This is a genomic window from Jejudonia soesokkakensis, from assembly GCF_042664795.1.
Classification (GTDB): Bacteria; Bacteroidota; Bacteroidia; order Flavobacteriales; family Flavobacteriaceae; genus Jejudonia; species Jejudonia soesokkakensis.
In genome coordinates this window covers 116,329-231,671 of record NZ_JBHTBN010000003.1, presented here as the reverse complement: position 1 = coordinate 231,671, position 115,343 = coordinate 116,329, and the positions used below count along the sequence as shown (strand labels likewise).

The window sequence follows — 115,343 nt, the reverse complement described above, 5'->3', positions numbered from 1 at the left end:
GTACATTACGTACGATGACTTCGGAAAGACTAAAATTGCATATATGGATCTAAAGGGAACAATAAAACCCATTGTAGATAATGTAGGCGGAACGACTTTAGGAAGACCGTACGCCAGTGGAAGCTTCTCTCTTTCAGCAAACGATAAGATTGCATATACTTTGTCTCATGCCGATCGTCCGGCAGATGTAGGACTCGTAACTAAAAACAATCGCATTCCGAAGATATTGACCGAAATAAACGAAGATCTTTTCAAGTACCGAATCATGGGCGCTGTGGATGAGATCTGGTACAAATCTTCAATCGATGGGAGAGATATTCAGGGATGGATTGTATACCCACCTAATTTTGACAAACGAAAAAAATATCCGTTGCTGGTTGAAAACCATGGAGGACCTGTGTTGAATTATGGGAACCGTTTTTCAGCAGAAATCCAGCTCTATGCAGCGGCAGGTTATGTGGTTTTTTATCCGAATCCCCGCGGAAGTACCAGTTATGGAGAGGAATTTGGAAACTTATTATACAATAATTATCCTGGCGAAGATTATAACGATGTGATGGATGGAGTGGATGCAGTTATCGCAGGAGGTAAAATTGATGCGGACAGACTATATGTAACAGGCGGAAGTGCAGGGGGTATCATGACCGCCTGGATGATTGGAAAAAATAACCGATTTAAGGCTGCAGTAGTTGCAAAACCTGTAATGAACTGGATTAGCAAGACACTGGTGGCCGATAATTACTTTGTGTATTCAAATTATAGATATCCTGGAAATCCGTGGGATAATTTTGAAAACTACTGGAAGTTTTCGCCCATTTCTTTGGTCGGAAACATAGAAACACCAACGATGGTTATGGTTGGTATGGAAGATTTACGAACCCCACCAAGTGAAGCAAAACAGTTGTATCATGCATTGAAAATCCAGAAAAAAGAAACTGTATTGGTTGAAATTCCGGAAGCGTCTCATGGTATTGCGGCACGTCCTAGTAATTTAATTACCAAGGTGGCACATACATTGGCTTGGTTTGAGAAGTTTGAGTAGGTTTAAAAGTTGACAGTTGACAGTTGACAGTTGACAGATCACTGTTCTTATATTTTCACTAATTCTAACATCTAGTTAATACCACTATTCAGCCTTTATGCTAAGTGCTCCCGAGGGGCATTTTCTTACTTGATTAATAATTTCTTGTGAGCTAGCATTTTCTGGAGTAATCCACGGCTTTTCTTTTGGTTTGTAGACCTCTGGAAGCATTTGTACACAAACACCAGCGTGTGCACATAATTGTGGTTTCCATAAAATGGTCACATCACCATTACTATATTCTTTTGTGATCTGTTTCATATAGAAGGAGTTTTATAAAATGTCTTGTAATTCTTTATTCTTATCAATGATCGCTTTTGCAAATGGACATAATGGAAGGATGCTAACATCTTTTTCTTTTGCAAAATCAACAGCCTGCCGCACTAATTTTTCGCCAATTCCTTCTCCTCTTAAAGAATCATCTACCTCGGTATGGTCAATTATGATCTTTGTTTTACCCGTCCAAACATAGGTCAATTCGGCCTTTTTGACATTGTCTTTCTCAATATAAAAAGCCCCTTTTGTACCGTTATCTTTATGTTGTATGTTCATATAATTATTATTCTTTTACTTCATTTCCGTATTTACCCATATAGCGTCTCCATAGTTCAGTTTGATGTGTTTCTAGAGAAATATTACGACCGTCGATAAAAGCATGTCTTAGCTTGTTAGTACGCATGTCCAATGCATCTCCATCGCTTACAAAGAAGGTCGCACTTTTACCAACTTCTAGTGTGCCATAGTCTTTATCGATTCCCAGGATTTTTGCATTATTAGAGGTGATTAACTGCAAGGCAGTTTCTTTGTCCATTCCCTGTCCTGCAACCTGCCCAGCATAAAACGGAAGATTCCGTGTCTGAAAATTTGAAGTACCTGAATTTTGTAATCCTACCAATAATCCACCATCAACTAAAAGTTTTGGTAACTTATACGGTAAATCATAATCATCATCATCCATGTTTGGTAAGTTATGCGTATGCTGAACCAACACAGGGATATCGTTTTGTTTTAAAAAGGGTATTACCTTATAGGCATGGTAGCCATTCACTAATACTATATGTTGTATACCAGCATCTTTAGCAGTGCTAATCGCATCAATAATTTCTTTTTCCCCATCGGCATAAATATACAATCGTTTCGAACCATCAAACAGACCCTGCATAGATGCAAAGGATTCGTTAAGTGTGGTTTGTTCTGATTTATTGTAGGCTTCACTGTTAGCTATAAAACTTTTAATTTCATCTAGTTCTTTACTATACTCTTTATTAGGTTGAAATCCGCGTGGCTCACCTAGCCACCAGCGTCCACGTCTAAAACTATTAGGCCAGTGCATATGAATTCCATCGTCTTTTTTAACAGCTGCATCTTCCCAATTCCAGGCATCAAATTGAACAATTGATGAGGTTCCTGAGATGGTTCCTCCCTGCGGAGCGATCTGTCCCATCAAGACTCCATTAGGACGCATACTTTCTACCACTTTGCTCTCTGCATTATAAGCAATCAAACTACGAACATTTGGGATCATATCTCCCAATTCACGCTGGTCATCACTGGCACGTACTGCATTTACCTCGACCAGTCCCAATGACTTGGCAGGAGCAATAAATCCGGGATAGACATGCTTTCCAGAGGCATTAATGACGTTGCCCTTGGCAGCAACATTAGTTCCTATTGCGGTGATTTTACCGTTTTCAAAAACAAGAGTACAGTTTTCAATTACAGTCCCGTTTCCTATGTGGGCTGTAGCTCCCTGAATCGTAATAGCTTCAGATTGAGCTGGTGCAGGTGTTTGTTGTGCCATCCCGCCAACCGGTATACTTAGTACGAATGCGATTAGTATTTTATATATGTATTTCATAATGGTTCCTTTATATATTTTTTTCTGAAATTTCAGAAATTATTTTAGTTGATTGTTTCACATTCCAGATCTCTGCTCTCCTTTTTCTTTGGAGCTCTGGTCTTACCGCCGCCATTCTTTTCGTCTAGCATCATTTTAGTAAGCTTATTTTTTTCCGAAGCAATTGCCTTTCTTTTCATCATATCGGTTTCTAGATCAAAGTACGTCACCCCTTCAATCATTGTCTTTTCGGCTTTAGCATACACCGATAGTGGATGGTCGTTCCATAAGACCAGATCGGCATCCTTGCCTTCTTTAATGCTTCCTACACGGTCATCAAGATGTAATAATTTTGCGGGATTAATTGTCACCATTTTCCAGGCCTCTTCTTCTGAAACACCGCCATATTTAACAATCTTTCCAGCTTCTTGGTTGAGCCTTCGTGACATTTCGCCATCATCACTATTAATGGCAACCGTAACTCCTTCACTTGCCATGATCGCAGCGTTATAAGGAATGGCATCATTTACTTCATACTTATAGGCCCACCAGTCGCTAAAGGTCGAACCTCCCACGCCGTGCTCCTTCATTTTATCTGCAACCTTATAACCTTCAAGAATGTGTGTGAATGTGTTGATATTGAAATCAAATTGCTCTGCTACCTTCATCAGCATATTAATCTCACTTTGTACATACGAGTGGCAGCTTATAAAGCGTTCACCATTTAAAATTTCGGCAATGACTTCCATTTCTTCATCATAGCGTTGTGGTTGTCCGCTCTTTTTCTTTGCATCATATTCTTTTGCACGGTTAAAATAGTTGATAAACAATTGTTCAACTCCCATACGAGATTGTGGAAAACGACTAAAACTCTGCCAGTTCGATTGTTTTACATTTTCTCCTAAAGCAAATTTGATAAACTTAGGACTGTTGTCGTAGATAAGTCCATCGGCATCTTCTCCCCATTTTAATTTAATGATAGCCGAACGTCCTCCAATAGGATTGGCAGAACCATGTAAAATCTGAATAGACGTTACGCCTCCGGCAAGATTGCGATAAATGTTAATATCTTCAGGATCTACTACATCTTCGATGCTTACTTCTGCAGAAGAGTTATGACCCGACTCATTAATGGAAAGAGCAGCAATATGTGAGTGTTCATCAATTACTCCTGCCGTTAAATGTTTACCTGTAGCATCAATGGTTGTGGCTCCGCCTGCTGAAAGATTAGAACCAATTTTTGCAATTTTGCCATTTTTTACCAAGACGTCTGTATTTTTTAAAACACCTGCATCTTCGCTTGTCCAGACTGTTGCATTTTTAAAGAGAACGTTTTGTTGTTTAGGTTTTTGCGTGAAACCGTAGCCCACATTCGGGTAGGTTAGGGGCATAACCTCTGGTTTCTCTGGAGTCTCCTTTTTATCTTTTTCTTCGGAAGCTTTTGAATCTCCTTTTCGTGTGGCCAAAAATGAACTTTCAGATCCATCTGGAAGGAGTAACTTTCCGCTGAAATTACTTCCATCCCTCGGAATAATCCCAGTAGAGCGATACACCTCTTTGGTCGTATCATCTGTAAATGAAAGTGTCACCCAGTTTTCTGAATATTCTAATTTTGAAGGATATTCAGTTTCTCCAATTTTTACGGATGATTTTGGTTTTGAAGCATCTCCAGTAAAGGAAACGTCGTAATTCTTTCCACCGGCATTCATTGTATATTCTCCACGGATGTCTTTTTGATCTTTACTGGTAATGATATTTTTTGTTCCCAAAACCCAGTTTTCATAGATCACTGTGTCTTCATCAAAAATATCTCCTGAAGTAATTAAAAAGTTAGCCAGTTTTCCACTTTCCAAAGTTCCCATATTATCACTTTGTCCAAGCAGTTGTGCAGGTATGGTGGTTAACGCCTCTAAAGCTTTGGTTTTGTCAAACCCATAAGCGAATGCTTTTTGAAGTTTATCCTTAAATTCAGAGGGTTTTTTAAGTTCGTGTGTTGTTAGGGCAAAAGTTACTCCATTGTCTGCAAGCATTTTTGGATTCATAGGATCTTGATTCCAGCTACGCATATCATCTAGTGAAATATAGCCTGCCAGATACGGATTGCTTACATCATACGCATCCGGGAAATTGATTGGGATAATGTATTGAGCATTAGTTTTTTTAATACTTTCAATGGCTTCGTATTCGTTTCCGCCTCCAACAATCACATAGTTTTGCCCAAACGCATCTCCAATTTTATCCGCACGCAGGTTATTGTCTTTACTACCTGCTTCAAAAAATGCAATTTTATTCTTATTTGCATTTAAGGCCTCCAAAGATCTGTCTTTGGTATCTATATTCCCTTTTGCATACCAATCGGCATCATGATACATTTGACGAAGTAGGGCCATAGCACCCATTAAGGAAGAGGGATAGGATTGTCTGCTGGTCACACTTTTATCGAACGAAAAATACTGACCCGATTCATCTTCCAAAATCCGATCTGCATCCCCTTTAGAATCATTTAGAGCTATTAAAACACCAGTTCCTCTGGCAATACCGTCCATAAGGTGAGAGCTTACCACGCCAAATCCAGCTTCACGAAGTGCTTCTGCATCTTTGTTGTTGTATTTGAAATGATCTATGGCATTCTGTTCTGGCCTAATATGGTCATTCCAATAAAAACCTTCACGGGTCGCTTCATACTGAGGAGAACGACCGTTGCCTTCTGCTCTTTTAGGTTTCTCAACACCAAAATTAGCATAAGCGTCTATAAACGACGGATAGATATGCATACCCTTTAAGTCATAAAAAACCGAATTTTTAGCTGGTTTAAAATTTTTAGCCACTGTCTGTACACGCCCATCTTTGATCATAAGCGTTGCATCTTTCACCACATTGGTGGGTGAGATATGAATGGTTGCATTGGTAAATACCGTATAGTTTGTGTTGGTTTCTTTAAGACCGTCATTTTCTGGAAAGTAGTCCTGTGCAAAGCATAATGAAGTAATACTAAGCAGCAGCACTAGAAGATTGATTTTTTTCATGCGATTGGAACCACTGGAAGTGGTTAACTTTTAAGTTGATTAATAAAAATGATTTTTAAAGATACACACCGTTATTTTAATGCGCAATAAAGAAAAGTAGTTTAACAGAAGAATTGAGAAATTAAAATTCCTTATCCTCAAAATAATTAACCACCAGCGCCACCATATAACTATAGCTCATAATTCCCTTCGACTGGTTGTTTGCTTTTAAAAATTGATCCCAAAACGCCTTTGAAAAGGTTTCAAAGGGATTCTGATAACGATCCCAGAATTCACGCATCTCTCGATAACTTTCTAGAATACCAAAGTTGATTGTAGGCAATAATTCATGGTATTTATCAATATCGCGTCGTGCAATTTCATTGACACAATATCGCAATGCAAAAATATAACCAGAATACTGTATATAAGGATCATCATTATGAATCGTTGCCAATGTCGCAATAAAGTTGGCTTCATTTTCGGCTGCATAACCTATTTGGTGGGCTTCCTCATGACAGCTTACCACAGGAAACTTATAGGTTTTAATCAGATTATTTACCTGTGCTTCCCCAGAAAACGGATTGTAATAGCCACTATACCCCATGTAGGTAAGCCCAGTACTCCAGCCACTTTTTTTAATACTTCGCGGTGAGTAGGCGAGTTGTGGAAATTCTGCTTCCAGATTTTTATAACCGTTTAGCGATTTTTTAAAGATTTCCTTTTGTGTATAAGGTAAATCAATTTTTATACTGTCTTTATACCCTAACTGGCGGTGCATCGCATTTGCTTTTACAATCAATCTCTCTGTAGTTACAATTAATTGTTGTGTAGTATAATCGCTCTCCAGAGCTAAGGTTTTATGAAGCGGTTCTCTGTAATAATTTAATCCCCATAAAAGATTAAACATAAAATATACAACAGACATGGTCGCCATAATCTCAACAAAAAACCAGATAGGTTCACTTTTAAGCCTTCGAAAGTTTTTATACATCCATCGTATTGCGAAAAGAACAATAAGAAGATAGAAAATATCTCCTATGGAGAATGGGAGCCATCCAAAAAGATAGCGAGACACTTTTGAAATTATTGGATAGATTCCACGACTGTAGTAATTTTCTACAAAAGATGGGTAGTTAGATAGAATTTTTAGTCCAAAAACCTGCACAATTAATAATGTAGCAATAAGTAGTTTTCTTCTCTTCTGAACCCGGGTTTGTTTCAAATGTTATGATTTTGTAAAAGTGTCCCTAAAAATAGGAAATCCAATGTAACTTTACTTTCTACATTGAAACGATTTAACAAAAAATATAAAACAACCTAATGAACGAAGCGATACGAGACCTTGAACCTAAAGCCCTTTGGAATAAATTTGCAGATTTGAATGCAGTACCCCGACCTTCAAAAAAGGAAGCTCGTGTGATACAATTTATGAAAGACTTCGGAAAAAATCTGGGATTAGAAACTTTTGAAGATGAAGTTGGAAACGTAATCATTCGAAAACCGGCAACAAAAGGCATGGAAGATCGCACACCAATTGTAATGCAGTCACATTTGGACATGGTGCATCAAAAAAACAACGACACTACTTTTGATTTTGACACTCAGGGCATAGAAATGAAAATTGATGGTGACTGGGTACGCGCAAAAGGAACTACGTTGGGAGCAGACAACGGTCTGGGAGTTGCAACCATTATGGCAGTTTTAGAAAGCGATACTATTGAGCATCCTGCTTTGGAAGCCTTATTTACTATTGACGAAGAAACCGGTATGACCGGTGCCATGGGATTGAAGGGAGGTATCTTGAAAGGAGATATTTTATTAAATCTTGATACCGAAGAAGACGATGAAATTGGTGTGGGTTGTGCAGGTGGTATCGATGTGACCGCAAAGAAAAATTATCGAGAAACGGAACCTCTTGAAAACTCTACAGTTTTTACAATTACTGTAAAAGGATTACAGGGAGGTCACAGTGGGATGGATATTATTAAGGGATTAGGGAATGCTAACAAATTGATGAACCGCTTGCTATATGTTTCAGATGAAGTAGCACATCTTTCAGAACTAAAGGGAGGAAGTCTTCGGAATGCTATACCAAGGGAGAGTGTAGCTACTGTAGTAGTTTCAAACGAGTATAAAAATGCATTTCTTTCAGAATTTAAAAGAGAGGCCCAGTGTATTCAGGAAGAATACAAGCTGTTAGAACCGGAACTATCTATTACTGCTGAAGAATCAAAAGCTTCCGTAGAAAAAGTAATGGAAAAAAAAGAGCAAACGGTATTGCTTAAAACTATTTATGCGGCACATAATGGTGTTTACAGAATGAGTCCAGCAATTGAAGATTTGGTAGAAACTTCCAATAATATTGCAAAGGTGACCGTAAAAGACGGAAGTATCAAGGTTGAATGTTTAACACGTTCTTCGGTGGCGTCATCAAAAGAAGACTTGTCTAATGTATTAAAAGCAGTCTTTGAGCTTGGCGGATTTGAAGTCAGTTTTTCGGGAGAATACCCAGGTTGGGCGCCCAATATGGATAGCCCGATCTTGAAAGTATTAGATGGATTATATGAAAAAATATTTGGGAATAAGGCACATGTGGCTGCGTGTCATGCCGGATTGGAATGCGGAATACTGGGACAGAATTATCCAGATATGGATATGATCTCTTTTGGACCCACCATTAAAGGAGCGCATTCTCCAGATGAGCGGGCAAGTATTTCTTCGGCACAGAAATATTGGAAGTTTGTTTTGGAAATCCTGAAGCACATTCCGAAGAAATCAGCATAGAAGTTTAACAACAAATTAGCGCGTATAAATATAGGGACTGCACTATATCAAGTATCTTTAAGTCACTATTAATTAAAAAATAAGAAACCAATGGGATTATTCACATTTATTAAAGACGCCGGAGCAAAGATTTTTGGCGGAAAAACCTCAAAAGAAAAAGCTGCTGAAGTAAAAGCAAAAGATGCAGCCAGAGAAGCAGCAGAAGATAGAGAAGCAGAACAGCAATTACGTGCTACATTAATGCGCCTGGATCTAGAAGTTGAAAATTTAGGCATCACTATTAAAGATGATATGGCTAAAGTGACTGGGAAAGTTGCAAGTCAGGAGATACGTGAAAAAGTAATTTTAGTCATAGGAAACTCGGCTGGAATAGCAACAGTAGATGACGACCTTGAGGTAGAGAAGAAAGCACCAGAAGCTATTTTTCACACGGTGGAAAATGGAGATACCCTAAGTAAAATTGCTAAAAAAGTATATGGAAATGCAATGAAATATCCTGTCATATTTGAAGCAAATAAACCTATGTTAAGTGATCCAGACAAGATTTATCCAGGACAGGTATTACGAATTCCTAATTTGGATTAATTCGACTAAGATTTAAACCTATTATTAAATCCCTGAAATAGCTAATTCAGGGATTTTTTATTCCTATTTTTCTGAAAGTTCTTCAGGTCATTTGTGACTATAGCTTAAATTTTGTTACTATTTTTAACGTATGAAAGTTACTACTATTTTATTGGCAATGTTTGCTCTTATTTCATGTAAAGAAAAAGAAAAAACTCTTACCGCTCAATTGATTATTGATGAAGCAATTAAAACGGCCTGTTCTGGAAATTGTGAACATGCAACCATCGATTTTACATTCAGAGATAAAAAATATAGAAGTCACAGGAGCGGCGGAGCATTTGTTTTAGAACGTTTTTATGCAGATAGTACAGGGAATTATAAAGATGTTTTAACCAATTACGATTTTAAACGCTTTAAAAATGATAGTATGCTGCAGCTTGCCGATTCAACTAGAGTTGCATTAAGTAACAGCGTAAATTCTGTCCACTATTTTGCGCAATTGCCTTTCGGATTAAATGCTCCAGCGGTGCATAAAGAATTGATAGGGAAGGTAGCAATAAACGGAGCACCTTATTATGCTATAAGGGTTACTTTTTCTGAAGAAGGCGGCGGGACAGATTTTGAAGATGTTTTTGTCTATTGGATCCACGAAGAAAATAAAGCAGTAGATTATTTTGCTTACAGCTATGAGGTAAATGGTGGCGGAATTCGTTTTCGGGAAGCGTATAATGACCGATATATCAATGGGATTCGATTTGTAGACTACAATAATTATAAACCTGAAAGTTTAGAAATTGAACTAACCGATTTGCCCAAACTATTCGAATCTGGAAACCTCAAATTACTTTCAAAAATTGAAACTGAAAATATAAAAGTAGCAGTAAATCGCTAATCCACTGTTTCAATAGTTGCAGTACTATTATTTTTATGTACTCTAACGATGTAAACCAAACCGTTTTCGGTATCACTCATGTCTTGATACTTCGAATTGCCTAAAATTGCGTTTACAAATTGAGGCGTTGTATTGCTATGACCCACGATGAGTACATTTTTACCATCGGTAGCCTTTCGAAATGTCTCATTGTACAAAGTTCTGGGATCGTACGAACTAACAGCAACTCCAATCATAGCTGCTGTAGGTTTGGCAGTCTCTTGAGTTCTATTGTAATTGGTTGCATAGACCGCATCTAGCTCTTTATCTTTAAAATAGGTAGCCCAGCGATCTGCTCTTTGTTTTCCTTCTTCAGTAAGACTGGGGTCTGAATTTGAAGGATTGGTGCGGTCCTTTTCTGCATGCCGAATTAAATAATAGGTCGAAGTAGCATCTTGTAGAGCATCTTCAGTTTTGTTTTTTTCTGAAGAAAAGTTACATGCAAAAAAAATGGGCAAGCAAAATAAAAGAAAGGTTTTCATACTTTGGAGTTTCAATTCCTAAAGATACAAAAACCATACTTTTAATCTTTACGTATCTATTGTAGTTTTTTAAGGTTAATAAAAACGAAGCCCCCATTTTCAAAATCCGCTATTTTTGTGAGTAGCGGATTTTTATCTTTTGAATCGTTATGAAAAATATAACACTTTTTGCTCATTTTTTAGCGAAACCTTATACCTAATTGTCTGTGTTCTAAAGTATCTTTATATAAACTTAAAAATAAAAAAGCTATGAATACAGATCAGTTAAAAGGAAAATGGAAACAAATCAAAGGAAATGCTAAGCAACAATACGGCATAACCTTTAATGACGATGAAACTTTTTCAGAAGGTAAATACGACGAGATGGTCGGAAAAATTCAGGAAAAGTCTGGAAAAACAAAAGAAGAAGTGAAAAAAGAAATTTCTAGCTGGTAATATAATTTGTTAGAAATGAAAAAGCTCCAAATTAATATGATTTGGAGCTTTTTTTATATTATAAAACCTGTGATGCAGTGACTATAGAATAAGTTACCATAAGAGCTGTAATAAAAATTATATACAATCCTAAAATTTGATTGCGCACATTTCGTGTTTCAATTTTTTCTGAAGGATTTGATTGAGTTTTCATGACTGTTAGTTTTATTGATTGTTATTAATATGACGAGCAAGATTCAATTTTTGTTACATTTTTCCGATGTTTTTTTTCTGAACCCAATTCTTTGCCATAAAAAAAACCACCTGCAATCCAAAGAGTACAGGTGGCAAACTAACCAACCAATTGGGTTATTCTCGTGAGCGATAGCATCACGACAGGCAACCCAAACCTGTTATGAATTTACAAGGTCTCCCTGATTTCTAAAAACTAATTCTGAATTAAAACTATCCAGTAAAATAATACTCTCTGTTGTAATTTTTCCTGAAAGTATTTCCTTAGAAAGCGCATTCAATACTTCTTTTTGGATTACTCGTTTTACAGGGCGCGCTCCAAATTGTGGATCGTATCCTTTTTCTGAAAGATAAGCAATCGCTTCGTCTGTAGCATCTAATGTAATTCCTTGCTTCAATAGCATTTTTGAAACTCCTTTTAACTGCAATCCGACAATCTGCTTAATATCTTTTTTGTTTAATGGTGTAAACATGATGATATCATCAATTCGGTTTAAAAACTCTGGACGTACCGTTTGTTTTAGTAAGCCAAGCACTTCTACTTTCGCGCCTTCCATTGCAGTTTCAGGATCTTTGATACTTTCAAACTTCTGCTGAATAATATCGCTTCCCATATTGCTAGTCATAATGATGATCGAATTTTTAAAATCGGCAACTCGTCCTTTGTTATCGGTTAACCTTCCTTCATCCAAGACTTGTAATAATATATTAAATGTATCTGGGTGTGCTTTTTCAATTTCGTCCAGTAGCACAACAGAATATGGTCTTCTTCGAACCGCTTCAGTTAGCTGTCCGCCTTCATCATACCCTACATATCCCGGAGGTGCTCCCACCAATCTACTTACGCTGTGACGCTCTTGATATTCACTCATGTCAATACGTGTCATTGCATTTTCATCATCGAATAAATATTCGGCTAATGCCTTTGCAAGTTCGGTTTTACCAACTCCAGTGGTTCCCAAAAAGAGAAAACTTCCAATAGGTTTTTTAGTATCCTGTAAACCAGCACGACTTCGACGAATAGCATCACTTACGGCTACGATGGCTTCCTCTTGTCCAACTACACGTTTGTGTAATTCAGTTTCAAGTTTTAGCAATTTTTCGCGATCACTTTGTAGCATTTTAGTTACTGGAATCCCAGTCCATTTTGCCACCACTTCGGCAATATCCTCATTAGTGACTTCCTCTTTAATAAGAGAAGTTCCATCCTGACTTTCGGCTAATTGTTTTTCTAATGCTGAAAGTTTTTCTTGCGCTTCTTTGATCTTTCCGTAACGAAGCTCTGCTACTTTTCCAAAATCTCCATCACGTTCTGCTCTTTCTGCTTCGAGTTTATACTCTTCTATTTCAGTTTTATACTGCTGAACGTTTTCTACAACTTCTTTTTCAGATTTCCACTTTGCATTGAGCTCGTTGCGTTCTTCTTTTAAATTCGCAAGATCTGCGCGAAGATTTTTCAACTTGCTTTCATCTTTTTCACGCTTGATCGCTTCAATCTCAATTTCAAGCTGCATGATCTTTCTATCTAACACGTCGAGTTCTTCTGGCTTGGAATTTATCTCCATTCGCAACTTACTCGCTGCTTCATCCATTAGGTCAATCGCCTTGTCTGGTAAAAACCGATTGGTAATATACCGTTGCGAAAGTTCTACTGCCGCGATAATTGCTTCATCTTTAATCCGTACTTTATGGTGTGTTTCGTACTTTTCTTTGATTCCGCGAAGAATTGAGATAGCACTTTCAGTATCTGGTTCATTCACCACAACTTTCTGAAAACGTCTTTCTAACGCTTTATCTTTTTCAAAGTATTTTTGATACTCATCCAATGTGGTAGCACCAATCGCGCGTAGTTCACCTCGTGCTAATGCAGGTTTTAAAATATTGGCTGCATCCATAGCACCTTGTCCGCCACCGGCACCCACGAGTGTATGAATCTCATCGATAAAGAGAACAATATCTCCATCACTGCCCGTCACTTCTTTAATCACTGCTTTTAAGCGTTCCTCAAATTCACCTTTATATTTTGCACCTGCAATGAGTGCTCCCATATCCAAAGAGAAAATTTCTTTCGATTTTAGATTTTCAGGAACATCTCCGTCTACAATACGATGTGCTAATCCTTCGGCTATGGCTGTTTTACCAGTACCTGGTTCGCCTACCAACATTGGGTTGTTCTTTGTTCTTCTGGATAATATCTGAAGAATTCTACGTATCTCTTCATCTCTTCCAATAACAGGATCTAATTTTCCATCCTGTGCTAACTGATTCAGGTTACGAGCATATTTATTGAGAGAGTTATAGGTTTCTTCAACACTTTGAGACGTCACCCGGTCACCGCCACGCAATTCTTCGATAGCACTTTTTAACCCTTTTTCGGTAACTCCCTGATCTTTTAATGTTTGTGCAATGTTACTTTTTGATTTATAAATAGCAATAATTAAATGTTCGATAGAAGCATATTCATCGTTCATTTTTTTAGCTATCAAACTAGCTTCATTTACAGTTTTTCCAGCTTCACGGGAGAGCATAATATCACCCCCAGAAACTTTAGGTAAGCTTTGCAGTTGTTTGTCGAGCACTTGTTGTAACAAGCCTATGTTAACATTCAGTTTTTTTAAAATGAATGGGGTCACATTTTCATCAACTTCAAAAATGGCTTTTAATAGGTGTTCATTTTCGATTTGCTGATGCCCGAAGCCTTGTGCAAGTTGTTGAGCCTGCTGAATTGCTTCTTGTGAATTTATAGTATAATTGTTAAAGTTCATAATGTATTGTGCGCTCTTCAACTATCACTCAGAGTAAAAGTAGGAGCACCTTTGTTTAAAGTTTTATAAATTAATCTGAGAACAGATCATATGTTTATAGTTGTCAATTTCTAAACGTTCTATTTCAAAACTTGAGCCAACTTAAAAATAGGACAAAATGTCTTTAAAAGCACATAAAATAGGTGTCAATTTGACGGTTCTCATCTGTAAGTATATCTCATTATAAACGACTAGAGAACTCGTATATTTGCAAAAAAGAACACTATGTTTGGATTATTTGGGTCTAAAGACTCTTCTGAAAAAAAAGAAAAAGAAGCATTACCATGGCAGGCACTCACCAGTATGGATCAATTAGATAGTATTGTTGAAGCCTCAAACTCAATTCCCATAGTGATTTTTAAACACTCTACACGATGTGGAATTTCGAGAATGGTGTTACGTAATTTTGAGAGTACTTATGATATTGATTCCTCGCAGATAAAACTATATTATCTCGATCTATTAAATTATAGGAATATATCTGATGAGGTTGGCTATAAATTTCAGGTGGTACATCAGAGTCCGCAATTGATCGTCATAAAAAATGGAGTCGCTGTCGCCCATGCTTCGCATCATAGTATCCGAGCAGAAGAACTTACAAAATTTGTATAGAAAAAACCCCTCAATTGAGGGGCTTTTTTTAGTAAAATCTATTTTCTTGTAGTATTTCTGTTAACCGTATTTTAATGTCGGTTCCGGCATCGTAGACCATTTGTTCATTCGATGGAAACGGAACAAAATCAAATCGTATCAAGTCGAGATCTTCTTTTAATAATGCACGTTTATCCCCTCTGTATTTAGCAAAAATATTCTCGAAGATAAATTCGCTACTCAAAGGAAATCGGTCGATATCTCTGCCACCATTTAAGTCTCGATAGATCACGTCACCACCAACCAGTACTGATTTGGTTTGTTGAGTTACTGTAACTCTTGCGGTTACATTTTCGAATACATCAATTTTAATATCATTCCCCAAACTATCTTTCATTACATTTCCGTTTCGGTCAAGTTTGTATTCCCAACCAGTTTTGATGCGGTCTTTCCTGTTGTACTCCCGTTCATTAATACGCTCTGGTGAGATAGCAATATCTTTAAAACTATAGACAATTCCGAAGTCATAATCGATATCATTTTGCTTTTCACTATGATACACTGTCCAGAAATCATCTAGGTTATAGGTACTAAAATCAAGCAAGTCTCTTTCTAATCTTCGTGGAATTAAAATTCCTGTTCGATTTTGAAGTGTTACAAAAACAAAATCTGTCCCAAAGTAATGAGCATCTTCCATACGCTTTGCCACATCTTTATAATTTGATCTTAATGATGAAAGTTCTGTAAATAAAGTGTGGGCACGCCTATAATCTTGCTTTTGACCACGCTCCATGTAGGATAAAGCTTCAGTATATAAAGCTTCTAGAAAATTATTTTTTGCAATTATGATCTCCTCATTATAATCTACAATATCAAAATTTGCATTGCGTTTTAGTTTTCTATTGTATAATGGCAATAGCGGTCGTATTTGACTTTGTAAGTAGTCTAGGTTGGTATAGATCTCATAAATTTCTCTGGCAGCCGTAGGTGAGTCGTCTTTTTTCAGAAAAGAAACTCTTCGCAACTCATCATCTACCAATTTTTTAAAGGCTCTTTCTGCAGAGAGGATCAAATCTGCACTTTGTCTGCTATCTTTATCTTTGGCAAGTTTTTTTACTGCCAGTTCGATAGCTTGCTCATAATTTCCTTGAGAAAGAAACTTTTCGGTTCGTTTGGCACTATTACATCCTATGAGTAAGAGTGCAATACTAAGTAAAGTAATAGTGTGTCTCATAGTATGAAAATTTTAAGTTATATAACTTAAAATACAATTGCTATGCCATAATCATAACTAATTGGCAGGAAGCACTTTACCTTTGCATTCACCAAAACCAATCCTGATTCCATTTTTTTCTGAATGCGCTCTCATTATAACTGTATCTCCGTCATTTATAAATTTTCGCTCGCCACCATCACTTAATGTAATAGGCTTAGTTCCTTTCCAAGTAAGCTCTAGCATAGATCCATAACTATCTTCTGTAGGACCTGAAATGGTTCCACTTCCCATCATATCGCCACTACGTACATTACAACCATTAACCGTATGGTGTGTTAATTGCTGTGCCATGGACCAATACATATATTTAAAATTCGAATTACAAACAACTGTCTCAATACCCCCTTGAGGCTTGATGGCTGCTTGTAATTTAATATCGTAGGCCATGTTATCTGGCTGTTGCAAATAGGGTAGCGGTGTAGGATCTTGTTTTGGACTTTTAGTTCTGAAGGGTTGTAAGGCATCTAAAGTTACAATCCATGGAGAAATAGTGGATGCGAAACTTTTACCTAGAAAGGGCCCCAGCGGCACGTATTCCCACGCCTGAATGTCACGTGCACTCCAGTCATTAAATAATACTAATCCAAAGATATTTTCTTCGGCTTCTTTGATAGGAACACGTTTTCCTAAGTCGTTTGTAGCCGTCGTAATAAATGCCATCTCCAATTCAAAATCCAACAACTTTGAAGGGCCAAAACCAGGAACTCCATCATCTCCAGGTTTGGTTTGACCTACAGGTCTTCTAACGGCGGTTCCAGATGGAATGATCGAAGAACTTCTACCGTGGTACCCAATAGGGATATGTAACCAGTTAGGTAATAACGCATTTTCCGGATCACGGAATAAAGAACCAACATTGGTTGCATGTTCTTTACTCGCGTAGAAATCTGTGTAATCACCTACATCAACAGGTAATTGCATTTCTATTTCATCCAGACGAAAAAGCACTTCTTTGCAATGCTCTTTGTTTTTACGAAGTTCATCGTTGCCTTTTAAGAATAAGTCTGAAATACGATTTCGAACAAGTCTCCAGGTTTTTCTACCATCAGCAATAAAATCATTTAAACTGTCCTGTAAAAAGATATCATCGGTAAGTTCTATATCTTTAAAATACCCAAGCTGGTGGAGTGCCCCCAGATCGATCGCGGTGTTTCCAATCCTCGTCCCAATGGTAATTACATCATCACGAGTTAAAAAAACCCCAAACGGAATGTTCTGAATAGGGAAATCTGAATTATGCGGCACATCGAGCCACGTGATACGTTTTGGGTCATTTGCAGTTAAGGGCATAACGGTTCGTTTTTTTTATTGTTGGTAAAATGTTGATCAAATATATAATTTCTGAATAACTAACCATAGTCATTTTGTATTTTTGGATATTATTAACCTTTTATCAATTGTATGCAACGAGACGAACAGATTTTTGAACTTATTGAAGCGGAAAAAAACAGACAAATCAACGGATTAGAATTAATTGCTTCCGAAAACTTTGTTAGTGAACAAGTGCTAGAGGCTGCTGGCTCTGTGCTTACCAATAAATACGCCGAAGGGTATCCAGGAAAGCGATATTATGGAGGATGTGAAGTCGTGGATGAAGTTGAACAGATTGCAATTGATCGCGCTAAAACCCTTTTTGGCGCCGAGTATGCTAACGTACAGCCACATAGTGGCTCTCAAGCCAATACGGCTGTATTTGCAGCCTGCTTAAAACCCGGCGATACATTTCTGGGATTCGATCTGTCTCATGGAGGTCATTTGACACATGGATCTCCCGTAAATTTTAGCGGAAAGTTATACAATCCTGTTTTTTATGGAGTGGAAGAGGAGACAGGAATGCTGGATTACGATAAGATCGAAGCAATAGCGATAAAAGAAATGCCAAAGATGATCATTGCAGGCGCTTCGGCCTATTCGCGTGAGATCGATTATAAGCGTTTCAGGCAAATTGCAGATAAAGTAGATGCAATTTTGATGGCAGATATTGCGCATCCTGCAGGTTTGATTGCTAAAGGTATTATTAGTGATCCTATTCCGCATTGCCATGTGGTGACTACGACTACTCATAAAACCCTGAGAGGTCCTCGCGGCGGAATGATTTTAATGGGGAAAGACTTTGATAATCCGTTTGGGTTAACACTAAAGAATGGCTCTCTTCGGAAAATGTCTTCATTGTTAGATAGTGGGATTTTTCCTGGAAATCAAGGAGGTCCCTTAGAGCATATCATTGCAGCTAAGGCAATTGCATTTGGTGAGGCATTGACAGATGAGTTTTTACATTATATGGTGCAGGTAAAAAAGAATGCCGCAGTCATGGCTGAAGCTTTTGTGCAAAAAGGATATAAAATTATTAGTGGAGGTACAGACAATCATATGATGTTAATTGACCTTCGGAATAAGAATATTACAGGGAAACAAGCGGAAGAAGCTCTAGGAAAAGCTGAAATAACTGTCAATAAAAATATGGTGCCTTTTGATGATAAATCTCCCTTCGTTACCAGCGGAATTAGAATTGGAACTGCTGCGATCACAACGCGTGGATTAAAAGAAAACGACATGCAACAAATTGTAGATTTCATCGATCGCGTGATTACTAATTCTGAAGATGTTACTGCATTAGAAAAAGTAGGACAGGAAGTACACGAAATGATGAGTCATAGGCCTTTGTTCGTAGCTTAACTTGTTTTATTTTTCTAAAACAACAGAGCGACGACTCCTAGTGCTTTTCTAACATATCTTTTTCAAGAAACTTATTCACTTAATGGGATCACTTACTGGCGTTCGAGATGATAAGTATTTTTAGTTATTTGGTCTCGGTTCAGGATCTGGAAATACAGTAGCCTCATACGCACCAGCGTCTGGCGGGTTGTTTCGTATCATTCCATTGAGATCAATCTGAGGCATCACATTGGATAATCCTATATTTTCGGCACCAGAAGTTCCCATTTCGATATTAAAATTGTTATTCTGTGTATTCTGAAATACAGGATCTTCATTCAAAACTATATTCGTATAAAGAGCTGTATTACTAAAATCGTACAACGGATTATCAATAAAATCACCATTCGGATCTTCAAATCGGATAAGTGTATTGGTTAGATTATAGTTGAAAGCAGCCGATGGCTCTACGACAAAGCCTAATTCACGACGTTCGTTTCCGTAGATAATACAATTCGTGAAATTCGCTTCAATAAGATCTTCTACAACGAATTCTGTTTCGCTCACCTGTAATACATTATCAATCTGTACAGCCGGGAAGCTTCTAAAGCTATTGGTCCAGTAATTTGCGAAGGTACAATGGTTAAAGTTGTAGGTGCCTCCCAGAGAAGCCGACAGCGCTGCTTGCCCGCAATTATTCACAACAACATTTTCTCCATAGACATTTCCGTTTCTGGCAAGAATTCCTACATTGGCGATGTTATAGATTTCAACATTTGAAAGCGTTAAGGTTCTGTCGCCATCATTGCTATCCATTAAAATGCCCACCACCGAATTCTTTATCGTCACATAGCTAAATTCATTATCGGTACTTCCAGCAGTACACCAGATAGTTCCCCATTGACCAGGTACATCGGCAAATGTTGGTTCCAAACGATCTCCTTCAAAAATAATCTGATTTTCCATTGCTTCCGGATCTGTACTCGGCGCTCCATTTGCTTTGATCGAAGCTGTATTGGCCACTAAGATTCCGCTATTGGCATGACTGAATATTCGTGCTCCAGGCTCTACAGTAAGCGTTTGGCCAGGAGGTACCGCTGCGTATCCATAAATTACATACGGTTTCTCGTTTGTAAAAGTAAGCTGATCATCTTCCAGAAAAAATCCTTCAATTAAGATATCCTCACCATTTGCATCCATACCCAGGTTAAGCGTCTCGATGGTGCCATCTGAAGCTTGTTCTGGAAAGAGGAAGACCGCATCTTTTACAAGTGTTACGAGCTCAACATTTTGCTGATTAGGTCCTGCATCAAAAACAATCTGGTCCGTATATAGAAATTCAGTGTCGTTTCCAGGAACTGTATTGATATCGAACGTAGTCTCAACAAAAATGAAAATACTGTCTTTGGCTAAGATTTGAATATCCTCAAAAGATTTTCCAGGTAATCCGTCGACGTTTAGACGGTAGTTAGACGCTTCACCCTGACCTAAAGCAATGGTTGGAATATTGATATCTTCATCGCTTCTGTTATAGACTTTTAAATTATACGTGCTAGAACCAATATTGGTAAAGATTGTATCCAGAAAAACAGTATCTCTTGAAAATTCAAGATCACCAGTGCTTGCCACACTTTCAAAGTCATTACGACACGAAGTCCACAAAACGAGGCAACCCAAAATTGCCAAACCATACAGGTATTTCATTCAAACAAAATTTTCAGTAAAAATATAACTTTTTAAACAGGAAGTTATTGTGATTTTGAAAAAGTTAAGGGTTCAATAGACTATCGTTTGCTATAATAATAACCTTAATTTACTTTCCAACAACCTCAATCTTAAACAACTTGTCCCAGTTTTTACCAGTAACATAAAGAATATTTTCTTCCCCCTTGTACGCAATACCATTTAACACATCAAGTTGGTCATGCTTTGTTACATTCTCTTTTAATGTGCTTAGATCAATAACACCTTCAACGGCACCATTGGTTGGGTTTACAATAGCGATTGCATCTTTTTGATAGATGTTTGCGTAAATTTTTCCGTCCACCCATTCCAATTCGTTTACAGATTTAATCTTCGCTGTATTGGTGTAGATCTCTATGTAATCTTCTTCGGCAAGGGTTTCAGAATTAAGGGTCCAGATCTTTTCGGTACCATCACTTTTATAAATGTTTGTCCCGTCATTGCAAAGTCCCCAGCCTTCTTTACTATCATTATACACAAAATTGCCTTTTTGTTCTAGGGTTTTTAAATCATAAATAAATCCTTTTCCACCTTGCCAGGTCAATTGATAGATCTTATTATTTAGAATGGTGAGTCCTTCTCCAAAATAAGAATCAGCCAACGGAACAATCTTTAGCGATTTACCAGTTTTATAATCGATTTGCCGCAAAGTAGATTGCTTACGCTGCCCCGTACTTTCATACAAGGTGTCATTTTCAAACTCTAATCCTTGCGTATAGGCGGCAACATCATGCGGATATTCCTCCAATATTTTATAACTGTATAATTTTGGTGTGACCGATGACATGATTACAAATTCTTTGCGTACTTCATAGGTTTTTCGGTCTGCCGTAATCGTAGCTCGTAAAAAGTGTCTGCCTAGTTTTTTATCGTTTAGTGAAACCGAAGCAGTTTCAGAAGTACTAATCCTTTCAGAATCCAATGTATAGCTAACACTTTCAATAGTTTTATTTTTCTTGTTCGTTACAGTAAGTTCTAATACATCTTCGGCTTTATAGCTATCCTTAGCATCTTTAATTTCGATGGAGAATGCTTCCGAAGGATTTTTAGTATCGTCTTCACAGCTTGCAAAAACGAGTATTGATATGAATACGAATAGTTTATAGAACTTCATAGTTTCTGTAATTTTTTTGGAAAGATATTTATTATAATTGATACTTAAAAATTCTTGTAAAACAACGCAAAACATGTATCTTTGCAGCGGCAAGTCCTACACAACCAGCTCCTATTGAATCCCCCAGGGCGGGAACGCAGCAAGGGTAGATGGTCGTAGCGGTGTGATGTAGGTAGCTTGCCATTTTTTATGCGCTAAAGTCAGGGATTTTGATTCTTTTTCTTTGAAAAGAACGACACAAAGCGCATCTTTGTCCTTTAAGTACAGGTATGCCAAAAGTTGTTTTTATCACAGGAGGGTCATCAGGAATAGGAAAAGCTATTGGCGAATTTTTATTGACCAAAGAGTGTATTGTCTACGGAACGAGTCGTCATCCAGAGAATTATAGTTCAACTACTAAATTTCCTCTCGTTGCCTTGGATGTTACTAAGCCCGAAACTATTACGGAAGCTTTTAAACAAGTCATTGACAAGGAAGGGAAAATTGATGTGGTGGTAAATAATGCGGGCGTGGGTATTACAGGACCTATTGAAGAAACGCCTACCAATGAAATGCGAAAGGCATTTGATACCAATTTTTTTGGTCCTCTAGAAGTGATCAAGGCTGTTTTACCACAACTTCGCAAACAAAAATCGGGTCATATTATTAATGTGACTTCTATCGCTGCATATATGGGGTTGCCCTACCGCGGAATATATTCTGCGAGTAAAGCGGCATTGGAAATTACTATTGAAGCCTATCGTATGGAAACGCTTCAGTTTGGTGTGCACATGACCAATATCGCTCCAGGTGATTTTGCAACCAATATCGCCGCCGGAAGATATCATGCCCCTATCCTAGAAGGTTCACCTTACGAAAAGGATTATGGAGAAACCCTAAAAACAATGAATGACCATGTGCAAAGTGGTGGCGATCCTTTAGAAATGGCCAAAGCTGTTTATAAGATTATTCAGACAAACAAGCCTGCGGTTCGCTATCGAGAAGGTGCTTTTATTCAACGATTTTCTATTGTACTCAAAAAAATACTTCCGAGTAAAACCTACGAAAAAATGCTTATGAAGCATTATCATCTGGATAAATAATTTGACACAAGTTTCTAACGTATAGCTATCTTATCAACATCTTTCTGATAACTTTTCATACACAATTTTCTAACTGTAGTAATCTTCTTTATTTTTGCTGAAACTTTAAAGTGACTCTTTACTATGAAATTTTTTATTGATACTGCTAATTTAGATCAAATCCGTGAAGCGCAGGACTTAGGTGTTCTGGATGGCGTTACGACCAATCCGTCGTTGATGGCAAAAGAAGGTATTACCGGCAGAGAAAATATACTGAAGCATTATGTAGATATCTGTTCTATTGTAGATGGTGATGTTTCGGCAGAAGTGATTGCAACCGATTTTGACGGAATGATTAAAGAAGGTGAGGAGCTAGCTCAACTTCACGAGCAAATCGTTGTTAAAGTGCCCATGATTAAAGAAGGTGTTAAAGCTATTAAATATTTTACAGATAAGGGGATTCGTACTAATTGTACACTGGTATTTTCAGCAGGGCAGGCGTTATTAGCAGCAAAGGCTGGCGCAACCTATGTGTCTCCATTTATTGGAAGACTGGACGATATTTCAACCGACGGTCTAAACCTTATTGCAGAAATTCGTTTAATTTACGATAACTATGCTTTTGAAACTGAAATCCTTGCGGCTTCTGTACGTCACACCATGCATGTAATAGATTGTGCAAAAATAGGAGCCGATGTGATGACTGGACCACTATCATCTATTGAAGGCTTGTTGAAACACCCTTTAACAGACATTGGACTGGAAAAATTTTTAGCAGATTATAAAAAAGGCAACTAACTCCCTTTCCTATAAACTAACAGATAAGCCTTGCAATTGTAGGGCTTTTTTTAATGAATAAAAGTAAAGTTCTTTAGTTACACATGTTGATCGATAAGGATCACATTTCCGTCTGGGTCCATAAAAGTAATATTTTCTGGCCCAGAAGTTGCCGTATCGGCTTCTTTCATAAGCGATACATTTTTTTCTTTTAATTCTTTCTGAATGGTTCTTACATCATCAAAGTTTTCGACTTTTGCCGCATTTTCATCCCATCCAGGATTAAAAGTTAAAATGTTATTTTCAAACATTCCTTCAAAAAGTCCGATAAGTGAATTCTCATTTTTCATGATCAGGTATTTTTTGTCGAGTGCTCCGGCAAATTTTGAAAAGCCAAGCTTTTCGTAAAATTCTTTGGAAGCCTTAATGTCTTTTACAGCTAAACTGATTGAAAATGCACCTAATTTCATATTGTTTTACTTTAAGTTATTATAATACTTCAACACTAATTTCTACATTTTTTTGTGGCCATTCGTTGTCATCTGCAGGCAGATTCGCAATTTTCTCGACCACATCCATCCCATTGGTTACTCTTGCAAAAACTGTATAATTTCCATTGAGGTGGCTGGTTGATGTTTGTGGTCCTAAAAATATAAAAAACTCGAAAGGCGCTGTTTTTTTATCTGGATTTTCACGGTATTGTTTTGCTCCAGAAACACTACCGTAGGTGTGATTGCGACCATTTAGTTCTGCAGGAATAAGGTAGTCTTTTCCAATTTGATACCGTTTTTCATTGGTATCTGCATTGTCGCTATTTCCTCCCTGAATAATAAAATTAGGAACGATGCGATGAAAAAAGGTATTGTCAAAGTACCCTTGCTTAGTTAGGTATATATAATTGGCACGGTGTAAGGGTGTGTCTTCATACAACTCCAAATCAATAGTTCCATGAGTAGTGGTAATTCGGAGGTTGGTTTCAGGATTATCTTTTCCGTAGGCAGTTAAAAATTCGACTACATTTTCTTGAGTGATTTTTGGATATTTTTTTTCTGAAGGAGTTTCAGTTTCCTCAGTATTTTTTTCTGAAGCTTCAGTCGTAGTTGGTGTTTTTTCAGCAGAAACTTGTTTTTCTTTTTTGGTATCTTCACAACTTAGAAGAAGTACACAACAGCAGATTAAAACAGAAAGCGACAATTTCATAAATGGATTTTTCAGAATTTAAAAAACAGATTGTAAAAATAACAAAAATGGAACTTCCTGGTGAAGCCCTTCATTTAAAAATGGCGCCTATTGAACGTTTGCTGGAACTTAAACAACAAGCCAGAGATAAGAAAACAGGTCGTAAAGCAGGAGTAATGATATTATTTTACCCTTCAGACAGGGATGAAACACACCTAATCCTCATTCTTCGAAAAACATACAAAGGTGTTCATTCTGCTCAAGTAGGATTTCCAGGAGGGAAAGTAGAACCTGAAGACGAAAATATACAGCAAACAGCTCTTCGTGAAACTCATGAAGAAGTTGGCGTGGCACCAGATGAAGTTTTAGTATTAAAAGAACTTACCGAGATCTATATACCACCTTCCAATTTTTTTGTACAGCCTTTTTTAGGGATCACAGAACAGACCCCGAAGTTTATCCCACAAGAGGACGAGGTGGAGGGATTGATAGAAGTACCCCTTTCCCATTTTATGGATGATTCGGTTTTGGTCACTAAGACACTTACAACCTCGTATGCTACCGATATTGAGGTGCCAGCATATTTGTTAAATGATCATGTAGTATGGGGGGCTACTGCTATGATGCTGAGTGAGGTACGCCAAATACTACAAGAGCTGCTTAGAGAAGGCTAATTTTTCAGTATATTTGCTATTCCGCCTTATTTAAAAATGTGGTGGAATTTCTAACAAACTGAAACTTATGGGGCTTTTTAAACGAAATCCTTTTGGACATATACTTTTCCTCAAATTATGGCTCATCCGTATCCTTGGAGCCTTAACCCATCGCAGATTTAAAGGGTTTAACAAACTGGAAATTGACGGCAGTGAAGTCATTAAAAATTTACCAGATACTAATGTCCTCTTTGTATCTAATCACCAGACTTATTTTGCAGACGTAGTTGCCATGTTTCACGTATTTAATGCCAGTTTAAGTGGAAGAGAAGACAGTATCAAAAACATTGGGTACCTCTGGAAACCTAAATTAAATCTTTACTTTGTTGCCGCTAAAGAAACCATGCAGTCTGGATTATTACCTAAAATTATGGCGTATGCAGGTTCTGTAAGTATTGAGCGTACTTGGCGTGCCGAAGGTAAAGAAGTACAAAGACAGGTAAAGATGAGTGATGTGAGTAGCATTAAAAAGGCTTTGGATGATGGCTGGGTAATTACCTTTCCGCAGGGAACCACTCGCCCCTGGAAACCTATTAGAAGAGGAACTGCACATATCATTAAAAAAAATAAACCTATTGTAGTGCCTATCGTAATTGACGGATTTAGACGTTCGTTTGATCGTAAAGGACTTCGAATTAAGAAAAGAGGAATTCTGCAATCAATGGAAATTAAAGAGCCGCTAGACATTGACTATGAAAACGAGTCTGTAGATTCCATCGTAGAAAAGCTGGAATATGCTATCGAGCAACATCCTTCCTTTTTAAAGGTAATCCCGCAGGAAGAAATTGCAAAAGAAGAAGAGCTTAATAAAGAGCGACAGTGGAGGTATTGAGCAGGGTTTAATTAGATTATATTTTCATTATTTTTACTGAAAACCAACTCTTTTGCAACAAGAACTTTTAGCATATCTTCGAGGCTACCTTACCGAACGTCGCGCCCATTTATTTCAGGAAATTCTTGCCAAGCGAACCCGCCATTTTACCGTAGTAACCGAAGATGTGTACCAGTTACATAATACGAGTGCTGTGATGCGAAGCTGTGAGGTTTTTGGTGTACAGGACTTGCATATCATAGAAGAACTCAATCAGAAAAGTATTGACAAAGAAATAGCCATGGGTGCCCAAAAATGGGTTTCTTTACAAAGGCATGATTCTACAAAGGCGTGCATTCATACATTAAAAAAGGAAGGTTACCAGATTGTGGCCACTTCACCCCATGAGCATTCACATTTATTGCATGATTTTGACGTGACCAAAAAAAGTGCATTTTTCTTCGGAAAGGAGAGTTATGGATTAAGCGATGCTGTATTGAGAGAAGCAGATACCTATCTAAAAATACCCATGTATGGTTTTACTGAAAGTTTGAATATATCAGTTTCCGCAGCGATTATTTTACAATATGTAGTCACAAAACTGAAGCAATCCACCATTGACTGGCGCCTTTCTGAAGCAGAAAAACTAGAATTAGAAATTGAGTGGTCCAAGAATACGATCAAAGCAAGTGATGAGATTGTGGCCCGGTTTTTAAATGACTAGATAACTACCTTTGAGAGAACTTTTATACATTAGTAATATAAAAGGTAAAATACCCTTTCACTCTAAACAATATATTGAATTATGGAACTTGTCTTTGCCACTCACAACAAAAATAAATTTGAGGAAGTAAAAAAATTGCTTCCTAAGCACTTTAGCTTACTTAGCTTGGATGATATCCGGTGTGTGGAAGACATACGTGAAACAGCTACAACCATAGAGGGCAATGCAATTCTAAAAGCAAATTATGTAAAAGACCATTATGGATACGATTGCTTTGCAGATGACACCGGGCTGGAAGTAGATGCCCTTAACGGAGAACCTGGCGTGTATAGTGCGCGATATGCTGGAAAGGCTACTAACGCAACGCTTAATATGAACAAGCTACTAAAAAATTTAGAGGCTTCAAAAAATAGAAATGCCCGATTTAAAACTGCTATTGCACTTAATTACAAGGGTAGTCAAGTATTATTTTTAGGGGTTTGTGATGGTGAAATTCTTTTAGAAAAAAGAGGAGAGAAAGGGTTTGGGTATGACCCTATTTTTCAGCCAAAAGGTTTTAAGCAATCATTTGCCGAAATGACGCTACAGCAAAAAAGTGACATAGGACACCGTGGAAAAGCCATGCGACAACTCATCGAATACCTTTCCGAATAAATTATTTTTTACTTTTTATTTTTTTTATAGGTATACAGCTCCATTTTATGTTCTTTTCCTCTTAAAACTTCAGTGCCTACGGCTACTTTTTTATATCCCTTAGGTAGTATGGTTGCTATTTTTGCAAAATCTTCAGACACTAAAATCTCAACGCCTAATTCGTTGCATAAAGATTGAATACGAGCTGTTGTATTTAATACATCCCCTGTAAATGCGATATCCCGTTTTATTTGACCGATCTCACCAACCATAACATTTCCAAAATGGTACCCAACTTTAAATTCAGGTTTGTAGCCATAGCTGTCAAGATACCTCTTATGGCGATATTTTAGTATTTTCTTCATACTAAAATAACACTGTATCGCATTGCCTTTTTTTAGTCCGTTTTTCATTTTCCAGGAAACGACTACTTCATCCCCGACATATTGATACACCTCACCTCTGGTTTGTACAATGGCAGGAGCGATATCTCTAAAAAAATCTTTCAGAAAATTAAAATAACGCTCTTCGCCTAAGTCCTCTGCAATGCCCGTTGCATTTTTGATATCGGCAAACATAAAGATGCGACGCTCTTGTTTCGGCATAAAATAGCGTCCTAATAAATAATCTGGAAAAACACCAGGACCATATTTGTCATTGACCATTAAAACGATAAGTGTGACAATAACAATTATGAGCCAGAGAATGAAATTTTTTAGAAATAAAAAGGTACTATAAAACGAAATTACAGCATCAATAACTTCTGGATGTGTGATGGGTTTCCCTAAATAATCGGTGTAAAAATAGGCAGCACCAATACCACTCACCAATAGGGCAGCAATAATATAAACTACGATTATAGCCGAAAGCGCTTTCCAAAACACATGCCTTCGAAGCCAACGTTCCATTAGATTTACAGTAAAAACACCTCCAATAAGTCCTGCCAATGAGGATACAATTAAATTTGAAAAAAAAGATGTCTGTAAATCAAAACTAGAAGTTAGTGCGTTCTGACTTTTTAAGGTATAAAACTCATAGAAAAAGAAAATATTGGAAACCAGCACCCATGCAAACAATATATAGACAGCTCGTTTTGTGTAAAATATAAGTTGTCGTTTAGAATAGCTTTTAAAGTGAGGTTTTTTCAAGGCTAGCAGTTTTTATATTTATCGTGTAGGCCTTTCCCTTCTTTGATCATTGGAATAATTTTTTCCAGGCGTGATAGCTTTGTTGTATCTCTTTTAGCATCTGCAATATATTCAGAATACTCTCTTTGCTTTCCAGGAGATAAGTTTTTAAAAGCTGAATGTAATGATGCATCCTTTTTAAAAGCACTTTCTAAAACTTCAGATTTTTTAGCCACTTTTGCTTTTACAGGTTTTAATTCCTTTCCAGCTTTGGCATTCGCAATCGCTTCATTCACATAGTTTAGTAAAAGCTTTGGTTCGATCGTATCATCTTCTTCAAACCGCCATTGTCGCAACGCTTTTGTTTTGTCTTCTTGAGCATTCATTAACTTGTTTTCAGCATCTTTTAAAAAGACACCTTGGTGAAACCATAGTCCCATATGGTTTTTAAACCCAGCAATTCCCAATACAATTTTTGTACCTATAAGATAGGCAGGCGCTCCCCACTTTATCGCTTCGATAAGTTCTGTCTGCTGAAGCACTTCCCTAATCTGAGACATCTTCTCAGTCCATTTTGAGTGCTTTTTTATATAGGCATCTACCTTTTGTTCAGTTTCCATTGGATTTGAATTACATCCTGTGAAGATACTATTTTTCGATTTTACTGAATATTGTTAACCACAATTTTTAGAACATTTTACAATTCAGCACTAAAATTTTACAGTTGAGTGGAATACATTCTGAAAGTGCTTTTTTATAAAACATCTTTGTATCAGAAATAAACAAAACAGCCACTATGAAACTTTTAACCAAAAACCACTTTTTCTTACTCTTACTGCTTTTCGCAATCTCTTTTTTTGCTTCTGAAACCAATGCACAAACCCTTATTTCGGGTACTGTAAAAGATACATCTGGAACAGCTATCATGGGCGCCAATGTATTTTTAGAAGGAACCTATGATGGTGCAACCACAAATGAAGAAGGAAAGTTTTCTTTTTCAACTTCCGAAACTGGAATACAGATCATTCAGATTTCTTATGTTTCTTTTGAAACCTTTTCCATGGCGGCAGAAGTCACTCAAATGAACGACTTACAAATCCTATTGCGTGAGGATGTCAATTCGTTGGATACCGTTGTAATATCTGCAGGAACGCTTGAAGCGAGCGACAATAGTAAGGTTTCGGTTTTAAAGCCTTTGGATATTGTGACCACCGCAAGTGCGCTAGGAGATTTTGTAGGAGCTTTACAAACCCTTCCAGGAACGACTACCGTTGCAGAGGACGGTCGTCTATTTGTACGTGGGGGCGATGCCAATGAAACTCAAATTTTTATTGATGGAATTCGTGTGTTTACTCCATACGTTCCTACGACAAATAATATTCCAACCCGCGGACGGTATAGTCCGTTCTTATTTGACGGAATTACTTTTTCTACAGGTGGGTATGGCTCTGAATACGGACAAGCGTTGTCATCTGTTCTATTACTGAATTCTATCGATGAGCCAGACCAAGAGAAGACCGATATTGCATTGATGACGGTTGGAGCGAGTCTTAGTAATACGCAGATATTTGAGAAATCTTCTGTAAGTGTCAATGCTTCTTACATAAATCTGACCCCATACGTCGCTGCATTACCAGACCGAAACGACTGGCAAAAACCTTTTGAGTCTTTTTCGGGAGAAAGTGTCTTCCGAAGAAAATTTGACAAGGGTCTATTAAAATTCTATGCGGCTTTTGATGCGTCAAAATTTGAGCTAACGCAAGAGGATATTAATACTCCTGAAGGAGTAAATTTTAAACTGAAAAATAATAACTTTTATACAAATACAAGTTATACAGGCGAATTAGACAATGACTGGACGATCTTTGGCGGCGGAAGTTATACCCATGCTAAAACAGATGTTGGCGTTATGGATAATGATATAAAAGATACCGAAAACTCTATACATCTTAAGCTAAAACTAAGAAAGCGATTTAGCAATCGTGTAAAATTGAGTCTAGGAGCAGAGCAGTTCTTAACCGATTTCTCTGAAGATTTTAGCAATCCGGAGGTTGCAGCCATCTACGGATACGATAATAATATCACAGCGGCTTTTGCTGAAACAGATATCGTTTTCTCTAGAAAATTTGCAGTTAAACTTGGGCTTCGTGGCGAGTATAGTGAATTGTTTGACGAATTTACCGTATCTCCAAGAGCTTCAGTAGCGTATAAAACAGGAAAAAATAGCCAGTTATCTATTGCCTACGGCGATTTTTATCAGCAACCAGATAGTGAAGTACTCAAGTTTCAGCAAGATCTAGAAGCCAGAAAAACGCAACACTATATTTTAAACTATCAATATGTACATAACAATAGGATTTTTAGAGCTGAAGCCTATAGAAAGCAATACAGCAATTTAATTACCTATGATACAGAATTTACAGGTTTTGATAGCAATTTTGCAAATAATGGCGACGGATTTGCACAAGGAATAGATTTTTTCTGGAGAGACAACGCAAGTATTAAAAATCTGGATTACTGGGTGAGTTACTCGTATTTGGATAGTGAACGAATGCATCGAAATTTTCCAACGGCAGCGATACCTCCTTTTGCAAATAAGCATAATGCTTCAGTTGTGACAAAATACTGGCTAGAAGACTTAAAGAGTCAGGTGGGCTTAAGTTACCAATATGGTAGTGGCAGAACCTATACAGATCCAAATGCACCAGGGTTTCTTCAGAAGAATACAAAAGCATTTAATAGTGTAAGTGTTAACTGGGCATATTTAATCTCGCAACAGCAAATACTTTATTTTTCGATTAATAATGTTTTTGGCTTTGCTAACGAAAACGGCTATCAATATGCAGACACGCCTAATGCGAATGGGACATTCAATAGAAGGACGTTGAGACCCGCAGCAGATCAGTTTTTCTTCGTAGGGTTCTTTTGGACGATAAGTGAAAACGGAACCGATAACCAATTGGATACGTTGTAAGGAGGTGCTGAAATCTTTAAGTATATATGAATATGACAATTCAGTATAAAAAAATAACAGTTCAGTCAAAATCAATTGAGATTACATCCAATTTAAAAGACATTTACACTATCATATAAAACACTAAAATTATGCAAACAGTCATCACCTATCTCGCAATTATTTTTGGAGCTATGCTTATGAGCGCTCAAAATACAGTTGAAGTACATATTTCAAATCTTTCAAGTAACGACGGAAACGTAAAAGTAGGATTGTACAATAGTGCAGCTACTTTTTTGGAAAAGCAGTATAAAGGAGCTGTAATACTTATTGAAAACAAGAAAGCTTCGGTTACTTTTTCAGAGATACCAGACGGAGTGTATGCGGTTTCTTTTTATCATGATGAAGATGAAGACAACGAGTTCGATATGATTATGGGAATGATTCCCAAGGAGGATTATGGATGTTCCAATAACGCCAAAGGAATGTTTGGACCCCCAAAATTTGAAGATGCTAAATTCGAATTAACTAATGGAATGATAAAAAAAGTCGACATCTCATTATAATTAAAAAAGTATAACTTTATAAACACAATCACTATGAAAACAATATTCACATCTACATTACTTTTACTGCTTTCAGTAATAACATTTGCCCAATCTAAATACGAGAGTGGGATGATAAAAGCTTTTGAACAATGGGAAGCTGGCACTATGGATGAAGCTGCCAATACGTTTGAGAGAATTGCTTCGGTAGAAAAGGATAATTGGTTGCCAGCATATTATGTTGCCCAATTAAATATAATCAAAGGCTTTAATGAAAAGGATGGGACAAAATTAGCGGCGCTTCAAGAAAAGGCATTAAATTATCTTAATGACGCTAAGGCTCTTTCTAAGGATAATCCAGAATTGAAGGTGCTAGAAGCTCAATACTATACCGTATGGATCGCCCACGACGGGCAACGCTACGGAATGAAATATGCTGGAAAGGTAGCCTTTCTCTATGCTGAAGCTGCAAAGTTAGCCCCAGATAATCCTCGGGTAGTTATGGGTAAAGCCGAATGGGATATGGGTTCTGCACAGTTTTTTGGTCAATCCACAGAACCGTATTGTAAAGATATAGAACGTGCCATCGCATTGGCTAAAAATGAAACCAACGCTGATCCGTTTTATCCAAAGTTTTATGAAACAAGAGCACAGGAAGTTTTAGCAGATTGTAAAAAATAGTATGAGAATAATAAAGGAAATAGGAAAAGCATTTTTTGTAGGAATTTTTGTATTCATAGTTGTTTCGGTAATTCAATACATTAATGGATATAATGTGCTTACAAGTGGACAGTTTTTTTTCAAGTTCGCATTTAATCAACTGTATTCGGTAGTCCTCTATATGGGAAATATGTTCCTGTTTTATTATTTGATTACTAAATATGGAAGTGCTTTATTCCAACTAAAGCGACTTAGCATAGGGATTGCGGGAGGTATTGTGATTACACTTATTTGCTTGTTCTTATTGCGATTCTTTACCGAAGTAGTTTATTACAAGGTACCTTTCGATCAATTTATTGCCAGTGAGACACCTAGTTATTACTATAGTTCTCTGCTTATTGCCATGGTTGTAACCTCAATTTTTTATTTAGTTTACTATTATAAATTTAAACAGGAATCCAAAGTAAAGGAACAGAAGATTATAGCAGGAACGGCTTCAGCTAAGTTTGATGCCTTAAAAAACCAGCTAGACCCTCATTTTTTATTTAACAGCTTAAATGTATTAACGAGTTTAATTGAAGAAAATCCTCAGGCAGCCACAAAATTTACAACTTCATTGTCAAAGGTCTACAGATATGTATTGGAGCAGAAAAATAAAGAATTGGTTACTGTTGCTGAAGAATTAAAATTTGCAGAACTATACATGTCACTTATTAAAATGCGCTTTGAAGATAGTATTGTTTTTACAGTTCCTGAAACGATTTCAGACCCTGAAGCAAAGGTAGTTCCGTTATCACTTCAGTTATTGTTAGAAAATGCTGTGAAACACAATCAGGTAACTCCTTCAAAAAAACTACATATCTCTATTTTTGAAGAAAACGGAAACTTAACGGTTACTAATAACATTCAGCCTAAGCAGGTTATGAGAGAAAGCACCGGAGTAGGGTTACGCAATATTACAGATCGGTACGCATTGCTTACAAAACGACCTGTTTATATTTCAGAAAATAAAAAACAATTCAGCATAGCAATTCCTATGCTCACAAAAGAAACATTACTTATGAATACACAAGACAGTTATATTTCGGACAAAAAATATGAATTAGCAAAAGAACATGTTGATAAGCTAAAAGGATTTTACGTACACCTTACCATTTATCTTCTATTTGTGCCCTTTTTTATTTGGCTTAATTTTAAGTCGGGTACAGGATTTCCATGGGCCATCTTTCCTATAGGTGGATGGGGACTAGGAGTGGCTGGTCATGCTGCAGAAACCTTTAATTGGAATCCGTTCTTTGGAAAAGATTGGGAAGAACGGAAGATTCGAGAGCTTATGGATAAGGAAGATTAGGAAGAATACAGTTCAGCTATAGAATATGACAATTGAGAAATTCATTTTTTAAACTCATAGCTATGACCCCTAATTTTACCTTATTAATTAAAACTAAATAGTATGGAAACTCCAAAAAAAGACACCAAGTATTACGAGGCGAAAGAAAGAGTTAAAAATATAAAAAGATTTTACACCTCGCTTTTAAGTTACATTGTATTTATAGGCTTCTTAGCAGGATTAAATTATTATGTCAATGAATTAAGGCATCCATGGTTTTTATGGGCTGCCTTTGGATGGGGAATAGGAATATGTTTTCAGGCTGCAAAGGCTTTTCAATGGAATCCTTTTTTTGGGAAGAAATGGGAAGAACGCAAAATGAAAGAATATATGGACGAAGAAGAAAACTCAAACAACACTTTATTTAAGAAATAATGAAAACTGAAAGAGCGCAGAAAATAGCATATGCTAAGAATAGAATAAAAGAAATCAAGGACTTTTACAGCCACCTTTTGGTATACATTTTTGTAAATCTTATCATTGTGCTTGCTGGGATTGGATTTTTAGAAACTATTATTGATGGATATCCTTCAGATTTTAGATCTTGGTTCTCTTGGAATATTATAGTTATTCCTTTTTTTTGGGGAATTGGACTATTATTTCACGCTGCGAAGGCGTTTCACTGGAATCCATTCTTCGGAAAGCAATGGGAAGCTCGTAAAATGAAAGAATACCTAGAAAAGGAAGAAAAAATAAAAAATAACATGATTAAATAATGGCGTCATGCAACATACAGATAAAGAAAAATTAGCTAGAGCAAAAAAGCGAGTAGAAGATATTAAAGGATTTTATACCCACCTTACTATTTATATTTTGGTTAATATAATTATTTTCCTTGCAAATATTGGTGTTTTTAGCGGAACAGGAATACATATGGGAATGTCTGGATGGGGGTTTTTTATCACACCCTTTTTCTGGGGAATTGGATTGTTCTTTCACGGTTTGTGGGTCTTTGGCCCTACTATTACATTCTTGAAAAACTGGGAAGAGCGCAAAATGAAAGAGTTTCTAGATAAGAACCAGTAACTGTATCACGTAATTTTCAACCGATCAATCCTAAAAGAAAAACTATCTTATGAATGTACTTATAATTGAAGATGAAAAGCCTTCGGCAAGAAGGTTGCAACGAATGCTGGATACACTAGGAGTACAAGCTGAAATGATGCTTCATAGTGTGGAAGAAGCCATCGCTTGGTTTTCAGAAAACAAACACCCCGATTTAATATTCTTAGATATTCAATTAAGTGATGGGCTTTCCTTCGAAATATTTGATGTTATAGATGTAAAAAGTTCTATAATTTTTACTACTGCCTTTGATGAATATGCTTTAAAAGCTTTCAAATTAAATAGCATTGATTATTTGTTAAAACCCATTGACGAGGAAGAACTGGAGGCGGCTGTAAAAAAATATAAAACCTTAAAGCCAGCACAACAAAACGTTCAATTGAATTTTGAAGATATCAAGAAGTTATTGGTCAATCCAGTGGAACGAGAGTACAAAAAACGTTTTACCACTAAAATTGGGCAACATATTAAAATGATCTCTGTTGATGAAATCGAATGCTTTTATTCTGAAAACAAGGGAACATATGCGCATACTGTCGATGGTCGCGATTACCTGCTGGATACCACATTAGAAAATCTGGAAGAAGAATTATCTCCCAAAATATTCTTTCGTATTAGCCGGAAATTTTATGTCAACATCAATGCGATCCAGGATATAATTTCTTACACGAATTCGCGCCTTCAATTAAAATTGAATAGCTACAAAGAACAGGAAGTTATTGTTGCACGAGAACGTGTAAAGGACTTTAAACTATGGCTTGAATAGTGCTATATTATTTTAATTGCTCTTGCTTTTCAATTTGACAACTTAGGATTTCAATTTGTAGTTCGTGGTCGTCAAGTAATATTTGTTGCTCTTGGATAGCATTTACCAACACAGCCATCATGTCCATATAATGTATCTGAAGTCGATCATTACTTACATTCGTCGATACTAATTCTGGCATTATTAATTGAACGTCTTGAGCGATAAAACCCAGACGTTTTTCTGAAGATACATCAGCTTTGTAAGAATACATCTTTCCCTCCAATTGTAATACTTCTGAAAGACCATAGGGAAGTAAAGTAATATTTTCTTTTAATCTTATGTCTGAACCTCCTTGCGTACAATTTTGAGCTTCTGAACAATCTCCATCCTGACAATCGATTTGCCCATCACCATCATCATCGATTCCATTGTTACAAATTTCTGATGAATTATTGTTATCATCGTCATTGGAGGAACAAGAGAGCATACCTAAAGTTAAAAATAAGGCAATGACATAGCGAATAGCGACTTTCATAATAGTAGTTTTAAATGTTTCACTACTATATCGCCAGTCATTTAAAATGTCATCAAAAAATTAATAAATTGGACCTATTAATGTAAAAAATTACCCTTTATCTGGGTACCAATCCAGTTGTGTCACTTGAATGCTGTCACTGCCAGCCTCAACCAAACTTTTAAACTTTGCAACATCACTTAAACCTTCGGTACCTCGATAATGATAGGGATATACGTATTTAGGTTGAAAGTCTAATACTGCATCGGCAGCACTTTCAACGGTCATAGTATACGGTAAATTCATACAAACAAAGGCCATGTCGATCCCTTTGAGGTTTCGCATTTCAGGAATGTCTTCGGTATCTCCCGAAATATAAATTTTTCCACCATTAATGGTAATTACATAGCCATTTCCTCTCCCTTTTTCATGGAATTTCAAGGCTTCTTCTCTTAAATTATACATAGGTATTGCAGCGACATTAAAATCAAATACATCTTGATTGCTGCCATTACTCATCAAAGCCACTTGTGCCTGCATAAATTCGGGCATTTTTTCGGCAACGGCCTGTGGTACAATAATTTTAGTATCGGCGGTATTTACATTTTTAAGGGTTTCCAAATCGTAATGATCTCCATGAATATCGGTTATTAAAATAAGGTCTGGTTCTGGTTGTCCTTCAAAGGCAGCAGCACCGCCAACAGGGTCAACATAGATTACTTTGTCATATAATTCCAACACCATCGTGGCGTGCGAAATTGGAGTAATTGTCACGTCGGCTACTGAAAATTCTGGAGTTTCTGTAACTGATTCGGTTTCTACCTGCGAGGTAGCTTCAGTGGTAGATTTAGTTTCGTTTTTGCAGCTTACTAAAGTTGCCACAATACAGAAGGATACGAATATTTGTTTCATGATGGTTTATTTTTTTCCGAAGTTACAAATCATCCTTTTGTACAGTGCTCACTTTTACATTACTTTATGATTTTAGGGGTAATATCATTTTAATGTTACTACGCTCATACGGGCTATCAGGTTCTACAGGAACTTCTATAAAACCATACTTGCGGTAAATGTAGATAGCGTTTTCCAAAATGGTGTTTGAGTAGAGAAACAAGTCGAAATTAGTTTCTTTAGCAAAATCGATACAGTATTGTATCAATTGCTGACCAATTTTTTTACCTCGCTGGTTGGGAAGCACTGCCATTTTAGTCAATTCGAAAAGAGCATCGTTTCTTTTCATCAAGGCAACTGTCCCTAAAACCACTTCTTTTTCTATAGCAAAGAAAATATGTCCGCCTGGATTAAGAATGTACTTTTCGGGATTGCTTAGCACTTCACGGTCAAAATTTTCTACATAAAAAAAGGTTTCCAACCATTCTATATTGAGGTCGAAGAAGGCTTTTTTATAGGTTTGCTGAAAGGATACTATTTTCATTTTGAAAGGACATCACTAATTAAATATGAAATTGTTTTTCCCACATGATTTGAAAATAAGGCCGCACTAGGAGTTCCTTCACAGATATGAATGTACGTACAGTTTTTATTTGCTGAAAAATAATTCAAAAATTGTCGGGCTTCTTCTACTGAAAACCCGCTGGGTGTCATCGCGCTACTTCCCATATTTGCTATGGCGTCCATATCCAGTTCAATTCCAAACGGAGTGTCACTAATAAAGGCTGAAGCTTCTTCTAATGCTTTAGCGAAAGTTATATTTTTAGTTACTGCAATGTCTTCAAATAAACTAAAACGCACATGTTCTGAAGCTGCTTTTAGTGCCTCAAAAACCGGTTGAGAGGTATAATTTCGGTGCACTCCAAAAATAAAATATTTATGTAAAGATCCATCATTCTTTGCATAACGAAACCCATTACCACTATGTCTGTGCTCCAAAGCTCTAAAATCGGTATGGGCATCAAAATTGATACAGTTAATTGGTTTTTTTAGGGCTTTTGATGCTCCTTTTAAGTTTCCGAAGCTATTGTTGTGACCACCACCAATTATAATAGGAATTTTACCAGCAGCAACTACCTTTTCGATAATGGTGGCTACTTTTATATCAATCTCTTTAACTAATTTTCCCAAATGAGCCATGTCATTATTTTTTTCTGCGGAACGCATTTCTTGAGTACAATTAATTGCACCTAATAAAGCGATACGTTCTACAGGAATATTTGGATGAACCTGAATGTTACAAAACGCATTGAGTGCTTCATTCCAGGCTTCGGCAGTACCTGCGTTGCCATAATTTGCTCTCACGCCAATATCTTCGGGAATACCCACTAGTATGTAGGTCGCAGAAGTTTCAGAAAGTTGAGTACTATCTTGCAATACCTCAATCTTTTGACCCACTTTAGTTTCCCCTTCTCGGATTTTAGTACGAGATACAATGGCATCTTTAGAGTAGCATACTAGTTCGTTCATCGTATTTCTTTTCCGTTGATAATAACTTTATAGATTAAATTGCTGCCAAAGGCATACGGCAGATAGCTATAGGACGGTATTTTCTTGGTAATGATAACGTTTGCTTGTTTTCCTTTGGTAATGCTTCCGTGTGTTTTACTTAAACCCATGGCATATGCACCATTAATTGTCGCTGCGTTGATAGCTTCTTCGGGAGTGAGTTTCATTTTAATACAGGCAGTTGCCACCACAAAATTCATATTTCCGCTTGGTGTAGAACCCGGATTGTAATCGGTTGCCAACGCTAACGGCAGACCTGCATCAATAAGTTCTCTGCCTGGCGTATAAGGGATACTTAAAAAATAGGAGCAGGAGGGAAGTGCAACAGGTATGGTGTTACTTCCTTTTAAAGCAGTGATATCTTCTTTTGTTACCACCTCTAGATGATCTACACTCAATGCATTGTGTTGTACGCCTGCGGAAACACCACCTATAGCATTAAACTGATTGACATGAATTTTTGGAATGAGGTTGTAATTGGCTGCTTCAGAAAGAAGACGGTTTGTGTCTTCGACTGAAAAATAACCTTCTTCACAGAAGATATCAATATATTCGGCGAGTTGTTCCTTGGCCACTTTTGGCAACATCTCCTTACAAATCAAATCCAGATACCCTTTTTTATGGTTCTTAAATTCATTTGGAATGGCATGGGCTCCCAGAAACGTAGTTTTGATCGCAATAGGGTAATGCTCTTTCAGTTTTTTGGCAACGCGAAGCATTTTAAGTTCTGCTTCGGTGGTAAGTCCGTAGCCACTTTTTATTTCAATAGCTCCCGTTCCCAGTTTCATAACCTCTTTGAGACGTTTTTCGCTTTGTAGGTAGAGTTCATTTTCCGAAGTTTCCTGCAATTTTTTTGCACTGTTTAGAATTCCGCCTCCTTTAGCAGCAATTTCTTGATAACTTAGTCCTTTAATTCTGTCTACGAATTCCTGTTCTCTGTTTCCGGCATATACCAAATGTGTATGGCTATCGCACCAGCTAGGAAGGACCACTCTGCCAGTACAGTCAATATTTTTAAACCCTTCGTAGGTTGGCTTATGTTCCATAGAACCATAATCGACTATAGCACCATTCTTTATGTAAAGCCATGCATTCTTGATGGAAGGAAGTTGAGACATATCCTTTCCTCTTAGTACTTCTGAAGGATTGTCGCGAACCTGAAGTAATTCTTTGATGTTGGTAAGCAGTAATTTCATAGGATAAAGATAGAAAACTGCTTTGATTTTACAGATGAAAGTTTTTAATAATCATTTATTTTTCGGCATAAAATAGTACCTTTCCCTTTCAGAAAACAATACTCCTATGGATTCTAAAAATTTAGGTATTAATACCATCTGCACACATGTTGGCGAGGTAAAAGATGAACAATTTCAAGGCGCGATATCCCCTTTATATATGTCGAGTTCCTACCAATATGATGGTGTGGATGTAAAAAGATATCCGCGTTATTTTAATACTCCTAATCAGGAAGCGCTTGGCAAAAAGATTGCCATGTTGGAAAAAAAGGAAGCAGGTATGATATTTGGAAGTGGGATGGCCGCAACTAGTACAACGATACTAGCTTTTCTTCAGAAAGGAGATCATATCGTTTTGCCAAAAACTTTGTATGGTGGTACCTATAATTTTGTAGTGGAAGAATTACATAAATTCGGAATTGAGCATAGTTTTACGAAAGGTTTTTCTGAAGAAGATTTCCTTTCAGCCATACAAGAAAATACAAAAGTCATTTTTGTGGAAACACCTTCCAACCCTTTAATGCTTATAACTGACCTTGAAATGATTTCAAGTATCGCACGTGAGCGAGGCATTGTGACCATGATTGATAATACGTTTGCCAGTCCAGTGAATCAAACCCCTCATGATTTTGGAATAGATATTTGTATCCACAGTGCTACCAAATATATGGGGGGTCATAGTGATATCTGTGCGGGTGCTGTGGCTGCTTCACAGGAACATATGGACAAGATCTGGAACATCGCTAAGAATTTAGGCGGGAGCTTAAGTGATTATACCGTTTGGCTATTGGAAAGAAGTATGAAAACGATGGCGATACGTGTAAAAGCACATAATAAAAATGCTAAAAAAATGGCGAAGTGGCTTCAGAAACATGAGTTGGTACAAAAAGTTTATTATCCGGGATTAAAAGATCACCCTGACCACGACCTTGCAAAAAAACAAATGAATGGTTTTACAGGAATGCTTTCGTTCGAATTGGTAGCAGGAATTGACACTAATGCATTTATGAAAAAATTAAAATTAATTAAGCAATCCATGAGTCTTGCAGGAGTGGAGTCTACAATTTTATCTCCTACACATACCTCTCATGCGTTACTTTCAGCAGAAGAAAGGGCACATCAGGGTATTAATGATGGTTTGTTGAGATTTTCAGTAGGAATAGAAAATAAAGAGGATTTAATTGCAGATTTTAAGCAAGCTTTTGCAGCGATTGCAACACCAGAATTAGTATAGTATGAAATTAGATATATTAGCTATAGGAGCACATCCCGATGATGTAGAAATGAGTGCTGGCGCCACTATTGCAAAAGAAATTGCCAACGGAAAGAAAGTAGGTATTCTTGATCTTACTAGAGGTGAGTTGGGTACCAGAGGCACTGCCGAAATTCGGGATAAAGAATCGGCTGCTGCTGCGAAAATTCTTGGCGTTTCAATGCGTCATAACTTAGAATTTGCAGATGGGTTTTTTATTAATAATACGGCTTCGAAATTAGAAGTTATCAAAATCATACGAAAATACAGACCCGAAATTGTGTTATGTAACGCCATTGATGATCGCCATATTGACCACGGAAAAGGAAGTAAATTGGTGAGTGATGCTTGCTTTTTAAGCGGATTGCGAAAAATAGAAACACTACACGAGGGGAATCATCAACACCAATGGCGGCCTAAACATGTGTATCATTATATTCAATGGAAAGAAATTACGCCAGATTTTGTTGTCGATGTGACAGGGTTTATGGATAAAAAAATGGAGGCGATACGCGCCTATAAAAGTCAATTTTTTGACGCAGACAATAAGGAGCCTATGACTCCAATTGCTTCACAAAATGCAACAGATAGTATTGAGTATCGTTGTAGAAACTTTGGACGACTAATAGGAGTGGAGCATGCAGAAGGATTTACTAGTGAACGGTATCCTGCTGTCGATTCTTTATTCGATTTGAAATAAAATTCTGTAAAAAATATATTGTAGAAGAAAAGGATTTGAAGTATATTTGCACCCGCTTTCAATAGGAAAGCAATATGGTGGTTGTAGCTCAGCTGGTTAGAGCGCTGGTTTGTGGTACCAGAAGTCGCCGGTTCGAACCCGGTCTTCCACCCTGAAAGCCTTCAAAGAAATTTGGAGGCTTTTTAGTTTTTAAAAAATAAATGTATGGCTAATAATTCAAAAGAAGGTTCCGATCTGCAGGGTCTTGCAACCTTACTTACAGATGCTTCATTAGGCATTACAGATCTTGTCGAAGCCATGCACAAAAGGATAGTCAACCCACCTTTTATACCTTCTACTCCCATACAGCATTTAATTACCAATGTTGCGGGTGTCGCCTATAAGAATATTAAGAGAGGTATCCGTATGGCGGGAAAGGGATTAGATAAAGGACTAGGAGTTGTGGCTCACGTTAGTGGAGATAATAAAAGAAATAATAAAATAGAAATAGTCCGTGCGGTTTTAAATGGATTGGTCGGAGATTATTTGGAAGAAAAGGAAAATCCGCTAGCAATTGAAATGGAATTTAGGTTCAAAGGAGAGAATATTCAATTCAACAGCAAACAGATTAGCGAGACATACCCAAAAGTAAGTGGAAAAATTTTAGTAATGGTACACGGCTCTTGTATGAATGATACACAGTGGACTCAAAATAATCATAACCACGGAATTAAATTAGCAGAGGAATTACATGCCACTCCTGTTTTTTTATACTATAATACAGGTCTTCATATTTCTACCAACGGTCAAAAGTTTAATGAAAGTTTAGAAGATCTAATTAAGAATTGGCCAGTACCCGTTCAAGAAATCAATATGGTCGCTCACAGTATGGGAGGATTAGTTTTAAGAAGTGCAATTCATTACGGGTTTCAGAAAAAAATGAAATGGACAAAGCAACTTGCTAAAATAATATTTTTGGGAACCCCTCACCACGGAGCACCTATGGAGCGAATAGGACACTATGTAGATGGAATTCTAGAATTTATTCCCTATACAAAGCCTTTTGCAAGATTAGGAAAAATGCGAAGTGCAGGAGTAACCGATTTAAGATATGGTGCTATTGTAGACGAAGATTGGGACTCCAAAGATCGATTCGAAATTACAGGAGATCAAAGACAGCATAGCGCCTTGCCTCAATGGGTAGACTGCTATGCAATTGCAGCAGTAAATGGTAAGAAGAAGACTAAAAAAAATAATAATATGAGCGACGGTTTGGTATATGTTAAAAGTGCTTTAGGGCAGCATAAAAATCCTGTGAAAGACCTAAATTTTAATAGTGCGAATACTCAAGTTATTTACAATTGTTCTCATAGGGAGTTACTAAGCAATCCTGAAGTATTTACTATAATGAAGAATTGGTGGAGCTAATTTTATATTTTTAAATCAATTAGTTTTTCTAATGATAAAACAAGTATATATAGAAACTGAACGTTTCCTAATTCGAAATCTAGAACTTAAGGATGCTCTTGATATGTTTGCATTGGATTCAGACCCTGCGGTACACGAATTTCTTGGGAAGAATCCTATAAGCGCACTTGAAGAATCCAAAGAAATTATAAGGCAAATTAGAAAACAATATGATGCTAACGGATTAGGTCGTCTGGCGATTATAGATAAAGAAACTAATGAATTTATAGGTTGGACAGGGATAAAATATGAAGAAAATGTAAGAGAGTATTCTTATTATGACCTGGGTTACCGGCTAAGAAAAAAATTTTGGGGAAAGGGCATTGCTACAGAAACAGCAGTAGCATCACTAAAGTATGGTTTTGAGACTTTAAGCCTTAAAGAAATCTGCGCTGCAGCAGATGTCAATAATATGGGCTCTAATAAAGTTTTAAGAAAAGTTGGGATGCAGTATGTCGAACAGTTTGACTTTGAAGGGGAATTACATAATTGGTACAGAATTACGAAACCTCAATGGCAGAGCCTAAAGTAATTTATATAAAAAAAGCCTCAAGCGTTTTGTTACACTTGAGGCTTTTTTATTTTTTCTCACGTATCACGCTTATAATTTATCTGCAGTAATACGTTCATCACGGTTTGCTACTTCCCAAGCCGTCAAGAATATCAAACGTGCGCGCTTTTCCATTAAATCATATTCGATTTTGTCTGGTGTGTCAGATATTTTGTGATAATCTTCATGCACTCCATTGAAATAAAAGATGATCGGAATGTTATTTTTTGCAAAATTATAATGATCACTTCGATAATAAAAGCGATTAGGATCATTTTCATCATTATAGGTGTAATCCAACTCTAAATTAATATACTTGTTGTTTACTTCTTCTGAAACATCATGTAAGGTTTGGCTTAATTTATCACTACCAATCAAGTAAATATAATTTGGGGAGTCCTTTTTGTCGGGATCTATACGACCAATCATATCGGTATTTAAATTCGCGACTGTATTTGCTAACGGAAACAACGGATTGTCAGTATAATATTTTGAACCATACAATCCAATTTCTTCGCCCGTTACATGTAAGAATAAGATTGAACGTTTAGGACCGTTGCCATCTTCTACGGCTTTCTGAAAAGCTTCAGCCATTTCTAGCATGGAAACCGTTCCACTACCGTCGTCATCTGCTCCGTTAAAGACGTTGCCATCTTTATCAACTCCAACGTGGTCATAATGAGCCGAGAGTACGATGATTTCTTCAGGTTTTTCAGAACCTTTTATAAACGCAACTACATTTTCTGAAGGTTTCGGGTCCCGAGCTCTGCTAAAATATTCCGCAGGAATCGATTGAAAATATCCTGCATCGGTAGGTGCAGCTATGTTTTCTTTTACATAAAAATCTTTTAAATACTTAGCTGCCATTTTTTGCCCTTCACTACCTGTCATCCGGCCTTGCATTTCATCACTGGCAAATTTATATAAGTGAGTTTTCAATTCACTACTAGTGATGGTATTGGCATAAGGTACCCCATTGTTGGACATTGAACTCATAGATTCTGAAGTCGCGTCAACCTCTGCGTCTGTTGCCTTTTGAGCAGAATTACAACCTACGGCTAATGCCAAGAGTACTGCTATAAAAATGTTATTGATCATTATTTCTGAAAGTTTTAAAATAAGAAGGGCTAAATATACATTAAGTATTAGTGCTATTTGTGAAAGTTTTGTGAAAACTGAAACACATTCCTTTCCAAAGAAAAATCCAAGTGAACTATTACTATCTTTGCTTAAAATTCTGAAACTAATGACGGTCGAACAACTATACACAGGTTGCCTTTCTCAAGGCGCTTATTATATTGAAAGTAATGGGGAAATTGCTATTATAGATCCTTTACGAGAAACGAGTCCGTATCTCGATAGAGCAGCCCGAGATAACGGAACTATTAAATATATTTTTGAAACTCATTTTCATGCTGACTTTGTAAGTGGGCATCTTACGCTTTCTGAAAAAACAGGAGCTCCTATTATTTTTGGTCCTAATGCTAATCCATCTTTTGAGGCGATTGTGGCTCATGACGGTCAAGAATTTAAAGTAGGTAAGGTAACAATCAAAGCAATCCACACTCCTGGACATACAATGGAAAGCACCACCTATCTGCTTAAAGACGAAAATGGAAAAGACTATTGTATTTTTAGTGGAGATACCTTGTTTTTAGGAGATGTGGGAAGACCAGACTTAGCACAGAAAGGAGCCGATATGACACAGGAGGATCTTGCAGGAATACTATACGATAGTCTTCGGAATAAAATAATGCCACTGGCAGATGATGTGATCGTTTATCCGGCACATGGTGCGGGTTCTGCCTGTGGAAAAAATATGATGAAAGAAACGGTGGATACTTTAGGCAATCAAAAGCAAATGAATTATGCCTTGCGTGCAGACATGACTAAAAAAGAATTTATCAAAGAAGTTACCGCTGGGTTGGCACCACCACCTGTGTATTTTCCGCAGAATGTAAAAATGAACAAAGAAGGGTATAATTCGATCGATAGTATTGTAGCTACCGGAACCAAACCATTGTCTCCAGAACAGTTTGAAGCACTAGCAAACTCGACAGGAGCTGTTATTTTGGATGTACGTCACCAAAAAGATTTTATGGAAGCGCATATACCTCAATCTATTTTTATAGGTATCGATGGTGGATTTGCTCCATGGGTTGGCGCTTTAATTGCAGATGTACAGCAGCCTATTTTACTAGTGACGCCAGCAGGTAGGGAAGTGGAGACTGTAACAAGACTTTCCAGAGTTGGATTTGATAACACTTTAGGTTTTTTAAACGGCGGTATTGCAGCCTGGAAGAAAGCCGGAAAGGAAATAGATAGTATGCTCTCTGTGTCTGCCGAAACTTTAAAAGAGGAATTGAAAAAGGGAGTGCCAGTGTTTGATGTTCGTAAGGACGGCGAATGGGAAACTGCGCATCTTCCGCAGGCAACACATACTTCATTAGATGAGTTAAATAAGCATTTAGACGTATTTCCTAAAAAAGACCCTTTTTATATTCATTGTGCTGGAGGCTATCGTTCGGTGATTGCAGCTTCCATTTTAAAAGCACGAGGCATCCATACGGGTATTGATGTTGCTGGTGGGTTTGGAGCTATTAAATCAGCAAATATTGAAATTACGACATAAAAAAATCCCACCAATCGGTGGGATTTTTTTTACTTCTGGATCCTAGTTCCAGGCATCTGCAATATCTTCCAGTGTTTTAACTTTAGACAACGTTGACTTAATCTCTGTTAATTGATTGTTTAGCACATTTGAGACTTCTGGCGGGAAGTTGTTATTTTGCAAGCGTTCTTCATATTCTTCTACACTTGCTTTTTCCCCGCGGATACATTCTTCTAAAACAGCTTCATCGTCTTTTCCTGTAAAAGCAGTTTTTATATCAATCCATGTTCTGTGCAAATCACCTGTAACACTTCCAGATTGTTTTGGAGTTTCATTTAGATTTCTAATTTCTTTATCTAACTCATTTACAAAGCGACCTCTTAATGCCGCTTGATGTTGAAAATAGCTTTTTAGTCGGCTATTTTTAGAATCTTCCATTGCCTTTTTAAAACCTTTTTCTGCGTCGTAATTTTTCTCTAATAAATTTTGAAGATTATTCACTAAATTATCATGAATATTCTCATCTGCTTTTTCTTTTGTTGTTTTCATAGTATTTGTTTGTTTTTTGTTTCTTTCATTACTGAAATTACGTAAATATACAGCAGTGTTTGCGTAATATTTCTTAGCAATTTGCTAATTGAGAAGTCATTAACAGTTGAATGTTAAGGTTTCCTAATAAAAAGAGATACCATTTTATATTTATTAATTTTAAACAAACAAAAAAATAAATTATGGACAACGAGAAGAAAATACCAGGACAAGATGATAAAAAATCTGTAGAAGATTCTGCAATTAATCATAAATCAAATGAGAGTGATGGTAAAGAAATTAACCATCAAGTAGAACAGCGTAGAGAACAACATAAACCTCGCGATACAGCATAAAAGAAACAATATGAATTCAGATAAAGAAAAAAGAGATAGCCTAAATCCTAAAAGAGAAAAAGGTCCTCAAAAAGAGAAACATCCAAATCAGTACGGAGAACAATCTGAAGAATTTGGAATTGGAAAAGAAAAAGAATAAAAAAATCCCGCCACGGCGGGATTTTTTATTGCTCACCGTTTAAAGGTGTAAGGTCTATATAACTATACCGTAGTTTGCCTAGATGTTCATCATTCAATATTCCCGAAGTTACGTTACCCCAATCAAAATTTTGATCGATATGTTTTTCTTTATATTCTAAAAGTAACGCTTCAGAAATTAATATATATTCATCAATAGGAACATCATTTTTTAAAAAACGATGGGCTGTGATCACATCTTCTCCCATTAATTTAATTCGGTTGCCAATAGGTACCATGCCTATTTCAGTGCCAAAGTGCAATACGATTTTTAAACCTAGCATCTCTGGAAAATCAATTTCTGGATGCTTTTCCTTGTGTTTGGTTAATAGCACGTCCATTTGCTTGTAAAATTCTGCATAAAAATGCTTACACTGGTCTACCAGTTCTTTTATAGTTGGTAAATCACCAGCTCTAAAAAACAGGACAGCGTCGCCTTCAATTTCTGAAACTTTTAATCCTATTTGGTTTGCATAAATAATATTATTTAACAAAGAGGAAATAACCTGAGAACTCAGGTTGATATCCACCTCTTTCATAAACTTTGTAAAGCCGCTTATGTCGGGAATGCAAAGAAGGGTAGGAGTTGTCTTCATACTAGTTTTTTGGTAAAGGTAGTTTGATATTCAAAAGTAGTAAATACGCTTAACATTAACTTTAACGTTTAAGGCGTTGTTTCAAAGGCATTTCAGAAAAAAATAAAAAGTAGTTACAATAAATATAAGAATATAGTGTTTTTAAAGTACTACCAGCCTCAACCTAAATCTCTATTTATATATAAAACTTTATTCTTTACAATTGGATAGAATGACAAATTCCACCAATTCGGTTTAATGTTTAATTTTAAAAATTTAGTAATGATAAAGAAACTCGTATTTCTATGTTTTCTGCTTGTCACAAGCATAACTTTTGCTCAAAAAGGGAGCGGGATTGGTATCAAAGGAGGACTTAATTATAATAGTAATGGTGATTTTGATAATAACTTTCAGAATATCACCGAAAATCCCACTAAAAACGTAGGGTTTCACCTAGGTCTCTATGGGAAAATAGATTTAGGACCGCTCTATATTCGTCCAGAAGCTTTATATACACGAACACAGAGTGAGTATGATAGCGGCGATCTAAAAATTAGTAAAATAGATGTTCCTTTGCTGCTTGGAATCGATATTATTGGCCCGCTCACTGTGTTTGCAGGACCTTCGGCACAATATATTTTGACCAATGAGTTTGAAGATTTTGAACTGGAAGAGGCGATGGATACCTTTACTGTGGGAGCCCAACTCGGAGTGGGATTCAACTTTGAAAATTTCGGAATAGATGTACGCTACGAGCGCGGATTGAACGAAAATGAAATAGAATTTACAGATATTGCCCTTAATCGTGTAGATGCGCGACAAGAGCAAGTCATTCTTGGACTGTCGTTCAAGTTATAATTTTAGTTTGGTTACACATGTTACTCTATGTGTTTATGGTTGCACCCTTCTCTAGGTAACAGCAGAGGAGGGTGTTTTTTTAGCCCGCTTCGGAAACGTAAAAGGTCGTAGCATCTTTAATCAATTGTGAGAGCATCTTAGCTTCACTTTTTTGTTTTTCTTCGTTCCAGTTCAAGTAATTTGATAGCTCTTCAAGTACGATCTCTTTATAGGTGCTTACAGTCTTGATGTCAAAGAAAAGTCTTGCAGTTCTACGAACGAAGAAGTCTGTGATAGATGCTACCATTTCATAGTGTACGGTGTACCACAATTCGGCGAGAACCAATGATTTTATAAGGTCTTTATCTTTGTATTGCTGAAACCGTCGAAGGATTAAATCTGTTTGTTTTCCATAGGTCACCACTAAGTACATAGCAATATAGGGATCTGCAAAACCCATATTTTTTAATTGCTGCTGAAGCTTTTCTTGATATATCGCAACTTCCTTTTTATTTTGAAATGGGTCTGAAGTCAGTGCAATGTTTTCTGTTTCTGAAAGCTGTAGCTTCTTTTTTCTTTTTTTCGGAAGGGATTTTAATACAGCCTCGAGAACCCGTTGCGACATTTTACGGTAGCCAGTCAATTTTCCACCAGCGATAGAAATCAAGCCACTGTCTGAAACGAAGATCTCATCCTTGCGCGATAGTTCTGAAGGATTTTTCCCTTTTTCATGAATCAAGGGGCGTAATCCAGCCCAGCTCGATTCGATATCTTTTTCTGAAAGGTCGACCGTAGGAAAAGTTGTATTCATTGCGTTTAACAAATAAGCAACATCTGCCTGCGTTGTCAATACGCGATCCAAATCACCCGTATAGGTCGTATCGGTTGTTCCTACATAAGTACAACGCCCTCTGGGGATTGCAAATAGCATTCTGCCATCTGGGACGTCAAAATAAATAGATTGTGCAATAGGTAACATATCAAACGGAAATACTAAATGCACCCCTTTGGTAAGATGCAAATATTTTTCATTGATACTTTTGTCCTTTTTTCGTAGTGTATCTACCCAAGGCCCTGCAGCCGATACAAAATTACGACCAGTAATACGAAGGGTTTTACCAGTAGTATGGTCCTTACAATCCAGATGCTCCAGAATTCCTTTTTCATTATAAACAAAGGTATCCATTTCGCAATAATTGAGTAGTGTGGCACCAAAACTGGCTGCTTTTTTCAGTAATTCAATAGTTAATCGGGCATCATCTGTTCGATACTCACTGTAAAAGCCGCCAGCCAAAACGTTTTCGGGATCTAACAATGGTTCTTTTTCCAGCGTTTCATCTTTATCCAGCATTTTACGTTTGTCGTCACCTTCTACATTGGCGAGTATATCATATACTTTAAGGCCAATCGCTGTCATAATCTTTCCGTAGGTACCCCCTTCTATAAGCGGTAGCAACATCTTTTCGGGAATCACTAAGTGGGGTGCTAATTTATGAACGATCGCTCTTTCTCGCCCAGATTCTTTGACCAATCCTATTTCAAACTGCTTCAAGTAGCGGAGTCCGCCATGGATCAACTTGGTCGATTTGTTACTCGTCCCAGAAGCAAAATCATTTTTTTCAATAAGACAGGTTTTCATACCCCGGGAAGCTGCATCCAAGGCAATTCCAGCTCCAGTCACTCCGCCACCGATGATAACTAGATCGAATTTCTTTTCAGAAATATGGTTGAGTTGATTTTCTCTGTTTAAAACTGAAAATGTGTTCTCCTGCATTTTATTCATGATTGGATTTGGTTCTCTCAATTGCAGTTAGCCATCCCTTGTATTTTTCTTCTCGTACTAAATTGTCCATTATGGGTTGAAAAAGGCGTTCTATTTCTCTGCTCTTATTTAATTCTGAAAGTTCCCAAACTCCAGCATGCAATCCGGCTAAAAATGCAGCACCAAGAGCAGTCACTTCCAGCATTTTTGGACGCTCTACTGGTACATTGAGCATATCTGCCTGAAATTGCATTAAATAGTTATTAGCACTCGCTCCGCCGTCCACCTGAAGCTGCTGTACTTTTTTATTACAATCTTGCTGCATCGCATTTAGCACATCCTTGGTTTGTAAGGCCAAGGCTTCAACAGTTGCTTTAATGATTTCATTCTTCCCGGTATCTAGGGTCAATCCATACATAGCACCTTTTGCTTCGGAGTCCCAATAAGGAGCACCTAAGCCTGCAAAAGCAGGAACAACATATAAATCTTTGAGTTCTTGCGTTTCTTCACAGATGCTTTCCGTTTCACTGGCATTTTTGATAAGTAGTAAATTATCCCGTAGCCATTGAATAGAAGCACCGCCAATAAAGATACTTCCTTCTAAGGCATATTGAATTTCTGTGTCTGGTAAACTACACGCTATGGTTGTGAGCAGCCCGTTTTTTGAGGACACAGCTTCAGTTCCTGTATTCAGTAACATAAAACACCCTGTACCATAGGTGTTTTTAGCAATTCCCGGTGTAAATCCGCCTTGCCCAAAAAGTGCCGCCTGTTGATCACCAGCTACTCCTAGAATGGGGATACGATGTCCATCAATATCTACATCTCCAAAATAGGACGATGAAGTTTGAACTAAAGGAAGCATCCCTTTGGGTATTTTTAAGACATCGAGGATTCGACCGTCCCATTGCAATTCTTTAATATTGTAGAGTAAGGTTCTAGAAGCATTAGTGTGATCTGTGACGTGCTGTTTTCCCTTAGTAAATTTATAGATAAGCCAACTATCGATGGTTCCAAATAGCAGTTCACCCTTCTCTGCTTTTTCTCGTGCACCTTTAACGTGGTCGAGGATCCAAGCAAGTTTAGTTCCGCTGAAATAGGAATCGATGACGAGCCCGGTATTTTCAGCTATATAAGTCTGCAGTCCTTTTTTCTTAAGTCGGTCACAAATTTCATGAGTTCGATTGTCCAGCCAGACGATGGCGTTATAAATAGGTTCTCCAGTTTTTTTATTCCAAACGACTGTTGTTTCTCTCTGATTGGTAATACCTATGCCAGTTATAGCTTCTATAGAAATACCAGAAGTTTTTAATACTTCCCTGAAGGTTGCCTGCTGGTCACGAAAAATTTCCATAGGATCATGCTCTACCCAACCCGACTCCGGATGGTGTTGCGTGAGTTCTTTTTGAGATATTGCTACGACTTTTGCGTGTTCGTCAAACAAAATGGTTCGGGTACTCGTCGTACCCTGATCGAAAGCAATGATGTATTTTTTAGCCATTTTTTAAACTATTCTACAAAGAACCAAAAATTTCAGATCAAATTTGACACCACCCTTAAAAAGAAATCCACGAGTTGTTAGCAATCTTTTTTTGAGAGGGTTTTCTAAAAAAAGAATTGTATTTTGTATGCATTAAATTGTAAGAAACTATGGCAAAGCGACCCGAACAAACGGCATCTTTTATGATCCGGTTTAATCAAAAGATTTTTGAAGAAAAAGGACAAGCAAACGTGCAGTGGCGCGGTAAGGTGTCACACGTGCAAGGAGGCGAGGACTTAAGTTTTAGTGACTTTAAGGAGGCTGTGGCATTTATGCAAGAACGCCTGGCCAATTTAACCAAAGAGGCAGCAAAAGAACATCCAAAGGAAGAGCAGGAAGGTATTTTGAAAAAAAGCCTGAGTATGTGGAAGACCATGGCAAAAGAAGGACCTAAGGTATTTATGGACACTATAAAAGACCCTAGAAAATCTGTCGATCATTTAAAAGAACAACTTACAGAGTTTGGGGGCGAAATGATGGAAAAAGTTCCATTGGATGAATGGCGAAGTGCTTCAAAATCTGATATTGTTGATATTCACAGTGCAATACGTCAATTAAGTTCGCAAGTGCAGAAACTTTCCAGTAAAGTAGATGCTATGCAAACTCCTTCAGAAGGAATCAAAACTACAACTAAAAAACCTCGTACTACCGCAAAATCTTCAGTAGCTAAAACAACAAAGTCGAAGGCGACCACCAAACCTTCCGCAAAAAAAACCACTAAAAAAACTCCTAAGTAGTAGGAAATGAAAGACCTACGCAACCAATTAGAAGCGCTCAGAACATTTGAGCAGGATGCACCAATACGAATACAGACGTTGGGGCATTTTAATCTGTGGCGAGAAGGGGAAAAGGTGCCCAATAAGGAATGGGGTCGCGATAAAACTTTACAATTACTACAGTATTTAATTTCGAACCGACAACGCAATGCGATCCATAAGGAACGAATTATGGAGCATTTGTGGGAAGAAGGAGACGATCGTGATTTTAAGGTAGCGTTACATGGTGTGAATAAAGCGATGGAACCCAACAGGCCTTCAAGGACAGAACCTAAATATTTATTACGGCAAGGGGTAAGCTATGAGCTGGATATGGAACAAGTGTGGATTGATGTGGATGCGCTGGAAAAATATGTGATTATTGGGAATGAGGCCTTCGGAAAGGATACCGAACTAGCAAAAGATGCTTATAAGGCAGCCATTGCGTTATATCATGGAAGTTATTTACCCAACCGCATCTTTGAGGATTGGTCTTCTGAAGAACGTGAAAAAACACAGATCCATATTTTAGGAGCCTATGTAACGTTAGCTGAACTCATTCTTCCTGAAAATCCGATGGAAAGCGTACGACTAGCACAGGCTGCCATAACTATCGACCCAACTTGGGAAGATGCGTACCGCATCCAGATGCAAGGATATATCGCCAAAGGAAATCGTCCTCAGGCGTTGAAGGTGTATCAAAAATGTGCTGATGTATTGGAGACGGAATACGGTATTAATCCGTTACCCGAAACCAAGAAATTATTGCAGGAGATTGAGGAAATGAAATGACATAAAGGAAAAAAGATCTTCTAGCTCGAAAACACCCCCTTTTAGATAGTTTGAACGAATTTTAAAAATACTTCTTTGTGTCGATCAAGATCCATATCTGGAGAGAGTGCTACCCGAACAATATAGTCTTTATCACCCTCTTTAGTGGTCCCTTGAGTCGAGGTGGCTGGTATGGTCCAATAGCTTCCTTTTAATTGACCGTAGCTAACACAGAACTTACTTTCATTTGGGATTTCTGAAATCATTAAATTAATTAATTTAAGATTCAGCGACCTTTTATAGGCTTCTTTTTCTAAATCGGTGGCTCCTTTTGTAGGAAGATCTAATGAAAATACCGAAGGAGTAAATCCTTGTTCTGCCAGTGTTTCAGAAACAAAATTTATTTTTGCATCGGGCAAAACTTTTTGGATAAAGCTTACAAATTCTCGTGTATTTTTATAGGCATCTTGAATTCTTTGGTTCATAGAAGGCAATTGTCGCGCTAGTATTTCATACTGTAGTGCCGTAGCTTCATTATCACAAAGGTTTAAATGCAATTCAATAGTTTGTATAAGCGTTTCAGCTTTTTTATTTACTACACAGTACCCAGCCGTACACCTTCCGCCGCTTGGAAATTTTGATCCGCTTGCATAAGAAATGGCTCTAACCGATGAGAGTATATCTTCTTCTCCTAAAAAATGTACGTTAGGACAAAATGTTTGATCTAAAATAAACACAGGGTCAACAGCTACATCACCACTTGAAGTATATCGAACTTTACTCAATGCCTCTTTTAATTTTGTAAGATTAGGTACTTCAACCCTTGGATTGGTTGGAATTTCAGCAATGATATACGGAACTGCATCTTCATGGGCTATCCTGTCTAAGACGATTTCAATACTTTGAACCATATCATTGTCACCATCAACAGGTAGATCTACTACTTCAACACTATCAATACAGGCTGCAACCCTCCTTGCCTGATCGTTTGTGCCACCATAGCAATTTGGAGGTACTATAAATTTGATAGACTTTCCTTTATGATTTTTAGTGGCATCGTGAATAAGTCCCATCATAATTGCATATTGTATGGACAGTCCGCTAGAGCCTATAAGGGGTTTTGAAGTTGTATTAGTGATCTCCAAAATTAAATTTGAGACTATTTTCTTATTTGTTTCACTAGTAGTGGTTTCTTGCTTTAAAGGAAGTTTAGTTACAAATGACTTTAGAGCTTGTAGGGAATTGGCTGGCGTCATAGCAATCGTTTCTCTTCTTCGGACATGCTGAATTTCTGATATGTAGTTTTCGTTTTGTTCACCATTGACGACTAAAACGCTTCCTAGTTGAGAATTGTAACTGATATAAAAGTCAATTTGTGAAGTGAGTTCAATGGTATGCAATTCGTTTTGCTGAGATAGAAAGACGGTACTCCCGTTAAATTCTGAAATAGCAGCTACATTTTCAACTTTCTTTAATTCAAACGTATATCCATAAATATCTTTGAGTATTTCAACATCAAAGAAATCTGGTAATTTTTCAGTATAAAGTATTTGGGTATTTTTAGTATCCAGTAAGTTTTTTCTTAGAACTGCTAACACAGGACTAGTTACTGAAGAAAAACTAATAACATTTTCTGACTTTAAATCATATGCTTTAGCAATTCCCCATTCAAGGATGCACGATAATGGATGCCCTAAGCGAATATAGTCGTAGGCAGTAGGTAGCGTATTTAAAGCAGCTGTTTCAGAATTATTAGTAGAATATAAAACTTCAAATTGTTCTAGAAATTGAACTTTAGCAAATTTTTCAGTATAAATATCCAGTCTGTGTGTCGTTACATGTAACCAACTCATTGGCATATTGTCTAGTACCTTTTCAATATATGTTAGCATGGAATCCTTTTTCATCTGTTGCACAATTTAAGGGTTGGCAAGGTACATTAATTAGGTTTTTTTTAAAATGATATGAGGTGTTTTCTGCAAAGCAAAGCAGGATTTTAATTCATATCAAAGCGACCCTATGTAAAAGTCTTTTATTTCTGCTCGACTTCAGTTGTAACTCAGTTGTAACACCCTAGGTGTATGTTTGCCCTGTAAAAATTAAAATTGTATACATAAACGTCAAATTTCTTTTGCAACTCATTTGTAACAACGTGAACCTATGTTTGCACCAGATTTAAAATTAGCGTTTAAAATAAAAGCCAGAACACGGCAAAAACAATAAAATTATGGCAACAAAAAAACAAACAACAGTTATAGATACAGCAGCGAACCTTGCTTTAAAAGGTGCTACTAAAGTAAATGACCTTGCATTAGCAACAACCGAAAAAGCTTTTACAACATCCTTTAGTGTCGCAGAAAAATGTATCGCTATCAATACGATGATTCTGAAAAAAGGGTTTGATATCGCAGCTTCTCAACAGGATATGGCTTTCGATTTACTAGAGACTTTAAAAAAGAAAATCGTTAAAAAATAATTAAAATACGGGTCAGGTACTCATTTGCAACTCAGCTGTAACTTGCTGATTGTATGTTTGTGCCAGATTTAAAAATCAACAATAAATATACTAATATTCGCTAGAGCGGAAATAAATAATAAGTAACATGGCAACAACAGCAAAAGCTAAAAAAGCAACAACAAAAGTAACTAAGAAAACTACTAAAACAGTAAATAAATCTACTTCAGTAGCAAAAAAAATTAACAACAGTTTGATTACCGCTTCTAAGGATGCGATTGATACAACTGTAAAGAATGGTGAAAAGTGGCAGAAGTTGGCTTCAAAATTAGTAAAGAAGTCAGAAACTGTACGTGAAGCACAGGTAAACATGGTGTTTGATACAGCAGAAGCTGTAAAAACTCAAGTAAACGATGGTGCTAAAAGAATGATGAACTTAGTAGGGTATGATGCTTCTGCAGTAGAGAAGGCGTTAAACTATGCAACTAACAATCCGGTTGCTAAAAAAGTAAAAGGTATCGCAGTAGAGGTTCAAGAAAAAGTTGCTAAAAATCCTATGGTAAAGAAAGCAGAAAAGACTGCTGAAGATTTTAAAACGATGGGGAAAGCAAAATACAATGAAGTAAAGGGAGAAGTATTAAGTAAAGCGTCTAAGTTGGTTAATAAAACCGAAGACAAATTAGAGGAAGTACAAAAAGACCTTAAAAAGGAAGCGAAAAAAGCGACAAAAAAAGGAGCTAAAACAAACCCTAAAACTACCACAAAAGCAATTAAAGCAAAAGGTGCTGCAAAAGTTAAATCTGTAAAAGCAACTACGAAAGCTAAAGCAACTAAGGTGAAAGCCAATGTTGAAGCTAAAGTAGCAGCAAAAACAGTAACACCTGCAAAAGCGAAGAAAGAAGTCGCAAAAAAAGTAGCAGAGGTTAAAGAAACTGGAGCGGCGAAAGTAAAAGCGGTAAAAACTGCAACGAAGGTTGCAGTAAAGACGGTAGCAAAGGATGACCTTAAGTTAATCTACGGAATTGGACCTAAAACTGAAATTGCTCTAAACGATGCAGGTATTAAAACGTATGCAAACATGGCTAAACTCGAAGTAAAAGAGTTGACTGCAATTCTTGAAAAAGCAGAAGTAGCTGCACCAACAACTGACGCTAACGACTGGATACGACAAGCCGAAGTAGCTGTAAAAGATGGAGCTAAAGGTCTTGAAACTTGGGTAGCTCGTTACAGAACTGCATAAGTAATCATTAAAATTTAAGAATATTAAAACAGATACAATGAAAAAGAAAATAAATATAGCACCCACAAAAATGATCAATAAAGTAGTAGATACTACAAAAATGGTCGCTTCAAAAGCAAACGGATTTGCATTAAACACTACCGAAGAAGTTGTTACAGACACCATCGAAGTAGCAGGACAATGGCAAACCGTAACTAGCAAAGCAATTAAAGGAGGTCTACAATTAGCTGCCAATCAGCAGGACCTTATCTTCGATGCTCTTGAGGGTGTAAAAAGCACAATGTTATTAACGAAGAAACGTTTTTCAAAATTAGTAGCATAGTTTTCATGATGATTAGTTAGTTTGATGTACAACCAGGTCGCTTTTTAAGCAGCCTGGTTTTTTTAATTTTAAGAAATTATTAATACGGGTTGCACCCCAATTGGCAGCAAAGCTGAATAACCTTTTGTATTTTTGTACTTTAACTTCAAATATGGCAAAAAATAAAAAAGTAACCGTGGCACAACTCATGACCTGGTATATGGATCATGTTGCGACTCAACTATGCCGCCCCGGATCGATCTCAAATTTTGCTGAAACTCACAATTTTGAAGCACCTCTTTTTTATAAGCACTTTGATAGCTTTAAAGAACTGGAGCAGGAGATTTTTAAAACACTCTTCGAAACCTCTCTTGCCACGCTGGAAGAAAGTGATGAGTTTGCCCTCTTCGGAAAGAAAGACAAGTTATTGAGTTTCTATTTTACTTTTTTTGAAAACCTTTCCCTGAATAAAGAATACATTCAGTTTGTACTAAAAGACTACGGATTGTCTCTTGAGACACTCTCTGTATTGTCTCCTCTTCGTGAGCACTTCGGAAACTTTGTCGATATGCTGGAGCTTCAGGAACTAAATATTAACTTTAGTGCTATCGAACCTTTTCAAAAAGCTACCATTCGCGAAAGCGCCTGGATTCAGTTTTTATTTACTTTAAAATTTTGGTTGGACGATACCTCACCCGATTTTGAAAAAACAGATGTCTTTATCGAAAAGTCACTCAATACCAGTCTTGAATTAATAGATACCAAAGCACTAAATAATATTATTGACCTCGGAAAGTTCCTATATAAAGAACGATTTACAAGGTAAACCTCTATGAAAACGACAAAAAATATTCCTATTTCAAAAATTAAGCGTGCTTCCAAATTGGTTTCTACTGGTGCTAAGGTAGGAGTGAATTACATTAAATATTTTGGAGATAAAATGGTCAATCCTGAAGCGGAAGCCAAAGAACGTCTGGATGAAAATAATGCTACCGATATATACGATAGTCTTAAAAACTTAAAAGGAAGTGCCTTAAAAGTTGCCCAGATGTTGAGCATGGAAAAGAACATCATGCCGCAGGCATATGTAGAAAAATTTTCATTGTCTCAGTTTTCAGTACCTGCCTTATCGGGACCTTTGGTATTAAAAACCTTTAAAAAGTCTTTCGGAAAATATCCAAGCGACATTTTTGACACTTTTAATACTGAAGCAATCAATGCAGCGAGTATTGGGCAAGTACACAAGGCAACGAAGGATGGAAAAGAATTGGCAGTGAAAATTCAGTATCCTGGTGTGGCAGATAGTATAATGAGTGATTTGGCGATCGTAAAACCAATTGCCATGAAGATGTTTAACATTAAGGCAAAAGACAGCGAGGTTTATTTTAAAGAAGTCGAGAATAAATTGTTTGAAGAAACAAATTATTTGCTAGAAATGGAACAAAGTAAAGAAATCGTAGAAGCCTGCGCCCATATACCTAATCTGAAGTTTCCTAGGTATTATGAAGATTTATCCTCAGAGCAAATCATTACAATGGACTGGATGGATGGAATTCACCTTTCCGAATTTTCCGCAAAGAATACCAACGAACAACTATCGCAGAAGTTAGGTCAAACGTTATGGGATTTTTATTTGTATCAGATCTACACTCTGAAAAAAGTACATGCAGATCCGCATCCTGGGAACTTTCTGGTTTCAAAAGATGCCGAATTGATTGCGTTGGATTTTGGCTGTATGAAAGAATTACCAGAATCTTTCCATACGCCTTATTTCGAATTGCTTAAGATCGAAGTGATTGAAAATCCACCTGTATTTAAGGCGCTTCTGGAAGAATTGGAAATACTTAAACCTGAAGATACCCCAGAAGAAACCGAATTTTTTACTACTTTGTTCAACGATGTATTGCGATTGTTTACACGGCCGTTTCATCACGAGAATTTTGATTTTTCAGACCCAGACTTTTTTGAAGAGATCGCCAGTATTGGCGAACGATATGTAAAGAGTTCAAAGATTCGAAGTCTCAATGCTAACCGAGGCTCAAAACATTTTATTTATATGAACAGAACGTTTTTTGGGTTGTTCAGTTTGATGTTTGACCTAAAAGCAAAAAATATTAAGATCACTAATTTTCAGAATTTATAAATTAAATGATTCTTCGGAAGGAACATCTTTTCGAAGTACTTTCAGAAAAAATATCAAAAGTACCCGCCTATGTGGGCATGATTATGGCAAAAAAGATTGACATTAAAGACATCGTTCAAGATGCATTAGACGGAGATATCAAACAAATTTCGGGCTATGATGCTGCATTTTTATATGCCGAATCTCCTACTAGCCCAATGCATATTGCAACTTTAAATATTGTAGAAGGTTCTCTCAAGTTTGAAGATTTTAAAGAGATTGTAGCATCAAAAATGCATTTGTTGCCAAAATTTAGAAAACGTTTATTGAACGTACCGCTTAATCTTGATTATCCGTATTGGGTGGACGATCCTAATTTTGATATCGATTTACACTTAAACCGTATTAAATTACCAGATCCTTCTAATTGGAAAACATTACGGGAATTGACTTCTACAATTTTTAGCTCGCCACTCGATTTACGACGACCGCTATGGTCCGTTCATTTTATTGAAGGCATTAATGAGATTGCTCAGGTTCCTAAGGGTTCGGTTGCTATTGTTACAAAAGTTCATCATGTGATGATCGATGGTGGCTCTGGAGTAGGCATGATGGGAGTCTTATATGATAAAGAAGAAGACGGAAAAAAGAAAAAGCGAACAAAACCAAAACCTTTCACACCAGAACCACTTCCAGACGAATTGAGCTTATTACTTAAAAGCGGGTATAGTTTTTTAAAGAATCCGTTTAAAATTCCTAAGACCATTTTGGAAACAGGCTATGCTTTTGCAAAAAGCAGAGCACAAAAAACCCTAAGCATTCAAAAGGAATTCAGTTCGGCTACCTATCCTGTTCCTATTTCAATTTTTAACGGTTCAATTTCGGCAAAACGAACCTGGGGAACGGCAATCCTTTCTTTTGACCGTATTAATGCGCTTCGCAAAACTGCCGGAGGTACTATTAATGATGTAATTCTTGCGATTTGTGCAGGAGCGATACGAAGATATCTTCAAGAGAGAGAACGATTGCCATTACAGCCGCTGGTCGCAAATGTGCCGATTTCGATTCGTACTGAAGTCGACGGACATGGAGGTAACAAAATTGCCAATATGATGATTCAGTTAGCAACGCATATTGCAGATCCGCTGGATCGACTGGAATACATTCAGGAACAAACCATGCTTGGAAAAACCCGCCATAAAGCAAACGGCGCAAAAACACTAGCAAAAATGGCAGATGCAGTTCCCTTTGGACTGGCTAATTTGGCTGCTGGATTGTACAGTAAATATAACATCAAGGATTTACACAGACCGCCCTTTAACGTGACCATTACCAATGTTCCGGGGCCTCGCAACCTATTGTATTTAAACGGACATAAGGTGGTTTCTATTTTCGGACTCACTCCTGTGGTAGATGGTTTTGGATTGATCATTGCAGCGTTTAGCTATAACGGTCAGGTAAGTATTACGACGACCAGTGATTCGAAAACCATGCCCGATGCCGATCTGTTTTCAAAATATGTTCGTGAAAGCGCCAATGAGTTGGAAGACTTGATCAAAAAAGCAGGATCTAAAAAAGCTGCTGAGGTATTAAAAGCAAAAACAAAAGCTAAGACTAAGAGTACTCCTTTTTTTACAGCACTCCGGAAGTATTTAAAAAATACTTCAGCTACGCTCAAAAAATATACTGGTGAATACCATATGGAAATTGGAAAAGGGCAATCGACTGAAGGATATGATATTAGAATAACTGCTTCAAAAGCTTCAATTCGAAAAGCCAAAAACCTAGACCCAAAAGTTTTAGTAGAAATTGATGATGATATTCTGTTTGATCTGTATAAAGGAACCTATGAATTTGAAGAATTAATGATTCAGGGTCGAATTAAAATCACAGGACCTGTTGCTGCAAAAAATAAATTTAAAAAATTGCTCAGTACCTTTTTAGCAAGATAATTGATGTCCTATAAAACCCACGTTTTTACTGCAAGAGATGGTGAGCATATTTGTTATTACCATTGGAAGGCCAACGAGCAAAAGCCGTTAAAAGGCATGGTGCAAATCGCACATGGTATTGGTGAGTATGCAGGAAGGTATGATGCAATTGCACAATTAATGGCAGATGAAGGGTATGAAGTGTATGCCAACGATCACCGTGCCCACGGAAAGACTGCAGAAATAAAGCGATTGTTTGGGCATTATGATGGTGCAGATTATTTTGGTGATTGTATGGAAGACATGCACGAATTGGCCGAAAAAATGCGGGCAGACCACCCTAAGGTACCTTTTGTATTATTTGGTCATAGTATGGGATCCTTATTGAGCCGAAAATTTGTTACCGAATATGCCGAAGAACTCGACGGATTGATATTGTCTGGTACCGCAAGCTTCATAAAAGGATTGGGTAACTTCGGAATTCTGGCGACAGGAATCGTGACTAAGATTCGTGGAAGAGAACGTAAAAACGATACGTTAAAAGATCTCTTCTTTGGAGAGTTTAATAAAAAATTCAGTCCCAACCGAACGAAGTTCGATTGGTTAAGTACCGTTGAGGAAGAAGTAGATAAATTTGAAGCCGATCCCTACCGGGTAGAAGATTTTTCGTTGGGGGTTTTTCAGGATGTGATAAAGAATAGTAAAAAATTAAATGAGGAGCCAGCGTTTCAAGCAACTCCTACCTCACTTCCTATTTTGGTTTTTTCAGGAAAAAAAGATCCAGTAGGCGAAATGGGAAAAGGCGTAAAACAGGTAGTCAAAAAATATAAGAATTGCGGTGTGGAAGACTTGACAGTTCATCTTTACGAAGAAGGTAGGCACGAAATGCTAAAGGAAAAAAACAAAGAGGAGGTGCAGCAGGATATTCTAAATTGGTTGAAGGCGCATATTTAAAAAAATTGAATGGAAGAAAAGATTATATTATATCGAAGTTTTACACGTTTTGCAGTTGCATTGGGCGTACTTAATGGAATGTCCTTAAAAGAGTCGAAGCAAGCGGTTAAAGATGCGTTTGAACATCATCCGTATGCAGAACCAATTTTTGACTTTATTGATATTATTGCCATTGAAGAACAGGAGGACATCGATTTTCTTTTTAATGAGGTGATTAGAGTTTGTGATGAATTAGGACCAAGCCGTGATTACTTAACGCTTCAGGTGATTCTAGAAGCTATTGCATTAACAGTGGTTGATGCTAAGAAGTTAGAAGAGAATACAGCGGCATTGGAAATCGTAGAACAATTTAAGGTAGCAGTTTCAGAAATTAATACTAAAATTCCGAAGCCACCTTTATTTAATATGTTGTTAGAAACCCGTTCGATTCTTGAATGGACGTCTATTTATGCATTATTTCCTTTTATTCCGAAGCGAATTAAAGGGGAAGGACGCCCAGTTTTACTTATACCACCGTACCTTGGAGACGATTTCTCTACCTCCTTTGTTAGAAAGTATCTAGATTCTTTAGGATTTGTGACCTACAAATGGGAGATGGGTTTTAATATGGTGAAAAGTCATTACATTCCGAGATTAGAGGAAAAATTGGATGATATCTATGAAGAACACAAACAAAAAGTAAGCATCGTAGGATGGAGCGGAGGAGGTATCTTTGCTAAGATCATGGCAAACAGACATCCCAATCAGGTCGAACAAATCTTAACCATTGCGTCGCCAGTCTGGGGAGTAATGGATATGAAAACACCTGTCTACGGAATTTTAGAATTTTTTAGAGGAAGCTCCTTAAAGGAAAGAAACAAACGGTTTTTAGAAGAGCTGGAGCCTATTCCAGATGTGCCTGTGACTTGTATATATACAAAAACAGATGGTTTGGTTCCCTGGAAGCATTGTATGGAAGCTGAAAGCTACAGAAAAGATATAAAGAATATTGAAGTCTACGGAAGCCATTCTGGACTGGGTGCTAATGCAAGTGTTCTATTGATTGTTGCGAACTCTTTAAGTGCGAATCTCCACGGAAGAAAAATTGAAGATGTGACTACTTTTATTGAAAAGATTTTATACCCTTTTTACTGGAACCGAAAAAGAAAAGCCTTCAAGCTGAAGCGCAAACTTGAGAAAGCCACAGCCTCTTAAATTAAAAATCAAGTAACTACCATGGACCATATTATAAATCATCCCAATTTTCAGGAGACGTTGCAGCAAATTGCCATAACACAAGAAATGGAGCTGGCAGACGTACAAAGAAAAGCAACGAAGTACATCAAGGAGTTGTATGCACAGCAACATCCTATGGCGAAGTTACTTTCGGTTCGAGGATTTGATTACATTCTATCACGGGCCTATAGCGATAAAATTGATGTAAATCCAAGAGGAATTAAACGTTTAATGGTACTGATGCGCGAAAACTCTGTAGCGTTTATCATGACTCATAAAACCTATTTGGATACCTTAGTGTTGATGTCAACACTAGCCAGGTACGGAATGCCAGTACCTTATTCTTTTGGTGGAAGTAATCTAGCTTTTCCCGGATTAAAACAATTGGGAAATCATGCAGGCCTTATTTTTATACGAAGAAGTTTTAAAGATAATATCATTTACAAAGCGGCTTTACGGCATTATATTTCGACTATCATTGACAAAGGAGATCATTTAACTTGGAATATCGAGGGTACTCGCTCACGCACGGGTAAGATTATCTACCCTAAAATGGGGATTTTAAAATATATTATCGAAGGTGAGCAACAGAGCACACGGCCAATCAAATATGTGCCGGTATCCATCGTGTATGATTTGATTCCAGATGTTAAACAAATGACCGAAGAAGGCAAAGGGACCGCCAAGAAATCTGAAAATGTACTGGAAGCCGTAAACTACATCAAACGATTAGGAAATGAATTTGGTCGTGCAGCGATTCGTTTTGGTGATCCGGTAGAAATGGACGATCAGCATAGTGCAAGTATCCCCGAAGTAGATGAAGAAAGTTATAGTGATACTACAAAATTACCTCGTTTTGCTTTTGAGTTAATTCAGAAAGCGAATGCAATTACTCCGGTTACGACTGTATCACTCATTTGTAATATTTTACTGAATGATTTTGCCCTCAACCGAAAAGAGATTGAATACAAGGTTGAAAAATTAATGGTGTATATCGGTAAAAAGCGTGAAGATGTATTACTTGACAGAGGGATTAAAATTGGTGTTGCAGTTCAGAAAGCATTAAATTTATTAGTAGGAGCTGGAATCGTTCAAAAAAGCAGGGCAGGACAAAGATCTCAATACAGCTTAGCACCAAATGAATATTTGGTAGCTACCTACTATGCAAATATGGCTTCCGGGCATTTGTATCATGCTGCTTTTATCGAAATGGCATTGGTGAAAATATGCAAGGATACTTCAGAAAATCGAATGGTACATTTTTGGGAAGAGATCATGCGACTTCGTAATTTGTTCAAATTTGAATTCTTTTATACGAACAAACCAAGTTTCAGTAGTGAAATTGAAAAAGAGCTAGAGGGTTTTGATCCTAACTGGAGAGCAATTATTAAAGACCCGCAAGGTGATGTATCTGCTATTCTGAAAAAGCAAAACCTGTATGTAGCCAGAGCAATCTTATTATCCTATCTGGAAGCCGATAAAGTGGTGTGCCACACATTAAATAGTCTGGATGCAGAGGAAGAATTTGTAGAAGAAGATTTTATGGATCTTGCGATATTTAAAGGAAAGGAATTGCATTGGCAATCCAGGATTACTAGACTTGGTAGTGTATCGCAGCCTTTTATAAAAAATGCCTTACGTTTTGCGAAGAATGCCGATTTGTTGCCGAAGGACAGAAAAATAGATTATAAAGCCTTGGATGCATGGATGACACAGTTGGACGAACTTTCAGAACGATTATTTTATCTGAAAAGCATTGAACACACACCTAATACAAAACTGCTCGAATTAAAATCTACTAAGAAAATACTGGTTCCAGATTCACGTCAGCAAAAACTGAAAATTAAAAAAGTAGATAAAGCCGAAAGTGGCCCTCATATCACAGCATTTTTTGATATGGATCGAACCTTAATTAATGATTTTTCGGCCAAGAAATTTATGTCGACACGTCTTTTTAGTGGAAAGACCACCATAAAAGAATACTTAACACAATTTGCAACAGCTTTGGTGTTTTCTTCAGGGAACAGGGACTTTGAGATTCTTACCAGAATTGCTGCGTTGGGCGTAAAAGGAATTCCCGAGTCGGCATTCGTAGCATTGGGTGAGACAGTATTTTCAGATTATTTGGCAACCACTATTTATCCCGAATCCAGAGAATTAATTGCAAAACATTTGGAAAAAGGACATAGAGTTGTCATCATTTCGGCGGCAACCTCGTACCAGATCGAACCTATTGCAAAAGAACTTGGAATTGAAGATGTGTATTGCACCCGAATGGAACTACGTAACGGGAAGTTTACCGGGCGTGTGAAGGAAATGTGCTGGGGTGAAGGGAAGGCGAGAGCCGCGCGAATGTTCGCTAAGGAAAACGATATTGATCTAAGTAAAAGCTATTTTTATAGTGATAGTATAGAAGACTATCCGTTATTTGAGTTAGTTGGAAGACCTGTTGCCACCAATCCAGATCAGAAGTTATCACAGCTTGCTTTCGAAAATAACTGGCCTATTTTACGATTTGAAGAGCCTGTGGATAAACCTGTTGTCAACGGTTTTAGAACAGGACTCGCGATTGCGAGTATTTATCCAGCAGCTATGAAAGGTCTTATCAAAGGAGCAATAACCATGTCCCGAAGAGAAGCTGCCAATACCACTTTTAGAAGTATTGGAAAATTAGGCACTAAAGTGGCTGGTCTTGAAGTAGCTGTAAAAGGAAAACACAATCTCGAGGAAATTCGACCCGCTGTATTTATTTTTAATCATCAAAGTGCAGCCGATTTTTTTATTTTGATGAACATTATCCATGATGATATTACAGGAGTGGCCAAAAAAGAATTAGAACGTACCCCTGTAGGGCCTATTTTTACAGCTTTAGGGGCCATTTATGTGGATAGATCCAGTAAAGAAAAAGCTATCGCAGCCCTAGAGCCAGCGGTAGATGCATTACGCAAAGGAACTTCTATAGTAATTGCACCAGAAGGAACCCGAAGCGGAAGTAAAAAATTAGGACCCTTTAAAAAAGGTGCTTTCCATATGGCGATGCAGGCTGGGGTTCCTATTATTCCTGTAGTCATCAAGAATGCATATATGGCGATAGGGAATAGTTCTGCAATTTTAAAACCCACCCATATTGAGGTTGTGGTTTTGGATCCAGTAGATACGACCTTATGGAAACGAAAAAATCTGGATGCTCATATCGAAGACGTGAGAAATCTGTATCTTGAACAACTGGAAGAATAGGAATTAAAATTTATTGTATGAAATTAAATGTTGGATTATTAGGCGGCGGTTCCTGGGGAACCACAGTAGCTTCGATTACTTCAAAAAATAGTCATACTACGATCTGGGCACGCAATGAAGAGACCGTGCGCGAGATTAATGAGCAGCATACCAATTCAAAGTATTTACCTGGTGCGTTGTTGCACAGAGATTTAAAAGCAACTTCCTCAATAGAAGAAGCCGTGAGTGATGCTGATGTATTAGTGATGGGCATTCCGTCACAACATTTTCGAAGTGTATTGAGAGAAGCCAAGCCATTTATACGACCGTGGATTCCAATTGTGAGTTTGGCAAAAGGAATTGAGCTGTCTACAAAAAAGCGAATGACAGAAATCATTGCAGAAGAACTCCCAGGACATCCTGCAGGTGTTCTAACCGGACCTAATCTCGCCAAAGAAATTCATAATGGTCAGGCAGCTGCAGCAGTTATTGCTATGGTAGATCATACCATTGCTAAAAAATTGCAACCTGTTTTTAGTACTGGATTGTTTCGGGTGTATACTAATAATGATGTTATTGGATGCGAACTGGGTGGCGCATTAAAAAATATTATGGCAATCGCTACCGGAATGGGAGATGGTGCGAATGCTGGTGATAATACAAGAGCAGCCTTAATTACCAGAGGACTTTCAGAATTGACACGCTTAGGAACAGCGATGGGTGGAAAACGTAGGACTTTTGCGGGTCTAGCAGGTATGGGAGATTTGGTAGCTACCTGTTCCAGTTCAAAAAGTAGAAATCATCATGTTGGTTTTGAAATCGGCCGCGGAAAAAGTCTCACCCAGATCATTGAAGAAATGAATGAGGTGGCCGAAGGTGTAAAGACCGCAAAAGTAGTTATGGAACTCGCCGAAGATTATAAGGTCGATATGCCAATTTCACGGGAAGTTTATAAAGTGCTCTATGAAGGGAATACGGTAATTGATGCTTTTAAAGGATTAGTAAAACTCGAAAGTGGTTCGGAACAGGAACCAGGGTAGAAAGTAGCTTTGAAAGATTTTTATTAGCTATCGATTATTTAGTGGAGACGCTATAACTTCTTTTAAGCTACTACCTGTGGTGGTTTCAGGTGGAACAATCTGCAATATTTCTGCAATTGTTGGTACGATGTCTATCGTGAAAGATTTTGTTTTGGTAGCTCCTTGTCGGATTCCGAAGCCATAAAAAAGAAGCGGTGTGTGGGTATCATAGTCATAACCACTTCCGTGATCCGATCCTTGTTCCGAATATACAACCACGCGAGGTTCTAAGGCATAAAAAATATCACCACTACGAATGGGGTGCATTCCATTGGCAAGAAGCTGTTCTAGTTCGCCTGTAAGATGGTTAGAATTGATTTCGGTTCTGGTTACCGCAGTTTTAATAAAAGGTACCGAAAGCACATATTCTTTAATTTGTTGTTCTACTGTAGCTACATCTAAATTAGCGGCTGCGATCCATTCTTTGTTCAAATAGATTTGATCATTTGATATATTCTCAATAATTTCTGTGCTTCCATACCTCTCAAAGACAGCATCTTTTACTTCAATTTTAAAAGAAGCTTCTTTAAAATATTCGGCTTTAATATCTTGTTCGTGTAGAAAATGTGCATTCTCTGAAGCTCCATGATCTGACGTCAAGAATAATGTATACGTTCCTTTTCCTATATGTTGGTCAAGCCTATTTAGAAATTCTGCTAGATCTTTATCTAATCGTAGGTAAGCATCTTCCACTTCTTTGGAGGAAACACCAAAATTATGACCAATATAATCGGTACTTGATAAGCTTATCAATAAGAAATCGGTAGCAGGACCTTTTCCTAATTTTTCTCCAATTAATGCAGCGGCCGCAAAATCGAACGTAAGGCTATTTCCAAAGGGAGTAGCTTTAAGCAGTTCAAAGTTATTATTTTCTGAAGCAAGTTCCTTTAGATCATAAGGGAAGGTAGCGGTTTCTTTTCCTCTAAAACCGCGTTCGTACGTATTTTCATCAGCATCGCTTTCGGTGTAGGTTTCTAAAGGATATAAAGGTTCCCATGTTCTCATATAGCTACTTACTAACGGCGATTCATTAAATGCTCTTACCCATGCGGGTAACACTTCCATGTAATAAGAAGAAGATATCCAGTGACCTAGTTCTTGACCTCTAAACCAATAGGCTGCATTCGCTTTTTTTCCGCCAGATAATACAGCAGCTCGATCCTTCAATGCAATACTAATTGTTTTTCCCTTTAGATTGGTTTGAATACGGTTGGCATCACTAATGGTGTTGGCCAGTAATTGATACGGACTGCTTATATCCAATTTATTTCCTGATCCTACAGGTTGACAGCTAGCATCGTAGACACAATAATTTGCTGCATCTGAAGCTCTATCGTACCAAAAATTATTAATGATCCCATGCACACTTGGAGTAGTGCCAGTATGTATGCTGGCATGCCCAGGACCTGTGTTTGTGGGAATGTAATTAAGATAATTATTTTCAAAAGAAAAACCTTCAGAAAGCAACCGTTTGAATCCGTTTTCTGAATATTTTTCAGAAAAGCGCGTGAGATAATCATAGCGCATTTGATCGACAGTAATACCTACTACTAATTTAGGTTTTTTCGATTCACGTTGTGCTGAAACGTTCAGAAAAAAGACAGCTACAATACACAGGGAAAATGTAAATATGATATGTTTTTTGAAATTCATACGGTAGGGGCTTACCCAAATTCATAACTTAATAATGCTAAAGGTATTGTTTTTGATACCGAAATTAGTTAGGAATAACTTAAAATAAGGTAGTAGCTTTTATCTATTGATTATCTTTGAGCTAATTGAAATATTATGGTAAGAAATTTATGTTTAGGAATGTTATGTGCTGTAACGGCTATGAGTTGTGCTCAAAATCCGGTAGCAGGCAACGAGCATTTGTATTACGGAATTGATACAGCAAACAAAATCATTGTGTGTCACGAAGAAGTACTTTCAGCAATTACAGAGGGTAATGACCTAGTATTTGGAAGTTCTAAATATCAACTGGTGTCTCCGCTTTCTGGATTCTCTTCGCAAGAAAGATATGTAGTGATGAAAGAGAAAGATACTTTCTCCTTATATATTACCTCTATGCCCATCATCAAATTGACTGCTTCAGATACAATTGTGGATGAACCAAAACGGATGGCGCATTTTAGTTTTGCAAGTGCTTCGGAAAGTTATGATGGGGCGATAGGTATCGAACTTCGAGGAAATAGTGCCTTACGCTACCCTAAAAAGTCGTATGATCTGGAACTTCGGAAAGATGCGACTTCAGAGGAGTCGGTAGATTTTACATTTGGTGACCTAAGGGAAGACGATGATTGGATTCTAAATAGTATTTATAACGAGCCGCTGAAGCTTCGGTCGTATTTTTCAACAAAACTTTGGCTTGATTTATACGCTCCCAGTTATTTGGATAAAGAACCAGACGCTAAAAGTTATAGTGATGTGATGTTTGCAGAGGTTTTTCTCAATGATACCTACGAAGGATTGTATTTACTTTCAGAACAGGTAGATAGAAAGCTATTGGATCTTAAAAAAAGTAAAGGGGATACAGTACGAGGAGAATTATTTAAAGCGGTAGGATATGCAGATAACACATCTTTTAAGGGAGTTTCAGAATTTAATAATGCGTTTCCCCGATGGGAAGGTTTTGAGGTAAAATATCCTTATGAGGATTATGTAGCACATTATGATAATTTGCATGCGTTTATAACTTTTGTAAGTACTTCAACTGATGAAGAATTTACCGAGAATATTGAAGCTTATTTAGACGTAGACAATGCGATCGATTATTTTTTGTTTATTAATTTATTACGAGGCACCGACAATATTTCTAAGAATTACTTTTTGGCAAAGTATAAGCAGAACGAACCTTACTTTTTTGTGCCATGGGATCTTGATGGTGTGTTAGGAATCATTCAAGATGGAAAACGAATCCCTACTACCAACGATATTTTAACAAATGCCTTATTTGACAGATTGTATGCAACCAACGCCGCTGGCTATAAAACAAAACTAAAAGAGCGATGGCAAACCCTAAGAAATGGCGTGTACGGTGATAAAGCTTTGCATGAACGAATTGATAAGACATATCGCTTATTAGATGACACAAAATTATACCAGCGCGATGCATTGATGTGGGAGAGAGTACATACAATTACTGCCGACTATAAATATCTGACGGAGTGGCTACAGCAGCGTTTGCTCTATCTTGATACCGTTTTTATTGATTATTAACCTATTAATTATCAATATCTTAATAGGTTAATGTAAATTAAATGTTATCAAATTGTAAATTTAATGTAAGTATTTTTTTATATTTGATTATAAATAGTTGTATTATGAGAGCTTACAGATCGAATCCAATTAAAAAAGAGGGCAGCAACGCTCGATTTCCTAACATTTTAAAACGAATGCAAAGCTACGGACGTAAATGTCGAAGTTTTTATGTATTAACAATGACCACTTAAACATTTCAAATAATGTGTTTAAAAAAGAGCCTGAAGAATTTAATCTTCAGGCTCTTTTTTATTACCAAATTGTAGGGTAGATGCTTATATCAATAGATCTATTCAACCACTTCTACAAGTTCTAATTCAAAAACTAAATCAGCATTTGGAGGAATAACAGGAGGATAACCACCAGCTCCATATCCTAGATGTGAAGGAATAAATAAGGTGGCTTTGTCTCCAACACTCATTAGCATTAATCCTTCTTTAAAACCAGCGATTAACCGCGCGTCTGGACTATAATCTGCAGCCATTGGCACATACTGATTTGCAGCAAGTCTTAGCTTATCCAGTTTATTATTTTTTTTGGCGGTTTCAGAAATATTACTATCAAATAAAGTTCCATCGGAAGCTAAATATCCAGCATAATTTACTTTCACTTTAGAACCCCGCTCTGGTTGTACACCATCTCCTTTTTCAGTAAAGAGTATTGATAAACCAGAATCTAAAGTTTCTGCTTCATCTTTTAGTTTTTCAAATTGATTTAAATTTTCTTTTCCAGCTTCAAGAACAGCCTCTTGTTCTTTCAATTTTTCTTTTTCAATACTCTCCATTTGCTTAGAAAATGAAGCTATTTTTACAGCGCCTTTTCTTATAATATTTACTTCTTGCATGGTAACCGGTTGTTCAGGGCGATTATTTCCTGGAGTTACTTTAACCGATCCTATAGAATCAACTACTTCTTGACCAATAACGACCTCTCCAAAAACCGTATGGATGCCATCTAACCACGGAGTGTCCTTCAGTGTTACGAAGAACTGACTTCCATTGGTTGCAGGACCAGAATTAGCCATAGATAATATTCCTTTACGATCGTGCTTTAGCCCTAGCTCTGGGTCTGTTTCATCAGGAAACTTGTATCCTGGTCCACCAGAACCAGTTCCCATAGGATCTCCTCCTTGAATCATAAAATCTTTCATGACACGATGAAACGTTAAGCCATTGTAATATTTTTTGCCAGTATAAGTTGAATCTACCATTTTATTAGTTCCTTCTGCAAGTCCAACAAAATTGGCCACAGTTAGTGGTGTTTTCTCATGATACAGTTTTGCAACAAAAGTTCCTTTATTGGTAATAAACTCTGCATATACTCCATCTTCAAGGTCTGGATATTTATTTTGGCAAGATGCAAGAGCAAGTGAAAGTGATAAAAATAAAAATGTTAATTTTTTCATAGTAAGTAATTAATTTTCAATGGGTTGTTCAATAGATTTTAGTGTAACAGTACTTTGAATAGGAACATTGGTCCCTAATTTATTATCGATACCATAGTATCCATATGCTTTATACGACGGAAATAAGAAGGTAATGGTTTCTCCTACTTTCATCAATTTGATTCCATCACGGATACCAGAAATTAATTCCTGATTGCTTTGGTCTACTTTATATTGTTGAAGTCCGTTTTCTTCTTCAGAAAGAATCACAGTGCCATCCAATTTTTTTACGTTATAGGTGAATGTAATTTTATCTCCTAGCACTGGTTTTTGTGACGTTAACGTATCTTTAGTAACATAATGATACCAAAATCCGCTGTCTGAAGATTTATAATTTAGTGTGGAGTCTGCATTAATAAGGGCCTCAATCTGAGATTTCTCGCTCTCAAAAATCTTTTTATTTCGCTCTGCAGAAGCTTCAATAAAAGTGCCAGATGCTTGTTTTACAGGTCTTCGTGCTTCGGGGCTTTTACACGAAACAAAAAAGATAAATGCAACAAAAATTATAAACAGAATACTACGCATTGACAAGGGCATCTTTATGGTGGGGCAAGATACTAATAAATTCAGTAATGGTATCATCCAAAGGTTTTGTACTTCTACCACCCGCGGCATTGGTATGACCACCTCCGTTATAATAGGTTCTGGCAAATTCATTTACCGAAAAATTACCCTTACTGCGTAATGACATCTTGACTATATTCTCTTGTTTGTTTTCAATAAAGATAACAGCAAAAATAATGCCTTGGATACTCAATGCATAATTTACAAAACCTTCGGTATCTCCTTTTTTGAAATTGTTATCATCGAGTTCTTTTTGTGATAATGAAATGAAAGCAGTTTTATATTCAGGAAGAATAGTGAGGTTTTTTAATGCCACTCCCAATAAGGTCATCCTATCCGGACTATTGGTATCATAAATGCTTTCATGAATCACATTATTTACTGCTCCATGATCAATGAGATCTGCTATTACACGATGTGTGGTCGCCGAGGTGGAAGAAAATCGAAACGAACCTGTATCGGTCATGATCCCTGTGTATAAATTAGTCGCAATGGTTTCTGAAAGTGAATCAAGTTGTTCAAGTGCATCTATAAAATGATAGACCATTTCGCAAGTGGAACTCATCGAAGTGTCACTATAGGTAGCCACAGGATAACTGTCTGGCTGTTGGTGATGATCGATCATTACAAATTCTGCTTTTGCACTTTTTAAAGGTGTTTCTAGGTCTCCCACCCTGTTAAGCGCATTAAAATCTAAGGTAAATATGACTTGAGCTTCATCGATAAATTTCTCACATTGCTCAGGTTGCTGATCGTACGTTAGAATATTTTCACTACCAGGCATCCATTTTAAAAAATCTGGAAAGGTGTTGGGCATTAATACGGTAGCAACATGTCCCTGCGTTTTTAAGAATTCTGAAAGTCCCAGACAAGAACCTATCGCATCTGCATCAGGGTTTTTATGCCCTACAATGACAATTTTTTTTGTTTCTGAAAGCAGTTCTTTTACAATCGCTGTTGTTTGTGTATCCATTGACGCGAAGATACAAAATAGGTTGCTTTAGCTAATCTTGGTTTTCGTATTTTTGAAACAACTTCTAAAAAACGACTATGAAAAAAATGCTACTACTCTTCACATTGGTGCTGCTTATTTGTTGTAAACCAAAACCTACCGAAGCATCTTCCGTAGAAAATATACTTCCAACACTTTCTGAAAGTGAGTATGACTATACTATAGTATTTGGAAGTTGTAATGATCAGGATCGCCCGCAGCCACTCTGGAAACCAATTCTGGAAAATAGCCCGAGTGTGTTTATCTGGGGCGGGGATAATGTATATGCAGATACGGCCAATATGCAAAAAATGGAAGCCGATTATGATAAAGTATGGGCCAATTCCGAATATCAAGAACTAGCAGATACGTCCCAAATTATAGGAATCTGGGATGATCATGACTACGGAAAGAACGATGCAGGTATCGAATGGGAGAAAAAAGAAGAAGCCCAAACACTTTTGTTAGACTTTTTAAAAGTACCTGAAAATGATATAAGAAGATCGCAAGAAGGAGTCTATACGTCTCATTTTTTCAATACCAAAAGAGGAAGTATAAAAGTGATTTTATTAGATACGCGTTATTTTCGAACTGAATTAAATCCAAGTGATGTAGAAGGAAGACGCTATGATTCCTGGGAAGCTTCAGATGCTGGGAGCGTGCTTGGAGATAGACAATGGAAGTGGCTGGAAAAGGAATTGGAGGAAGCTTCAGCAGATTTTACCATGATTGTAAGTAGTATTCAGTTTTTGGCAGACGAACATGGCTGGGAAAAGTGGGGGAATTACCCTTCCGAAGTACAAAAAATGTATACCGTATTACAAAATGCAAAAGCTAGCAATATCTTTTTTGTGAGTGGCGACCGTCATCAAGGAGAAGTTTCAGTAAATAAAAATGCAGGTTTAGCATATTCCTTAGTAGATTTTACAAGTAGCGGACTCACACACACCTTCCCTGGTGATCCTATGGATAGTAATAGATATAGAGTAGGGGACGGCACAAAAGACTTAAATTTTGGTGTCTTTCAATTTGATTTTGATACGCAAACAGTGCTTATGGAACTACGAGGGATAGATAATACGCTGATACAAGAATTCAAGCAGACATTTTAATTACAAATCCTTCTTGTTTTTGTAGTAGAATACCGTACTTTTGCACAAAATTTTAAAAAACTATGAGAACAGATAGAACGTTTACTATGTTAAAGCCTGATAGTGTTGAAAAAGGACACATTGGAGCTATTCTTGAAAAAATTAATGCTGCAGGTTTTAGAATCGTAGCGATGAAATTAACGCACATGACGACTGCAGATGCAAAAGAATTTTACGCAGTGCACAGTGAGCGTCCTTTCTATGGGGAATTGGTAGAATATATGACAAGAGGACCAATCGTGGCTGCTATTCTTGAAAAAGACAATGCTGTGGAAGATTTCCGTACGTTGATTGGTGCTACCAACCCAGCAGATGCTGCCGAGGGGACCATCCGTAAATTATATGCTGCTTCTATAGGTGAAAACGCGGTACATGGTAGTGACAGTGATGAAAATGCTGCTATCGAAGGAGCCTTTCACTTCGCTGGAAGAGAAATGTTCTAATAAAACTTTGAACTTCAATTATATTGCAAACGCCACTCAATGAGTGGCGTTTTTTGTTTAAATATCTTTGGTCATTTCGACAGAGCGTAGCGACGAGAAATCTCACAAGATTAGCTGAGATTCTTCGCTTCTCTCTGAATGACAGTTTACCTCAGCACCAATTTTTTAACCAGTTCCTTCTTTAACTCTTCATTGATAAGCTTGATAATTTTTTCCTTTCCGTAGCTTAATTCCTCTCTAAGTACCGAAGAACTTAATTGTACAAACAGGGTATCTCTTTCTAGCAGAATCTGAGTCGTATAGTTGCTAATCGCACTACCCATCACGGCATGCCACGCATCTGCCACCGAAACCTTATCCAGTCCTTTTTCCAGTTTTGTATTTGCTGAAACAAAGTCCTTTAAAACGTCGCTAATTGCTGTATTTTCTCCGTGTCTTTTTGCCATAGTAATACTCGCGTAGGCGGGTAACTTATTAATTGATTCTACTTCTGCCTTTAGAAGTAAGCCTATTTTTTGGTATTATTAAATATCTAGTTCAAATTTACTGAAACGTTTGTAGTGATACACCTTATCGTCTCTGTTTTTTATCACAAGTTTGTTTTCTTCGGAAGATAATATTGTTTCTGTCCAAGTGTCAAATTCGGTGGTATAGTGAAGTAGCAATTCATTTTCTGAAGTTTCTATCGTAAAGAATTCTTCAGAATCACTGGTGACAAAGCTTCCGTCTAGTTTTGGATTTACCTTTTTTCTGAAGCCTTTGTTACTCTCTTCCACTTCGATATAATCTATTGTAGTGCTGATGCTAAACTCTTTTTCTGTACCATCTGGAAAGATAACACGTTCGATTTGCCAGTAGCCGTCAAGATGTTCTATTTCTTTCTGAAAGTCTCTTGTGCTGCAGGAAACTAAGAAGGTAATTAATAAGAGCGTTAATAGTTTAGATTTCATTTTGATTATCAGTTATCGGTGATCAATTATGGGTTATCGGTTGAAAATTTACGATTTACTTTTCATGACTCAACTCAAACATCTTATAACTCTGGTGTACTTTCTTAACTACTTCCTCAGTTCTTTCGGGATGGGTATCGCTTATAAATAATTGCCCAAAGTTTTCATCCTCCACCAATTGTATCAGCTGCTCCACTCGTTGTGCGTCTAATTTGTCAAAAATATCGTCTAATAATAAAATAGGATTGACATTGTTTTGTGCTTTTATAAAATCAAACTGTGCTAATTTTAACGCAATAAGATATGATTTTTGTTGTCCCTGAGAACCAAATTTCTTGATGGGATGTTCGTCAATTTCAAACGAAAGATCATCCTTATGAATTCCAAAGTTAGTGTATTGAGAAAACCGATCCTTTTGTACATTTTCTTCTAATGAAGAGAGCAGATCATTGTCTTGCAACTGACTTTTATACACCAATGATACAGCTTCATTGCCATTACTTATCGATTGGTGTCGCTTTAGAAAGATAGGAAGAAACGTTTCAAGAAAAGCAGTGCGTTTTCCGAAGATCAAGGTTCCATACTCATGAAGCTGCTCATTATAGATATCAAGATTATCTTTATTAAAGGTATTATTGGCTGCAAAGTACTTCAGTAAGGAGTTGCGTTGGGCGAGTACTTTATTGTATTTTATTAATGTATTAAGGTAGTCTGGGTCGCCTTGTGAGATCACACCGTCGATAAACTTTCTTCGGGTATCGCTGCCTTCTATAATTAGGTCACGGTCTGCCGGTGAAATAATTACTAACGGTAAAAAACCAATATGTTCACTAAATTTTTCATAGAGTTTGCCATTGCGTTTGATCATTTTTTTTTGTCCGCGTTTGGCACTCACCAGTATTTTTTCTGAACGCTCCTGCTTTTCATAATCGCCTTCAATCACAAAGAAATCTTGACCGTGTTTTATATTCTGACTCGTAATTGGGTTAAAATAGCTTTTTCCGAAGGAAAGGTGATAAATAGCATCCAATGCATTGGTCTTTCCTACGCCATTATATCCTACAAAACAGTTGATCTTGGGATCAAAGGCAAAAGTTTCGGCGGTAAAATTTTTATAATTTAGTAATGAGAGGCTTTGTAAAATCATGTAAATGAATTCCTTGTGTGTATTTTGTTATCATAAATCTTTCAGAAAAAAGCAACTGAAAACCAATCTGCAAATTATCTAAAAATAAGGAATCTTTTCCCTTTTAAATTCTAATAAAAATTTTATTTTTGCGAACCAATACAAGAATTATGGCAACATATAAGAAAAGAGGCGGAAAACCTAGTACCAAAGCCGAAAAGCAAGAAGAGATAGAGGACAACAGTGCTACCGCAGAGGTGTTTAATACACTTGACGAAGGAGCATCGAAGACAGAAGCATGGGTCGAAAAAAACCAGAACATCATTTTAGGTGTGGTTGGGGTGATCGCTGTTGCTGTATTAGGGTATTTTGCCTACAATCAATTTGTAATTGAACCAAAACAAAGTGAAGCTGCCAACGAAATGTATCAGGCGCAGAGTTACTATGAAAAGGCAATTACTGCGAGCGCAGAAGAAAGTGATTCTATATACAATTTGGCCTTAACAGGCGGAGCTGGTAAATATGGTTTTGTAGATATTGCAGATAAGTACAGTGGTACAAATGCTGGAAATATGGCAAACTATTATGCAGGTATGGCGTATTTGCAAACAAAGAGATATCAAGAAGCAATTGATTATTTAGACGATTATGATGGGGATGATGCCATGACGGGAGCTTTGGCCAAAGGAGCGATTGGTGATGCATTTGTACAGTTAAATCAGAATGACGAAGCCTTAAAATATTACGAAGAAGCTGCGAACATGCGTTCAAATGATGTGACGACTCCACGTTTTCTTCTGAAAGCTGGAATTACAGCTATGAACTTAGGGAAAGCAGATGTAGCGTTAAAACATTTTGCAAAAATTGCAGATGATTATGCAACCTCTCCTGAAGCTAAAAAGGCTGAAGTATACAAAGGAATGACAGAAGCAATGCAGAAGTAAGTATGGCTACTTCAACTACAAATTTATCGGCTTACGATAAAACAACAATCCCAAACGCGAAGGACTTTCGGTTTGGGATTGTTGTTTCAGAATGGAATCCAAACATCACTGAAGGAATGTTTCAAGGTGCTTTCGATGCCATCCTGGATTGTGGGGGAATTAAAGAAAACATCGTGCGCTGGAATGTTCCAGGTAGCTTTGAACTAATCTACGGCTGTAAAAAAATGACGCAGAGTTTTGACATGCTCGATGCTGTTATTGCGATTGGCAGTGTGATTCAAGGTGAGACTAAGCACTTTGATTATGTGTGTGAAGGCGTTGCACAAGGAATTAAAGACTTAAATGTAAAAGGCGATATTCCAGTAATCTTTTGTGTTCTGACCGACAATACCATGCAGCAATCTATTGACCGCAGCGGCGGAAAACATGGAAATAAAGGCACCGAAGCAGCTATTGCAGCCATTAAAATGGCACAGCTTCGCAAAGACGCTAAATTCTAATCAAACTACTTAATTTTCTTGAATTTATTTCCACATCCATCTGTGCAAACAATAGGTGACAGGGGAGAGGTGACAAGTTTTGATCCGTCAAATTTAGCTGTATCTACAAAAATTTCAGAGTAATTTTCACAGTCAAATTGAAAAACAAGTTTCGCATTCTCTTGAATTGAGTATGTGCCAGATTCACATTCAGAAATTCGTTCTGAAGTAAATGTACCATCACTGTTTAGTGTAAACGTATATCCGTTGGTTACTGGTTGATACGTACCACTTCCATCCCCGGGGTCTGCATAAGCTTCCACTAATTTCCAGGTTCCAATCAGGTTGTCTGCTGTAAATTCTAGTGTTTTATCTTCCGAAGCACAACTTACTATAAAGATTGAGAGTAGTAAAAGTAGGGATAGCTTTTTCATGATTTTTATTTTAAAGATACACATTTTCAATTCCTGAAACAAAATGCCCTACTGTAACTGCGAATTGGAATGATACTTGTTAGTAAGAAAACAAGGAAAAATCAATTGATATACTGCAGTATTTTAAGTAACTTTGAAAACACAGAAACTATGGGAATAATAAGCAAACGTAAAGCGAAAAAATTTAGTTATACGCCTCGTTACTACCAGAACGATGGTGAAGGAAGTCCTTATGAAATTGAGCATAAATTTGATAAATTTCGTCATACGGTAGGTTCTTCGGGCTTAAAATCAAATTTTAAAAATGCCTGGAATGATCTTAGAAAGAAGCCTGATAAAACAGCCAACAGACGTATCCTTATTATTGTTGCCATTTTTATTTTATTGTTTCTGTACATTATAGATTTTGATTTGTCCATCTTCTTGCCGCAGAACTAATGACCGATATTATTGAGCTTTTACCAGACCATGTGGCGAATCAGATTGCTGCAGGAGAGGTTGTCCAACGGCCTGCATCTGTAGTAAAAGAATTACTCGAAAACGCAATTGATGCCGGTGCAGATGCTATTACGCTTGTGATTAAGGATGCTGGTAAAACGCTTGTTCAGGTAATAGACAACGGTAAAGGGATGACGGTCACAGACGCTCGTTTGTGTTTTGAACGACATGCCACCTCTAAAATTAAATCGGCCGACGATCTTTTTAATTTACACACCAAAGGGTTTCGGGGAGAGGCTTTGGCATCTATTGCTGCGATTGCACATGTGGAGCTTAAGACCAGAACCGAAGCTGCCGAAGTAGGAACTGCAATAACCATAGAAGGAAGTGAAGTGGTATCACAGGAAGTGGTGGTTACCCCAAAGGGCACGACCATTTCGGTTAAGAATCTTTTTTACAATATTCCTGCACGACGCAATTTTCTAAAAAGTAATACGGTTGAGACACGTCATATTATTGATGAATTTCATCGGGTAGCTTTGGCACATCCTCAGGTTGCTTTTATCATGTTGAATAACGGTGCCGATGTATTTAATCTGGCCGCAAGTAATTTGCGACAGCGTATCGTCAATATCTTCGGAACAAAAACAAATGAGAAATTGGTTCCGGTAGAAGAAGAAACTGAAATTTTAAAAGTGTCCGGATTTGTTTTAAAACCAGAGTTTGCAAAGAAAAGCCGTGGCGAACAATTCTTTTTTGTCAATCACCGTTTTATTAAAAGTTCGTATTTACATCATGCTGTAAAATCTGCTTTTGAAGGCTTACTGAAAGAGGGCACCAACCCTGGCTATTTTTTACTGCTGGAGGTTGATACCCATTCCATAGATATTAATATTCACCCCACGAAGACCGAAATTAAGTTTGACGATGAGCATGCTATTTATGCCATGCTTAGAGCCACGGTCAAACATAGTTTGGGGCAGTTTAGTATAGCTCCTGTATTGGATTTTAATAAAGATACCGGCTTTGATACGCCTTATGAATATAGTAAAAAATCTGCGGTAGCGCCAACGATTGAAGTAGATCGTGAATTTAATCCATTTAAAACAGAATCAAAACAAAGCAATATTAGTTTTCCTTTTAAGAGAGAAAAACAGCCGGCCTGGGAATCTTTGTATGTTGGACTAAAGTCTGAAAATTTTGAAGATACTATTGCAAATGTCGAGATGGAAAGCGAACTGGCAACAGGAAGTTTGTTTGAGCAGGAAGAAGCAGAAGTTGGACAAGTGACGTTTCAGCTTCAGAATAAATATATTATCTGTCCTATTAAGAGTGGTATGATGGTTATTCATCAGCATAGAGCTCACGAACGTGTGTTGTATGAAGAATTACTGAAAAATATTACCATGCAGGAAGCGGTGAGTCAGCAGTTATTATTTCCGTTGCAGTTGCAGTTTTCAAAACCTGAGATCGAAATCTTACTGAAGATTGAAGAACAACTCACACAAACGGGTTTTGTATTTTCAGAAATTAAGGAAGATAGTATGGAGATCAATGGCATACCTGTAAGCGTACTCGAGAGTCAAATAGAGCGTATTCTTCAGCAATTAATTACCGATATTCGTGATGAAGTTCCCGAAGCTGGCTTTAGTCAGAACGATCTATTGGCAAAAAGTATGGCAAAAAGTATGGCGGTAAAAACGGGTACTGCTTTAGATAGTGAGGCCAGAGAGCATCTGGTAAACCAATTATTTGCTTGTAAAGAGCCAAGTATATCACCTGCAAACAGAGCCATTATTATGACATTGGGTGCAACCGATTTTGATAAAAAGTTTAATTGAGGATGGGAAGAATAACAGAAACCGTTAAGGTATTAATTATAATCAATGTCCTCTTTTTTGGAGGTTCCTATTTATTAGGAGATACAGCCTATAAGTTGTTTGCATTATATCCATTTGATAATCCTAATTTTCAATGGTGGCAACCCATAACTAGCATGTTTATGCATGGGGGATTGATGCATATCTTATTTAATATGTATGCATTATTTGCCTTTGGTTCACCTCTGGAAACACAGTGGGGACGCAATAAGTTTTTGTTCTTTTATTTTTCGGCAGGTCTAGGCGCTGCATTAATTCACACGCTTGTAAATTACTATCAGTTTCACAGTGGTTTTGAAGCTCTATTAAATATAGGGATGAGTAGTGAACAAATTATGCAATTGTTGAATTCTGGACAATACAATACTGCTATTTTAGAAACAATCAGTCAAGATACAATTCAATCGCTTTATGACTCATACCATACTCCAGCAGTAGGAGCTTCGGGGGCTATTTATGGAGTTTTGGTTGCCTTTGGGATCATGTACCCTAATGCAGAATTAATGCTTCTATTTATACCTTTTCCTGTCAAAGCAAAATACTTTATACCCGGATTAATTTTACTAGATTTATTTTCTGGATTAACAGGTTTTTCATTATTCGGTCAAAACATTGCTAATTGGGCCCATATTGGGGGAGCCTTATTCGGTTTTATCATGGCATGGTACTGGAAAAAGAATAGTTTTGATAACACAAGATGGTACTAGATAAAAATTAATAAAGTTATAGAATAAATTCTCGTTTTCGCGGGTAATAGTATGGCAGCGAATAGTTTAGCATATCAATTTAAGACATCGAGTATCGCAGTAAAAATTATTGCGATCAATGCGGTGATCTTTTTGCTCATTAGTCTTACCTCTTTCTTTGGTCAAATTGCACCCATATCACTAACACGATGGTTTGTGTTACCAGATGGCTTGCCAGAATTTATTTTGCAACCCTGGTCTTTTATAACCTATGCATTTATACATTATGGCTTTTGGCATTTGTTATTTAATATGTATATGCTGTATTGGTTTAGCAATATTGTATTAAATCTTTTTGACTCGAAACGGTATCTTACCATTTACTTGTTAGGGGCGATGAGTGGCGGACTCTTATATGTATTGTCTTATAATATATTCCCTGTATTTTTAAACTCCTCTTCTTATTTGTTAGGAGCCTCCGGAGCTGTAATGGCTATTGTGATCTTTATTGCGACTTACACACCTAATACTGAATTGCGGATTTTTACTTGGACTATAAAATTATGGCACATTGCAGCTGTAATTTTTCTAATAGATTTAGTTCGATTGCCTATATCTGGAAATGCCGGTGGGTTATTGGCACATATTGGAGGAGCTATTTTAGGATATTCGTATGCGATTCAATTGGCGAAAGGAAACGACATAGGTTTGTGGTTTACAAAATTGATTAGTTGGGTCGAAGATGTATTTAAGCCCCGTACCAAAAAACCATTTAAAAAAGTGCATCGCACAACACAAACAACTCCCAAACGTTCTAAACAAAAGCCTTCAAAAACCGAAACACAGAAAAAGGTGGATGACATCTTGGATAAAATCGGGAAAAGCGGCTATGAAAGTTTGACTAAAGCAGAAAAAGATTTCCTGTTTAAAGCTGGAAAAGAAGATTAAATCAACGTATTTGAAACGATTAGGTCTTTTAGGAACGATAGTGTATTGGGCAAACATTTGTGTAGCCCTCTTACTATTGTTATCATTTGTGCTACCGTATTTGCCACCTAAAACATTTTCAAGTATTACTTTATTAAGCCTGGTAGTATCACCGTTAATTCTACTGAATTTGTTTTTTGCTATCTACTGGTGTTTTCGTTGGAAACGAAAAGCTTTCTTATCTGGAGTTTTAGTCGCATTTTCTTTTTTTCATTTTAATCCTTTTTTTGAGTTGTCTTCGGAAGGAGACGCCTCCGCATACGAGCATACCTTAAAAATACTTACCTATAATGTGCGTTTGTTTAATGCCTATGAGACAAATCCTTCAGAAGACGTATTGGCCTCTTTTTCGACCTTAGTGAATTCTGAAAATCCTGATGTGATCTGTATTCAGGAATTTTACAGAGAAACGCACCTTACCATCCCCGAATATCCATACCAATATGTACATTTCAGAAATAATGAAGTAAAACTGGGACATGCGATTTATTCCAAATATCCCTTACAAAATACCGGTGCTTTTGATTTTAAAGACTCAAATAACAACACGATCTATGCCGACGTGGTTAAGGGAAGCGATACCCTTAGAGTGTATAATTTACATTTGCAATCGTTAGGTATTTTACCTTCGGTCACTTATTTACAAGGCGGGGATAAAGAGCGAATTCGAAAGCGCATGACCGAAACTTTTAAAAGACAACAAACCCAGGTAGAAGCGATTTTAGAACATGCTAAAATAGCTCCGTTCCCTGTTATTCTGTCTGGTGATTTTAACAATACACCATATTCTTATACCTACCACCAACTAACAAATCATTATAAGGATGCTTATGTAGAACGTGGCAATGGCCTTGGCACTACGTTTAAATTTGACGGTTATCCAATGAGAATCGATTATATAATGACTTCTGAAATGTTGGAAGTGGTGACTTTTGAAACCATTAAAGAATCCTTTTCAGATCATTATCCGTTAAGTGCAACCCTAGGATGGTCTAAGAAAGATTAGCGATTTAAATATCCTACTAAAAGTGTTTCGATGGAAGAACTAAAAAGCGATGTGTTTCCATCCAAGATTTTACCGTCGCGTCCTACGATAATAGCTTTATTAACGGTATGAATTGCTAACTCGTTTGCAGCGTTTTCTAGGTTTTCAATCTGATATTCGTCTTTCGTTTTAAAACCATTACGAAGAACTATGGCTTTCCATTTTTTATAATCACGATCTGTGTTGATTCCTATAAAATCGTATTCTGGATATTTATTATGTAATTCGGCTGCCTTGGTATGAACATCTCTGTAATGGTTAACCGATTCGTAGGTCCAAAAATAGATGACAGAATTCTTCTTAATTAAATTTTGAAGATTTCGGTTCAAATTCTCGGTATCGACCAATTGTATGTCTGGAATTTTATTTCCAGGGGTCAATTTTACAGTATAGGTCGCCAGTGCTTGAAGTGCTTCAAGATCATTTTTATTTGTTGATATTTCAGCAAATAATGAGACAATTTCTTGAGATTTGACACCATCTTTAGTGCTTAATAAATACCGTCTTACTGCTCTGCGCATAAGGCTGTTTTTAATAGAGTCGTTTTTTACCAAACTGTCTATTAGTATAATTTTTTCTTTATTGTGAGCATAGGAGTTCCAGTCATAATAGTCGGTAGCGCTATCAATTTTTTCATGTGCTAGGTTATCAAAGTACCTATTTAAAAAGCGTGTATATGAAAAATAATTTCTGAAAGATGGATTGTCAAGATTTATTTTTTTCCTATAATCGAAATAATTTGGAGGTAGTGAATCTAAATAAGATGAGGGATTTTCGGCATGTATTGCGACATACGATTCTTTTTTCGAATAGTAATCGTACGCTAGATTTGCTTCTACGATTGCTTTAAAATCATCTGATGCTTTATTTTCCGAAGTAAAACCAGCTACCATTTTTTTTCTGATGCGCTGTAAGGAATCAATTTTTTTTAAAAACTGTGAAGGAGGTAATTGGTAGATGTCCCCCATCATTTCTGTATCCTCTTCATTTCGTAAAAAAAGATCTATCAATAAATTATTCTTTTCTGCTCCCGTACCTGTAAAGGATATCGACTCATCAAAATCCATGGTATTGACGCGAAGCATCAAACTATCACCTGGTTCTAGATAGAACACTTGATACTCGTTATGTTTAATGGTATAAAGTCCTTTTTCAGAATTTTCGGGGTGGTACATAAAAAAATTATTGTGATCCAGAGAAACCGTATCCAATAACACCCCTTCTTTTAAGATGACAACGTAGTCGCTTTTTGGATTCACTATTTGACCTCCAATCCAGCTATCATTCGAAGTTTCTTCCTTCGTATTACAGGAAAATAAAACAAACGGAATAAGAAATATAAGTAGTTTACTATACAAGGGCTGTAAAATGTTGTTTGTAACAAATGTAGCCGACGGTTCTGCCGTAATATGTTAATTGAGCGTTAAAAGGAATATAAAAACGTTAATGTTTCTTTAGTCCTCTATTTATAACTATTTTTGCCGAAAATTATAAAAGCAGGAGATCGCTATGTTATCAGTTTCAAATTTATCGGTTCAATTTGGCAAACGCATCTTATTTGATGAAGTAAACACGCAGTTTGTTACAGGCAACTGTTACGGAATCATTGGCGCCAATGGAGCAGGAAAATCAACTTTTTTAAAGATTATTTCAGGAAAACAGGATCCTACGTCTGGTCATGTTCACTTGGAATCTGGCAAACGTATGTCAGTCTTAGAGCAGGATCACAGTGCCTACGACGAGTATTCGGTCTTAGAAACGGTATTGAGAGGAAATAAAGAGCAATTTGCAATCAAAACTCAGATCGACAAGCTATACGAAGATTATACCGACGAAAACGCCGAGAAAATTGGGGAGCTTCAGGTTGCTTTTGAAGAAATGGATGGCTGGAATGCAGACAGTAACGCAGCAGCCTTACTATCAAATCTTGGTATTGATGAGTCGTTACATTATACATTGATGGCAGATATAGACGGAAAACAAAAAGTTCGCGTGTTACTCGCTCAGGCACTTTTTGGAAATCCAGATGTGTTGATCATGGATGAGCCTACCAACGATTTGGATTACGAAACAATCGGCTGGCTGGAAAATTTTCTTGCAAATTATGATAATTGTGTCATCGTGGTATCACATGACCGTCACTTTTTAGACGCAGTATGTACGCATATCTCTGATATTGACTTCGGAAAGATCAATCATTTTAGTGGAAACTATACCTTTTGGTACGAGAGTAGTCAATTAGCCGCAAGACAACGTGCACAGCAAAACAAAAAAGCGGAAGAAAAGAAAAAAGAACTGGAAGAATTCATTCGAAGATTCTCTGCCAATGTTGCAAAGTCGAAACAGGCAACTAGTAGAAAAAAGATGATCGAAAAGCTAAATGTTTCAGACATTAAGCCTTCCAGCCGAAGATACCCTGCCATTATTTTTGAACGCGAACGCGAAGCAGGAGATCAGATTTTAAATGTTGAAAATCTTTCAGCGTCTATAGATGGGGAAGTTCTGTTTAAAAACATTGATATGAATCTTGTAAAGGGTGATAAGGTGGTCGTGTACTCTAAGGATTCGAGAGCTACAACTGCATTTTATGAAATTATCAACGGGAATGCAAAACAAGATTCTGGAACCTATCAATGGGGAGTTACTACGAATCAGAGTTATCTTCCACTCGACAATCATTCCTTCTTTGAAAATGAAATGTCACTAGTAGATTGGTTGCGTCAATGGGCTAAAACCGAAGAAGAAAGAGAAGAAGTCCATATTAGAGGATTTTTAGGAAAAATGCTATTTAGTGGGGAAGAGGCATTAAAGAAATGTAATGTACTATCAGGAGGAGAAAAAGTACGTTGTATGTTAAGCAGAATGATGATGATGCGTGCCAACGTTGTCATGTTAGATGAGCCCACCAATCACTTAGACCTAGAATCAATCACTGCCTTTAACAACAGTTTAAAGAATTTCAAGGGAACTGTTTTATTTACAACCCACGATCATGAGTTTGCACAAACGGTTGGAAATCGTGTAATGGAGCTAACACCAAATGGTATTATAGACCGTTACATGACGTTTGATGAATATATGAATGATAAAAAAATTAAAGAGCAACGCGAAAAGATGTATGGAATACTGGCGTAACTATTCGCCTACTTCAGCAAGATATGTGTCAATCGTTTCTTGTGCTTTTAAAAGTTCATCTTGTCTTATAAATAACATAACTTGTCCTGGTACTCCTTGAGCAAATCCAGCAGTAATTCCGCTTTCATTATCATTCCTTTCAATAGGACTGATTCCTATATCATTCAATCGTGAAATTAGACCTTTGGCGATCATAGCCGGTCCTGTATAAATACGTGTGGTCTCTTCGTTTGATTTCATACTGTTTTCTTATAAAGATACAATGAGAGGTGCGTTATTACAAATTTGTACTACGTTAAACTTAAGCCAAAATGGTATTTTGCAAAAACCTCAAAAGGCTACACCTCGTTTATGTAGTATAATCAAAAACTATAAACAACATGAAAATTACAAGAATTATGACAGTTGCTATTTTTGCAATGGCACTTATTACAGGAACCTCATCATTTGCTCAGGATAAAATGATGAAGAAAGAAAAAATGAAAAAGGAAAAGATGATGAAGGAGAAAACAGTTATGGTAGGTGGTGCTGCTATGTATCCAACTAAGAATATCGTGGAGAATGCTGTAAATTCTAAAGACCATACAACTTTAGTAGCGGCTGTAAAAGCTGCCGGACTTGTAGAAACTTTAGCTTCAGAAGGACCTTTTACTGTATTTGCACCTACAAACGCAGCGTTTGATAAATTACCAGAAGGTACAGTAGCAACATTGCTAATGGAAGAAAATCAAAAGCAACTTCAAGGGGTGCTAACCTATCATGTACTTGCAGGGAAATTTAATGCTGCAGACGTTATAAAAGCGATCAAAGACGGAAAAGGAAAAGCTACCTTTACAACAGTAAATGGTGGTTCTTTAACGGCATCAATTGCTAATGGCAAAGTGTTGCTAACTGACGAAAATGGTGGAACTTCTACCGTAACAATTGCAGATGTAAATCAGTCGAATGGCGTGATACACGTTGTGGACACAGTGGTTTTGCCTAAGAGCTAAAATCAGTAAATTCTATAAAATTAAAAAGCGGCTTTTAGCCGCTTTTTTTATCGTAATGAAGCGTCAAAATCTTTTACAAAGCGTTGCTGTAGCTTGTTCATGATCTTGTCAATTTGTTTGTCGGTCAATGTTTTCTTTTCATCCTGAATCGTAAAACTCAACGCATACGATTTTTTTCCTTCAGGTAAGTTCTTACCAGTATATACATCAAACAGGGTTACTTCTTTCAGCAATTGTTTTTCAGTTTGAAAAGCCGCTTCTTTCAATCCGTCGAATGTAACTTCTTCGTCCAATAGTAAGGCAAAATCACGTTTTACTTCTGGGAATTTAGGAATCGGTTGCAAGATAAAGTTAGTAGCAGATAGCTCACCCAAGATAAGATCCCAGTTAAAGTCTGCATATAAAACTTCCGTTTCTATTCCAAAATGTTTTGTCACTTTTTTTGAAACCACCCCATAATCAACCAGGGTTTTCTTCTTTGTGATAATTGAGAGACCTTCGGAAAATGCATCATTTTTGGTGCTTTTTTCTGAAAATTCAGTTATTCCAAGTCGTTTCAGCATTGTTGTAATAACGCCTTTTACATAAAAGAAATCTGATCTTTCTGTTTCATGTGTCCAAGTATCTGAAGTTTTTCCGCCAGAAACCAGAAGTGAGAGATGTTTTTTCTCCTCTCTACCACCTGCGTAGTTATGGTAAGTCTTTCCGAATTCGAACAGTTTTACATTGTTTCTTCTACGGTTATTATTGTACAATAAGGCTTCCAACGCTCCAAACAGCATAGATTGTCGCATGACTGAAAGATCCTGACTCAACGGATTAAGCATTGTCACATAGTACTCATCTTTCACACTTTCTAATAACTTTCCGTAGGCAGGACTTGTTAAAGAATTACCTAACATCTCGTGAAACCCTAATCCTGTTAAGAGATTACTTATTTTATTTTGGATCTGATAATCCTCAATTTTTTTAGTGCTTGCAATAGAAGCATTCAATTTTTGAGTGAATTCAATGTTGTTGTAGCCATATACGCGTAATACTTCTTCAATAACATCGGCTTCACGTGTTACATCATTTCTATAGGCAGGAATGGTCATTCCTAACCCAGTTTCGGTCACGTTATTGATTTTTATTTCAAGGGACGTAAGAATACTTTTAATGGTTTCCCTCGGAATTTCCTCACCTATCAATCGGGCAGCATTTTCAAAATTAAGAAACACTTGATGATCTTCAATCTTCTTCGGATAGATATCTGTGATGTTACTGGTAATTTCGCCACCAGAAATTTCAGTAATCAAAATCGCGGCACGCATTAGCGCATACTCCGTAATATTAGGATCTATACCACGCTCAAAACGAAAAGAAGCATCGGTATTTAACCCATGGCGTTTTGCAGTTTTACGAATACTCACCGGATTAAAATAGGCACTTTCTAGAAAAATACTTGTGGTTTCTGAAGTCACGCCACTGTGAATACCACCAAAAACTCCTGCAATACACATTGGTTTTTCGGCATTACAAATCATAAGATCTTCTTCATGCAATTCACGCTCAACTCCATCTAGGGTAGTAAATTTTGTACCTGCAGGCAGTGTTTTTACAAGTACTTTATTTCCTGAAATCTTCGATGTATCAAAAGCATGTAGTGGTTGACCAAGCTCGTGTAACACATAGTTAGTTACATCAACAATGTTATTGATAGGGGCAAGCCCTATGGCTTTTAACCTATTCTGAAGCCAAGCTGGAGAATCTTCAACTTTACATCCACTAATGGTTACACCACAATATCGCGGAGCCAATTCATTGTTTGCTACTTCCACATCAATTTTTAATGTTCTGTTTTCAATATGAAAACTACTGGTAGAAGGAGTGATCAATTCAATAGAAATATCCTGTTGTAAAAGACCTGCTCTTAGATCTCTGGCAACGCCCCAGTGACTCATCGCGTCGGCACGGTTTGGGGTTAGTCCGATTTCAAATACTGTATCATTTTCTACTTCAAAAATAGTAGCGACATCTGTACCTGCTTCTAGCTCTTCGGCTAAGATCATAATTCCGTCGTGATCACTACCAAGACCTAATTCGTCTTCGGCACAGATCATACCTTCACTTACCTCTCCTCTTATTTTACCCTTTTTGATCTGCCACGGACTCCCTTCTGCATCATAAAGAGTCGTGCCAACGGTCGCAACCGGAACTTTTTGTCCTTTTGCAACATTGGGAGCGCCACAAACAATCTGTATAGGTTCGCCAGAACCCAAATCTACTTTCGTAATTTTAAGGCGGTCTGCATTTGGATGTTTTTCGCAGGCGACTACATGTCCTACGACGATACCTTCAAGGGCGCCTGGAACAGAAGTAAATTTAGAAATTCCTTCTACTTCAAGACCTAAGTCTGTAAGAAGTTCGCCAGTTTTTTGGGCATCCCAGTCGAGATTAATAAATTGTTTTAGCCAGTTATATGAAATCTTCATCCTTAAATTATTCTTAACAAACGGCAAAGATAACACTTACGTCGTTTTTTGTGAGTAAATTTGATACTTATAGTGTAACAATTTTAAAATTTCTCATGAGAACTTTCTTATTGCTTTTAACATCTTTACTAATCGTTTCTTGTAATCGTGATATCAAAACTCCTAAAGCAGGAGAGTGGCGTGCAGTATTAGAATTAGATAGAGGCAAAGAAATTCCTTTTTTAATGGATATTGCCGAAGATCACACCATCACCATTCATAACGGAGATGAAGCCATAAAAATTGATGCAGTTAAATTTGAAGGGGATTCTATTACGATAGCACATCCAGTGTTTGAAGGAGTTTTTAAAGGTATTTATACCGAAGATTCTATCTACGGAAACTTTATCAAGCCAAGTCTTGATCGGGTAGTACCCTTCAAAATGAAAAGAGGTCGGGCCGAAAGATTTACAGTCAAAAGTGCCCCAAAAGCAGATGTCACAGGTAATTGGGAAACAGTCTTTAGCCCGAAGAGTTCTGCAGACAGGTATATTGCCAAAGGAACTTTTGAACAGACAGGCCATAAGGTGACAGGTACTTTTAGAACGACCACAGGAGATTATCGTTTTCTGGAAGGAGCTGTAGAAAATGACACCATGCGGCTTTCTACTTTCGATGGAGCCCATGCATTCCTATTTGAAGCGAAAGTGGAAGATACTATCATGACAGGTACTTTTTATAGCGGCAATCATTTTAAAGAACCTTTTACAGCAAAGCGAAATGAGAACTTTGAATTGCCAAAGGCAGATTCTTTGACCTTTTTAAAAGAGGGCTATGATAAAATTGAATTTTCATTTCCAAATACCAAAGGTGAGCAAATTTCTTTGGAAGATGAGCAGTTTCAAGGAAAAGTAGTACTGGTTCAGATCATGGGAACTTGGTGCCCCAATTGCGTGGACGAAACCAAATACTATAAAAAGTATTATGACAAAAATAAAGGTAAAGATTTTGAGATCGTTTCCTTAGCTTTTGAATATGCTCCTACTGAATTAAAAGCCATGGCGGCTATTACGAAATTTAAAGAAGCATTGGATGTGCCATATCCTATTTTGCTAGCACAACACGGGACAGAAGATAAAAAGAAAGCCAATCAGAAATTGCCTATGCTCAATCATGTTTTGTCGTATCCCACTACCATATTTATAGATAAAAACGGAAACGTACGCCGTATACATACAGGATTTAACGGTCCTGCAACTGGTAAGAAGTACGATGAGTTTGTCAAAGACTTTGAAAGTTTTGTAGGCAGTTTATTAAATGAGAAAGTTGACGAAATTAAAAAGAAAGAGGAATAACTATTTCATCTTTAATCTTATGTATTCCTAAACTTGAATACTATTTTTTACTGAATAAAATTCAGAAATTTAAGTCCGAAAACGAAAGCACCTTCGCTATTTCCATTGTAGAAACTGCGCACATAATCCAGTCTTAAAAAACGAAACTTTCCGAAGCCCAGATTATCAATTCCCAACGAAAGCTCTGTATACGGTTTTTTGCCGTCAATGGTAAGTGCATGTGCCCCAGCGACCAGATTAAAATTTAATTTATTGATTCCTGGAATTTTTCCTAAAATATAGCCTCTAAAATCGTGCTCTAAATGACCTTCAAAATAACTTGTATTGGTACTTAACTCATAATAGGGGAGCAGGTTAAAAACATTACTGTATTTGCCTGAAGTTCCCACACGGGTTTGATTTCCATTAAAGTGTTGAAAATCGACAAAGGAGATATCCTCACCATTAAAAAATGTACCCCCTTTTAAATTATAGCTGAATTCTCCTTTATTACCCAACGTTAGGTCCTGACTTAAACTGGCACGTAACTGACTAAAATTATAATCACTGTTGGTAGCTCCTAAGGCATTTTCAAAAGTGATGAATAGCTGTGGGTACTTATCACTGTTTAAGTTATACTTCCCATCTGGATAGCTCATATATTTTTGTCCAAAGGTAATCCCGGCAGTTAGAGTTGATTTAAAAAGACTGTGCTCTTCTATGGCAGCATTTATAAAATCATTAGGCGCCAAAGGATTATTGGAAGTATAGGAGACATCATCATTTGGTATCGTTACATAGTCTGTATTGTTAAACAGTGGTTTCCGTTCTTCATACCCGAAATTGGTAAAGATTCGTACCCCATTCACTACTTCTTGGCTATACGATACTCGTGCATACGTTAGTTCAAAGTATTTTGCATAATTACGTTCAAAAAATAAGGAGGATATACTATTAATTATCGGTGAAATAGGTTCTGCTGCATTAAACTGACTCACAGAACTTCCGCCACCCAGAGAAATACGTAGTCTGTTAATACGATTAAAATTTTTAGTGATGCTTCCAGTAAAACGGAGTCGGTCCTCGGCGATTCCGTAGGTCGCATTCAAGTTGGCAGAGATCCATTCGGTACGGTTTTCATCATACCACTTAAAAAAGTTGAGTCCTGCGCCACCATTCCAACCTTGAACGGAATTAAAATTGATTGCAGGAAAAGGCCCCTCATAATTGAGACTCCATTGATCGTAGCTGTTTCGATACGAATAGCCTGTTATAGGATCCAGTAATTTGTATTTATTACCCTTCGCATCTATTGAGTCAAGATAAGTTTTGGATTTTCGTAAGGTCTGAATGCTATCTTTTCGTACGTAGTCGCGTAATTCTTCATTTGATAAAGGGACAGGTCGTATGCCTTTCCAGTACAAGCTGTCTTTTTTATTGGCAGCTTCGGCAAAGCTTAAAACTTCGTTGGTAAAAGAACGTTTGGTAAATTCTGGCGTAAAATCATAGTTGCTATAATTCGCGATAAATCTTCCGTCGCCATTAAAACCTAGAAAACCAAAGCTGAAATCTATGGTTTGTGAGATCTTTACCCAGAAATTATTAGTTTCATCAAATTTAAAATTCTGTTTAAAAACAAGGTCTTGTACAAAAGGAACCTGTATGGCCTGACCGTTTGTAGAAAGTTCTACTCCATAAAGTTGCCAGTCATCTTCAACAATATAGATACTCCCTTCCCATACTCTGTCATTAGGTCTTCGTGGAGTAACCTTAATTTTATTGATCAATTTTCCACCTTCATAAAAAACACCGTCTAATTTGTATCTATAATATCCTAGTGCATCATTTGCAATAGGTGATACTATAGCCGCGTTAATGTTAACTGTATTTTCATAAAACGAAAAATTAGCATCACGAGCACTATTAAAACTGAAGCCATTGTCATCGCCACTCACTTTACTGGCAATAATTTTTTCTTTAAAGTCATCAGGTTTTTTATAGGCAATTTCACTAATCGTTTCACTTAAATAAATTATTCCCGTTCGTGTGGAATCGAGCGCACCTTCAAAATCACCTATTTCTTGGCCTAACACCTTTTCTGGTACATCTTCGACTCGCCATACTCCCCGCGAATAGAAGTCTGCTTTATATTCGGCTATCTTATCGAGATTTTCTTTTCGTTGTGCAATGGTTGCACGTATAATGCGATAGGCAGGATCTTCAGAAGTATTGATAACGACCTCGTCCAAGCTAACCGATTCTTCTTCTAACTTGGCATTTAGTATAAAAGGATATTGAGATGGAGTGACCGTCTTGGAGAGGGTTTTGAACCCTAAAAACTGAAACACTAAGGTCATTTCTTTTGTTTCAGAAACAGAAAGCGAGTAGTTCCCTTCTTCATTTGATGTAGTTCCCGTGTAGCTTCCACTTACATAAATATTAACAAAAGGAAGGGGTTCTCCTTTTATATCGGTTACTTTTCCTACAATTTGAGCATTCACAAATGTTATTGAAATTAAAAATAGCGAGAGTAGTAGTTGTTTCATAAGATTGAATATATACTTCTATAGACGAGGGCACCTATTGAAGCGTTGCTCTTCAATTAAAAATTTTAATTATTGAAGGCTTTTTTAATCCGACTTAAATTTCGTTTGCTGTCGCGCTCTTTAATACTATCGCGTTTGTCGAACTCACGTTTACCGCGACATAGCGCAATTTGGAGCTTTGCTAATCCTCTTTCATTAGTGAAGAGTAACAAAGGGATTATGGTAAGCCCAGATGTTCGAACCTCTTTACTTAATTTTTTAAGTTCATTCCGATTTAAAAGTAATTTTCGTTCGCTTTTTGGATTATGGCTAAATGAACTTGCGTGCGAATACTCCTGAATGGTCATGTTAACAACAAACAGTTCGTCTCGATCGTTAAATTCGCAAAAACCTTCGGCAATTGAAGCTTTTCCTTCACGGATGGCTTTGATTTCGGTTCCTGCTAAAACTATTCCAGCGACATACGTATCGAGAATTTCATACTCGAATTTTGCTTTTCTGTTTTTTATTTTCACTGTTTTCTGTAATGCCATAGCAATGCAAAAATACATTTTCTAGAATTGCTTCTGAAAGTTTGAGGCATAAAAAATCCCGCATATAGCGGGATGATAATTTATATTTTTTAAATTAAAAACTAATTGCGGAAAACATAAATTCTAAATTAGAAGGAACTTTTGCGGTGTTTCCATTATCGTTTGCTCCAATGACGACTCTGAAACCAGTTGTAGTTTGATTTGAATAATAAATACCTATACTATCATCTGTACCACAGCCACTACAATTTAATACAGAAAGCTGTATAAGATAGTTGGCATCTAATTGAGCCGTAGTAAATGTGACCTGGTATACTCCTGTACTAACACGCGATACAGTGGCACCACTTATCTTGGCTGCAGTACCTGTTGCGCTTACCTTTCCTAATGCAAAAGTTTGAGGACCACTAGTACTTAAAACTCCTGTAGCATTACTATATACCGCACCAGCTCCCAGACCTCTAACTCTTGCATTACCATTAACGTCTAAGACTTGTGATGGATCTGGAGTACCTAGGCCCACAAAGCCAGTACTTCTTACTATAATTCTTTCTTGTTGTGAAACAGAGCCACTTGGTGTCGTACTAATAACAAATCTAGAAGGAGTGCTTCCAGGACTAGCCAAGCCATCAATATAGTATCGAAAACCACCTGGTTCTCTTATTGCTGATCCATCATGTGTTTTTACGATAAATGATCCTATTTCTTGATCGGCAACTGTAAAAGCAGCTGGAGAGGCAATCGTTCCACCAGTATTGTATAAAATGAAGTTCGGCGGATTTGCATTAGCACTTGTGATTTGAAAGTCATTATCACCAGGGCCTTTAAACTCAAAACGTTCTACAGGGTCATCGGTTCCAAATCCAATACGACCATCATCTGTGATGACCATATCGGTTCCAGCAATTTTTGCCTGTTTAGCAAAGATTAAATTGTCTCCTGAGCCATTAGTACCATCTTCCCATTCTTCTTGTACAAAAGGGATCCAATCTGTTCTGGAATGATCCCAATAATGAAATCCTTTTAAATAGCCAGTAATATCACGATTGAGAAAAACGATCATACTATTTTGATCGATTGTTGGATCTGTAGATGGGAAGTTGTCAACTCTTGGTATTAAAATTCCATCGGTGTTTGCGGGGGCAGTTGTATTTGATGCAGGGATATCCAAAAGACTTTTTGGGTCTATAGTACCTATTCCTACTTGAGCTTGACTACTTAAAATTGTAGTAACAAACAAAATAACTGCATAGTTAAATGTAGTTTTTTTCATGGTTAAGTTCTTTATCTTGGGGATAAATCGTTGTAAACATACTATAAAATTTAACTCATTTAAATAATTTTATAACGATTTTCACCTTATTTACACAATATGTACGAAAAATATTACATATAGGTTTTAATTATATAGAAAAATACGATTCAACTATATTTTATGTAGTTAATTGAGACTTTCATTATTGATCATTTAAATTGAATATCTTTGACAGATGAAAAAAATCCTTGCCTTTTCTGGAAGTAATAGTAGTACTTCCATCAATGAGAAATTAGTAGATTATACAGTCTCACTCCTTCCCAAACAAGCTGTAAAACGAATCAAACTTACAGAATTTCCATTACCAATTTTTAGTGAAGACCTTGAGAAGCAAGAGCCTTATCCTATACATTTAATACAGCTTAAAAATGAAATTAAAGAGGCAGATGCGCTACTCATTTCTGTGAATGAACACAATGGTGCTGTTTCCGCTTTTTTTAAAAATTATATTGACTGGCTTTCCAGAATTGAATATAAATTTTTAGCAGGAAAAAAAATACTTCTCATGAGTACCTCCCCTGGAAAACGAGGAGGTGCTTCAGCATTAGACTATGTAAAAAATGTGCTGCCACGTTTTGATGGAGAAATTATTGAAAGTTTTTCATTTCCTTCTTTTTCTGAAAATTTTTCAGTAGAACAGAATATTGTAACTAATGAAGTTTTACGACTAGGATTGCACGATGTGATTCAAAATTTTGCACACCAAATTGACGTATAATGCGGTTGGTAAAAAAAATACCTTTTCAACTTTCCGAAGCAAATAAAAAGCGATTACTGTGTTGGGCGCAACAATTCAACGAAATTGCCTGGCTGGATAGCAATCAATACGAACAGGAATATTCAAATTATGAAGCGATACTCGCAGTTGATGCCTTTACTTCTATAAAAACAGATTTTTACAATGCTTTTAACGATTTGGATGAATACCAAAAAACTACAAAAGACTGGCTGTTTGGCTATCTTACCTATGATTTAAAAAATGATGTTGAAGGTCTGGAGTCTCATAATTATGACGGATTGCACTTTCCGGATTTGTATTTCTTTCAGCCGAAAAAGCTTTTTCTTTTTACTGATTCTGAAGTAGAACTTCACTATTTGCGTATGGTAGATGACGAACTGGAAACCGATTGGAATGATATCTTACGTACTGATATTACAGAAAAACCTTTGGAGCATCAGGAGATTAAAATAAGATTAAGAACATCAAAGGATACCTACTTTGACAATGTACGCCAGTTGCTTTCACATATAGAACGTGGCGATGTGTATGAAGCAAATTATTGTCAGGAGTTTTTTTCAGAAGACGTGCTCATACATCCTGTGACTACTTTTTTAGAACTCAATAAGATATCTACGCCACCTTTTGCAACTTTTATGAAAGTGGATGCGCATTTTGTGCTTTCAGCTTCACCAGAACGCTACTTGAAAAAAGAAGGAACTACGGTAATTTCTCAGCCTATAAAAGGGACGGCAAAACGATTGTCGAATCCAGAAGAAGATGCTGCAATGGTCGTTCAACTTACAAATGATCCAAAGGAGCGAAGTGAAAATATTATGATTACAGATCTGGTGCGCAATGACCTATCGCGTATTGCCAAGAAAGGAACTGTAGAGGTTTCAGCTTTATGTAAAGTTTCTACGTTTGAGCAGGTTCATCAAATGATCTCAACGATACGATGCGAGGTTGAAGAGACGGTTTCGCCGGTAGCGATTCTTAAAAATACATTTCCTATGGGCAGTATGACGGGAGCTCCAAAAGTTTCAGCCATGAAAATCATTGAAAAGCTGGAAGATACAAAACGCGGATTGTATAGCGGAGCAGTGGGTTATTTCTCTCCGACGGGAGATTTCGACTTCAATGTCATTATACGCAGTATTTTATATAATGAGACTTTGCGCTACGTGAGTTATTCGGTGGGAGGTGCGATTACAGCAAAATCTAATCCAGAACAGGAGTACGAAGAATGCTTGCTCAAAGCAAAAGCCATGCGTGAAGTATTGGGCGGATAGGTGTTTTAAACCGTATCTTTGTTTTATGCTTTAGCCTTTAATAAATGCTGCAAGATTTCAAAAAACATATTAATGCTTCGTTTTCTTTTCTGAAAGGCAAAAGACTTTTAGTGGCTTGTAGTGGCGGATTAGACAGTGTGGTGTTGACGTATTTGCTGAAACATTCAGATTTTGATTTGGCGTTGGCACATTGTAATTTTTCTTTACGTGCTTCTGAAAGTGATAGTGATGAAGACTTTGTCGTTACTTTGGCAGATAAACTTTCCATTCCAGTATTTACCGAAACTTTCCAGACCAAACAATTTGCCAAAGATCATAAAGTATCCATTCAAATGGCGGCACGACAATTACGATATGACTGGTTTTCACAGCTTTTAAAAAGTACCCATTATGAGTATGTGGTAACGGCCCATCACGCAGACGATGCGCTGGAAACTTTTTTAATAAATCTATCGCGAGGCTCAGGCTTACGTGGGTTAACTGGAATTCCAGAAATCAATGAAAATATCATTAGACCCTTACTGCCGTTCTCCAAAGCTCAAATTCTGGCGTACGCTAAAAAGGAGAACTTATATTGGCGGGAAGATAGCAGCAATGCTGCTTCAGAGTATCTTCGGAATGCTCTCAGGTTACATGTCATTCCGTTTCTAAAAGAAACGAATAGTTCCATTTTAGATGCCTTGCAAAAAACACAACGAAACTTGAGAGACAGCGAATCGCTTATTCAGGATTATATGTCTTTGGTGTACAACCTTGTCATTACTGAAAATTTTGATGGTTATTCAATTCATCTTCAAAAATTACTCGAATTGCCCAATACGGAAGCGTTATTATATGAATTATTAAGTCCGTTTGGGTTTACAGACTTTACAGCACTTTCAGCATTGCTTACTGCACAATCTGGGAAGCAGATTTTTTCAGAAACCCATAGAATTTTAAAAGACAGAGATGTTTTATTACTAACTGAAGTGATCAAGGATGTTGAAGAACTTTCAGTAACAATTCCTAAAAAGACCAGCAAGATTACTACGCCAATTCCTTTGCACTTTGAGATAGTTGATAACAGAGTATTGTCTAATGACGCCACTATATTTGTAGATTATGATAAACTACAATTCCCTTTGACGTTACGCAAATGGAAGGAGGGAGATAGTTTTCAGCCTTTTGGAATGCAAGGAAAAAAGAAATTGAGTAAGTTTTTTAAAGATGAAAAGGTATCTTTGGTTGCCAAAGAAAAAATGTATGTGTTGTGTAGTGGGAATGAGATACTATGGGTGGTGGGAATGCGAATGGATGATGCCTATAAAGTGACGCCACAAACACAAAAAATTTTAAAAATTACAAAAGCAGTGTAAGCATTTATGAAGAAGTTACTTTTAATTGTATTGGTTTTAACGACTGTGGTTTCGACAGTTGCTCAGGATTTTTCTGCTCTTGGAAATCAACAGGGAGGAGATATAAAGGATCCTGTAGATTGGGAAGCCAAAGTAAATGCGATAGATGCAAATAATTTTGAGTTTAAACTAAATGCATTTATTGACGACGAATGGCATATCTATTCACAAACAACACCTAATGAAGGTATTGGGCCTATTCCATTAGCGCTTACCTATATAAATGCTGAAGGTAATTTTGAAACAACTTCTGAGTTAACCGAAAGCAAAACATATCGTGAATTTAGTGAAGTATGGGGTTTTGATGAAGTTTTCTTTAAAGAAACTGCTACACTTAGTCAAAAAATCAAACTACTCAATCCGGCTATTAATGTCATTAAAGCCGAACTTACCTATCAGGTTTGTAAGACCGTTTGTCTAAATGAAGAACGCTATGTGGTTTTTGATCTTGCCGCAAATAAAGCATTATTTATAGAGAATTATGATGATTTTGAAGCCTATGCAAGTACGAGTGCAAGTCTTCAAAAAGATCCTAAAAAAGTAAGTGAAGTAGATAATTCGGAAGTAGAAGAGGACAATAAAAAATCTGATAAAAAAGGATTGTGGACCATCTTCTTCATCGCTTTTTTATCTGGATTTGCTGCTTTGTTAACGCCTTGTGTGTTTCCTATGATTCCTTTGACTGTTAGCTTTTTTACGAAGCAGAGTAAGACGCGCTCAAAAGGAATTAAAAATGCAATCTTATATGCGTTCTTTATTGTTGTAATATATGTTTTACTGGGCACTGTGGTCACAGCTATTTTTGGAGCCGATGCTTTAAATGCGCTCTCTACCAATGTCTGGTTTAATATTATCTTCTTTGTATTGCTCGTTATATTTGCGATATCGTTCTTAGGAGCTTTTGAAATTACGTTACCACAATCTTGGGCAAATCGAGTTGATAAAAATGCAGATCGAGGCGGCATCGCTGGAATTTTCTTTATGGCTTTGGCCCTTGCTATTGTTTCTTTTTCATGTACAGGACCAATTGTTGGAACACTATTAGTTGAAGCTGCATCAAAAGGTGGAACGGCACCTATCATTGGTATGTTAGGGTTCTCTTTGGCTATAGCACTGCCCTTTGCATTGTTTGCTATGTTTCCAGGGTGGTTAAATTCACTTCCTAAAAGTGGAGGGTGGCTTAATAGTGTCAAAGTCTTTTTAGGCTTTCTTGAACTTGCACTTGCATTTAAATTTTTATCAAATGCAGATTTGGTATTACAGTTACATTGGTTTGAAAGAGAGATCTTTTTAGCCATTTGGATTGCAATATTCGGAGCACTTGCATTATATCTATTAGGTAAACTAAAACTTCCGCATGATAGTCCGTCGCCAAATATTTCAGTAGGTAGATTATTACTAGGTTTGGTCACGTTAAGTTTCACCATCTATTTAGTTCCGGGGCTTTGGGGCGCACCGTTAAAGTTGATTAGTGGGTTTCCGCCACCAATGAATTACAGTGAGGCTCCCTACGGAGTTGGATATACCAAAGTATCATCGGGAGGAACAATTACCACTGAAACAGAATTCCCAAAGGGAGCAGAACTAGGGCCTCATGATATTTTAGCCTTTACAGATTATTTTGAAGGATTGGCCTATGCCAAAGAAATTGGAAAACCAGTATTGTTGGACTTTACAGGCTATGCTTGCGTCAATTGCCGAAAAATGGAAGAACGGGTGTGGGCAGAACCTAGTATTTTAAATATGCTAAAAAATGATGTAGTACTTATCTCATTGTATGGAGACGATAAAAGAGCGTTACCAAAAGAAGAACAGTATACCAGTGAAACAACTGGAAAGCGTGTTAATACGATAGGTAGAAAATGGAGCGACTTTTTCATTAAACGATATAACATTAATGCACAACCTTATTACATCCTTATGGATCATGAAGAAAATACATTAAATCCTCCTGTAGGTTATACTCCCGATGTCGAGGAGTACGAAGCATGGCTTACGGAAGGAATTTCAAATTTTTCAGAAAAATAGAAATCCAATCATATGAAATACATCACATTAATAGTCACATTCTTCATAATTACGGGTCTTTCGGCTCAAGAAGTTGAAGAGAATTATGCAAAAGAAAATTATACTAAAACCGAAACCTACATCACCATGCGGGATGGGACGAAGTTGCATACTACTATCTATGCACCAAAGGATACTTCAAAAAAATATCCAATTCTTTTTCAAAGAACACCTTATAGTTCTAGACCTTATGGAGAGGACCAGTTTAGGTCTAAGATTGGACCTAACGAATTTATGATGAAGGAAGGTAATATTATAGTATACCAAGATGTCCGTGGCCGCTGGATGAGCGAAGGGACCTACGATAATATGAGGGCATACATCCCTAACAAAAAGGGAAAGCAGTTTGATGAAGCCAGTGATACCTATGATAGTATTGATTGGTTGATTAAAAATGTACCTAATAATAATGGAAATGTTGGAACGTGGGGAATTTCATATCCTGGATTTTATGCAACTTACGCTTTGCTAGATGCGCATCCAGCCTTAAAAGCTTCTTCGCCTCAAGCGCCCATTGGAGATTTCTTTTTTGATGATTTTCATCATAACGGAGCTTATTTATTAAGCTACTGGAGGGCTACTGCAGTGTTTGGCTATGAGAAGGATGGCCCTAAAAAAGAGGCTTGGTATGAATTTCCAAAACTAGATACCGAAGATCAATACCAGTTTTTTCTAGATGTTGGACCGCTTTCAAATTTGGATGAATATTATAAAGAAGACAATGTATTCTGGACGCAATTAAAGGAACACCCGAACTATGATGAGTTTTGGCAGTCCCGCGGAATTATTCAGCATTTAAAAAATATAAAACCAGCGGTTATGGTAGTTGGGGGTCTATTTGATGCGGAAGATCTGTACGGTCCTTTTGAAACTTATGAGAAAATTGAAAATCAGAGTGATAATTATAACACCGTAGTGTTTGGTCCATGGAGTCATGGAGATTGGGCAAGAACAAAAAAGCGCCAAGCGATAGGAAATGTTTATTTTGGGGATGATATTTCTGAAAACTTTCAAAAAGATATTGAAACAAAATTCTTTAATCACTTTCTGAAAAATAACGGGAAAGGTGATTCTGGACTTCCTGAAGCCTATATGTATGACAGCGGAAGCAATGTCTGGAAATCATATACCGAATGGCCTCCTGCGAAAGCACAAAAGAAAACCTTCTGGTTACAGAGCAATGGACGTTTAAATCCTGTGGCAGAAAGAAGTTATACCTTTGAAGAGTTTGTAAGCGACCCTAAAAAACCTGTACCATATTCCGAAGATATAAAAGTGGTATTTACACCACGAAAGTACATGACAGATGATCAACGTTTTGCGGCTCGTCGTCCAGATGTCTTAACATTTACAACTCCTGTACTCGAAGAAGATATGACGATGGCTGGAGATATTATAGCAAAATTAAAAGTTGCCACGACGGGGACCGATTCAGATTGGATCGTAAAAGTGATCGATATATATCCAGGTGATGCTAAGGACACCGAAGAAACCCAAGATCATTTAAAAATGAGTAATTATCACATGATGGTGCGTAGTGAAGTGTTACGTGGAAGGTTTAGAAATAGCTTCAGTAATCCAGAGCCATTTGTAGCAAATGAGAAGACAGCAATTGCGATCAAGCTTCAGGATATCCATCACACCTTTAAAAAAGGACACAAGATACAAGTACAAGTGCAAAGCACCTGGTTTCCGTACATTGATTTGAATCCGCAGACCTATGTAGATAATATTTTTGAAGCAAAAGAATCAGACTTTACAAAACAGACTCATAAAGTATTTAATGATTCGTCCATCGAATTTATGATACTTGAAAAGTAAATGTTGTTATAAAAGAAAAGCGTCTTGATTATGAGTCCAAGACGCTTTATAACAAACCTAACTTAGTAAATTTTAAAAGATGAAATAACAGCTTTTAAAAATTGTTGGTAAGAATTTTTTATCCCCACAAAAAATCCTTCCTGAACATATTCACTAATTCATCTGTAAATATAGGTGGCAAGTATTTAAAAAACTATACGTGTATACACGTATATTTCATAAGCGTTCTACTTTTTCTTTTAAACACAATACTTAAAATGTTATAGATTTCAAAACAGTATTGCGTTCCCATAAAATGCTATTATATTTACTCAAATGAAAACTCAACTAAATAAAATAGCCGTTTTAACCAGTGGAGGAGACGCCCCAGGAATGAACGCAGCGATTAGAGCGGTAGTACGATCATGTGCGTATCACCAACTGGAATGCGTAGGTGTTTTTAGAGGGTATGAAGGTTTAATAGAAGGCGATTTTAAGCCGCTTGATGCACGTTCTGTAAAAAATATTATTAATAGAGGGGGTACATTTTTAAAATCGGCTCGCTCTCAAGAGTTTAGAACTAAAGAAGGTCGGCAAAAAGCGTACGATCATCTTAAGAAAGCCAATATCGATGCGTTAGTGACCATAGGAGGTGATGGAACATTTGCAGGAGCAATTGTATTCAATGAAGAATTTGATTTTCCTATCGTTGGACTTCCTGGTACAATTGATAATGATATTAATGGTACCGATTACACAATAGGTTATGACACGGCTTTAAATACTGTTGTTGAAGCTATTGATAAAATTCGGGATACGGCGAACTCTCATAACAGACTATTTCTGGTAGAAGTGATGGGGCGTGATGCCGGCGATATTGCTCTTAATGCCGGAATAGGAGCGGGGGCCGAAGAAATTCTAATCCCCGAACAAAATATGGGGAAAGAACGACTCGTTGAATCTTTAAAACGGAGTAAAAAATCTGGTAAAAGTTCAAGTATTGTTGTCGTTGCTGAAGGCGATCAGATTGGAAAAAATATATTGGGACTGGCAGACTATATACGTGAAAATTTAACAGAGTACGAATGTAAAGTAACCGTTCTGGGGCACATCCAACGTGGAGGAGCGCCCAGTTGTTATGATCGGGTGCTGGCAAGTAGACTGGGAGTTGGCGCCATAGATGCGCTTCTAAATGGCGAACGTGATGTGATGATAGGAATTGTTCATAATAGGGTAGTGTCAATACCTTTTACAGAATCCTTAAAAGGAAGTAATAAAATCGATGAAGAATTGATTCGGGTTGCCGATATCATTTCTATCTAATGTTGTTAGAATTCAGAAAAAATAATTAATTAAAAAAGATTCTCAGGCAGTATTGTCTGGACACCATACTATGAAAACAAAAATTGCCATTAATGGCTTCGGAAGAATAGGAAGAATAGCGTTTAGAATTGCATCCCAAAATGATCGTGTGGAGGTAGTTGCAGTTAACGATTTACTGGATGTGGATCATTTGGCGTATTTACTGGAATATGATTCAGTCCACGGAAAGTACCCAGGCACTATTGAAGTAAAGGATGGAAATCTAATAGTAGATGGACGTTCCATTCGGGTGTCTTCGGAAAGAAATCCGGAAAATTTGAAGTGGGATGCGGTAAATGCTGAGATTGTACTGGATTGTACCGGTATTTTTAAAGAAATAGAATCTGCTGAAGCACATCTAAAAGCAGGAGCCAAAAAAGTGGTTATTTCTGCACCTTCCAAAACAGCTCCAATGTTTGTAATGGGTGTAAATCACAAAGAACTAAAAGCAACAGATACCATAGTTTCAAATGCTTCCTGTACTACAAATTGTCTGGCGCCCTTAGCTAAGATTATTGATGATGAACTGGAAATCGTCGAAGGACTAATGACTACAGTACACAGTGTAACAGCTACACAATCGACCGTAGATCAGCCTTCAAAAAAGAATTACCGATTAGGAAGAAGTGGTTTGGCAAATATCATTCCTACAAGTACTGGAGCTGCAGTAGCAGTGACAAAAGTAATTCCGTCGTTAGAAGGAAAGCTCACTGGGATGGCATTTCGTGTTCCTACAGTAGATGTTTCCGTAGTAGATTTAACCGTACGTACAAAGAAAGCTGCTAGCTACGAAGAAATAAAAACACTTTTTAAACAGGCTGCAAAGGGTGCTTATAAAGGTATTGTAGCTTATACAGATGAACCAGTTGTTTCACAGGATTTTGTAAGCGATCCACACACGTGTACCTTTGATGCAGAAGCTGGAATTGCTCTTAATGACAATTTTTTTAAATTAGTTGCTTGGTATGACAATGAATATGGCTATTCGGCAAAACTGATTGATTTGGCAGTTTATATGGCAAGTGTGTAATCTATGATTTTAATAACTGACGGCGGTTCGACAAAGTGCGACTGGATTCTTTTAGATTCGGAAGGTGACGTTGTATTAAAGACCCGTACTTTAGGATTAAACCCTGCCGTCATTCCTGAAGCAGAATTATACGATCGTATTTCTGGAAATTCAGATTTACAGTCGGTTTGTGATACAATTGAAACGCTTGATTTTTACGGTGCGGGTTGCGGTACCAAAACTCCTGTCGCGTTACTAACTTCTATTTTAGAAAAGATCTTTAAGAATGCAAATGTTAGAGTTAAAGAAGATACAGTGGCTGCGGTGTATGCTGCTACAACAAAACCAGGGATCGTTTGTATTTTGGGCACCGGTTCAAACAGTTGCTATTTTGACGGAAAAGATATACATGCTTCGGTGGTATCATTAGGGTATACATTAATGGATGAGGCAAGTGGTAATTACTTCGGAAAGCGTTTGCTACGTGATTATTTCTATAAAAAAATGCCTTCAGTACTGGCCTTAGAATTTGAAAAACGATTCGATCTTGAGGCAGATACCATAAAATTAAATTTATACAAAAAGCCTAATCCAAATATGTATTTAGCTTCGTTCGCAGCATTTATTTTCAGTTCCGAAAAAAATAGGTCTTTTCAAGCCGAAGAAATTAATAAGTACTTTTACCATCTTATACGTGAAGGAATACAGAAATTTATTGAATACAGAATTCTTTGCTTTAAAGAGTCACAACAGGTTCCCATTCATTTTATTGGTAGTATTGCTCACTTTAGTGAGGCTATCATTAGAGATTGTTTAAAGCCTTATAATCTGGAACTAGGTAACGTCATTAGGAGGCCTATCGATGGACTGATTGCCTATTACAAGAATAATCGACCACAAAATGAATGATTTTAGATTTACGATTGTAGATTTGTAATTCTTAACGCTAAACCAAAAAATGCCTTTACCCAAAATAAATCCTACGACAACTGCTGCCTGGAAAAAACTGGAGGCTCATTTTTCTGAAACGGAGCAACTTCACATGGCTACTCTTTTTGCCGAAGATGCTTCGAGAGTTTCAAAAATGAAAATCGAGTGGGAGGATTTTTACCTAGATTTTTCAAAAAATAGAGTAACTCATGAGACGATGGAGTTGTTACTCGAATTGGCAGAAGAAGTTCAACTAAAAACGGCTATTGAAGCTCAATATAACGGAGAGCACATTAATGAAACCGAAGACCGGGCAGTTTTGCATACAGCCTTGCGGGATTTTGATTCGATGAAGCCTGAAGTAAAAAAGGGACTTCAACAAATGCAAGATTTTTCAGAAAAGATTATCTCCACAACATATAAAGGATATACAGGTAAACCTATTACAGATATTGTTAATATTGGTATTGGCGGGAGTCACTTGGGACCTGAAATGGTCACCGAAGCACTTTCTTTTTATAAAAATGAGCTCAATGTTCATTATATATCAAATGTAGATGGGGATCATGTTCATGAGGTTCTTAAAAAAATCTCACCTGAAACAACTTTGTTTATAGTAGTTTCAAAATCATTCACGACCCAAGAAACTCGTACAAATGCAACTACGGTTCGCAATTGGTTTGTTGAAAAAGCTTCAGAAAAAGCTATTTCAAAGCACTTTGTAGCTGTTTCTTCTAATCATAAGGCAGTAAAAAAATTTGGAATAACAACAGAAAATATTTTTCCCATGTGGGATTGGGTAGGAGGTAGATTCTCTTTATGGAGCGCTGTAGGACTTTCGATTTGTTGCAGTATTGGTTATAAACACTTTGAAGACCTACTAAAGGGTGCTCATAAAATGGACACGCACTTTAGGACCGCTCAGTTTTCAGAAAACATGCCAGTAGTGTTAGCATTACTTTCGGTATGGTATAATAATTTTTTTAAGTGTCAAACAGCAGCAATTATTCCTTATACCCAATACTTGAAAAAGTTTGTAGATTATTTACAACAGGCTGTTATGGAGAGTAATGGCAAATGTGTTGATCGTAATGGAGATCTAATCAGTTACGAAACTGGAATGATACTTTGGGGAAATACAGGCACGAATGCACAACATGCTTTCTTTCAGTTATTGCATCAGGGAACTAAGTTAGTGCCTTGTGATTTTATCGCTTTTAGAGAATCACTCTATGGAGCAACTGATCATCAAAATAAACTATTAGCTAATTGTTTTGCACAGACTGAAGCTCTACTTCAGGGTTCAGGAGATGAAGCTGTAGATTCGCACAAATATTTTAAAGGAAATAGACCCTCTAATACCTTACTCATTCATAAAGTAACTCCAGAATCTCTCGGGAAACTTATAGCTCTTTATGAACATAAAATTTTTGTACAAGGAGTTATCTTGAATATTTTTAGTTATGATCAATGGGGTGTTGAATTAGGTAAGCGAACTGCAATAGAAACATTGGCGGCAATTGCGAATAATGAGGTTTCAGCTATTAAAAATGTATCGACAAAGGGTTTACTACAGAAAAAGAACGAGTTTAGATAAGTGCTACCTGTCACTAGGTTAATGTATTAGCAAAGGTTGAAAAGGCTTTGGTGAAGATGTAGGTTAAATACATCTTTCTTAGAACATTAAACCCGTTTAGTTTTTTTACTTTTAAGAATTCTAACTTAAAAATAGTAACGATGAGCCAACAAGACAAAAAAATTGATCTTCCAACTGCACAAACATGGACAACCAATTGGAGAAATAATGAAAGTGATTACAACAAGCATAATGAATGTAATGCTTTTTTAATTCCAGCTCAGGATTTACAGGGGGCTTTAGAAGAAATGCAAGGACAAACTGGACAAAAGTATATTAGAGCCTATCTTGGAGTAGATACTTCGACCACTCCAAGCACCGAAAAATTAATCATTGTAGGAACAAAACCTGAAACTCAAAAGGATGGAAGTATTATATATCGTGATTTAGTGAAAGGGTATGCGAATGCTGTAGCAGATGGTAAAGAGGGTAGTATTTGGGATTTTACAGAACCATGTCCACCCAATTGTGATAATGATAGTCCAATAGGTGGATAATACTTATGGAGGTAATCATTAATGCACTTTCCAATGTAATTTTTATTCTACTATCGGTTGCTTCTGTGATCTATTTTATAGGCTTTGCAAAACATAGCAAAGCCTATAAAATATTTACTATTTACCTTTTAACCATGTTTATAATTGAATGGTTATTACGGGTAATAGTGCTTTTTGACTGGAATGATAGTACACTTTTTCTATTTGTCTATTATTTTGTGTTCCAATTTATAATCTTGTCTCTATTTTATCAGAAATTGCTGAATTTTAGATGGATTTATTATGTTTTAGTTGCCGGATTATTATTTTTTGTTGTTCAATATAGTAATGACCCTGAAATGTATTTTAGATACAATCCAATAGGAGTAGTTGTAGGACAAGGAGTGATTGTGATATATTCTTTATTATACTTTTATAAATTACTTTCTGAAAAGGGAGAATTTGTAATTGTAAATAGTGGTATCTTTTTTTACTTACTTACCAGCATGCTAATTTTTGCTTCAGGAAATTTGGTTTTCAATATTAAAATATCAACAGAAACGATTGTATTGCTGGGTAAAATTATTAGAGTGTTGTATTTAATATTTTTAATCCTGATTATGATTGAGTGGTATCGAAACTATAGAGACCCCAAAAAGGTAAGCTCTTAATTTCTTTAAAAATAAAACTACACCTCATTTTTTAAATCAATTACTATATAAAAGCTTTTGGAATTTATACGAGAATTAGATGAATTTATATTTATAGCAACACTAGCTCTACCAATTTTATATTTTACGCGATATGCGATTTACAGTAACGCATACCGCATATTTTCATGGTATCTTTTAGCAATGGCAACGGTTGAATGGGCATTGCGTATTGTGTTATTGTACGATTTAAATGATACAAACTCTTTTTTGTTCGTATACTTTTTTATAGCTCAATTTATTTTGCTGTCATTATTCTATAGGGAATTGTTGGGATATAAATGGATCAATTTTGTCACCGTTGGATGTATACTTTTTTTTGGAGTTCAATATATTCTTGAGCCTCACCTATTGTTAAAGTATAATCCAGTAGGAGCTTCAGTCGCTCAAGGAGTTATTGTAGTGTATGCTTTAGTATATTTTTATAAATTGCTTTCAGAAAAGGGAGAATTAGTTATAGTGAATATTGCTATCTTCTTTTTTTTACTCTGCAGCATGCTCATTTTTGCCACAGGAAACCTTATGGTTGACAAGTTAATTTCAGATGATTTTGCATGGATATTACAGGACCTACACTTTATATTCTATTTTATTTTCATAGGTTTGGTATTCGTTGAATGGGTTAAAAACTACAGAACAATTTCTTTTAAGCAAGTATGACTGAAATCCCTCAGGAAATAGAAATAATTCGGATCATTATTGGAGCCATTGCCTTGGTTGTGGTTATGGCACTTGCGATTGTTCTTTTTTTCTATTTTTCAAGAAAAAAAATAACACAAGCAGAACTTGATAAGGCAAATCTTGAAGTAAGCTATCAAAAAGAATTAGTTCAATCAATACTGCTTACTCAGGAAGAAGAAAGAAAACGCATTGCGCAGGATCTTCATGATGCCATTAGCTCAAAACTGAATATAGTTTCTTTAAATGCAAACATACTCACCGAAGAACATTTAACCAATGAAGAACGAAAGAAAATAGCTTCCGGAATTGTAAATGTTACAGGTACTGTTCTTGAAAGTTCCCGAAAAATAGCACATGATTTATTGCCCCCTACCTTCGAAAAATTCGGTCTTAAAGCAGCTATTGAGGAATTATGTGAAGAAGTTTCAGAAACACAAAAATTTAATATCAGATGTAACCTTCATTACAAGCCCGAAAGCCTTTCAAAAGACAAAGAGTTGCATGTGTTTAGAATTACGCAGGAGTTATGCAACAACGCATTAAAATATAGTAATGCTTCCTTTGTTAAAATAGATTTGCGAAGCACCGAAAACACTGTATCTTTACAATATAGAGATGATGGCGTAGGTTTTGACCTTGTTTCAGCGAAAGAAAAAAAAGGACTCGGAATTAGCGGTATAGAAAATCGAGTCGCGTTATTACAGGGTTCTTTTGCAGTAGAAAGTGCAAAAAATGAAGGAGTACAGGCACTTATAGAAATACCAATTTAAAAATACCATGTATGGCAAATAGAATTGATGTAGTAATTGCAGATGATGAAGAATTATTTCGTGTAGGATTGGTACATATTTTATCGAGAGATGAGGCTATTGATGTTACTTTTCAGGCTTCAGATGGGCAAGCGTTACTTGATCATTTGAGTACTTGTGAAGAACTTCCAGATATTGTTATTACAGATATTAAAATGCCAAATTTAAATGGTGTTGAAGCAACAAAAGTAATTAGAGAAAAATATAAGGAGATTGGAATAATTGCGCTTACAACGTATAATACAAAACCTTTTATTCGAAATATGATTGATGTTGGAGCGAGTGCCTATCTCGTAAAAAATTCGCCGCCGGCAAAAGTGTTGCATACCATTAAGCAAGTTTTTTATAATGGGTTTTATTATGATTCGGAAACCATACATGTGATTAATGAGCGAGCGAGTTCTCGTTTGACCACCAATACAAAAACTGTATTTGATACAGATTTTTTAACTGAAAGGGAACGGGAAATTTTACACCTTATCTGCTTACAATTAACTTCTTCAGAAATTTCAGAAAAGCTAAACATTAGTAAAAGAACAGTTGAAACTCACCGGAAAAATATAATAGATAAGACCGAAGTTAAAAATCTTGCAGGGCTTGTAATTTTTGCTATTCAGAATAATTTAGTGCCCTCTACTGTAATCGAATAATTCAGTTTTGAAATTAAAAGAAATCCCTCCATATCTTCGCAACCGATTCAAGTTAAGCATACTTTCTGCTAAAAAACTAAATCAGCGTAATCCAGAAACAGAGTTGCCAGTAATTGTAACTCTTACCACCATTCCTTCAAGGATTAAAATAGTTCACTTAGCAGTAAGAAGTATTTTAGCACAGGAGTATAGACCAAAAAAAATAGTCCTGTGGCTTCATGAGTCTTATGAAAATAATTTACCTCATACGTTATCAAGATTAAAAGGTGCGATATTTGAAATTCAGTATTCCCCATATACATTTTCTCACAGAAAATTAATACATAGCCTAGAGCGATTTCCAGAGGAGAAGCTTGTCACGATTGATGATGACATGATGTATCCTCCAGAATTTTTATATAAATTATATAAGGCACACTTAAAATTCCCAACAGCTGTAATGACTCATTATGCAAGAATGATAAGTTATAATAAGAAAGGAAAACCTTTACCTTATCTTCAATGGCCCTACATTGGGAAAAATCCTAAAAATCCAAAATTTGTGATGCCTGTTGGCGTGTTTGGAGTGCTTTATCCACCAAATGTATTGGATAAACGTGCTACAGATGTTGGTTTAATTAATAAATTATCCCCTAAAAGTGATGATCTTTGGTTTAAAACGATGTCTTTATTAAAGGGTACAATCTCTAAATTAAGTGAGGATAGACCTTCTAAATCCATTCTTATATTAGGCACTCAACGAGATGCCTTAAAAAGAACAAATAATGAAAAGGATTACAAACGAAAACAATGGGAGCAAATAATGGACTATTTTAATATTACTTCGGAAAGGTAGTAGGGTAGAATTTTAGAATATTAGTATTTTGGTAATTTTTGGTTTTACTCACAACTGAAAACAGACAACTCTCAACAATATTTCGTATCTTCAACATTGCATTCTACGCTCCCTGCAATTTCATTTAAAATATGCTTACCAAAGTTTATGGGAGTGCCGTATTTGGTGTTGAGGCCACTACCATTACGGTAGAAGTTAACGTCGATAAAGGTATCGGCTATCATCTGGTAGGTCTACCCGATAATGCCATTCGTGAAAGTAACTTTAGAATTGCTGCTGCGCTTCAAAATAACGGATATAAAATCCCAGGAAAGAAACTCATTCTTAACATGTCTCCTGCCGATATGCGTAAAGAGGGCTCTGCGTATGATCTTACCTTAGCTATGGGAATTCTTATTGCGACGCAACAAATTGATGAGAGAAATCCATTAAGTGACTATATTATTATGGGCGAGCTTTCTTTGGACGGAAACTTACAACCTATTCGAGGTGCCTTGCCTATCGCAATCAATGCTTTAAAAGATGGCTATAAAGGATTTATTCTTCCGAAGCAAAACGCTAATGAAGCAGCTATCGTGGAAGGTCTTACTGTATATGGTGTCGAGTCTATTAGGGAGGTCATTGAATTTTTTGACAAAGAAATCCCTTTACTCCAAACTGAAGTTGATCTTGAAGCAGAATTCTACGAACAATTAGAAAACCCCGAGTTTGATTTTGCAGATGTCAAAGGGCAGGAGTCGATAAAACGTTGCATGGAGATTGCTGCTTCTGGCGGGCATAATATCATACTCATTGGTCCGCCTGGTTCTGGAAAGACAATGTTAGCAAAACGGCTCCCGTCTATTTTACCGCCTTTATCTTTGACGGAAGCTCTTGAAACAACAAAAATTCATAGTGTGGCAGGTCGTACTATGAAAGCTGGAGGTGTAATGACATCAAGGCCTTTCCGAAGTCCACACCACACCATTTCAGATGTGGCACTTGTGGGCGGAGGTCAATATCCACAACCTGGCGAAATATCTTTAGCACATAATGGTGTATTATTTCTAGACGAATTACCCGAATTTAAACGAAGTGTACTAGAGGTAATGCGACAACCTCTGGAAGATAGGGATGTAACCATTTCGAGAGCACGATTTACGGTGACGTATCCTGCGAGCTTTATGTTAGTAGCGAGTATGAATCCGAGTCCGGGAGGATATTTTAACGATCCAGATGCACCCGTGACTTCATCACCCGCAGATATGCAACGGTATTTAAGTAAAATTTCTGGTCCGTTGTTAGATCGGATTGACATTCATATAGAAGTGACCCCTGTGCCTTTTGAAAAACTAAG

At 36.9% G+C, this 115,343-nt stretch carries 111 protein-coding genes, 1 tRNA gene and 1 other RNA gene (2 of these 113 only partly in view); 72 read left to right on the top strand and 41 right to left on the bottom strand.

Annotation, left to right across the window (positions count from 1 at the left end; all coding sequences use genetic code 11):
- Positions 1-1,042 carry the 3' portion of a S9 family peptidase gene (locus ACFQO1_RS07780; protein WP_380217428.1) on the top strand. It extends 995 nt beyond the left edge of the window, so the window shows 1,042 of its 2,037 coding nt (coding positions 996-2,037); its start codon lies beyond the left edge, outside the window; its stop codon occupies positions 1,040-1,042.
- 84 nt (positions 1,043-1,126) lie between these two features.
- Here ACFQO1_RS07780 and ACFQO1_RS07775 read toward each other — a convergent pair whose 3' ends face one another.
- The 5 genes from ACFQO1_RS07775 to ACFQO1_RS07755 form a co-directional block, all read right to left on the bottom strand.
- The gene (locus ACFQO1_RS07775; protein ID WP_380217427.1) at positions 1,127-1,342 is read right to left on the bottom strand and encodes a (4Fe-4S)-binding protein; all 216 of its coding nucleotides are present in this window, start codon (positions 1,340-1,342) and stop codon (positions 1,127-1,129) included.
- Between the two features lie 12 nt (positions 1,343-1,354).
- Positions 1,355-1,633: a GNAT family N-acetyltransferase gene (locus ACFQO1_RS07770; protein ID WP_380217426.1), complete on the bottom strand. Its 279-nt coding sequence runs from the start codon at positions 1,631-1,633 to the stop codon at positions 1,355-1,357.
- A gap of 7 nt (positions 1,634-1,640) precedes the next feature.
- On the bottom strand, positions 1,641-2,939 hold the full coding sequence (locus tag ACFQO1_RS07765; RefSeq protein WP_380217425.1) for an amidohydrolase family protein: 1,299 nt from the start codon (positions 2,937-2,939) through the stop codon (positions 1,641-1,643).
- Positions 2,940-2,983: 44 nt separating this feature from the next.
- Positions 2,984-5,944, bottom strand: coding sequence for an amidohydrolase family protein (locus ACFQO1_RS07760; RefSeq protein ID WP_380217424.1), 2,961 nt, complete (start codon positions 5,942-5,944; stop codon positions 2,984-2,986).
- Positions 5,945-6,065: 121 nt separating this feature from the next.
- Positions 6,066-7,148 (bottom strand): DUF3810 domain-containing protein, encoded by a 1,083-nt coding sequence (locus ACFQO1_RS07755; protein WP_380217423.1) that lies wholly within the window; start codon positions 7,146-7,148, stop codon positions 6,066-6,068.
- 98 nt (positions 7,149-7,246) lie between these two features.
- Between ACFQO1_RS07755 and ACFQO1_RS07750 the strand changes: the two genes are divergently transcribed.
- The 3 genes from ACFQO1_RS07750 to ACFQO1_RS07740 all read left to right on the top strand — a co-directional run bounded on the left by ACFQO1_RS07750 (position 7,247) and on the right by ACFQO1_RS07740 (position 10,169).
- A complete protein-coding gene (locus tag ACFQO1_RS07750) occupies positions 7,247-8,710 on the top strand; it encodes an aminoacyl-histidine dipeptidase (protein WP_380217422.1) in 1,464 nt (487 codons plus the stop codon).
- 90 nt (positions 8,711-8,800) lie between these two features.
- Complete coding sequence (gene lysM / locus ACFQO1_RS07745) at positions 8,801-9,295, top strand: peptidoglycan-binding protein LysM (protein WP_380217421.1); 495 nt, start codon at positions 8,801-8,803, stop codon at positions 9,293-9,295.
- 130 nt (positions 9,296-9,425) lie between these two features.
- On the top strand, positions 9,426-10,169 hold the full coding sequence (locus ACFQO1_RS07740; RefSeq protein ID WP_380217420.1) for a DUF6503 family protein: 744 nt from the start codon (positions 9,426-9,428) through the stop codon (positions 10,167-10,169).
- Here ACFQO1_RS07740 and ACFQO1_RS07735 read toward each other — a convergent pair.
- Positions 10,166-10,690, bottom strand: coding sequence for a SixA phosphatase family protein (locus ACFQO1_RS07735; RefSeq protein ID WP_380217419.1), 525 nt, complete (start codon positions 10,688-10,690; stop codon positions 10,166-10,168). The two genes, ACFQO1_RS07740 and ACFQO1_RS07735, sit on opposite strands and share 4 nt — an antisense overlap.
- 249 nt (positions 10,691-10,939) lie before the next feature.
- On the opposite strand from ACFQO1_RS07735, the gene ACFQO1_RS07730 reads away from it, so the two are divergent.
- Complete coding sequence (locus ACFQO1_RS07730; RefSeq protein ID WP_380217418.1) at positions 10,940-11,125, top strand: CsbD family protein; 186 nt, start codon at positions 10,940-10,942, stop codon at positions 11,123-11,125.
- Between the two features lie 58 nt (positions 11,126-11,183).
- Here the strand turns inward: ACFQO1_RS07730 and ACFQO1_RS07725 are convergent, their stop codons facing one another.
- The gene (locus ACFQO1_RS07725; protein ID WP_380217417.1) at positions 11,184-11,318 is read right to left on the bottom strand and encodes a hypothetical protein; all 135 of its coding nucleotides are present in this window, start codon (positions 11,316-11,318) and stop codon (positions 11,184-11,186) included.
- A gap of 199 nt (positions 11,319-11,517) precedes the next feature.
- Positions 11,518-14,121 (bottom strand): ATP-dependent chaperone ClpB, encoded by a 2,604-nt coding sequence (clpB, locus tag ACFQO1_RS07720; RefSeq protein WP_380217416.1) that lies wholly within the window; start codon positions 14,119-14,121, stop codon positions 11,518-11,520.
- Between the two features lie 264 nt (positions 14,122-14,385).
- Between clpB and ytxJ the strand changes: the two genes are divergently transcribed.
- On the top strand, positions 14,386-14,772 hold the full coding sequence (gene ytxJ / locus ACFQO1_RS07715; protein WP_380217415.1) for a bacillithiol system redox-active protein YtxJ: 387 nt from the start codon (positions 14,386-14,388) through the stop codon (positions 14,770-14,772).
- 28 nt (positions 14,773-14,800) lie between these two features.
- On the opposite strand, the gene ACFQO1_RS07710 is transcribed toward ytxJ, so the two are convergent.
- Complete coding sequence (locus ACFQO1_RS07710; RefSeq protein ID WP_380217414.1) at positions 14,801-15,985, bottom strand: hypothetical protein; 1,185 nt, start codon at positions 15,983-15,985, stop codon at positions 14,801-14,803.
- Between the two features lie 57 nt (positions 15,986-16,042).
- A complete protein-coding gene (fahA, locus tag ACFQO1_RS07705; RefSeq protein ID WP_380217413.1) occupies positions 16,043-17,317 on the bottom strand; it encodes a fumarylacetoacetase in 1,275 nt (424 codons plus the stop codon).
- Positions 17,318-17,428: 111 nt separating this feature from the next.
- Here fahA and glyA point away from each other — a divergent pair, with 111 nt between their 5' ends.
- On the top strand, positions 17,429-18,703 hold the full coding sequence (glyA, locus tag ACFQO1_RS07700) for a serine hydroxymethyltransferase (RefSeq protein ID WP_380217412.1): 1,275 nt from the start codon (positions 17,429-17,431) through the stop codon (positions 18,701-18,703).
- 120 nt (positions 18,704-18,823) lie between these two features.
- Here glyA and ACFQO1_RS07695 read toward each other — a convergent pair whose 3' ends face one another.
- Positions 18,824-20,386 carry a hypothetical protein gene (locus tag ACFQO1_RS07695; protein WP_380217411.1) on the bottom strand — a complete coding sequence of 521 codons (1,563 nt, stop codon included), beginning with the start codon at positions 20,384-20,386 and terminating at the stop codon, positions 18,824-18,826.
- 109 nt (positions 20,387-20,495) lie between these two features.
- The gene (locus ACFQO1_RS07690; RefSeq protein ID WP_380217410.1) at positions 20,496-21,539 is read right to left on the bottom strand and encodes a glutaminyl-peptide cyclotransferase; all 1,044 of its coding nucleotides are present in this window, start codon (positions 21,537-21,539) and stop codon (positions 20,496-20,498) included.
- Positions 21,540-21,626: 87 nt separating this feature from the next.
- On the opposite strand from ACFQO1_RS07690, the gene ffs reads away from it, so the two are divergent.
- The 3 genes from ffs (at position 21,627) to fsa (ending at position 23,398) form a co-directional block, all read left to right on the top strand.
- An RNA gene (gene ffs / locus ACFQO1_RS07685) (signal recognition particle sRNA small type) lies at positions 21,627-21,725 on the top strand.
- Between the two features lie 83 nt (positions 21,726-21,808).
- Entirely contained in the window at positions 21,809-22,621 is an 813-nt protein-coding gene (locus ACFQO1_RS07680; protein WP_380217409.1) for an SDR family oxidoreductase, read from the top strand.
- A gap of 123 nt (positions 22,622-22,744) precedes the next feature.
- Complete coding sequence (gene fsa, locus ACFQO1_RS07675) at positions 22,745-23,398, top strand: fructose-6-phosphate aldolase (RefSeq protein WP_380217408.1); 654 nt, start codon at positions 22,745-22,747, stop codon at positions 23,396-23,398.
- Positions 23,399-23,475: 77 nt separating this feature from the next.
- Here the strand turns inward: fsa and ACFQO1_RS07670 are convergent, their stop codons facing one another.
- Together ACFQO1_RS07670 and ACFQO1_RS07665 are read right to left on the bottom strand one after the other, a co-directional pair.
- Entirely contained in the window at positions 23,476-23,847 is a 372-nt protein-coding gene (locus ACFQO1_RS07670; RefSeq protein WP_380217407.1) for a VOC family protein, read from the bottom strand.
- Between the two features lie 19 nt (positions 23,848-23,866).
- On the bottom strand, positions 23,867-24,577 hold the full coding sequence (locus ACFQO1_RS07665; protein WP_380217406.1) for a peptidylprolyl isomerase: 711 nt from the start codon (positions 24,575-24,577) through the stop codon (positions 23,867-23,869).
- A gap of 2 nt (positions 24,578-24,579) precedes the next feature.
- Between ACFQO1_RS07665 and ACFQO1_RS07660 the strand changes: the two genes are divergently transcribed.
- From ACFQO1_RS07660 to ACFQO1_RS07645, 4 genes are all read left to right on the top strand, one after another.
- Positions 24,580-25,230 carry an NUDIX hydrolase gene (locus tag ACFQO1_RS07660; protein ID WP_380217405.1) on the top strand — a complete coding sequence of 217 codons (651 nt, stop codon included), beginning with the start codon at positions 24,580-24,582 and terminating at the stop codon, positions 25,228-25,230.
- Positions 25,231-25,297: 67 nt separating this feature from the next.
- Positions 25,298-26,101: a lysophospholipid acyltransferase family protein gene (locus tag ACFQO1_RS07655; protein ID WP_380217404.1), complete on the top strand. Its 804-nt coding sequence runs from the start codon at positions 25,298-25,300 to the stop codon at positions 26,099-26,101.
- Positions 26,102-26,153: 52 nt separating this feature from the next.
- On the top strand, positions 26,154-26,804 hold the full coding sequence (locus tag ACFQO1_RS07650) for a TrmH family RNA methyltransferase (protein WP_380217403.1): 651 nt from the start codon (positions 26,154-26,156) through the stop codon (positions 26,802-26,804).
- A gap of 81 nt (positions 26,805-26,885) precedes the next feature.
- Complete coding sequence (locus tag ACFQO1_RS07645; RefSeq protein ID WP_380217402.1) at positions 26,886-27,458, top strand: non-canonical purine NTP diphosphatase; 573 nt, start codon at positions 26,886-26,888, stop codon at positions 27,456-27,458.
- Positions 27,459-27,466: 8 nt separating this feature from the next.
- Here ACFQO1_RS07645 and ACFQO1_RS07640 read toward each other — a convergent pair whose 3' ends face one another.
- On the bottom strand, positions 27,467-28,585 hold the full coding sequence (locus ACFQO1_RS07640) for an adenylate/guanylate cyclase domain-containing protein (protein WP_380217401.1): 1,119 nt from the start codon (positions 28,583-28,585) through the stop codon (positions 27,467-27,469).
- Between the two features lie 2 nt (positions 28,586-28,587).
- Positions 28,588-29,184 carry a YdeI/OmpD-associated family protein gene (locus tag ACFQO1_RS07635; protein WP_380217400.1) on the bottom strand — a complete coding sequence of 199 codons (597 nt, stop codon included), beginning with the start codon at positions 29,182-29,184 and terminating at the stop codon, positions 28,588-28,590.
- 176 nt (positions 29,185-29,360) lie between these two features.
- On the opposite strand from ACFQO1_RS07635, the gene ACFQO1_RS07630 reads away from it, so the two are divergent.
- From ACFQO1_RS07630 to ACFQO1_RS07595, 8 genes are all read left to right on the top strand, one after another.
- Positions 29,361-31,538: a TonB-dependent receptor gene (locus tag ACFQO1_RS07630; RefSeq protein ID WP_380217399.1), complete on the top strand. Its 2,178-nt coding sequence runs from the start codon at positions 29,361-29,363 to the stop codon at positions 31,536-31,538.
- A 131-nt stretch (positions 31,539-31,669) separates the two neighbouring features.
- Positions 31,670-32,083 carry a DUF2141 domain-containing protein gene (locus ACFQO1_RS07625; RefSeq protein ID WP_380217398.1) on the top strand — a complete coding sequence of 138 codons (414 nt, stop codon included), beginning with the start codon at positions 31,670-31,672 and terminating at the stop codon, positions 32,081-32,083.
- Between the two features lie 33 nt (positions 32,084-32,116).
- A complete protein-coding gene (locus ACFQO1_RS07620; protein WP_380217397.1) occupies positions 32,117-32,743 on the top strand; it encodes a hypothetical protein in 627 nt (208 codons plus the stop codon).
- A gap of 1 nt (position 32,744) precedes the next feature.
- Complete coding sequence (locus ACFQO1_RS07615) at positions 32,745-34,073, top strand: 2TM domain-containing protein (RefSeq protein ID WP_380217396.1); 1,329 nt, start codon at positions 32,745-32,747, stop codon at positions 34,071-34,073.
- 102 nt (positions 34,074-34,175) lie between these two features.
- Positions 34,176-34,487: a 2TM domain-containing protein gene (locus tag ACFQO1_RS07610; RefSeq protein WP_380217395.1), complete on the top strand. Its 312-nt coding sequence runs from the start codon at positions 34,176-34,178 to the stop codon at positions 34,485-34,487.
- On the top strand, positions 34,487-34,828 hold the full coding sequence (locus ACFQO1_RS07605) for a 2TM domain-containing protein (RefSeq protein WP_380217394.1): 342 nt from the start codon (positions 34,487-34,489) through the stop codon (positions 34,826-34,828). The genes ACFQO1_RS07610 and ACFQO1_RS07605 overlap by 1 nt, the downstream gene beginning before the upstream one ends.
- A gap of 7 nt (positions 34,829-34,835) precedes the next feature.
- On the top strand, positions 34,836-35,138 hold the full coding sequence (locus ACFQO1_RS07600) for a 2TM domain-containing protein (RefSeq protein ID WP_380217393.1): 303 nt from the start codon (positions 34,836-34,838) through the stop codon (positions 35,136-35,138).
- Positions 35,139-35,187: 49 nt separating this feature from the next.
- Positions 35,188-35,943, top strand: coding sequence for a LytR/AlgR family response regulator transcription factor (locus tag ACFQO1_RS07595; RefSeq protein WP_380217392.1), 756 nt, complete (start codon positions 35,188-35,190; stop codon positions 35,941-35,943).
- A 7-nt stretch (positions 35,944-35,950) separates the two neighbouring features.
- On the opposite strand, the gene ACFQO1_RS07590 is transcribed toward ACFQO1_RS07595, so the two are convergent.
- The 5 genes from ACFQO1_RS07590 to hutI form a co-directional block, all read right to left on the bottom strand.
- Entirely contained in the window at positions 35,951-36,460 is a 510-nt protein-coding gene (locus ACFQO1_RS07590) for a tail fiber domain-containing protein (RefSeq protein WP_380217391.1), read from the bottom strand.
- Positions 36,461-36,550: 90 nt separating this feature from the next.
- Entirely contained in the window at positions 36,551-37,351 is an 801-nt protein-coding gene (locus ACFQO1_RS07585; RefSeq protein WP_380217390.1) for an MBL fold metallo-hydrolase, read from the bottom strand.
- A gap of 64 nt (positions 37,352-37,415) precedes the next feature.
- Positions 37,416-37,874: a GNAT family N-acetyltransferase gene (locus tag ACFQO1_RS07580; protein WP_380217389.1), complete on the bottom strand. Its 459-nt coding sequence runs from the start codon at positions 37,872-37,874 to the stop codon at positions 37,416-37,418.
- Positions 37,871-38,860, bottom strand: coding sequence for a formimidoylglutamase (locus ACFQO1_RS07575; RefSeq protein WP_380217388.1), 990 nt, complete (start codon positions 38,858-38,860; stop codon positions 37,871-37,873). The genes ACFQO1_RS07580 and ACFQO1_RS07575 overlap by 4 nt, the downstream gene beginning before the upstream one ends.
- The gene (gene hutI / locus ACFQO1_RS07570; protein WP_380217387.1) at positions 38,857-40,095 is read right to left on the bottom strand and encodes an imidazolonepropionase; all 1,239 of its coding nucleotides are present in this window, start codon (positions 40,093-40,095) and stop codon (positions 38,857-38,859) included. Before hutI ends, ACFQO1_RS07575 begins: the two co-directional genes overlap by 4 nt.
- Positions 40,096-40,201: 106 nt before the next feature.
- On the opposite strand from hutI, the gene ACFQO1_RS07565 reads away from it, so the two are divergent.
- The 5 genes from ACFQO1_RS07565 (at position 40,202) to ACFQO1_RS07545 (ending at position 44,064) form a co-directional block, all read left to right on the top strand.
- The gene (locus ACFQO1_RS07565; protein ID WP_380217386.1) at positions 40,202-41,368 is read left to right on the top strand and encodes a trans-sulfuration enzyme family protein; all 1,167 of its coding nucleotides are present in this window, start codon (positions 40,202-40,204) and stop codon (positions 41,366-41,368) included.
- Between the two features lies 1 nt (position 41,369).
- Positions 41,370-42,086: a bacillithiol biosynthesis deacetylase BshB1 gene (gene bshB1, locus ACFQO1_RS07560; protein WP_380217385.1), complete on the top strand. Its 717-nt coding sequence runs from the start codon at positions 41,370-41,372 to the stop codon at positions 42,084-42,086.
- Between the two features lie 76 nt (positions 42,087-42,162).
- Positions 42,163-42,238: transfer RNA gene (locus ACFQO1_RS07555), tRNA-His, on the top strand.
- Positions 42,239-42,290: 52 nt separating this feature from the next.
- Entirely contained in the window at positions 42,291-43,493 is a 1,203-nt protein-coding gene (locus tag ACFQO1_RS07550) for an esterase/lipase family protein (protein WP_380217384.1), read from the top strand.
- Between the two features lie 31 nt (positions 43,494-43,524).
- Entirely contained in the window at positions 43,525-44,064 is a 540-nt protein-coding gene (locus ACFQO1_RS07545) for a GNAT family N-acetyltransferase (RefSeq protein ID WP_380217383.1), read from the top strand.
- 69 nt (positions 44,065-44,133) lie between these two features.
- Here the strand turns inward: ACFQO1_RS07545 and ACFQO1_RS07540 are convergent, their stop codons facing one another.
- A complete protein-coding gene (locus ACFQO1_RS07540; RefSeq protein WP_380217382.1) occupies positions 44,134-45,180 on the bottom strand; it encodes a M28 family metallopeptidase in 1,047 nt (348 codons plus the stop codon).
- Between the two features lie 148 nt (positions 45,181-45,328).
- Between ACFQO1_RS07540 and ACFQO1_RS07535 the strand changes: the two genes are divergently transcribed.
- Positions 45,329-46,714: an MBL fold metallo-hydrolase gene (locus ACFQO1_RS07535; RefSeq protein ID WP_380217585.1), complete on the top strand. Its 1,386-nt coding sequence runs from the start codon at positions 45,329-45,331 to the stop codon at positions 46,712-46,714.
- Between the two features lie 42 nt (positions 46,715-46,756).
- On the opposite strand, the gene ACFQO1_RS07530 is transcribed toward ACFQO1_RS07535, so the two are convergent.
- A complete protein-coding gene (locus ACFQO1_RS07530; protein ID WP_380217381.1) occupies positions 46,757-47,242 on the bottom strand; it encodes a ferritin-like domain-containing protein in 486 nt (161 codons plus the stop codon).
- 182 nt (positions 47,243-47,424) lie between these two features.
- Between ACFQO1_RS07530 and ACFQO1_RS07525 the strand changes: the two genes are divergently transcribed.
- Positions 47,425-47,577: a hypothetical protein gene (locus ACFQO1_RS07525; protein ID WP_380217380.1), complete on the top strand. Its 153-nt coding sequence runs from the start codon at positions 47,425-47,427 to the stop codon at positions 47,575-47,577.
- A 10-nt stretch (positions 47,578-47,587) separates the two neighbouring features.
- On the top strand, positions 47,588-47,716 hold the full coding sequence (locus tag ACFQO1_RS07520) for a hypothetical protein (protein ID WP_380217379.1): 129 nt from the start codon (positions 47,588-47,590) through the stop codon (positions 47,714-47,716).
- A gap of 25 nt (positions 47,717-47,741) precedes the next feature.
- On the opposite strand, the gene ACFQO1_RS07515 is transcribed toward ACFQO1_RS07520, so the two are convergent.
- Positions 47,742-48,350: a DUF2652 domain-containing protein gene (locus ACFQO1_RS07515; protein WP_380217378.1), complete on the bottom strand. Its 609-nt coding sequence runs from the start codon at positions 48,348-48,350 to the stop codon at positions 47,742-47,744.
- A 261-nt stretch (positions 48,351-48,611) separates the two neighbouring features.
- On the opposite strand from ACFQO1_RS07515, the gene ACFQO1_RS07510 reads away from it, so the two are divergent.
- Entirely contained in the window at positions 48,612-49,187 is a 576-nt protein-coding gene (locus tag ACFQO1_RS07510; protein ID WP_380217377.1) for an outer membrane beta-barrel protein, read from the top strand.
- A 79-nt stretch (positions 49,188-49,266) separates the two neighbouring features.
- Here ACFQO1_RS07510 and ACFQO1_RS07505 read toward each other — a convergent pair whose 3' ends face one another.
- Positions 49,267-50,949 carry a glycerol-3-phosphate dehydrogenase/oxidase gene (locus tag ACFQO1_RS07505; protein WP_380217376.1) on the bottom strand — a complete coding sequence of 561 codons (1,683 nt, stop codon included), beginning with the start codon at positions 50,947-50,949 and terminating at the stop codon, positions 49,267-49,269.
- Positions 50,942-52,429: a glycerol kinase GlpK gene (gene glpK, locus ACFQO1_RS07500; RefSeq protein ID WP_380217375.1), complete on the bottom strand. Its 1,488-nt coding sequence runs from the start codon at positions 52,427-52,429 to the stop codon at positions 50,942-50,944. Before glpK ends, ACFQO1_RS07505 begins: the two co-directional genes overlap by 8 nt.
- A 149-nt stretch (positions 52,430-52,578) precedes the next feature.
- On the opposite strand from glpK, the gene ACFQO1_RS07495 reads away from it, so the two are divergent.
- Together ACFQO1_RS07495 and ACFQO1_RS07490 are read left to right on the top strand one after the other, a co-directional pair.
- On the top strand, positions 52,579-53,205 hold the full coding sequence (locus tag ACFQO1_RS07495; protein ID WP_380217374.1) for a hypothetical protein: 627 nt from the start codon (positions 52,579-52,581) through the stop codon (positions 53,203-53,205).
- A 6-nt stretch (positions 53,206-53,211) separates the two neighbouring features.
- Positions 53,212-54,015 carry an AfsR/SARP family transcriptional regulator gene (locus ACFQO1_RS07490; protein ID WP_380217373.1) on the top strand — a complete coding sequence of 268 codons (804 nt, stop codon included), beginning with the start codon at positions 53,212-53,214 and terminating at the stop codon, positions 54,013-54,015.
- A 41-nt stretch (positions 54,016-54,056) separates the two neighbouring features.
- Here ACFQO1_RS07490 and ACFQO1_RS07485 read toward each other — a convergent pair whose 3' ends face one another.
- Positions 54,057-55,901 (bottom strand): PLP-dependent aminotransferase family protein, encoded by a 1,845-nt coding sequence (locus tag ACFQO1_RS07485; protein ID WP_380217372.1) that lies wholly within the window; start codon positions 55,899-55,901, stop codon positions 54,057-54,059.
- Between the two features lie 320 nt (positions 55,902-56,221).
- Here ACFQO1_RS07485 and ACFQO1_RS07480 point away from each other — a divergent pair, with 320 nt between their 5' ends.
- From ACFQO1_RS07480 to ACFQO1_RS07435, 10 genes are all read left to right on the top strand, one after another.
- Positions 56,222-56,470: a hypothetical protein gene (locus ACFQO1_RS07480; protein WP_380217371.1), complete on the top strand. Its 249-nt coding sequence runs from the start codon at positions 56,222-56,224 to the stop codon at positions 56,468-56,470.
- 127 nt (positions 56,471-56,597) lie between these two features.
- Positions 56,598-57,689, top strand: coding sequence for a hypothetical protein (locus ACFQO1_RS07475; protein WP_380217370.1), 1,092 nt, complete (start codon positions 56,598-56,600; stop codon positions 57,687-57,689).
- Positions 57,690-57,726: 37 nt separating this feature from the next.
- Positions 57,727-58,011: a hypothetical protein gene (locus ACFQO1_RS07470; RefSeq protein WP_380217369.1), complete on the top strand. Its 285-nt coding sequence runs from the start codon at positions 57,727-57,729 to the stop codon at positions 58,009-58,011.
- A gap of 151 nt (positions 58,012-58,162) precedes the next feature.
- Positions 58,163-58,816 (top strand): TetR family transcriptional regulator C-terminal domain-containing protein, encoded by a 654-nt coding sequence (locus ACFQO1_RS07465; protein WP_380217368.1) that lies wholly within the window; start codon positions 58,163-58,165, stop codon positions 58,814-58,816.
- A gap of 6 nt (positions 58,817-58,822) precedes the next feature.
- A complete protein-coding gene (locus tag ACFQO1_RS07460; protein WP_380217367.1) occupies positions 58,823-60,133 on the top strand; it encodes an ABC1 kinase family protein in 1,311 nt (436 codons plus the stop codon).
- A gap of 5 nt (positions 60,134-60,138) precedes the next feature.
- Positions 60,139-62,064, top strand: coding sequence for a WS/DGAT/MGAT family O-acyltransferase (locus tag ACFQO1_RS07455; RefSeq protein ID WP_380217366.1), 1,926 nt, complete (start codon positions 60,139-60,141; stop codon positions 62,062-62,064).
- Between the two features lie 3 nt (positions 62,065-62,067).
- Complete coding sequence (locus tag ACFQO1_RS07450; protein ID WP_380217365.1) at positions 62,068-62,997, top strand: alpha/beta hydrolase; 930 nt, start codon at positions 62,068-62,070, stop codon at positions 62,995-62,997.
- Between the two features lie 9 nt (positions 62,998-63,006).
- Entirely contained in the window at positions 63,007-64,191 is a 1,185-nt protein-coding gene (locus tag ACFQO1_RS07445) for an alpha/beta hydrolase (RefSeq protein ID WP_380217364.1), read from the top strand.
- 21 nt (positions 64,192-64,212) lie between these two features.
- A complete protein-coding gene (locus ACFQO1_RS07440) occupies positions 64,213-67,449 on the top strand; it encodes an HAD-IB family hydrolase (protein ID WP_380217363.1) in 3,237 nt (1,078 codons plus the stop codon).
- Between the two features lie 17 nt (positions 67,450-67,466).
- The gene (locus ACFQO1_RS07435) at positions 67,467-68,468 is read left to right on the top strand and encodes an NAD(P)H-dependent glycerol-3-phosphate dehydrogenase (protein ID WP_380217362.1); all 1,002 of its coding nucleotides are present in this window, start codon (positions 67,467-67,469) and stop codon (positions 68,466-68,468) included.
- A 27-nt stretch (positions 68,469-68,495) separates the two neighbouring features.
- Here the strand turns inward: ACFQO1_RS07435 and pafA are convergent, their stop codons facing one another.
- A complete protein-coding gene (pafA, locus tag ACFQO1_RS07430; protein WP_380217361.1) occupies positions 68,496-70,160 on the bottom strand; it encodes an alkaline phosphatase PafA in 1,665 nt (554 codons plus the stop codon).
- Between the two features lie 135 nt (positions 70,161-70,295).
- Here pafA and ACFQO1_RS07425 point away from each other — a divergent pair, with 135 nt between their 5' ends.
- On the top strand, positions 70,296-71,726 hold the full coding sequence (locus ACFQO1_RS07425; protein ID WP_380217360.1) for a CotH kinase family protein: 1,431 nt from the start codon (positions 70,296-70,298) through the stop codon (positions 71,724-71,726).
- A gap of 331 nt (positions 71,727-72,057) precedes the next feature.
- On the opposite strand, the gene ACFQO1_RS07420 is transcribed toward ACFQO1_RS07425, so the two are convergent.
- From ACFQO1_RS07420 to ACFQO1_RS07410, 3 genes are read right to left on the bottom strand one after another with little or no spacing between them, the layout of a single operon-like run.
- Positions 72,058-73,173, bottom strand: coding sequence for a peptidylprolyl isomerase (locus ACFQO1_RS07420; RefSeq protein ID WP_380217359.1), 1,116 nt, complete (start codon positions 73,171-73,173; stop codon positions 72,058-72,060).
- A 9-nt stretch (positions 73,174-73,182) separates the two neighbouring features.
- Entirely contained in the window at positions 73,183-73,737 is a 555-nt protein-coding gene (gene gldI, locus ACFQO1_RS07415; protein ID WP_380217358.1) for a gliding motility-associated peptidyl-prolyl isomerase GldI, read from the bottom strand.
- Entirely contained in the window at positions 73,730-74,749 is a 1,020-nt protein-coding gene (locus tag ACFQO1_RS07410) for a DHH family phosphoesterase (RefSeq protein WP_380217357.1), read from the bottom strand. Before ACFQO1_RS07410 ends, gldI begins: the two co-directional genes overlap by 8 nt.
- A 77-nt stretch (positions 74,750-74,826) precedes the next feature.
- Between ACFQO1_RS07410 and ACFQO1_RS07405 the strand changes: the two genes are divergently transcribed.
- Positions 74,827-75,879, top strand: coding sequence for an alkaline phosphatase D family protein (locus ACFQO1_RS07405; RefSeq protein ID WP_380217356.1), 1,053 nt, complete (start codon positions 74,827-74,829; stop codon positions 75,877-75,879).
- Positions 75,880-75,941: 62 nt separating this feature from the next.
- Positions 75,942-76,361 (top strand): nucleoside-diphosphate kinase, encoded by a 420-nt coding sequence (locus ACFQO1_RS07400; protein WP_380217355.1) that lies wholly within the window; start codon positions 75,942-75,944, stop codon positions 76,359-76,361.
- Positions 76,362-76,507: 146 nt separating this feature from the next.
- Here the strand turns inward: ACFQO1_RS07400 and ACFQO1_RS07395 are convergent, their stop codons facing one another.
- The 3 genes from ACFQO1_RS07395 to recF all read right to left on the bottom strand — a co-directional run bounded on the left by ACFQO1_RS07395 (position 76,508) and on the right by recF (position 78,458).
- Positions 76,508-76,807: a DciA family protein gene (locus ACFQO1_RS07395; RefSeq protein ID WP_380217354.1), complete on the bottom strand. Its 300-nt coding sequence runs from the start codon at positions 76,805-76,807 to the stop codon at positions 76,508-76,510.
- Positions 76,808-76,885: 78 nt separating this feature from the next.
- The gene (locus tag ACFQO1_RS07390; protein ID WP_380217353.1) at positions 76,886-77,311 is read right to left on the bottom strand and encodes a lipocalin family protein; all 426 of its coding nucleotides are present in this window, start codon (positions 77,309-77,311) and stop codon (positions 76,886-76,888) included.
- A 55-nt stretch (positions 77,312-77,366) separates the two neighbouring features.
- On the bottom strand, positions 77,367-78,458 hold the full coding sequence (recF, locus tag ACFQO1_RS07385) for a DNA replication/repair protein RecF (protein ID WP_380217352.1): 1,092 nt from the start codon (positions 78,456-78,458) through the stop codon (positions 77,367-77,369).
- Between the two features lie 149 nt (positions 78,459-78,607).
- Between recF and ACFQO1_RS07380 the strand changes: the two genes are divergently transcribed.
- Both ACFQO1_RS07380 and ribH read left to right on the top strand, forming a co-directional pair.
- Complete coding sequence (locus tag ACFQO1_RS07380; RefSeq protein WP_380217351.1) at positions 78,608-79,381, top strand: tetratricopeptide repeat protein; 774 nt, start codon at positions 78,608-78,610, stop codon at positions 79,379-79,381.
- A gap of 2 nt (positions 79,382-79,383) precedes the next feature.
- A complete protein-coding gene (gene ribH / locus ACFQO1_RS07375; RefSeq protein ID WP_380217350.1) occupies positions 79,384-79,881 on the top strand; it encodes a 6,7-dimethyl-8-ribityllumazine synthase in 498 nt (165 codons plus the stop codon).
- Positions 79,882-79,886: 5 nt separating this feature from the next.
- On the opposite strand, the gene ACFQO1_RS07370 is transcribed toward ribH, so the two are convergent.
- Positions 79,887-80,294, bottom strand: a complete 408-nt coding sequence (locus ACFQO1_RS07370; RefSeq protein WP_380217349.1) for a lipocalin family protein — start codon at positions 80,292-80,294, stop codon at positions 79,887-79,889.
- A gap of 150 nt (positions 80,295-80,444) precedes the next feature.
- Between ACFQO1_RS07370 and ACFQO1_RS07365 the strand changes: the two genes are divergently transcribed.
- From ACFQO1_RS07365 to ACFQO1_RS07345, 5 genes are read left to right on the top strand one after another with little or no spacing between them, the layout of a single operon-like run.
- Entirely contained in the window at positions 80,445-80,732 is a 288-nt protein-coding gene (locus tag ACFQO1_RS07365) for a riboflavin synthase subunit beta (RefSeq protein ID WP_380217348.1), read from the top strand.
- Positions 80,732-82,573 carry a DNA mismatch repair endonuclease MutL gene (gene mutL, locus ACFQO1_RS07360; RefSeq protein WP_380217347.1) on the top strand — a complete coding sequence of 614 codons (1,842 nt, stop codon included), beginning with the start codon at positions 80,732-80,734 and terminating at the stop codon, positions 82,571-82,573. Before ACFQO1_RS07365 ends, mutL begins: the two co-directional genes overlap by 1 nt.
- 2 nt (positions 82,574-82,575) lie before the next feature.
- Positions 82,576-83,319 (top strand): rhomboid family intramembrane serine protease, encoded by a 744-nt coding sequence (locus ACFQO1_RS07355; RefSeq protein ID WP_380217346.1) that lies wholly within the window; start codon positions 82,576-82,578, stop codon positions 83,317-83,319.
- 51 nt (positions 83,320-83,370) lie between these two features.
- Entirely contained in the window at positions 83,371-84,246 is an 876-nt protein-coding gene (locus tag ACFQO1_RS07350) for a rhomboid family intramembrane serine protease (protein ID WP_380217345.1), read from the top strand.
- Between the two features lie 10 nt (positions 84,247-84,256).
- Positions 84,257-85,291, top strand: coding sequence for an endonuclease/exonuclease/phosphatase family protein (locus ACFQO1_RS07345; protein WP_380217344.1), 1,035 nt, complete (start codon positions 84,257-84,259; stop codon positions 85,289-85,291).
- Here the strand turns inward: ACFQO1_RS07345 and ACFQO1_RS07340 are convergent.
- Entirely contained in the window at positions 85,288-86,688 is a 1,401-nt protein-coding gene (locus ACFQO1_RS07340) for a TlpA family protein disulfide reductase (protein WP_380217343.1), read from the bottom strand. The two genes, ACFQO1_RS07345 and ACFQO1_RS07340, sit on opposite strands and share 4 nt — an antisense overlap.
- A gap of 151 nt (positions 86,689-86,839) precedes the next feature.
- Here ACFQO1_RS07340 and ACFQO1_RS07335 point away from each other — a divergent pair, with 151 nt between their 5' ends.
- The gene (locus ACFQO1_RS07335) at positions 86,840-88,465 is read left to right on the top strand and encodes an ABC-F family ATP-binding cassette domain-containing protein (RefSeq protein ID WP_380217342.1); all 1,626 of its coding nucleotides are present in this window, start codon (positions 86,840-86,842) and stop codon (positions 88,463-88,465) included.
- On the opposite strand, the gene ACFQO1_RS07330 is transcribed toward ACFQO1_RS07335, so the two are convergent.
- Positions 88,466-88,705 carry a DUF2007 domain-containing protein gene (locus ACFQO1_RS07330; protein WP_380217341.1) on the bottom strand — a complete coding sequence of 80 codons (240 nt, stop codon included), beginning with the start codon at positions 88,703-88,705 and terminating at the stop codon, positions 88,466-88,468.
- Positions 88,706-88,845: 140 nt separating this feature from the next.
- On the opposite strand from ACFQO1_RS07330, the gene ACFQO1_RS07325 reads away from it, so the two are divergent.
- Positions 88,846-89,457 carry a fasciclin domain-containing protein gene (locus tag ACFQO1_RS07325; protein WP_380217340.1) on the top strand — a complete coding sequence of 204 codons (612 nt, stop codon included), beginning with the start codon at positions 88,846-88,848 and terminating at the stop codon, positions 89,455-89,457.
- Positions 89,458-89,504: 47 nt separating this feature from the next.
- Here ACFQO1_RS07325 and pheT read toward each other — a convergent pair whose 3' ends face one another.
- Positions 89,505-91,931, bottom strand: coding sequence for a phenylalanine--tRNA ligase subunit beta (gene pheT, locus ACFQO1_RS07320; RefSeq protein ID WP_380217339.1), 2,427 nt, complete (start codon positions 91,929-91,931; stop codon positions 89,505-89,507).
- Between the two features lie 95 nt (positions 91,932-92,026).
- Between pheT and ACFQO1_RS07315 the strand changes: the two genes are divergently transcribed.
- Positions 92,027-93,265 carry a peroxiredoxin family protein gene (locus ACFQO1_RS07315; protein ID WP_380217338.1) on the top strand — a complete coding sequence of 413 codons (1,239 nt, stop codon included), beginning with the start codon at positions 92,027-92,029 and terminating at the stop codon, positions 93,263-93,265.
- Positions 93,266-93,312: 47 nt separating this feature from the next.
- Here ACFQO1_RS07315 and ACFQO1_RS07310 read toward each other — a convergent pair whose 3' ends face one another.
- From ACFQO1_RS07310 to ACFQO1_RS07300, 3 genes are all read right to left on the bottom strand, one after another.
- Positions 93,313-95,790, bottom strand: a complete 2,478-nt coding sequence (locus ACFQO1_RS07310; RefSeq protein WP_380217337.1) for a DUF5686 and carboxypeptidase regulatory-like domain-containing protein — start codon at positions 95,788-95,790, stop codon at positions 93,313-93,315.
- 65 nt (positions 95,791-95,855) lie between these two features.
- Positions 95,856-96,323: an SsrA-binding protein SmpB gene (gene smpB, locus ACFQO1_RS07305; protein WP_380217336.1), complete on the bottom strand. Its 468-nt coding sequence runs from the start codon at positions 96,321-96,323 to the stop codon at positions 95,856-95,858.
- A 94-nt stretch (positions 96,324-96,417) separates the two neighbouring features.
- On the bottom strand, positions 96,418-97,596 hold the full coding sequence (locus ACFQO1_RS07300; protein ID WP_380217335.1) for a hypothetical protein: 1,179 nt from the start codon (positions 97,594-97,596) through the stop codon (positions 96,418-96,420).
- 217 nt (positions 97,597-97,813) lie between these two features.
- On the opposite strand from ACFQO1_RS07300, the gene ACFQO1_RS07295 reads away from it, so the two are divergent.
- From ACFQO1_RS07295 to ACFQO1_RS07220, 16 genes are all read left to right on the top strand, one after another.
- A complete protein-coding gene (locus ACFQO1_RS07295) occupies positions 97,814-98,356 on the top strand; it encodes an NADPH-dependent FMN reductase (protein WP_380217334.1) in 543 nt (180 codons plus the stop codon).
- The gene (pabB, locus tag ACFQO1_RS07290; protein WP_380217333.1) at positions 98,356-99,648 is read left to right on the top strand and encodes an aminodeoxychorismate synthase component I; all 1,293 of its coding nucleotides are present in this window, start codon (positions 98,356-98,358) and stop codon (positions 99,646-99,648) included. The genes ACFQO1_RS07295 and pabB overlap by 1 nt, the downstream gene beginning before the upstream one ends.
- A gap of 44 nt (positions 99,649-99,692) precedes the next feature.
- The gene (tilS, locus tag ACFQO1_RS07285) at positions 99,693-101,003 is read left to right on the top strand and encodes a tRNA lysidine(34) synthetase TilS (RefSeq protein WP_380217332.1); all 1,311 of its coding nucleotides are present in this window, start codon (positions 99,693-99,695) and stop codon (positions 101,001-101,003) included.
- Between the two features lie 6 nt (positions 101,004-101,009).
- Positions 101,010-103,070 (top strand): protein-disulfide reductase DsbD family protein, encoded by a 2,061-nt coding sequence (locus ACFQO1_RS07280; protein WP_380217331.1) that lies wholly within the window; start codon positions 101,010-101,012, stop codon positions 103,068-103,070.
- Between the two features lie 12 nt (positions 103,071-103,082).
- The gene (locus ACFQO1_RS07275; protein WP_380217330.1) at positions 103,083-104,930 is read left to right on the top strand and encodes a CocE/NonD family hydrolase; all 1,848 of its coding nucleotides are present in this window, start codon (positions 103,083-103,085) and stop codon (positions 104,928-104,930) included.
- A gap of 315 nt (positions 104,931-105,245) precedes the next feature.
- On the top strand, positions 105,246-106,232 hold the full coding sequence (gene pfkA, locus ACFQO1_RS07270; RefSeq protein WP_380217329.1) for a 6-phosphofructokinase: 987 nt from the start codon (positions 105,246-105,248) through the stop codon (positions 106,230-106,232).
- A gap of 70 nt (positions 106,233-106,302) precedes the next feature.
- Positions 106,303-107,301, top strand: coding sequence for a type I glyceraldehyde-3-phosphate dehydrogenase (gene gap, locus ACFQO1_RS07265; RefSeq protein ID WP_380217328.1), 999 nt, complete (start codon positions 106,303-106,305; stop codon positions 107,299-107,301).
- A 3-nt stretch (positions 107,302-107,304) separates the two neighbouring features.
- Positions 107,305-108,189 (top strand): N-acetylglucosamine kinase, encoded by an 885-nt coding sequence (locus tag ACFQO1_RS07260; protein WP_380217327.1) that lies wholly within the window; start codon positions 107,305-107,307, stop codon positions 108,187-108,189.
- 49 nt (positions 108,190-108,238) lie between these two features.
- Positions 108,239-109,807, top strand: coding sequence for a glucose-6-phosphate isomerase (gene pgi / locus ACFQO1_RS07255; RefSeq protein ID WP_380217326.1), 1,569 nt, complete (start codon positions 108,239-108,241; stop codon positions 109,805-109,807).
- Between the two features lie 140 nt (positions 109,808-109,947).
- Positions 109,948-110,343: a hypothetical protein gene (locus ACFQO1_RS07250; protein WP_380217325.1), complete on the top strand. Its 396-nt coding sequence runs from the start codon at positions 109,948-109,950 to the stop codon at positions 110,341-110,343.
- Between the two features lie 5 nt (positions 110,344-110,348).
- Positions 110,349-110,993, top strand: a complete 645-nt coding sequence (locus ACFQO1_RS07245) for a hypothetical protein (protein WP_380217324.1) — start codon at positions 110,349-110,351, stop codon at positions 110,991-110,993.
- Positions 110,994-111,176: 183 nt separating this feature from the next.
- Positions 111,177-111,692, top strand: a complete 516-nt coding sequence (locus ACFQO1_RS07240) for a hypothetical protein (protein WP_380217323.1) — start codon at positions 111,177-111,179, stop codon at positions 111,690-111,692.
- Positions 111,689-112,483 (top strand): sensor histidine kinase, encoded by a 795-nt coding sequence (locus ACFQO1_RS07235; RefSeq protein ID WP_380217322.1) that lies wholly within the window; start codon positions 111,689-111,691, stop codon positions 112,481-112,483. Before ACFQO1_RS07240 ends, ACFQO1_RS07235 begins: the two co-directional genes overlap by 4 nt.
- A gap of 11 nt (positions 112,484-112,494) precedes the next feature.
- Positions 112,495-113,172 (top strand): response regulator transcription factor, encoded by a 678-nt coding sequence (locus ACFQO1_RS07230; RefSeq protein WP_380217321.1) that lies wholly within the window; start codon positions 112,495-112,497, stop codon positions 113,170-113,172.
- A 7-nt stretch (positions 113,173-113,179) separates the two neighbouring features.
- A complete protein-coding gene (locus ACFQO1_RS07225) occupies positions 113,180-114,007 on the top strand; it encodes a glycosyl transferase (RefSeq protein ID WP_380217320.1) in 828 nt (275 codons plus the stop codon).
- Positions 114,008-114,138: 131 nt separating this feature from the next.
- A protein-coding gene (locus tag ACFQO1_RS07220) for a YifB family Mg chelatase-like AAA ATPase (RefSeq protein WP_380217319.1) crosses the window boundary here: on the top strand, positions 114,139-115,343 show its 5' portion. The gene runs 337 nt beyond the window's last position; 1,205 of the gene's 1,542 nt are visible here — the first part of the coding sequence; it begins with the start codon at positions 114,139-114,141; the stop codon falls past the right edge of the window.

Coding starts and splice junctions, on each gene's coding strand:
- mutL (WP_380217347.1), top strand. CDS start 80,732: ATGACCGATATTATTGAGCTTTTACCAGACCATGTGGCGAATCAGATT.
- ACFQO1_RS07610 (WP_380217395.1), top strand. CDS start 34,176: ATGGAAACTCCAAAAAAAGACACCAAGTATTACGAGGCGAAAGAAAGA.
- ACFQO1_RS07550 (WP_380217384.1), top strand. CDS start 42,291: ATGGCTAATAATTCAAAAGAAGGTTCCGATCTGCAGGGTCTTGCAACC.
- ACFQO1_RS07750 (WP_380217422.1), top strand. CDS start 7,247: ATGAACGAAGCGATACGAGACCTTGAACCTAAAGCCCTTTGGAATAAA.
- ACFQO1_RS07495 (WP_380217374.1), top strand. CDS start 52,579: ATGGCAAAGCGACCCGAACAAACGGCATCTTTTATGATCCGGTTTAAT.
- ACFQO1_RS07620 (WP_380217397.1), top strand. CDS start 32,117: ATGAAAACAATATTCACATCTACATTACTTTTACTGCTTTCAGTAATA.
- ACFQO1_RS07735 (WP_380217419.1), bottom strand. CDS start 10,690: ATGAAAACCTTTCTTTTATTTTGCTTGCCCATTTTTTTTGCATGTAAC.
- ACFQO1_RS07325 (WP_380217340.1), top strand. CDS start 88,846: ATGAAAATTACAAGAATTATGACAGTTGCTATTTTTGCAATGGCACTT.
- pgi (WP_380217326.1), top strand. CDS start 108,239: ATGCCTTTACCCAAAATAAATCCTACGACAACTGCTGCCTGGAAAAAA.
- hutI (WP_380217387.1), bottom strand. CDS start 40,095: ATGAAATTACTGCTTACCAACATCAAAGAATTACTTCAGGTTCGCGAC.
- ACFQO1_RS07485 (WP_380217372.1), bottom strand. CDS start 55,901: ATGAAAAAGGATTCCATGCTAACATATATTGAAAAGGTACTAGACAAT.
- ACFQO1_RS07575 (WP_380217388.1), bottom strand. CDS start 38,860: ATGAACGAACTAGTATGCTACTCTAAAGATGCCATTGTATCTCGTACT.
- fahA (WP_380217413.1), bottom strand. CDS start 17,317: ATGCCCTTAACTGCAAATGACCCAAAACGTATCACGTGGCTCGATGTG.
- ACFQO1_RS07275 (WP_380217330.1), top strand. CDS start 103,083: ATGAAATACATCACATTAATAGTCACATTCTTCATAATTACGGGTCTT.
- ACFQO1_RS07665 (WP_380217406.1), bottom strand. CDS start 24,577: ATGAAATTGTCGCTTTCTGTTTTAATCTGCTGTTGTGTACTTCTTCTA.
- ACFQO1_RS07370 (WP_380217349.1), bottom strand. CDS start 80,294: ATGAAAAAGCTATCCCTACTTTTACTACTCTCAATCTTTATAGTAAGT.
- ACFQO1_RS07330 (WP_380217341.1), bottom strand. CDS start 88,705: ATGAAATCAAACGAAGAGACCACACGTATTTATACAGGACCGGCTATG.
- ACFQO1_RS07690 (WP_380217410.1), bottom strand. CDS start 21,539: ATGAAGTTCTATAAACTATTCGTATTCATATCAATACTCGTTTTTGCA.
- ACFQO1_RS07585 (WP_380217390.1), bottom strand. CDS start 37,351: ATGAAACAAATATTCGTATCCTTCTGTATTGTGGCAACTTTAGTAAGC.
- ACFQO1_RS07775 (WP_380217427.1), bottom strand. CDS start 1,342: ATGAAACAGATCACAAAAGAATATAGTAATGGTGATGTGACCATTTTA.
- ACFQO1_RS07525 (WP_380217380.1), top strand. CDS start 47,425: ATGGACAACGAGAAGAAAATACCAGGACAAGATGATAAAAAATCTGTA.
- ACFQO1_RS07730 (WP_380217418.1), top strand. CDS start 10,940: ATGAATACAGATCAGTTAAAAGGAAAATGGAAACAAATCAAAGGAAAT.
- ACFQO1_RS07455 (WP_380217366.1), top strand. CDS start 60,139: ATGATTCTTCGGAAGGAACATCTTTTCGAAGTACTTTCAGAAAAAATA.
- pafA (WP_380217361.1), bottom strand. CDS start 70,160: ATGAATTTCAAAAAACATATCATATTTACATTTTCCCTGTGTATTGTA.
- ACFQO1_RS07590 (WP_380217391.1), bottom strand. CDS start 36,460: ATGAAAGTCGCTATTCGCTATGTCATTGCCTTATTTTTAACTTTAGGT.
- ACFQO1_RS07310 (WP_380217337.1), bottom strand. CDS start 95,790: ATGAAACAACTACTACTCTCGCTATTTTTAATTTCAATAACATTTGTG.
- ACFQO1_RS07480 (WP_380217371.1), top strand. CDS start 56,222: ATGGCAACAAAAAAACAAACAACAGTTATAGATACAGCAGCGAACCTT.
- pabB (WP_380217333.1), top strand. CDS start 98,356: ATGCGGTTGGTAAAAAAAATACCTTTTCAACTTTCCGAAGCAAATAAA.
- ACFQO1_RS07260 (WP_380217327.1), top strand. CDS start 107,305: ATGATTTTAATAACTGACGGCGGTTCGACAAAGTGCGACTGGATTCTT.
- ACFQO1_RS07240 (WP_380217323.1), top strand. CDS start 111,177: ATGGCAACGGTTGAATGGGCATTGCGTATTGTGTTATTGTACGATTTA.
- recF (WP_380217352.1), bottom strand. CDS start 78,458: ATGATTTTACAAAGCCTCTCATTACTAAATTATAAAAATTTTACCGCC.
- ACFQO1_RS07300 (WP_380217335.1), bottom strand. CDS start 97,596: ATGAAAAAAACTACATTTAACTATGCAGTTATTTTGTTTGTTACTACA.
- ACFQO1_RS07245 (WP_380217324.1), top strand. CDS start 110,349: ATGGAGGTAATCATTAATGCACTTTCCAATGTAATTTTTATTCTACTA.
- ACFQO1_RS07545 (WP_380217383.1), top strand. CDS start 43,525: ATGATAAAACAAGTATATATAGAAACTGAACGTTTCCTAATTCGAAAT.
- ACFQO1_RS07710 (WP_380217414.1), bottom strand. CDS start 15,985: ATGAGACACACTATTACTTTACTTAGTATTGCACTCTTACTCATAGGA.
- glyA (WP_380217412.1), top strand. CDS start 17,429: ATGCAACGAGACGAACAGATTTTTGAACTTATTGAAGCGGAAAAAAAC.
- ACFQO1_RS07465 (WP_380217368.1), top strand. CDS start 58,163: ATGGCAAAAAATAAAAAAGTAACCGTGGCACAACTCATGACCTGGTAT.
- ACFQO1_RS07655 (WP_380217404.1), top strand. CDS start 25,298: ATGGGGCTTTTTAAACGAAATCCTTTTGGACATATACTTTTCCTCAAA.
- ACFQO1_RS07510 (WP_380217377.1), top strand. CDS start 48,612: ATGATAAAGAAACTCGTATTTCTATGTTTTCTGCTTGTCACAAGCATA.
- ACFQO1_RS07470 (WP_380217369.1), top strand. CDS start 57,727: ATGAAAAAGAAAATAAATATAGCACCCACAAAAATGATCAATAAAGTA.
- ACFQO1_RS07350 (WP_380217345.1), top strand. CDS start 83,371: ATGGCAGCGAATAGTTTAGCATATCAATTTAAGACATCGAGTATCGCA.
- ACFQO1_RS07580 (WP_380217389.1), bottom strand. CDS start 37,874: ATGAAAATAGTATCCTTTCAGCAAACCTATAAAAAAGCCTTCTTCGAC.
- ACFQO1_RS07680 (WP_380217409.1), top strand. CDS start 21,809: ATGCCAAAAGTTGTTTTTATCACAGGAGGGTCATCAGGAATAGGAAAA.
- ACFQO1_RS07595 (WP_380217392.1), top strand. CDS start 35,188: ATGAATGTACTTATAATTGAAGATGAAAAGCCTTCGGCAAGAAGGTTG.
- tilS (WP_380217332.1), top strand. CDS start 99,693: ATGCTGCAAGATTTCAAAAAACATATTAATGCTTCGTTTTCTTTTCTG.
- ACFQO1_RS07770 (WP_380217426.1), bottom strand. CDS start 1,633: ATGAACATACAACATAAAGATAACGGTACAAAAGGGGCTTTTTATATT.
- ACFQO1_RS07540 (WP_380217382.1), bottom strand. CDS start 45,180: ATGATCAATAACATTTTTATAGCAGTACTCTTGGCATTAGCCGTAGGT.
- ACFQO1_RS07400 (WP_380217355.1), top strand. CDS start 75,942: ATGAGAACAGATAGAACGTTTACTATGTTAAAGCCTGATAGTGTTGAA.
- lysM (WP_380217421.1), top strand. CDS start 8,801: ATGGGATTATTCACATTTATTAAAGACGCCGGAGCAAAGATTTTTGGC.
- ACFQO1_RS07635 (WP_380217400.1), bottom strand. CDS start 29,184: ATGGAAACTGAACAAAAGGTAGATGCCTATATAAAAAAGCACTCAAAA.
- ACFQO1_RS07410 (WP_380217357.1), bottom strand. CDS start 74,749: ATGGATACACAAACAACAGCGATTGTAAAAGAACTGCTTTCAGAAACA.
- ribH (WP_380217350.1), top strand. CDS start 79,384: ATGGCTACTTCAACTACAAATTTATCGGCTTACGATAAAACAACAATC.
- ACFQO1_RS07450 (WP_380217365.1), top strand. CDS start 62,068: ATGTCCTATAAAACCCACGTTTTTACTGCAAGAGATGGTGAGCATATT.
- ACFQO1_RS07335 (WP_380217342.1), top strand. CDS start 86,840: ATGTTATCAGTTTCAAATTTATCGGTTCAATTTGGCAAACGCATCTTA.
- clpB (WP_380217416.1), bottom strand. CDS start 14,121: ATGAACTTTAACAATTATACTATAAATTCACAAGAAGCAATTCAGCAG.
- ACFQO1_RS07365 (WP_380217348.1), top strand. CDS start 80,445: ATGGGAATAATAAGCAAACGTAAAGCGAAAAAATTTAGTTATACGCCT.
- fsa (WP_380217408.1), top strand. CDS start 22,745: ATGAAATTTTTTATTGATACTGCTAATTTAGATCAAATCCGTGAAGCG.
- ACFQO1_RS07515 (WP_380217378.1), bottom strand. CDS start 48,350: ATGAAGACAACTCCTACCCTTCTTTGCATTCCCGACATAAGCGGCTTT.
- ACFQO1_RS07460 (WP_380217367.1), top strand. CDS start 58,823: ATGAAAACGACAAAAAATATTCCTATTTCAAAAATTAAGCGTGCTTCC.
- ACFQO1_RS07295 (WP_380217334.1), top strand. CDS start 97,814: ATGAAAAAAATCCTTGCCTTTTCTGGAAGTAATAGTAGTACTTCCATC.
- ACFQO1_RS07695 (WP_380217411.1), bottom strand. CDS start 20,386: ATGAAATACCTGTATGGTTTGGCAATTTTGGGTTGCCTCGTTTTGTGG.
- ACFQO1_RS07520 (WP_380217379.1), top strand. CDS start 47,588: ATGAATTCAGATAAAGAAAAAAGAGATAGCCTAAATCCTAAAAGAGAA.
- ACFQO1_RS07250 (WP_380217325.1), top strand. CDS start 109,948: ATGAGCCAACAAGACAAAAAAATTGATCTTCCAACTGCACAAACATGG.
- ACFQO1_RS07355 (WP_380217346.1), top strand. CDS start 82,576: ATGGGAAGAATAACAGAAACCGTTAAGGTATTAATTATAATCAATGTC.
- ACFQO1_RS07235 (WP_380217322.1), top strand. CDS start 111,689: ATGACTGAAATCCCTCAGGAAATAGAAATAATTCGGATCATTATTGGA.
- ytxJ (WP_380217415.1), top strand. CDS start 14,386: ATGTTTGGATTATTTGGGTCTAAAGACTCTTCTGAAAAAAAAGAAAAA.
- ACFQO1_RS07390 (WP_380217353.1), bottom strand. CDS start 77,311: ATGAAATCTAAACTATTAACGCTCTTATTAATTACCTTCTTAGTTTCC.
- ACFQO1_RS07230 (WP_380217321.1), top strand. CDS start 112,495: ATGGCAAATAGAATTGATGTAGTAATTGCAGATGATGAAGAATTATTT.
- ACFQO1_RS07505 (WP_380217376.1), bottom strand. CDS start 50,949: ATGAATAAAATGCAGGAGAACACATTTTCAGTTTTAAACAGAGAAAAT.
- ACFQO1_RS07740 (WP_380217420.1), top strand. CDS start 9,426: ATGAAAGTTACTACTATTTTATTGGCAATGTTTGCTCTTATTTCATGT.
- ACFQO1_RS07440 (WP_380217363.1), top strand. CDS start 64,213: ATGGACCATATTATAAATCATCCCAATTTTCAGGAGACGTTGCAGCAA.
- ACFQO1_RS07645 (WP_380217402.1), top strand. CDS start 26,886: ATGGAACTTGTCTTTGCCACTCACAACAAAAATAAATTTGAGGAAGTA.
- ACFQO1_RS07380 (WP_380217351.1), top strand. CDS start 78,608: ATGGCAACATATAAGAAAAGAGGCGGAAAACCTAGTACCAAAGCCGAA.
- ACFQO1_RS07395 (WP_380217354.1), bottom strand. CDS start 76,807: ATGGCAAAAAGACACGGAGAAAATACAGCAATTAGCGACGTTTTAAAG.
- ACFQO1_RS07670 (WP_380217407.1), bottom strand. CDS start 23,847: ATGAAATTAGGTGCATTTTCAATCAGTTTAGCTGTAAAAGACATTAAG.
- bshB1 (WP_380217385.1), top strand. CDS start 41,370: ATGAAATTAGATATATTAGCTATAGGAGCACATCCCGATGATGTAGAA.
- ACFQO1_RS07475 (WP_380217370.1), top strand. CDS start 56,598: ATGGCAACAACAGCAAAAGCTAAAAAAGCAACAACAAAAGTAACTAAG.
- ACFQO1_RS07660 (WP_380217405.1), top strand. CDS start 24,580: ATGGATTTTTCAGAATTTAAAAAACAGATTGTAAAAATAACAAAAATG.
- pfkA (WP_380217329.1), top strand. CDS start 105,246: ATGAAAACTCAACTAAATAAAATAGCCGTTTTAACCAGTGGAGGAGAC.
- ACFQO1_RS07600 (WP_380217393.1), top strand. CDS start 34,836: ATGCAACATACAGATAAAGAAAAATTAGCTAGAGCAAAAAAGCGAGTA.
- gldI (WP_380217358.1), bottom strand. CDS start 73,737: ATGCGTAGTATTCTGTTTATAATTTTTGTTGCATTTATCTTTTTTGTT.
- ACFQO1_RS07425 (WP_380217360.1), top strand. CDS start 70,296: ATGGTAAGAAATTTATGTTTAGGAATGTTATGTGCTGTAACGGCTATG.
- ACFQO1_RS07315 (WP_380217338.1), top strand. CDS start 92,027: ATGAGAACTTTCTTATTGCTTTTAACATCTTTACTAATCGTTTCTTGT.
- ACFQO1_RS07530 (WP_380217381.1), bottom strand. CDS start 47,242: ATGAAAACAACAAAAGAAAAAGCAGATGAGAATATTCATGATAATTTA.
- ACFQO1_RS07280 (WP_380217331.1), top strand. CDS start 101,010: ATGAAGAAGTTACTTTTAATTGTATTGGTTTTAACGACTGTGGTTTCG.
- ACFQO1_RS07435 (WP_380217362.1), top strand. CDS start 67,467: ATGAAATTAAATGTTGGATTATTAGGCGGCGGTTCCTGGGGAACCACA.
- ACFQO1_RS07420 (WP_380217359.1), bottom strand. CDS start 73,173: ATGAAAAAATTAACATTTTTATTTTTATCACTTTCACTTGCTCTTGCA.
- ACFQO1_RS07605 (WP_380217394.1), top strand. CDS start 34,487: ATGAAAACTGAAAGAGCGCAGAAAATAGCATATGCTAAGAATAGAATA.
- ACFQO1_RS07405 (WP_380217356.1), top strand. CDS start 74,827: ATGAAAAAAATGCTACTACTCTTCACATTGGTGCTGCTTATTTGTTGT.
- ACFQO1_RS07760 (WP_380217424.1), bottom strand. CDS start 5,944: ATGAAAAAAATCAATCTTCTAGTGCTGCTGCTTAGTATTACTTCATTA.
- ACFQO1_RS07490 (WP_380217373.1), top strand. CDS start 53,212: ATGAAAGACCTACGCAACCAATTAGAAGCGCTCAGAACATTTGAGCAG.
- ACFQO1_RS07625 (WP_380217398.1), top strand. CDS start 31,670: ATGCAAACAGTCATCACCTATCTCGCAATTATTTTTGGAGCTATGCTT.
- ACFQO1_RS07630 (WP_380217399.1), top strand. CDS start 29,361: ATGAAACTTTTAACCAAAAACCACTTTTTCTTACTCTTACTGCTTTTC.
- ACFQO1_RS07565 (WP_380217386.1), top strand. CDS start 40,202: ATGGATTCTAAAAATTTAGGTATTAATACCATCTGCACACATGTTGGC.
- pheT (WP_380217339.1), bottom strand. CDS start 91,931: ATGAAGATTTCATATAACTGGCTAAAACAATTTATTAATCTCGACTGG.
- ACFQO1_RS07765 (WP_380217425.1), bottom strand. CDS start 2,939: ATGAAATACATATATAAAATACTAATCGCATTCGTACTAAGTATACCG.
- smpB (WP_380217336.1), bottom strand. CDS start 96,323: ATGGCATTACAGAAAACAGTGAAAATAAAAAACAGAAAAGCAAAATTC.
- glpK (WP_380217375.1), bottom strand. CDS start 52,429: ATGGCTAAAAAATACATCATTGCTTTCGATCAGGGTACGACGAGTACC.
- ACFQO1_RS07725 (WP_380217417.1), bottom strand. CDS start 11,318: ATGAAAACTCAATCAAATCCTTCAGAAAAAATTGAAACACGAAATGTG.
- ACFQO1_RS07615 (WP_380217396.1), top strand. CDS start 32,745: ATGAGAATAATAAAGGAAATAGGAAAAGCATTTTTTGTAGGAATTTTT.
- ACFQO1_RS07535 (WP_380217585.1), top strand. CDS start 45,329: ATGACGGTCGAACAACTATACACAGGTTGCCTTTCTCAAGGCGCTTAT.
- ACFQO1_RS07445 (WP_380217364.1), top strand. CDS start 63,007: ATGGAAGAAAAGATTATATTATATCGAAGTTTTACACGTTTTGCAGTT.
- gap (WP_380217328.1), top strand. CDS start 106,303: ATGAAAACAAAAATTGCCATTAATGGCTTCGGAAGAATAGGAAGAATA.